The organism is Pseudomonas synxantha (genome assembly GCF_900105675.1).
Lineage (GTDB): Bacteria > Pseudomonadota > Gammaproteobacteria > Pseudomonadales > Pseudomonadaceae > Aquipseudomonas > Aquipseudomonas synxantha.
On record NZ_LT629786.1, the window covers coordinates 1421930 to 1537272 of the forward strand.

At 60.1% G+C, this 115343-nt stretch carries 99 protein-coding genes (1 of these 99 cut by a window edge); 37 read left to right on the top strand and 62 right to left on the bottom strand.

Annotation, left to right across the window (positions count from 1 at the left end; translation table 11 throughout):
- The first annotated feature begins 12 nt into the window (after window positions 1–12).
- Window positions 13–1095: a catalase family peroxidase gene (locus BLU48_RS06775; protein ID WP_057024267.1), complete on the top strand. Its 1083-nt coding sequence runs from the start codon at window positions 13–15 to the stop codon at window positions 1093–1095.
- Window positions 1092–1631: a cytochrome b gene (locus tag BLU48_RS06780; protein WP_057024268.1), complete on the top strand. Its 540-nt coding sequence runs from the start codon at window positions 1092–1094 to the stop codon at window positions 1629–1631. Before BLU48_RS06775 ends, BLU48_RS06780 begins: the two co-directional genes overlap by 4 nt.
- 43 nt (window positions 1632–1674) lie before the next feature.
- Here the strand turns inward: BLU48_RS06780 and BLU48_RS06785 are convergent, their stop codons facing one another.
- Together BLU48_RS06785 and BLU48_RS06790 are read right to left on the bottom strand one after the other, a co-directional pair.
- Window positions 1675–2826 carry a M14 family metallopeptidase gene (locus BLU48_RS06785; protein ID WP_057024269.1) on the bottom strand — a complete coding sequence of 384 codons (1152 nt, stop codon included), beginning with the start codon at window positions 2824–2826 and terminating at the stop codon, window positions 1675–1677.
- Between the two features lie 465 nt (window positions 2827–3291).
- A complete protein-coding gene (locus tag BLU48_RS06790) occupies window positions 3292–3642 on the bottom strand; it encodes a DUF6124 family protein (protein WP_082636695.1) in 351 nt (116 codons plus the stop codon).
- Window positions 3643–3772: 130 nt separating this feature from the next.
- On the opposite strand from BLU48_RS06790, the gene BLU48_RS06795 reads away from it, so the two are divergent.
- Window positions 3773–4408 carry a LexA family protein gene (locus BLU48_RS06795; RefSeq protein WP_057024271.1) on the top strand — a complete coding sequence of 212 codons (636 nt, stop codon included), beginning with the start codon at window positions 3773–3775 and terminating at the stop codon, window positions 4406–4408.
- On the opposite strand, the gene BLU48_RS06800 is transcribed toward BLU48_RS06795, so the two are convergent.
- From BLU48_RS06800 to BLU48_RS06815, 4 genes are all read right to left on the bottom strand, one after another.
- Entirely contained in the window at window positions 4405–6330 is a 1926-nt protein-coding gene (locus BLU48_RS06800) for an acetyl/propionyl/methylcrotonyl-CoA carboxylase subunit alpha (RefSeq protein WP_057024272.1), read from the bottom strand. The genes BLU48_RS06795 and BLU48_RS06800 overlap by 4 nt on opposite strands.
- Window positions 6327–7133 carry a gamma-carboxygeranoyl-CoA hydratase gene (locus tag BLU48_RS06805; RefSeq protein WP_057024273.1) on the bottom strand — a complete coding sequence of 269 codons (807 nt, stop codon included), beginning with the start codon at window positions 7131–7133 and terminating at the stop codon, window positions 6327–6329. Before BLU48_RS06805 ends, BLU48_RS06800 begins: the two co-directional genes overlap by 4 nt.
- A gap of 62 nt (window positions 7134–7195) precedes the next feature.
- Entirely contained in the window at window positions 7196–8803 is a 1608-nt protein-coding gene (locus BLU48_RS06810) for a carboxyl transferase domain-containing protein (RefSeq protein WP_057024274.1), read from the bottom strand.
- An 11-nt stretch (window positions 8804–8814) separates the two neighbouring features.
- Window positions 8815–9978: an isovaleryl-CoA dehydrogenase gene (locus tag BLU48_RS06815; protein ID WP_057024275.1), complete on the bottom strand. Its 1164-nt coding sequence runs from the start codon at window positions 9976–9978 to the stop codon at window positions 8815–8817.
- Between the two features lie 150 nt (window positions 9979–10128).
- Between BLU48_RS06815 and BLU48_RS06820 the strand changes: the two genes are divergently transcribed.
- Both BLU48_RS06820 and BLU48_RS06825 read left to right on the top strand, forming a co-directional pair.
- Window positions 10129–11775: an AMP-binding protein gene (locus BLU48_RS06820; protein WP_057024276.1), complete on the top strand. Its 1647-nt coding sequence runs from the start codon at window positions 10129–10131 to the stop codon at window positions 11773–11775.
- A 69-nt stretch (window positions 11776–11844) separates the two neighbouring features.
- A complete protein-coding gene (locus tag BLU48_RS06825) occupies window positions 11845–15528 on the top strand; it encodes a leucine-rich repeat domain-containing protein (RefSeq protein ID WP_057024277.1) in 3684 nt (1227 codons plus the stop codon).
- A gap of 562 nt (window positions 15529–16090) precedes the next feature.
- On the opposite strand, the gene BLU48_RS06830 is transcribed toward BLU48_RS06825, so the two are convergent.
- The 3 genes from BLU48_RS06830 to BLU48_RS06840 all read right to left on the bottom strand — a co-directional run bounded on the left by BLU48_RS06830 (window position 16091) and on the right by BLU48_RS06840 (window position 18429).
- Entirely contained in the window at window positions 16091–16990 is a 900-nt protein-coding gene (locus BLU48_RS06830; RefSeq protein WP_057024278.1) for a hydroxymethylglutaryl-CoA lyase, read from the bottom strand.
- A gap of 16 nt (window positions 16991–17006) precedes the next feature.
- Window positions 17007–17399: a MerR family transcriptional regulator gene (locus BLU48_RS06835; protein WP_043049962.1), complete on the bottom strand. Its 393-nt coding sequence runs from the start codon at window positions 17397–17399 to the stop codon at window positions 17007–17009.
- A gap of 94 nt (window positions 17400–17493) precedes the next feature.
- On the bottom strand, window positions 17494–18429 hold the full coding sequence (locus BLU48_RS06840; RefSeq protein WP_056846586.1) for a LysR family transcriptional regulator: 936 nt from the start codon (window positions 18427–18429) through the stop codon (window positions 17494–17496).
- Between the two features lie 151 nt (window positions 18430–18580).
- On the opposite strand from BLU48_RS06840, the gene BLU48_RS06845 reads away from it, so the two are divergent.
- Complete coding sequence (locus BLU48_RS06845) at window positions 18581–19810, top strand: acyl-CoA dehydrogenase (protein WP_043049964.1); 1230 nt, start codon at window positions 18581–18583, stop codon at window positions 19808–19810.
- A gap of 130 nt (window positions 19811–19940) precedes the next feature.
- On the opposite strand, the gene BLU48_RS06850 is transcribed toward BLU48_RS06845, so the two are convergent.
- Together BLU48_RS06850 and xthA are read right to left on the bottom strand one after the other, a co-directional pair.
- Window positions 19941–21272 carry a substrate-binding domain-containing protein gene (locus tag BLU48_RS06850; protein ID WP_057024279.1) on the bottom strand — a complete coding sequence of 444 codons (1332 nt, stop codon included), beginning with the start codon at window positions 21270–21272 and terminating at the stop codon, window positions 19941–19943.
- A gap of 199 nt (window positions 21273–21471) precedes the next feature.
- Window positions 21472–22284, bottom strand: a complete 813-nt coding sequence (xthA, locus tag BLU48_RS06855) for an exodeoxyribonuclease III (RefSeq protein WP_043049966.1) — start codon at window positions 22282–22284, stop codon at window positions 21472–21474.
- Window positions 22285–22451: 167 nt separating this feature from the next.
- Here xthA and BLU48_RS06860 point away from each other — a divergent pair, with 167 nt between their 5' ends.
- The 7 genes from BLU48_RS06860 to BLU48_RS06890 all read left to right on the top strand — a co-directional run bounded on the left by BLU48_RS06860 (window position 22452) and on the right by BLU48_RS06890 (window position 33512).
- Window positions 22452–23102 carry a GNAT family N-acetyltransferase gene (locus BLU48_RS06860; protein ID WP_046068680.1) on the top strand — a complete coding sequence of 217 codons (651 nt, stop codon included), beginning with the start codon at window positions 22452–22454 and terminating at the stop codon, window positions 23100–23102.
- Window positions 23103–23165: 63 nt separating this feature from the next.
- The gene (locus BLU48_RS06865) at window positions 23166–24893 is read left to right on the top strand and encodes an autotransporter assembly complex protein TamA (RefSeq protein WP_057024280.1); all 1728 of its coding nucleotides are present in this window, start codon (window positions 23166–23168) and stop codon (window positions 24891–24893) included.
- Complete coding sequence (locus BLU48_RS06870; protein ID WP_082636696.1) at window positions 24893–28579, top strand: translocation/assembly module TamB domain-containing protein; 3687 nt, start codon at window positions 24893–24895, stop codon at window positions 28577–28579. The genes BLU48_RS06865 and BLU48_RS06870 overlap by 1 nt, the downstream gene beginning before the upstream one ends.
- 267 nt (window positions 28580–28846) lie before the next feature.
- Window positions 28847–29320: a MarR family winged helix-turn-helix transcriptional regulator gene (locus BLU48_RS06875; protein WP_057024282.1), complete on the top strand. Its 474-nt coding sequence runs from the start codon at window positions 28847–28849 to the stop codon at window positions 29318–29320.
- The gene (locus tag BLU48_RS06880; protein WP_057024283.1) at window positions 29317–30768 is read left to right on the top strand and encodes an efflux transporter outer membrane subunit; all 1452 of its coding nucleotides are present in this window, start codon (window positions 29317–29319) and stop codon (window positions 30766–30768) included. The genes BLU48_RS06875 and BLU48_RS06880 overlap by 4 nt, the downstream gene beginning before the upstream one ends.
- Window positions 30769–30783: 15 nt before the next feature.
- Window positions 30784–31983 (top strand): HlyD family secretion protein, encoded by a 1200-nt coding sequence (locus BLU48_RS06885; RefSeq protein ID WP_057024284.1) that lies wholly within the window; start codon window positions 30784–30786, stop codon window positions 31981–31983.
- Window positions 31983–33512 (top strand): DHA2 family efflux MFS transporter permease subunit, encoded by a 1530-nt coding sequence (locus BLU48_RS06890; protein ID WP_046068674.1) that lies wholly within the window; start codon window positions 31983–31985, stop codon window positions 33510–33512. The genes BLU48_RS06885 and BLU48_RS06890 overlap by 1 nt, the downstream gene beginning before the upstream one ends.
- Window positions 33513–33666: 154 nt before the next feature.
- Here BLU48_RS06890 and lpxH read toward each other — a convergent pair whose 3' ends face one another.
- Window positions 33667–34416: a UDP-2,3-diacylglucosamine diphosphatase gene (gene lpxH / locus BLU48_RS06895; RefSeq protein WP_057024285.1), complete on the bottom strand. Its 750-nt coding sequence runs from the start codon at window positions 34414–34416 to the stop codon at window positions 33667–33669.
- A complete protein-coding gene (locus tag BLU48_RS06900) occupies window positions 34413–34919 on the bottom strand; it encodes a peptidylprolyl isomerase (protein WP_057024286.1) in 507 nt (168 codons plus the stop codon). The genes lpxH and BLU48_RS06900 overlap by 4 nt, the downstream gene beginning before the upstream one ends.
- Window positions 34920–35180: 261 nt before the next feature.
- Between BLU48_RS06900 and BLU48_RS06905 the strand changes: the two genes are divergently transcribed.
- Window positions 35181–36881 (top strand): glutamine--tRNA ligase/YqeY domain fusion protein, encoded by a 1701-nt coding sequence (locus BLU48_RS06905; RefSeq protein WP_057024287.1) that lies wholly within the window; start codon window positions 35181–35183, stop codon window positions 36879–36881.
- 21 nt (window positions 36882–36902) lie between these two features.
- Window positions 36903–38285 (top strand): cysteine--tRNA ligase, encoded by a 1383-nt coding sequence (gene cysS, locus BLU48_RS06910; protein ID WP_057024288.1) that lies wholly within the window; start codon window positions 36903–36905, stop codon window positions 38283–38285.
- A 111-nt stretch (window positions 38286–38396) separates the two neighbouring features.
- On the opposite strand, the gene BLU48_RS06915 is transcribed toward cysS, so the two are convergent.
- Window positions 38397–39758 (bottom strand): toxin-antitoxin system YwqK family antitoxin, encoded by a 1362-nt coding sequence (locus tag BLU48_RS06915; protein WP_057024289.1) that lies wholly within the window; start codon window positions 39756–39758, stop codon window positions 38397–38399.
- 446 nt (window positions 39759–40204) lie between these two features.
- A complete protein-coding gene (locus tag BLU48_RS06920; protein ID WP_057024290.1) occupies window positions 40205–40900 on the bottom strand; it encodes a Type 1 glutamine amidotransferase-like domain-containing protein in 696 nt (231 codons plus the stop codon).
- A 141-nt stretch (window positions 40901–41041) separates the two neighbouring features.
- Between BLU48_RS06920 and BLU48_RS06925 the strand changes: the two genes are divergently transcribed.
- The 3 genes from BLU48_RS06925 (at window position 41042) to BLU48_RS06935 (ending at window position 43676) form a co-directional block, all read left to right on the top strand.
- On the top strand, window positions 41042–41512 hold the full coding sequence (locus BLU48_RS06925) for an HIT family protein (RefSeq protein WP_057024421.1): 471 nt from the start codon (window positions 41042–41044) through the stop codon (window positions 41510–41512).
- Window positions 41513–41677: 165 nt separating this feature from the next.
- Window positions 41678–42451 (top strand): GNAT family N-acetyltransferase, encoded by a 774-nt coding sequence (locus BLU48_RS06930; RefSeq protein WP_082636697.1) that lies wholly within the window; start codon window positions 41678–41680, stop codon window positions 42449–42451.
- A gap of 106 nt (window positions 42452–42557) precedes the next feature.
- The gene (locus BLU48_RS06935; RefSeq protein ID WP_057024291.1) at window positions 42558–43676 is read left to right on the top strand and encodes an acyl-CoA dehydrogenase family protein; all 1119 of its coding nucleotides are present in this window, start codon (window positions 42558–42560) and stop codon (window positions 43674–43676) included.
- A 28-nt stretch (window positions 43677–43704) separates the two neighbouring features.
- Here the strand turns inward: BLU48_RS06935 and BLU48_RS06940 are convergent, their stop codons facing one another.
- From BLU48_RS06940 to BLU48_RS06970, 7 genes are all read right to left on the bottom strand, one after another.
- Window positions 43705–44043 (bottom strand): Na+/H+ antiporter subunit G, encoded by a 339-nt coding sequence (locus BLU48_RS06940; protein WP_057024292.1) that lies wholly within the window; start codon window positions 44041–44043, stop codon window positions 43705–43707.
- On the bottom strand, window positions 44040–44318 hold the full coding sequence (locus BLU48_RS06945; protein ID WP_043046539.1) for a K+/H+ antiporter subunit F: 279 nt from the start codon (window positions 44316–44318) through the stop codon (window positions 44040–44042). The genes BLU48_RS06940 and BLU48_RS06945 overlap by 4 nt, the downstream gene beginning before the upstream one ends.
- Window positions 44315–44803, bottom strand: coding sequence for a Na+/H+ antiporter subunit E (locus tag BLU48_RS06950; RefSeq protein ID WP_046068664.1), 489 nt, complete (start codon window positions 44801–44803; stop codon window positions 44315–44317). Before BLU48_RS06950 ends, BLU48_RS06945 begins: the two co-directional genes overlap by 4 nt.
- Window positions 44800–46476: a monovalent cation/H+ antiporter subunit D gene (locus BLU48_RS06955; RefSeq protein WP_057024293.1), complete on the bottom strand. Its 1677-nt coding sequence runs from the start codon at window positions 46474–46476 to the stop codon at window positions 44800–44802. The genes BLU48_RS06950 and BLU48_RS06955 overlap by 4 nt, the downstream gene beginning before the upstream one ends.
- Window positions 46473–46817, bottom strand: a complete 345-nt coding sequence (locus BLU48_RS06960) for a Na+/H+ antiporter subunit C (RefSeq protein WP_007986256.1) — start codon at window positions 46815–46817, stop codon at window positions 46473–46475. Before BLU48_RS06960 ends, BLU48_RS06955 begins: the two co-directional genes overlap by 4 nt.
- Window positions 46817–49735, bottom strand: a complete 2919-nt coding sequence (locus BLU48_RS06965; protein WP_057024294.1) for a monovalent cation/H+ antiporter subunit A — start codon at window positions 49733–49735, stop codon at window positions 46817–46819. The genes BLU48_RS06960 and BLU48_RS06965 overlap by 1 nt, the downstream gene beginning before the upstream one ends.
- Window positions 49736–49945: 210 nt before the next feature.
- Window positions 49946–50875, bottom strand: coding sequence for a DMT family transporter (locus BLU48_RS06970; RefSeq protein ID WP_057024295.1), 930 nt, complete (start codon window positions 50873–50875; stop codon window positions 49946–49948).
- Window positions 50876–50968: 93 nt separating this feature from the next.
- On the opposite strand from BLU48_RS06970, the gene BLU48_RS06975 reads away from it, so the two are divergent.
- Together BLU48_RS06975 and BLU48_RS06980 are read left to right on the top strand one after the other, a co-directional pair.
- Window positions 50969–51532, top strand: a complete 564-nt coding sequence (locus BLU48_RS06975; RefSeq protein WP_057024422.1) for a helix-turn-helix domain-containing protein — start codon at window positions 50969–50971, stop codon at window positions 51530–51532.
- 147 nt (window positions 51533–51679) lie between these two features.
- Window positions 51680–52039 (top strand): hypothetical protein, encoded by a 360-nt coding sequence (locus BLU48_RS06980; protein WP_057024296.1) that lies wholly within the window; start codon window positions 51680–51682, stop codon window positions 52037–52039.
- A gap of 105 nt (window positions 52040–52144) precedes the next feature.
- Here BLU48_RS06980 and BLU48_RS06985 read toward each other — a convergent pair whose 3' ends face one another.
- Window positions 52145–53050 (bottom strand): hypothetical protein, encoded by a 906-nt coding sequence (locus tag BLU48_RS06985; protein ID WP_057024297.1) that lies wholly within the window; start codon window positions 53048–53050, stop codon window positions 52145–52147.
- A gap of 115 nt (window positions 53051–53165) precedes the next feature.
- Here BLU48_RS06985 and BLU48_RS06990 point away from each other — a divergent pair, with 115 nt between their 5' ends.
- Complete coding sequence (locus BLU48_RS06990) at window positions 53166–54578, top strand: FAD/NAD(P)-binding protein (RefSeq protein ID WP_231989020.1); 1413 nt, start codon at window positions 53166–53168, stop codon at window positions 54576–54578.
- A 102-nt stretch (window positions 54579–54680) separates the two neighbouring features.
- Here the strand turns inward: BLU48_RS06990 and BLU48_RS06995 are convergent, their stop codons facing one another.
- The 4 genes from BLU48_RS06995 to BLU48_RS07010 are packed head-to-tail and all read right to left on the bottom strand — an operon-like array spanning window position 54681 to window position 59295.
- Entirely contained in the window at window positions 54681–55934 is a 1254-nt protein-coding gene (locus tag BLU48_RS06995) for an efflux RND transporter periplasmic adaptor subunit (RefSeq protein WP_057024298.1), read from the bottom strand.
- Entirely contained in the window at window positions 55924–57402 is a 1479-nt protein-coding gene (locus BLU48_RS07000; protein WP_057024299.1) for a TolC family protein, read from the bottom strand. Before BLU48_RS07000 ends, BLU48_RS06995 begins: the two co-directional genes overlap by 11 nt.
- A complete protein-coding gene (locus tag BLU48_RS07005; protein WP_057024300.1) occupies window positions 57395–58594 on the bottom strand; it encodes an ABC transporter permease in 1200 nt (399 codons plus the stop codon). The genes BLU48_RS07000 and BLU48_RS07005 overlap by 8 nt, the downstream gene beginning before the upstream one ends.
- Complete coding sequence (locus BLU48_RS07010; RefSeq protein ID WP_057024301.1) at window positions 58591–59295, bottom strand: ABC transporter ATP-binding protein; 705 nt, start codon at window positions 59293–59295, stop codon at window positions 58591–58593. The genes BLU48_RS07005 and BLU48_RS07010 overlap by 4 nt, the downstream gene beginning before the upstream one ends.
- Before the next feature lie 358 nt (window positions 59296–59653).
- Here BLU48_RS07010 and BLU48_RS07015 point away from each other — a divergent pair, with 358 nt between their 5' ends.
- Window positions 59654–60385: a TetR/AcrR family transcriptional regulator gene (locus tag BLU48_RS07015; protein ID WP_057024302.1), complete on the top strand. Its 732-nt coding sequence runs from the start codon at window positions 59654–59656 to the stop codon at window positions 60383–60385.
- Between the two features lie 97 nt (window positions 60386–60482).
- Here the strand turns inward: BLU48_RS07015 and BLU48_RS07020 are convergent, their stop codons facing one another.
- The 4 genes from BLU48_RS07020 to BLU48_RS07035 form a co-directional block, all read right to left on the bottom strand.
- A complete protein-coding gene (locus tag BLU48_RS07020; RefSeq protein ID WP_083348192.1) occupies window positions 60483–63527 on the bottom strand; it encodes a YncE family protein in 3045 nt (1014 codons plus the stop codon).
- Complete coding sequence (locus BLU48_RS07025; RefSeq protein ID WP_156786502.1) at window positions 63524–64171, bottom strand: hypothetical protein; 648 nt, start codon at window positions 64169–64171, stop codon at window positions 63524–63526. Before BLU48_RS07025 ends, BLU48_RS07020 begins: the two co-directional genes overlap by 4 nt.
- Before the next feature lie 312 nt (window positions 64172–64483).
- Window positions 64484–65545, bottom strand: a complete 1062-nt coding sequence (locus BLU48_RS07030; RefSeq protein WP_057024304.1) for an FUSC family protein — start codon at window positions 65543–65545, stop codon at window positions 64484–64486.
- A gap of 105 nt (window positions 65546–65650) precedes the next feature.
- Window positions 65651–67267, bottom strand: a complete 1617-nt coding sequence (locus BLU48_RS07035) for an NADP-dependent glyceraldehyde-3-phosphate dehydrogenase (RefSeq protein ID WP_057024305.1) — start codon at window positions 67265–67267, stop codon at window positions 65651–65653.
- 138 nt (window positions 67268–67405) lie between these two features.
- Here BLU48_RS07035 and BLU48_RS07040 point away from each other — a divergent pair, with 138 nt between their 5' ends.
- Both BLU48_RS07040 and BLU48_RS07045 read left to right on the top strand, forming a co-directional pair.
- Window positions 67406–68266 (top strand): Dyp-type peroxidase, encoded by an 861-nt coding sequence (locus tag BLU48_RS07040; protein ID WP_057024306.1) that lies wholly within the window; start codon window positions 67406–67408, stop codon window positions 68264–68266.
- 82 nt (window positions 68267–68348) lie between these two features.
- Complete coding sequence (locus BLU48_RS07045) at window positions 68349–69479, top strand: MFS transporter (protein ID WP_057024307.1); 1131 nt, start codon at window positions 68349–68351, stop codon at window positions 69477–69479.
- Window positions 69480–69486: 7 nt separating this feature from the next.
- On the opposite strand, the gene BLU48_RS07050 is transcribed toward BLU48_RS07045, so the two are convergent.
- Window positions 69487–70008, bottom strand: coding sequence for a DUF3087 family protein (locus BLU48_RS07050; protein ID WP_057024308.1), 522 nt, complete (start codon window positions 70006–70008; stop codon window positions 69487–69489).
- A 114-nt stretch (window positions 70009–70122) separates the two neighbouring features.
- Here BLU48_RS07050 and BLU48_RS07055 point away from each other — a divergent pair, with 114 nt between their 5' ends.
- Entirely contained in the window at window positions 70123–70302 is a 180-nt protein-coding gene (locus BLU48_RS07055) for a hypothetical protein (RefSeq protein ID WP_046068648.1), read from the top strand.
- A 12-nt stretch (window positions 70303–70314) separates the two neighbouring features.
- Complete coding sequence (locus BLU48_RS07060) at window positions 70315–70521, top strand: DUF6021 family protein (RefSeq protein ID WP_046068647.1); 207 nt, start codon at window positions 70315–70317, stop codon at window positions 70519–70521.
- Between the two features lie 30 nt (window positions 70522–70551).
- Here BLU48_RS07060 and BLU48_RS07065 read toward each other — a convergent pair whose 3' ends face one another.
- A complete protein-coding gene (locus BLU48_RS07065) occupies window positions 70552–70788 on the bottom strand; it encodes a DUF6555 family protein (RefSeq protein WP_005789137.1) in 237 nt (78 codons plus the stop codon).
- Window positions 70789–70906: 118 nt separating this feature from the next.
- Here BLU48_RS07065 and BLU48_RS07070 point away from each other — a divergent pair, with 118 nt between their 5' ends.
- Together BLU48_RS07070 and BLU48_RS07075 are read left to right on the top strand one after the other, a co-directional pair.
- Window positions 70907–71740: an arylamine N-acetyltransferase family protein gene (locus BLU48_RS07070; protein ID WP_057024309.1), complete on the top strand. Its 834-nt coding sequence runs from the start codon at window positions 70907–70909 to the stop codon at window positions 71738–71740.
- A gap of 125 nt (window positions 71741–71865) precedes the next feature.
- A complete protein-coding gene (locus BLU48_RS07075) occupies window positions 71866–72618 on the top strand; it encodes an outer membrane beta-barrel protein (RefSeq protein WP_057024310.1) in 753 nt (250 codons plus the stop codon).
- A 60-nt stretch (window positions 72619–72678) separates the two neighbouring features.
- Here BLU48_RS07075 and BLU48_RS07080 read toward each other — a convergent pair whose 3' ends face one another.
- From BLU48_RS07080 to BLU48_RS07195, 24 genes are all read right to left on the bottom strand, one after another.
- Window positions 72679–72993, bottom strand: a complete 315-nt coding sequence (locus tag BLU48_RS07080; protein ID WP_014718915.1) for a helix-turn-helix domain-containing protein — start codon at window positions 72991–72993, stop codon at window positions 72679–72681.
- Window positions 72983–73333 (bottom strand): type II toxin-antitoxin system RelE/ParE family toxin, encoded by a 351-nt coding sequence (locus BLU48_RS07085; RefSeq protein WP_057024311.1) that lies wholly within the window; start codon window positions 73331–73333, stop codon window positions 72983–72985. Before BLU48_RS07085 ends, BLU48_RS07080 begins: the two co-directional genes overlap by 11 nt.
- A 237-nt stretch (window positions 73334–73570) precedes the next feature.
- The gene (gene nuoN / locus BLU48_RS07090; protein ID WP_003192122.1) at window positions 73571–75034 is read right to left on the bottom strand and encodes an NADH-quinone oxidoreductase subunit NuoN; all 1464 of its coding nucleotides are present in this window, start codon (window positions 75032–75034) and stop codon (window positions 73571–73573) included.
- Between the two features lie 7 nt (window positions 75035–75041).
- Complete coding sequence (gene nuoM, locus BLU48_RS07095) at window positions 75042–76574, bottom strand: NADH-quinone oxidoreductase subunit M (RefSeq protein WP_057024312.1); 1533 nt, start codon at window positions 76572–76574, stop codon at window positions 75042–75044.
- Between the two features lie 55 nt (window positions 76575–76629).
- Window positions 76630–78483 (bottom strand): NADH-quinone oxidoreductase subunit L, encoded by a 1854-nt coding sequence (nuoL, locus tag BLU48_RS07100; protein ID WP_043046581.1) that lies wholly within the window; start codon window positions 78481–78483, stop codon window positions 76630–76632.
- Window positions 78480–78788: an NADH-quinone oxidoreductase subunit NuoK gene (gene nuoK / locus BLU48_RS07105; RefSeq protein ID WP_003174727.1), complete on the bottom strand. Its 309-nt coding sequence runs from the start codon at window positions 78786–78788 to the stop codon at window positions 78480–78482. Before nuoK ends, nuoL begins: the two co-directional genes overlap by 4 nt.
- Window positions 78789–78790: 2 nt before the next feature.
- On the bottom strand, window positions 78791–79294 hold the full coding sequence (gene nuoJ / locus BLU48_RS07110; RefSeq protein WP_057024313.1) for an NADH-quinone oxidoreductase subunit J: 504 nt from the start codon (window positions 79292–79294) through the stop codon (window positions 78791–78793).
- Between the two features lie 9 nt (window positions 79295–79303).
- Entirely contained in the window at window positions 79304–79852 is a 549-nt protein-coding gene (nuoI, locus tag BLU48_RS07115; protein ID WP_003174725.1) for an NADH-quinone oxidoreductase subunit NuoI, read from the bottom strand.
- Window positions 79853–79863: 11 nt separating this feature from the next.
- Entirely contained in the window at window positions 79864–80871 is a 1008-nt protein-coding gene (gene nuoH, locus BLU48_RS07120; protein ID WP_057024314.1) for an NADH-quinone oxidoreductase subunit NuoH, read from the bottom strand.
- Window positions 80868–83582, bottom strand: a complete 2715-nt coding sequence (gene nuoG / locus BLU48_RS07125) for an NADH-quinone oxidoreductase subunit NuoG (protein WP_057024315.1) — start codon at window positions 83580–83582, stop codon at window positions 80868–80870. The genes nuoH and nuoG overlap by 4 nt, the downstream gene beginning before the upstream one ends.
- Window positions 83583–83717: 135 nt before the next feature.
- Window positions 83718–85076 carry an NADH-quinone oxidoreductase subunit NuoF gene (gene nuoF / locus BLU48_RS07130; protein WP_057024316.1) on the bottom strand — a complete coding sequence of 453 codons (1359 nt, stop codon included), beginning with the start codon at window positions 85074–85076 and terminating at the stop codon, window positions 83718–83720.
- Complete coding sequence (gene nuoE / locus BLU48_RS07135) at window positions 85073–85570, bottom strand: NADH-quinone oxidoreductase subunit NuoE (protein ID WP_003232080.1); 498 nt, start codon at window positions 85568–85570, stop codon at window positions 85073–85075. Before nuoE ends, nuoF begins: the two co-directional genes overlap by 4 nt.
- A 2-nt stretch (window positions 85571–85572) precedes the next feature.
- Window positions 85573–87357 (bottom strand): NADH-quinone oxidoreductase subunit C/D, encoded by a 1785-nt coding sequence (gene nuoC / locus BLU48_RS07140; RefSeq protein WP_057024317.1) that lies wholly within the window; start codon window positions 87355–87357, stop codon window positions 85573–85575.
- 72 nt (window positions 87358–87429) lie between these two features.
- Window positions 87430–88104, bottom strand: a complete 675-nt coding sequence (locus BLU48_RS07145; protein WP_003174719.1) for a NuoB/complex I 20 kDa subunit family protein — start codon at window positions 88102–88104, stop codon at window positions 87430–87432.
- A 10-nt stretch (window positions 88105–88114) separates the two neighbouring features.
- Window positions 88115–88528 (bottom strand): NADH-quinone oxidoreductase subunit A, encoded by a 414-nt coding sequence (locus BLU48_RS07150; protein WP_003219575.1) that lies wholly within the window; start codon window positions 88526–88528, stop codon window positions 88115–88117.
- Window positions 88529–89166: 638 nt separating this feature from the next.
- Window positions 89167–90492 (bottom strand): isocitrate lyase, encoded by a 1326-nt coding sequence (gene aceA, locus BLU48_RS07155; RefSeq protein WP_057024318.1) that lies wholly within the window; start codon window positions 90490–90492, stop codon window positions 89167–89169.
- Window positions 90493–90986: 494 nt separating this feature from the next.
- On the bottom strand, window positions 90987–91724 hold the full coding sequence (locus BLU48_RS07160; protein ID WP_057024319.1) for a secretin N-terminal domain-containing protein: 738 nt from the start codon (window positions 91722–91724) through the stop codon (window positions 90987–90989).
- 229 nt (window positions 91725–91953) lie between these two features.
- The gene (locus BLU48_RS07165) at window positions 91954–92376 is read right to left on the bottom strand and encodes a GNAT family N-acetyltransferase (protein WP_057024320.1); all 423 of its coding nucleotides are present in this window, start codon (window positions 92374–92376) and stop codon (window positions 91954–91956) included.
- Window positions 92369–93535, bottom strand: a complete 1167-nt coding sequence (locus tag BLU48_RS07170; RefSeq protein ID WP_057014617.1) for a ribosomal protein uL16 3-hydroxylase — start codon at window positions 93533–93535, stop codon at window positions 92369–92371. The genes BLU48_RS07165 and BLU48_RS07170 overlap by 8 nt, the downstream gene beginning before the upstream one ends.
- A gap of 84 nt (window positions 93536–93619) precedes the next feature.
- Window positions 93620–94990, bottom strand: coding sequence for an adenylosuccinate lyase (gene purB / locus BLU48_RS07175; protein ID WP_034120246.1), 1371 nt, complete (start codon window positions 94988–94990; stop codon window positions 93620–93622).
- 125 nt (window positions 94991–95115) lie between these two features.
- Window positions 95116–95739 (bottom strand): high frequency lysogenization protein HflD, encoded by a 624-nt coding sequence (hflD, locus tag BLU48_RS07180; RefSeq protein WP_057014616.1) that lies wholly within the window; start codon window positions 95737–95739, stop codon window positions 95116–95118.
- Complete coding sequence (mnmA, locus tag BLU48_RS07185) at window positions 95736–96860, bottom strand: tRNA 2-thiouridine(34) synthase MnmA (protein WP_043046600.1); 1125 nt, start codon at window positions 96858–96860, stop codon at window positions 95736–95738. The genes hflD and mnmA overlap by 4 nt, the downstream gene beginning before the upstream one ends.
- A gap of 59 nt (window positions 96861–96919) precedes the next feature.
- Window positions 96920–97366, bottom strand: coding sequence for an NUDIX hydrolase (locus BLU48_RS07190; protein ID WP_057024321.1), 447 nt, complete (start codon window positions 97364–97366; stop codon window positions 96920–96922).
- A 220-nt stretch (window positions 97367–97586) separates the two neighbouring features.
- Window positions 97587–99812 carry an NADP-dependent isocitrate dehydrogenase gene (locus tag BLU48_RS07195; RefSeq protein WP_057024322.1) on the bottom strand — a complete coding sequence of 742 codons (2226 nt, stop codon included), beginning with the start codon at window positions 99810–99812 and terminating at the stop codon, window positions 97587–97589.
- Between the two features lie 492 nt (window positions 99813–100304).
- Here BLU48_RS07195 and icd point away from each other — a divergent pair, with 492 nt between their 5' ends.
- A complete protein-coding gene (gene icd, locus BLU48_RS07200; RefSeq protein ID WP_057014646.1) occupies window positions 100305–101561 on the top strand; it encodes an NADP-dependent isocitrate dehydrogenase in 1257 nt (418 codons plus the stop codon).
- 63 nt (window positions 101562–101624) lie between these two features.
- On the opposite strand, the gene cspD is transcribed toward icd, so the two are convergent.
- Window positions 101625–101903, bottom strand: a complete 279-nt coding sequence (cspD, locus tag BLU48_RS07205; protein WP_057024323.1) for a cold shock domain-containing protein CspD — start codon at window positions 101901–101903, stop codon at window positions 101625–101627.
- Window positions 101904–102127: 224 nt separating this feature from the next.
- Between cspD and clpS the strand changes: the two genes are divergently transcribed.
- Both clpS and clpA read left to right on the top strand, forming a co-directional pair.
- The gene (gene clpS / locus BLU48_RS07210) at window positions 102128–102496 is read left to right on the top strand and encodes an ATP-dependent Clp protease adapter ClpS (RefSeq protein WP_005789091.1); all 369 of its coding nucleotides are present in this window, start codon (window positions 102128–102130) and stop codon (window positions 102494–102496) included.
- A 29-nt stretch (window positions 102497–102525) separates the two neighbouring features.
- Window positions 102526–104796, top strand: a complete 2271-nt coding sequence (clpA, locus tag BLU48_RS07215) for an ATP-dependent Clp protease ATP-binding subunit ClpA (protein WP_057024324.1) — start codon at window positions 102526–102528, stop codon at window positions 104794–104796.
- 246 nt (window positions 104797–105042) lie between these two features.
- On the opposite strand, the gene infA is transcribed toward clpA, so the two are convergent.
- From infA to aat, 3 genes are all read right to left on the bottom strand, one after another.
- Window positions 105043–105261, bottom strand: a complete 219-nt coding sequence (gene infA, locus BLU48_RS07220) for a translation initiation factor IF-1 (RefSeq protein ID WP_002553999.1) — start codon at window positions 105259–105261, stop codon at window positions 105043–105045.
- Window positions 105262–105361: 100 nt separating this feature from the next.
- Complete coding sequence (locus tag BLU48_RS07225; RefSeq protein WP_057024325.1) at window positions 105362–106069, bottom strand: arginyltransferase; 708 nt, start codon at window positions 106067–106069, stop codon at window positions 105362–105364.
- Window positions 106070–106126: 57 nt separating this feature from the next.
- Window positions 106127–106807, bottom strand: coding sequence for a leucyl/phenylalanyl-tRNA--protein transferase (aat, locus tag BLU48_RS07230; RefSeq protein ID WP_046068632.1), 681 nt, complete (start codon window positions 106805–106807; stop codon window positions 106127–106129).
- A 497-nt stretch (window positions 106808–107304) separates the two neighbouring features.
- On the opposite strand from aat, the gene ftsK reads away from it, so the two are divergent.
- From ftsK to cysG, 6 genes are read left to right on the top strand one after another with little or no spacing between them, the layout of a single operon-like run.
- Window positions 107305–109713 carry a DNA translocase FtsK gene (gene ftsK / locus BLU48_RS07235; RefSeq protein WP_034120236.1) on the top strand — a complete coding sequence of 803 codons (2409 nt, stop codon included), beginning with the start codon at window positions 107305–107307 and terminating at the stop codon, window positions 109711–109713.
- Between the two features lie 54 nt (window positions 109714–109767).
- Window positions 109768–110391 carry an outer membrane lipoprotein periplasmic chaperone LolA gene (gene lolA, locus BLU48_RS07240; protein ID WP_003174700.1) on the top strand — a complete coding sequence of 208 codons (624 nt, stop codon included), beginning with the start codon at window positions 109768–109770 and terminating at the stop codon, window positions 110389–110391.
- A gap of 27 nt (window positions 110392–110418) precedes the next feature.
- Window positions 110419–111744, top strand: coding sequence for a replication-associated recombination protein A (locus BLU48_RS07245; protein WP_057024326.1), 1326 nt, complete (start codon window positions 110419–110421; stop codon window positions 111742–111744).
- On the top strand, window positions 111741–112115 hold the full coding sequence (gene crcB, locus BLU48_RS07250; protein ID WP_057024327.1) for a fluoride efflux transporter CrcB: 375 nt from the start codon (window positions 111741–111743) through the stop codon (window positions 112113–112115). The genes BLU48_RS07245 and crcB overlap by 4 nt, the downstream gene beginning before the upstream one ends.
- Window positions 112116–112131: 16 nt before the next feature.
- The gene (gene serS, locus BLU48_RS07255; RefSeq protein WP_046068630.1) at window positions 112132–113412 is read left to right on the top strand and encodes a serine--tRNA ligase; all 1281 of its coding nucleotides are present in this window, start codon (window positions 112132–112134) and stop codon (window positions 113410–113412) included.
- Window positions 113413–114807, top strand: coding sequence for a siroheme synthase CysG (cysG, locus tag BLU48_RS07260; protein WP_057024328.1), 1395 nt, complete (start codon window positions 113413–113415; stop codon window positions 114805–114807). It abuts the gene before it with no gap.
- A gap of 114 nt (window positions 114808–114921) precedes the next feature.
- On the opposite strand, the gene BLU48_RS07265 is transcribed toward cysG, so the two are convergent.
- On the bottom strand, window positions 114922–115343 hold the 3' portion of the coding sequence (locus BLU48_RS07265; protein WP_057024329.1) for a glutathione S-transferase family protein. The gene runs 574 nt beyond the window's last position; only the last 422 of its 996 coding nucleotides appear in the window; its start codon lies off the right edge, out of view; it ends in the stop codon at window positions 114922–114924.

Below are 115343 nucleotides of genomic sequence, written 5' to 3' on the forward strand. Positions count from 1 at the left end.
TGGAGTTCCTGCATGGTAGATCACTCATCACCCCCCCGTCCTCCATTGAGCACTACGAGCCTGCTCGTACGTCTGGCGGGTATCGGCGCTGTGGTTGCCGTTGTCGCTGGGGCATTTGCCTACGTCAACGGCACCCTCGACCCACAACGCCTGCGGCCAAAAACCTTGGTCAATGCCCTGGAAACCAATAACGGCGTACACCCAGGCTTTCGCCGTAACCACGCCAAGGGCGTGTGCGTGGCCGGTTACTTCGAGAGCAGTGCCGAGGCGCGTGCGTACTCCAGTGCCCAAGTGTTCAGCGCGGCCAAGACCCCGGTCATCGGCCGGTTTGCCTTGCCCAGTGGCAACCCTTATGCACCGGACAGCAGTGTGCCGATCCGCAGTTTTGCCGTGCAGTTCAGCCAAGCCAACGGCCAGCAGTGGCGCACCGGCATGAACAGCATGCCGGTGTTCCCGGTCGGCACCCCCGAGGCGTTCTACCAGTTGCTCAAGGCGGGCGCGCCGGATCCGGCCACTGGCAAGCCGAACCCGGCCAATATGCCGGCATTTTTTGCCGCGCACCCGGAGACGGCGCCGTTCCTGGCGTGGGTCAAGACCGCCAAGCCATCGGCCAGTTATGCGACTGAAACCTATAACGGCATCAATGCGTTTTACCTGGTGAGCGCCGATGGCAAACGCCAGGCCGTGCGCTGGGGCGTGGTGCCGCTCAGCCAGGACGCACCGGGCGATACTGCGCCGGATGGCGCCGATTTCCTCGAGAAAGATCTGGTGCAACGCCTCGCCGCCGGGCCGTTGCGTTGGCAATTGAACATGACCCTGGCCAACCCCGGCGACCCGCTGGATGATGCGAGCAAGACCTGGGCCGGCGAGCACAGGGTGCTGAACGCCGGCACCCTGGTGCTGCAAAGCAGCCAGCCACAGGCAGACGGTGATTGCCGCGATATCAACTTTGACCCGCTGATTTTGCCCAGCGGCATCGAGGCCTCCAATGACCCGTTGCTGGCTGCCCGCTCCGCCGCGTATGCCAGTTCGTACCTGCGCCGCGCCGGTGAAGTCAGCCCGTTGCACAGCGCCCCTCAGGAGTCGCAGCCATGAATGCCCAGCCCCGCTTTTTTGCCCCCCTGGCACGTCTGCTGCACTGGCTGATGGCGCTGATGGTCATTGCCATGCTGTTTATCGGCGCGGGGTTGGCCGCGTCAGTGTCTGAGCGCCATGAGTGGTTGATCCACCTGCACAAGCCGCTGGGGATCGCGATCCTGGCCCTGGTGATCGTGCGGTTGGTGGTGCGCTTTTGCACACGACAGCCGCCGTTGCCAGCGGATTTGCCCGCGTGGCAAGTGTTGGCGGCCAAGGCTTCCCATGTGCTGCTGTATGCGTTGATGCTGGTGTTGCCGCTGCTGGGCTGGGCGATGATTTCGGCCGCCGGTGATCCGGTGATGCTCAGCAGTAACGTGCAACTGCCCGCGCTGGTCGGGGCGAATGCGCCATTGTTTGCGCTGTTGCGCAAGGCTCACGGCTATCTCGCCTACCTGTTGTTTCTCACGGTACTGGTGCACTTGGCGGCGGCGTTGTTCCACGGTTTGATCCGCCGCGATGGTGTCTTGCAAAGCATGACCGGCACCAAGGACTGATGGTTTTTTGTGGCGAGCGGGACGGCCCGCTCGCCACAGGTGATCAGCGCAAAAGGCCGACGATATCAGCGACGCTGCTCAAGACGTCCTTGCCCAGCTGTTTCGAGCGATCGCCTGACCAGCCGGTGCGCAGGTTGGGTGCGTCGTCGTTGTCCTTGAAGGGCATCTCCAGGGTCAGGGACAGGCAGTCATATTTCTCACCAACCGCGTTGCAGGCCAAGGTCATGTTGGCTTCGCCCGGCAGGTCGCGGGTGTAGCCGTGGGTGGTCTGGAAGTCCCGGGTCAGGTGGCTCAGATGGCGGCGGAAGTGTTTTTCCAGGGCTTCGATGCGCGGTGTGTAGCCGGGGTTGCCTTCGCAGCCGGCGGTGAAGACGTAGGGGATCTCTTCGTCGCCGTGGATATCGAGGAACAGGTCCACGCCGTATTTTTCCATCTGTTCCTGGACGAACAGGACTTCCGGGCTGAGTTCCTGGCTGGCGCTCTGCCAGGCGCGATTGAGGTCCTGGCCCATGGCATTGGTGCGCAGGTGGCCATGGAAGGCGCCATCGGGGTTCATGTTCGGGACCAGGTACAGGTCAGCCGCGGCCAGCAGCTTTTTCAGCTCGTCGTCGCCGTCCTGTTGCAGGCGTTCGATCACGCCTTCCATAAACCATTCGGCCATGTGTTCGCCGGGGTGCTGCTGGGCAATGATCCATACTTTGCGGCGACCTTCGCCCCCTTTGCCCCGTCGTAGCAGTTGGATATCGCGGCCTTCGGCGCTCTTGCCGGTGGCGAGCAGGGTGACGCCGGCGTACTTCAGGGCTTGATCGATCAGCCAGTCGTGGCGTTCACGGCTGTAGGGTTCGAAATAGGCAAACCAGACGTGTTTTTCCCGGGTCTGGAGGGTGATATGCAGGATCTCGCCGTCGAAACGCGTCGGTACCCGGAACCAGTTGATATGGTCGTAAGACGCCACGGCGTTGTACCCGCTCCAGGCATGTCTGTAGGACGAGCGACCCGCGTTGCTCAGGCGAAAGGTGTGGGTATGCCCCACGTGCATGCCTTCGGCCTTGAAGTGGAACCATTGGAAGTGATCGCTGCGGGTATCGGGTTTGATTGCCAGCAACAACTGATAGGCATCGCTGGCATCCAGGACCTGGATGTTGCCGCTGTCGAAGTCGGTGCTGATCTTGATGGAGGTCAAGGCCACGGTCATAGTCTGGTTGCCTGAATATGAGTGATGTGGCGGCTATATTACACAGGCCTCAGGCAAAACCTGGATGCAAAATTGTTGCACGAGGGAGGGGGCGTCATCCCTGACGCCGCCGCAGCTTAGAGTCTATGAGATTGATTCTCAAGCGCTAAATCGCAAAGATCCGGGCTAGGGCAGTCGAGTGGCTTTCTTTAGGCGATAGTCTTTTGCTACCATGCGCGCCATCAAGCAACACACAGTCTTCATTAGCCTGAAGCCATGCCAGGAAAACTGGCAAAAAAAAGACCCGGCCAAAGAGCCGGGTCAAAAACCGTGATTAGCCTGATGAGGAGATATTCCAAGAGTCCGACCTAAGGTCTCTTGGTCTATCGACTGATCTCGCGATCAGCTGGGTCCAATAATAATCATTATCATTTGCAAGCCAAATGTTTTTATCCGTGGGATAGAAATATTTTTCCTTGACGCCTGTCACGCGTTCGCCTTGGCCGCTGGCCCTTGCAACGACCGCTCCACCATCGCCTTGGCCATATCAATCAAATACACCACGGAAAACGCCAGGTCGCGTTGATTGCCTTGATGGCTGCACGCTGATTCATAGGCGGTTGCCGCTGCACTGCGCAACAGGTCCGAGGCATGCACCAGGGCTTCCTCCTGGCTGATGCCCGGTTTGATCAGGAACATGGCGTCATCCTGGGCCGGCGCCGACATCTCTTCTTTCAAGTAATAGTCCAACGCGCGCTGGGCCGCACCGCTGTTGTGCATGTCGTGTAATTCAACGTGTTCAGGTGTTTCGGGCAATGGATACGGGCTGTTCGTCATAAGCGGCAGTACTCCGGTGGGTGTCGAAATCCTTAGGCTTGATGATAGTACGTATCGTATTTATGTCGTTTTATGGATTACTACAAACTGTTTATTGCCCTGAAAAATACGCGCCGTATCGTCAGGCGCCATGGATAACTGGATAGCATTGGTCAAGGCCAACATGAAAGACCGCAAGGTCACGCAAGGCGAACTGGCGGAACGCCTGGGCATGTCCCAGGGCGGTGTCGGCCACTGGCTCAACAAACGCCGCGTACCGAGCCTGGCGGACATGAACCGGGTGCTAGCGGAACTAGGGTTGGGGGACCTGGAAGTGGCGCTCGAGATTCGCGAGCGGGCCGCAACAGAGGCGACGTTGCAACGACGCTACAACCCGTATTTCCGCTACCCGGTCAGCGACTGGAAGCAGGCGTGCGAGTTGCGCGAAGAGCGGGCGGCCTATGGAACGAGTCGCTACGAATTGACCGATTACCACGCTCAAGGCAAGGCGTTCTGGCTACCGGTGACGAGCGATGCCATGACTGCCCCCACGGGCCTGAGCATCGGTGCCGGGATGATGATCCTGGTGGACCCGGCCATCGAGCCCGAACCCGGCAAACTGGTGGTTGCCCAATGGGCTGGCAGCCCCCAGGCGACCTTTCGCCAATTGCAGGAAGAAAGCGGCCAGCGTTACCTGGTGCCGCTCAATCCTACTTACCCCAAGGCGCTGCTCACCGAGGATTGCCGCATCCTGGGGGTAGTGGTGCAAGCCACGGCGAAGTTCTAGCCGGCCGTTTCAAGCTCCACCAGCGCGCTGCCTTCAGCCACCATTTCACCTTCCATGCAGAACAGCGCCTTGACCACTCCAGCCTGGGGCGCACGGATGCTGTGTTCCATCTTCATGGCTTCCAGCACCACTAGTTGAGTGCCAGCCTCGACCGTTTGGCCTATCTCTACCAATACGCGCACGATGCTGCCGTTCATCGGAGCGGTAAGGCCGCCTTGATGGGATTGCCCGGCCTCCACCGCCGCAATCGGATCGAACAGGCTGACCGCATGCATCTCACCGTCCCAACGCAGGTACAGGCTGCTTGCACTGCGGACCGCCAGGTGAGCACGGCGCACCCCTTGGTGCTCGATCAGCAATTGCTCGCCGCACAGCTGTGACGCGTGCCCCGCTAATGTCACCAGCCGATCCTGCCCATTGCAACTCAGGTGCAGCGAAACCTCGGCCGGCAGGCCCGCACGAAAGCCCTGGTTATTGGCCCACGGGCCATCGCCCGTCGGCAGGCTCTGCATAAACGCCGAGCCCGCCGCCTGCCAGAACGCATCGCTTAATGCACCGGGCGCCGGTAACAGCTCTTCCTGATAACGAGGGATAAAGCCGGTATCCAGTTCGGCGGCCGCAAACGCGGGATGACCGATGATGCGTCGCAGAAAACCCAGGTTAGTCTTGAGCCCGCCGACTGCAAACTCGTCGAGCATGCTCAGTAACCGCAAACGCGCCTGTTCACGGTCTTCGCCCCAGGCAATCAACTTGCCCAGCATCGGGTCGTAGAAGGGCGACACGTCGTCGCCTTGCTCGACACCGCTGTCCACTCGGCGGCCCGGGCCTGGGTCGGACTCGCGGTACAGCGCCAGGTGCCCGGTGGCCGGCAGGAAGTCATTGGCCGGGTCTTCGGCATACAGCCGTACTTCAATCGCATGGCCGATCAACGGCACTTGGTCTTGAGTGATGGGCAGCGCCTCGCCCTGGGCCACCCGGATCTGCCAGGCCACCAGGTCCAGACCGGTGATTGCCTCGGTCACCGGGTGTTCCACTTGCAGTCGCGTGTTCATCTCCATGAAGAAAAACTCGCCACGGGCATCCAGCAGAAATTCCACCGTACCTGCGCCGACATAACCGATGGCCTGGGCCGCACGCACGGCTGCTTCGCCCATGGCCTTGCGTTGCTCGACACTTAAGCCCGGCGCCGGGGCTTCTTCGACGACTTTTTGATGGCGACGCTGGATCGAGCAGTCGCGCTCATTGAGGTACAGGCAGTGGCCATGCTGGTCGGCAAACACCTGGATCTCGACATGCCGCGGCTTGAGCAGGTATTTCTCCACCAGCATCTGCCCATTGCCGAAAGATGACAGCGCTTCGCGCTGGGCAGAGGCCAGGGCTTCGGCCAATTGGCTGACATCCTCGACCACCTTCATGCCCTTGCCGCCGCCGCCGGCCGTGGCCTTGAGCAGTACCGGGTAGCCGATACGCTCACAGGCGGCGCGGAAGGTTTCCAGGTCCTGGGCCTCGCCGTGGTAACCCGGCACCAGCGGTACGCCGGCGGTTTCCATCAGGGCCTTGGCCGCCGATTTGCTGCCCATGGCGTCGATGGCCGAGGCGGGCGGGCCGAGGAAAATCAAGCCGGCGGCCTCGATGGCGCGGGCGAAGCCAGCGTTTTCCGAGAGGAAGCCGTAGCCCGGGTGGATCGCCTGGGCGCCGCTGGCGTGGGCGGCGGCGATCAGTTTGTCGATTTGCAGGTAGCTGTCGGTGGCTTTGCTGCCACCCAGGTCGACGCGGATGTCTGCCTCGCGACTATGGCGTGCATCGCGGTCGATGGCGCTGTGCACGGCCACGGTGGTCAGGCCCATGGCCTTGGCGGTGCGCATGACCCGGCAGGCGATCTCGCCCCGGTTGGCCACCAATACGGTGGTGAGTGTGCTCATGAACGCGGCTCCTGGGCTTGCCAGCTCGGTGCACGTTTTTGCAGGAACGCACGCAAACCTTCCTGGCCCTCGGCGCTCACCCGAATGCGCGCGATGGCGTTTTCACAATAACGTCGCAGCGCAGGCGTGAGGGCACCGTTGCCTACTTCGCGCAGTAAATCCTTACTGGCGCGCATCGCCGCCGGGCTGTTTTGCAGCAGGTTTTCGACCCACTGGTCCACCTGCTGATCCAGGGTTTCGGCCGGATAACTCTCAGCCAGCAAGCCGATTTCCCGTGCTCGCTGGCCGCCGAACCGCTCGGCCGTGAGGGCATAACGACGGGCAGCGCGTTGGCCGATGGCCTGCACCACGAAGGGGCTGATCACCGCTGGCGCCAGGCCGATGCGCACTTCCGACAAACAGAACTGCGCGTCGTCGGCGCCAATGGCCATGTCACAGCAACTGATCAGGCCCAACGCGCCACCGTAGGCCGCGCCTTGCACCACTGCCAGGGTGGGGATTTTCAGCTTGGACAGGTTGTACATCAGCTCCGCCAGTTCACGGGCGTCGTCCAGGTTGGTGTGGTAGTCCAGCTCGGCCGATTGCTGCATCCAGGCCAGGTCGGCGCCGGCGCTGAAATGCTTGCCGCGCCCGCGCAATATCAAAAAACGCACGGAAGGGTCGCCTTGCTCCCGGTCCAGGGCAATGATCAGTTCGCGGATCATCTCGGCGTTGAACGCGTTGTTCTTGGCTTCACGACTGAGCCACAGCGTGGCAAAGCCACGGCTGTCGGTGATCAGTTCGAGGGTGTTGAAGTCGTTCATGCAAGGAGCTCCATGATAATGAGAGGCCTCCTGTAGGGAGCGAGCAAGCTCGCTCCTACAGGTTACATGCGGAACACGCCGAAGCGGCTCGGCTCGATGGGGGCGTTCAGCGAGACGGACAAGGCCAGGGCCAGCACGTCGCGGGTCTGCAACGGGTCAATGACGCCGTCATCCCACAAGCGCGCGCTGGAGTAGTAGGGGTGGCCCTGGGTTTCATACTGGTCGAGTATCGGTTGCTTGATTGAAGCTTCCTCATCGGCGCTGAACGCGTTGCCTGCGCGCTCGGCCTGCTCCCGCTTGACCTGCACCAGCACCCCGGCGGCCTGTTCGGCACCCATCACGCCGATGCGTGCGTTGGGCCACATCCACAAGAAGCGCGGGTCGTAGGCTCGGCCGCACATGCCATAGTTACCGGCACCAAAGCTGCCACCGATGATCACGGTAAACTTCGGCACCTTCGCGCACGCCACGGCGGTCACCAGCTTGGCGCCATGCTTGGCAATGCCGCCGGCTTCGTACTTCTGGCCGACCATGAAGCCGGTGATGTTTTGCAGGAACAGCAGGGGAATCCCGCGCTGGCAGGCCAGTTCGATAAAGTGCGCGCCTTTCTGCGCGGCTTCGGCGAACAGAATGCCGTTGTTGGCCAGGATCGCAATCGGGTAGCCATGCAAATGCGCGAAGCCGCAGACCAGGGTGGTACCGAACAACGCCTTGAACTCATCGAACACCGAGCCGTCCACCAGCCGTGCGATCACTTCACGTACATCGAAGGGCTGCTTGGCATCCGCCGGGATCACACCGTACAGCTCTTCGCTGCTGTACAGCGGCGCCACTGGCGGCCGTTGCACCAATTGGCCTTGCTTGCGCCAATTGAGGTTGGCCACGCTGCGCCGAGCCAGGGCCAGGGCATGTTCATCGCTGTCGGCATAGTGGTCGGCCACGCCGGAGATCTTGCAGTGCACATCGGCGCCGCCGAGGTCTTCGGCGCTGACCACCTCACCGGTGGCGGCCTTCACCAGCGGTGGCCCGGCCAGGAAGATCGTGGCTTGCTGGCGCACCATAATCGCTTCGTCGGCCATGGCCGGCACGTAGGCGCCGCCGGCGGTGCATGAACCCATCACCACGGCGATCTGCGGGATGCCCTGGGCGCTCATATTGGCCTGGTTGAAGAAGATTCGCCCGAAGTGCTCGCGGTCCGGGAACACCTCGTCCTGGCGCGGCAGGTTGGCGCCGCCGGAGTCCACCAGGTAGATGCACGGCAGGCGGTTCTGCTCGGCGATGGTCTGGGCGCGCAGGTGTTTTTTCACGGTCAGCGGGTAGTAGGAGCCGCCTTTGACCGTGGCATCGTTGGCGACGATCATGCATTCGACGCCTTCCACGCGACCGATGCCGGCAATGACTCCGGCCGCCGGCACGTCTTCGCCATACACCTGATAAGCCGCCAACTGGCTGAGTTCGAGAAACGGCGAGCCCGGGTCGAGCAGGCGATTGATACGCTCACGGGGCAGCAACTTGCCCCGGGAGGTGTGGCGCTCCTGGGCCTTGGTGCCGCCGCCTTGTTGCACATGGGCGAGCAGGCTGTGCAGGGCGTCGACCTGTTCGCGCATCGCCATACTGTTGGCGGCGAACTCCGCCGAGCGTGGGTTGAGCTGGGTATGCAGGGTGGCCATGACGCGCTCCTTCAGCGGGTTTCGTTGAAGAGTTCGCGGCCAATCAACATCCGCCGAATCTCACTGGTACCGGCGCCGATTTCATACAGCTTGGCGTCGCGCAGCAGGCGGCCGGCGGGGAATTCGTTGATATAGCCATTGCCGCCGAGAATCTGGATCGCATCGAGGGCCATCTGCGTGGCGCGCTCGGCGCTGTAGAGGATCACCCCGGCGGCGTCCTTGCGCGTGGTCTCGCCGCGCTCGCAAGCCTGGGCCACCGCGTAGAGATAGGCGCGGCTGGCGTTGAGCTGGGTGTACATGTCGGCGACCTTGCCCTGGATCAGCTGGAATTCGCCGATGCTCTGGCCGAACTGCTTGCGGTCGTGGATGTAGGGCACGATCAAATCCATGCATGCTTGCATGATCCCGGTAGGGCCCCCGGACAGCACCACGCGTTCGTAGTCCAGGCCGCTCATCAGCACTTTCACGCCGCCATTGAGCACGCCGAGGATGTTCTCTTCGGGCACTTCTACGTCATCGAAAAACAACTCGCAGGTGTTGGAGCCACGCATGCCCAGCTTGTCGAACTTGTTGCTGCGGCTGAAGCCTTTCCAGTCGCGCTCGACGATAAAGGCGGTGATGCCGTGGGCGCCTTTCTCCAGGTCGGTCTTGGCATAGATCACATAGGTGTTGGCGTCGGGGCCGTTGGTGATCCAGGTCTTGCTGCCATTGAGGACGTAGCAGTCGCCGCGTTTATCGGCACGCAGTTTCATCGAGACGACGTCGGAGCCGGCATTCGGCTCGCTCATGGCCAGGGCGCCGACGTGCTCGCCGCTGATCAGCTTGGGCAGGTACTTGAGTTTTTGTTCGTGGTTACCGTTGCGGTTGATCTGGTTCACGCACAGGTTGGAGTGCGCGCCGTAGGACAGCGCCACTGAAGCCGAACCGCGACTGATTTCTTCCATGCTCACCACGTGGGCCAGGTAACCCAGGCCGGCACCGCCGTATTCTTCCGGCACGGTGATGCCCAACAGGCCCATGTCCCCGAACTTGCGCCACAGATCGACGGGGAACAGGTTGTCGATGTCGATCTGGGCCGCGCGCGGTGCGATCTCCTTGGCTACGAAGGCCTGCACCTGGTCGCGCAGCATGTCGATGGTCTCGCCGAGGGCGAAGTTCAGGGACGGGTAATTCATGGACAGGCACCTTAATGTGAGCTTTGTTGTTGTGTAGGTTGGGCGCCGTGGGAGGGCGCTCACCTTTACGTTAACGTAAGCTTGCGTTACGGCGCTGTCAATCGTAGTTTACGTATACGTCAACCTACAAAAAAGATAACAGGGGTCGTTATGCATCAACCGAATCAGAGCTACAACCGTGGCTCCCAGGACAAGGCCTTGCTGAACATCACTATTGGCCAGGCCTTTAATCGTACAGCCGCGCAGTGTCCCGATGGCGAAGCCTTGGTGGTCCGCCATCAACTGCGGCGCTACACCTGGCGGCAACTGGCCGAGACGGTTGATCTGCATGCGCGGGCATTCCTGGCTTTGGGCATGCGAACCGGCGACCGCCTGGGCATCTGGGCACCCAATTGCGCCGAGTGGCTGATCTGTCAGGTGGCTAGCGCCAAGCTCGGGGTGATCCTGGTCAATATCAATCCAGCGTACCGCAGCAGTGAGTTGGACTACGTGCTCAAGCAATCCGGCTGCCAGTGGCTGGTGTGCGCCGGAGCGTTCAAGACCTCCGATTACCACGCCATGCTCCAGGCGCTGAAGCCAGATTTGCGTGGCCTCATCAGCCTCGATCCCAGCCCGCCGCCGGGCTTCATGCCCTGGTCGCAGCTGTCGGGCCTGGGCGCCGGTGTCCCGCCCGAGCAACTGCACAGCCGCGAGGCCAGCCTGCACTTCGACCAGCCCGTGAATATCCAGTACACCTCAGGCACCACCGGCTTCCCCAAGGGCGCCACCCTCAGTCACCACAACATCCTCAATAACGGCTACATGGTCGGCGAAAGCCTGGGCCTGACTGCGCAGGACCGCCTGGTGGTCCCGGTGCCGCTGTATCACTGCTTTGGCATGGTGATGGGCAACCTCGGCTGCATCACCCACGGTACCACCCTGATCTATCCCAACGATGGCTTCGACCCACTGCTGACATTGAGTGCCGTCGCCGAAGAAAAAGCCACCGGCTTATATGGTGTGCCGACCATGTTCATCGCCATGCTCGATCACCCACGCCGCGCCGAGTTCGACTTGTCCAGCCTGCGTACCGGGATCATGGCCGGGGCGACGTGCCCTATCGAAGTGATGCGCCGAGTCATCAACGAAATGCACATGCGTGAAGTGCAGATTGCCTATGGCATGACCGAAACCAGCCCGGTATCACTGCAGACCGGTGCGGATGACGATATAGAGCGGCGCGTCACCACGGTGGGCCGTACCCAACCGCAACTGGAAACCAAGATTATCGATGAGACCGGCAACACCGTCGCGCGCGGCGAGATAGGTGAGCTGTGCACCCGTGGCTACAGTGTGATGCTCGGTTACTGGAACCACCCCGAAGGTACCCGCGAGGCCATCGACGACGCCGGCTGGATGCACACCGGCGACCTGGCGACCATGGATGAGCACGGCTATGTGTGCATCGCCGGGCGCAACAAGGACATGATCATCCGTGGTGGCGAAAACGTGTATCCGCGGGAGTTGGAAGAGTTCTTCTTCACCCATCCGGCGGTCGCCGACGTGCAGATCATCGGCATCCCCGATGAGCGTTATGGCGAAGAAATCGTCGCCTGGATCAAGTTCCATCCGGGTCATGTGGCCAACGAGCTTGAACTGTTGAGCTGGTGCAAGGACCGTATCGCCCATTTCAAGACGCCCAGGCACTTCAAGTTTGTGGACGAGTTTCCGATGACGGTGACGGGCAAGATCCAGAAATTTCGCATGCGCGAGATCAGTATCCAGGAGTTGGAGGCTGCCCGCGACAACCTGGGGTAGGTGAATACCGCTGGTTGAAGGGCAAATGATCGCAGATTGATCATTTGTTCTATCAAATGGATGCGGTAAATGAGTGAGCTTGATCAACCTCCCAGCCATCAATCAGTAGCGCCGCAGAGCGTGCATGCGCGGGTTATACAGGACCGGCAGCCCTCCTGGTATGACGCCGCCGCCCTGAAACGCAAGAAGGCCTTTTCACAGACGCAGTTCGAAATGCCGCCATGGTACGCAGCGCTTTCGCCGGACAGACAATCGGCACTAAGTGCCGCTTATGCACGCAGCTTTAATTCGCTGAACAGGCTTGATGTTATTTTCAACGGGCTGCAAGGCGTGGTCACGTTTGCCGAGCCGCTCCTGGTGGCGGCGATGAAGACGAAGTTTGCCGCAGACTATGACGTAAAACGGCTGTTTTTTGCCCGTGAGGCGTTCATGCCCGCCGATCGTTCAAAGGTCGGCGGCTTGGAAGCGTCCGGGTATTGCTACTACCAGGGCGAGAGCCTGCTCGAAGCGGCGCTGGGCAACTTTGCCCTGGAAGACACGATTGAGACCGCCGACCAGAACGCCAGCCTCGTCACGCGCTACGATTTCCACCAGCAGCCGCCTGGCAGCCCATTCAATCAGTCGCAAGTGCTCAGCCGTAAAGTCACTATGGCGCCTCATGCATTCGCCAGCCTGTGTCGGGAGTTGGACTTGGGTGCGCAGTACCTGGCCCATGTCGAGTCGTTCATCAGTCCACTGGACCCCCCTGGAACCTCCAGGGGCAGCAGGGCCAGGGCCGTGCGTAATCTTATGGTCAGTGCGACCCGGCATCAGCTGCAATTCGCCGCCGAAATCGCGGTGGCGCGTGGGGATATCCAGCCGGATGCGTATCAACTGATACAACAGTTGATGAGCAATCAGCAGGATCTGGAATGGCGCGATAAAACAGTTACCTTTTCGAGTTTGAACGTCCTTGGGCAGTCGCTTAAGCAAATTATCGTCATCGGGCATGTGAGTATTCACTACCCCATACGTGGCAATGTGGTGTTCTTGAGCGAGCCCTGCCTGGCGTTTATACCCGGCGACCCTGTTTGCATGTTGAAGGAATACGCCAACCTGGAGGCGCTCAAGTTTGATTTGGTCGAGCGACTGTGCGTGGCCAGGTACCGGCAGTTTTTCAGCCAGTTCATCCCCTATGAGCGGCAAGGGGCGTTTTTTTCCAGGCTCAAGCAGCATCTCGACCCCACAGGGCAGTCTGCAGAGTCTCAAGACTTTGACTCAAGCAAGAAAAATATCAGGACCCTCACCGCCAGTTACGGAACGCGCTACGCCTTGTTGTGGCAGGACCATACCCGGCAAAAAATCGACCTGATGCGCAGCAACGCCCGGGCCATGGCCGTCTCCACCGATGCGGCGGACGCACGTGCGCGTAATGCCTGGCTGGTCAAGTTGGGCAGCACGGCGTTGAATGTCCTGAATGCGGCTGTACTGGTCTTTCCAGAGCTGGCGCCAGTCATGTTAGTGATCGGCGCGGCGCAAATGTTGCAAGAGGTCGCATCGGGTATTGAGGCGTGGGAGGCGGGGGATAAGCAAGCGGTATGGGCTCACGTTTCAGCCGTTGCTTTCAATGCGGCGACGGCCGTTGTAGGCGCCAGGTTATTGCCCTTGGTCAAGAGCGCCTTTGTCGAGAGCCTGGCCCATGTGCGTTGCCCCGATGGCAACATCCGCCTGCATGCGCCTGACCTGAGGCCCTACCAGCAATCCGTGTCGATGCCCGCGCAGCTTACGGTGAATGGTGACGGGCTGATTGAACATGAAGGCGGCCTGTACCTGCGCGAAGACAATGCGTATTACCGAGTGGAGCAGGTTGGCGCGGGCAATGACTACAAGATCTTGCATCCGCATGATCCGGCGGCCTTCACCCCAAGGGTAAGCCGCACGCGCGCCGGGGCTTGGGCTCATGAGCACGAGATCCCGCTGACCCTGACCGAGGCGCAGTTGATGCGCCGCTTGGGGCCGATGGCAGAGGGGTTTTCGGATCAGCCGCTCAAGCTCAAACGCATCATGCAAATGTCTGGCATCGAGGTGGATGCGCTGCGCCGGATGCATGTGCATCAGGCAGCACTGCCGGGGCTATTGGCCGATACCTTGAAGCGGTTCGAGATTGACCGTTTGGTGGCTGAAGAAGGCTCCAGCGTACGCCCCGCACTGCGTGCTGCGGATCAACTCGAACGCTTTACCCAGCGCTATGCCGCTGCCGAGCGCGCAGAAAGCGCGGCCGCATGGCCGATCAGCCGCTTATTTCCGTCATTACCCAAGGTGGTTGTCGAAGAACTGTTGGACGAAGCCAGCGCCGCCGAAATGCAGGTGCTCACCGAGCAGCATCGCGTGCCACTGCGCCTGGCTGAAGAGGCCCGCCATTATCAACAGCAGGTGCGCCTGGCGCGGGCGTATGAGGGCCTGTACCGCAATACCCTGGGCAATGACGACACGCAACGCTTGGTGCTGCACAGCCTGGACAAGCTGCCCGGCTGGCCATCGAGCTTGCGTATCGACGTTATCGAGCGGTTGCCTGCGGGGGATCGCCTGCTGGACTCATTGGGGCCGGAGGACGCCGCGATCAAGCGGCGTCTTATCAAGTTTGGTCCCAGGAACCTTTATGAAGTACAGGATGCCAAGCTGGCGGTATTCAATACCCAGGCGGATATCTATGGGGCGGTACAGTCAGCGGTCCCGACTGAGGACTGGACGGCAATGAAACTGACCGAGTTGGATGGAGGCGCAAGCCTGAAACAGGCGCTGGAGCAGATGCCTTTGATGCCTTGTGAGCAATTGCGCAGATTGTTGCGCATGCAGCCGATCAAGCCTGGGTATAAACCGCCCATGCGCCTTGCGGGGGGACGTATCGGCTATCCGTTGAGTCCTGTGGGCATTCGATCCGCTCCCTGCGAACAGGCAGCCTCAGCGCTGTATCCGTCACAATCCATCGAAGAGGTGGAGTGGACGCTGAGGCTGCAAGACGCCAGCGATGATGTGTTTTTGGCCCGCATGGACCAGCTCGAAGAGGAGTTCACGCAACTGAAGGCGACACTGGACGCCTGGCATGACGAAGACACGACTTATCGCCGATCCAGGGGCCGGGTAGCCAATACCCTCAAGAATGCCTGGCAGCGTTTACCTCCGCACTTGCCCATGAGTCCTGAGCAAATGCGCTCTGAGCTACGAGAAGAGGAGGGTGGGCTGTATGTCGTGCGCTTGGCCGACGAGCAAGTCGGTGATTTGCCGCCGATTACCGCGAACATGAGCCATGTGGAATGTCTGGATTTAGCGAGAATGTCACTTTCGGACGCCTCTTTACCTTTCTTGCAGTCATTCAGCGGCTTGCGTTGGCTGGATATCAGCCACAGTAACCTCACGCGCTTGCCGGAGTTCGTCGATGGGGGCGCGCAAATCACCTGGCTCGACCTGAGCAGCAATGACATTCGCCTGACTGCGCCGAGTCGTGAACGCCTGCAGAATATGCAGGGCCTCAAGACCCTCAAGCTCTCCCATAACCGGCAGTTGGGGTGGTCCGCGGACCTTAGCAACCTGCGTGATCTGCAGCGGCTCTATCTGGAAAATACCGGCACCAGGGTATTCCCGGCAGGTGTCGAGGTGCCTGGCAACCTGGCCTGGATCGATCTGCGTACGAATGGGATCACGACCTTGCCCGGCTATGCCATACAGCACCCGGATCGAGTCAATCTACAGGGCAATCCCGTCGCGCCGCTTTGAGGGTACGGGTAACAAACCGCACGTGCAGACAGCACAAAGGGGACCCGAAGGTCCCCTTTAATTTGTCGTTGCGTGCTCTTTTCTTATTATTGAGGGGCGGCCTGTTGTTGTTTTTGGTAGCCGTGGCCCGTACCGCTGTTTTTGGCGACCCCCATCCGGGGTCAAGAGCAAACGTATTTTTTTGAACGCTGACCTGCTTCTTCGTAAACGATCCAACCAGTGGGTAGCTACCTGAGGTAGTTTTATTTTTCTCTATCCGGTTGCGGGTTGCGGCATGCCGTACCCTGTGAAGCCATCTTCTCCAAAAAAATCTGTTAGCTGCGTCTCTGCCGTGTTGTTTTTGTTATGTCAGAGTCGTTTCGTCTTATTTTTATTAGGTTTGGTGCTTTTTATTCTTGTTATGCCATAGAGATAGCAGAAGCCGTGCCAACTTTTTAAAAGTCTTTAAAATCAATAGGTTAGTTTTTTCGTGGGAAATGTCTTTACGTATGTGCGCTAAATTCTGTTCCCGCGTTACCCGCCGAGCAGGCGCGCGGTAACACATTGTCACAGCTGTGCTACTTCATCCGGCGCTACGGGCCTTGGCCACACGCGAACCGCTCGGCCGCCCCAGCACTCTGCTGATCTGCTGGCCCGCGCCAATCAAGCGCTCCAGGTCGATACCCGTATCGATACCCAGGCCATTGAGCAGGTACAGCACATCCTCGGTGGCGACGTTACCGCTGGCACCCTTGGCGTAGGGGCAACCGCCGAGACCAGCGATAGAGCTGTCGAACACTTGGATGCCTTCCAGCAGGCCGGCGTAGACATTGGCGATGGCTTGGCCGTAGGTGTCGTGGAAATGCCCGGCCAGTTTGTCCCGCGGTACCTGGGCGCCGACCACTTCGAACAGCCGCCGGGTTGCCCCCGCCGTGCCGGTGCCGATGGTGTCGCCCAGGGACACTTCATAACAGCCCATGGCATACAGTTCGCGAGCGACGGTCGCCACTTGCTCTGGGGCGACAGCGCCTTCATACGGGCAACCCAACACGCACGACACATACCCCCGCACGCTGATGCCATGCTGCCTGGCCGCGGCCATGATCGGCGCGAACCGCGCCAGGCTTTCGCTGATGGAGCAGTTGATATTGCGCTGGGAAAACGCTTCGGACGCTGCGGCAAATACCGCAACTTCCTTGACCCCGGCCGCCAGCGCATCCTCGAACCCGCGCAGGTTCGGCGCCAGCGCGCCATAGGTCACGCCGGGCTTGCGCTGGATCTGTGCAAACACCTCGGCTGAGCCGGCCATCTGCGGCACCCACTTGGGCGAGACAAAACTGCCGACTTCGATATAGCTCAGCCCGGCTTCGCTCAAGGCGTCCACCAGTTGGACCTTATCCGCCACGCTGATGGGCTGGGCTTCATTTTGCAAACCGTCGCGCGGGCCGACTTCCACCAGGCGTACGTGTGAGGGGAGGGACATGGCAGTTACCTTCTGGTCAATGGCCGGCTTGGCTGATGGTGTGCGCGAGGGCTTGAGTGCAACGCTCTTCTGCGGTGTCCAGCTCCAGCTTCATTTGCTCGATATCCAGCAACTGTTGCTCAAGCTGTTCACGGCGCTCGGCGATCTTGGCCAGCATGCTGTTGAGTTGGATCTGGTTGCCGCCGGTGGGGTCGTAGAGCTCGATCAGCTCGCGGCATTCGGCCAGGGAAAAGCCGATGCGCTTACCGCGCAGGATCAGCTTGAGGCTGACTTTGTCCCGCGCCGAGTAGATGCGCTCCTGGCCACGGCGTTCCGGGGCCAGCAGGCCTTGTTCTTCATAGAAGCGAATGGCGCGGGTGGTGATGTCGAGCTCGCGGGCGAGGTCGGAGATGCTGTAGGTGGTGCTCATGGCGGTGCTCAAAAAGGTCTTGGCACTAAGCTAATTGGAGGTTGACGTAAACGTCAAGGGGCAAGCCCCCTCCCACAGGGGGACTCCTGCAACCTTAGGCTTGTTGTTTATCGAGTTTCTTTTCATGGGCCGTCACCTGCTGGCATAGCTCGATCATCTGCTCGCGCATCCAGCGGTTCGCCGGGTCCTGGTCAGTGCTTTCATGCCAATACAGGTGGGTTTCTACCAGCGGTACGTCGTTGACCGGCAAATTGAACCAGTGCAGTTCATGGCGGCGGGCGAAGCGTTCGGGCACGGTCATCACCATGTCGGTCTGCTGCAATACCTGGGAGGCCATCAGGTAATGCTGGGAACGCAGGGCGATCTTGCGCTGGATGCCCATCTTGCCCAGGGCCAGGTCCACATGGCCCAACCCGTTACGGCGGCTGGAGATATGGATATGGGTCAGCGACAGGTAGTCATCCAGGCTGAATTTGTCCTTGCCTGCCATCGGGTGGCCCTTGCGCATGGCGCATACGTAGCGGTCTTCCATGAGCTTGACATGGCGCACCTGTGGGTCGGTGTTGAGTGGCGCGTCCACGGCAAAATCCAGGCGCCCGGCCGCCAGTTCCTTGGTGGTTTCGCGGCGCTTGGACAGGAAACTCTCGATCACCACGGTCGGCGCCAGGCGGCGCAGGCGCTGGAACAGCTGCGGCAGGATCACCGCCTCGGTGAGGTCGGTCATGCTGATACGGTAGGTCTTGGCCGCCTGCTGCGGGTTGAAGATGCGGCTTTCCTGCACCGACACCCGTAGCAACGACAGCGCATTGCGCACCGGGCCGATGATGTTCTGCGCCATGGGCGTGGGCACCATGCCTTGGGCGGTGCGCACGAACAACGGGTCGTTGAAGGTCTCGCGCAGGCGGGCCAGGGCGTTCGACACCGCCGGTTGGGTGATGCCGACGATCTGCCCGGCGCGGGTCAGGTTGGCTTCGGTGTAGATCGCATCAAAGACGATGAAAAGGTTGAGGTCGACCTTGCTCAGATTCATTTCGTTGCGCTCTTATTGTTAGATGTCCATACGCCGATCATATATCGGTGATGAATGTTAATACACGCCGAGAATAGGCTAGGTAAATTATCAACGCTGTTCTAGCATCGATTGCATGACCTAAACAACCTCTCAGAGAAGGGAGCTGCCCATGGATTTCGCCTATTCGCCCAAGGTTCAGGAACTGCGTGAACGTGTCACCGCGTTCATGGACGCTTACGTCTACCCGGCCGAGCCGGTGTTCGAGCGCCAGGTCAGCGAAGGTGATCGCTGGCAGCCCACCGCCATCATGGAAGAACTCAAGGCCAAGGCTAAGGCCGAGGGCTTGTGGAACCTGTTCCTGCCCGAATCCGAACTGGGCGCAGGGCTCACCAATCTTGAATACGCACCGCTGGCGGAAATCATGGGCCGGTCCTTGCTCGGCCCGGAGCCGTTCAACTGCTCCGCGCCCGACACCGGCAATATGGAAGTGCTGGTGCGCTACGCCAACGAAGAGCAGAAACAACGCTGGCTCGAGCCGCTGTTGCGCGGCGAGATTCGCTCCGCCTTCGCCATGACCGAGCCAGATGTGGCTTCATCGGACGCCACCAACATGGCTGCCCGCGCCGAACGCCAGGGCGACGAGTGGGTAATCAACGGCAAGAAATGGTGGACGTCAGGTGCTTGCGACCCGCGCTGCAAAATCCTGATCTTCATGGGCCTGAGCAACCCGGATGCACCGCGCCACCAGCAGCACTCGATGATCCTCGTTCCTGTGGACACCCCCGGGGTGAAAATCCTGCGTCCGCTGCCGGTGTTCGGCTACGACGACGCGCCCCACGGCCACGCCGAAGTGCTGTTCGACAACGTGCGCGTGCCCTACGAAAACGTGCTGCTGGGGGAGGGACGTGGCTTCGAGATCGCCCAGGGCCGCCTTGGCCCGGGCCGTATCCACCACTGCATGCGCTCCGTCGGCATGGCCGAACGCGCCTTGGAATTGATGTGCAAACGTTCGGTCAGCCGCACCGCGTTCGGCAAGCCTTTGGCGCGTCTGGGGGGCAATATCGACAAGATCGCCGACTCGCGCATGGAGATCGACATGGCGCGCCTGCTGACCTTGAAAGCGGCGTACATGATGGACACCGTGGGCAATAAAGTGGCGAAAAGCGAAATCGCCCAGATCAAGGTGGTGGCGCCGAATGTCGCCTTGAAGGTGATCGACCGTGCGATCCAGATCCATGGCGGTGCCGGGGTCTCCAATGATTTCCCGCTGGCTTATATGTACGCCATGCAACGTACCCTGCGCCTGGCCGATGGCCCGGACGAGGTGCATCGTGCGGCGATTGGCAAGTTCGAGATCGGCAAGTATGTGCCGCGGGAGTTGATGCGTAGCGGGCAGTAGCACCGCGTCGCCTGCAATCGGGGGCAAGCCCCCTCCCACACTAGACCGATTTCCAACATGAGAATGCGGTCCAATGTGGGAGGGGGCTTGCCCCCGATGAGGCCAGTCCAAACACCTCAAACTCCAAGGCTCAGTACACCCAGACCTCCACCCGCCGATTCTTGATACGCCCCTCATCCGCCGTATTCGCCGCTACCGGCATCTGCGCGCCAAACCCGCGGATATCCCTGGGCACCACGCCGCTCTTGACCAGCTCCCGGCGCACCGCCATAGCCCGCAGCTTCGACAGCAACGCCGCACGTTGCGGATCATTCTTGGCATCGCCAAACCCCACCAGGGTTACCTGTTTATCGAGCTTGCCGTGGCTTCTTATATAAGCCACCACCCGCTGCAAATCCTGGCGCGCCTTGTTGTCGAGGCTGGCGCTGCCTTCCTCGAAACGAAAATTCACAGTCAAGCGCTGGGCGTCACGGGCAAGGGCCTGGTAGTCGTCGGGCATTGACGGGCGTGGCGCCACGCCAATCGCCTGCACCTGTTGGGCTATAAAGCCATTGGCGGCGACTATTGCCTGGCCCTTGCTGCCTTGGGTGAAGTCCACCAGCGCCTTGGCCCAGGGGTTGCGGGAGAAGGGCGGCAGGTAAAACAACAGTCGCCGTGACAGCGGGTAATCCTCGGTGGCAATCAAGCTGGTCAAGGGCAGCATCGGTTGTGAGTCGCCGTCGACAATCGCCACTGCCTTGGCCTGGCGTACATAGGGCAAGCCGATAAAACCGATGCCCTGGGGGTCATGGCTGACCGCATCGGACAGCGCCTCGCTGGACTCGAAACGCTGTGCGGTCCCGGCAAGCGGTTTGCCGCGTCGGCTCAACACCAGTTCCTTGAAGGTGTCGTAGGTGCCGGACTGATCATCCCGGGCGTAGACATGAATGGCCCCGCCAATGCCCCCCAGCGCTTCCCAGGTGCTGACCTCGCCGTTGAAGATCTGCGCCAGTTGCTCGGTGTTCAGCGTATTGAGTGGGTTGCGCGGGTTGAGGATGATTGCCAGGCCATCGATGGCGATCACCTGTTCGGCTTCGGGGCTTTTCAGGTCACCCAGGGATTCGAGGTCTATCAGTTCGCTGTCCTTGATCGGGCGGGACGCTGCGGCGAGGTCGGCGCGGTTGTTTTTCAGCGCGGCAAAACCGGTGCTGGAACCATGGGCAGCCACTTCGATGGTCACGGTCTTGCCCTGGCGCGTCTTGCCGACTACCCGTTGTTCGTTTGCCCCGTCACCCGGCTCGCTGTGTACACCCTGCAGGCCTTGATGCTCCATCAGACCCTTGACCAACGCCGGGCCGAGTGCCGCCCCGATGGTATTGGAACCCTGGATGCGCAGCGCTGGGCCTTGGTCGGGGACGGCAAGGGGTGCGGCCACGGCGGGCAGGGAGATCGCAAAGCACAGGAACAGAACGCGCAGCCTCATGCCGGCACCTTCTCAAGCCAAAGGGAGTGCCGCGAGATTAAGTCAGTTGGATTGCAGCAATGTGACTGATGCATCGCAAGGCTAAATGTGGGAGGGGGCTTGCTCCCGATAGCGGTGTATCAGCTACAGATGAGCTGGCTGACACACTGCCATCGGGGGCAAGCCCCCTCCCACATTTAGACCTTCACCAGGCTTGCTATCAGCTCAGTTCCAACCAGATCGGCGCATGGTCCGACGGCTTCTCCAGCCCGCGCAGATCGTAATCCACCCCGGCATCCTTGACCCGCGGTACCAAGCCGGTGGACGCCATGATCACGTCAATGCGCAGCCCACGCTTGGGCTCGTCTTCAAACCCACGGCTGCGATAGTCGAACCAGCTGAAGCGGTCGGCCACGTCCGGGTTGAGGTGGCGGAAGCTGTCCACCAGGCCCCAGTTCTTCAGGCGTGCCATCCACTCGCGTTCTTCCGGCAGGAAGCTGCACTTGCCGGTTTTCAGCCAGCGCTTGGCGTTGTCGGCGCCGATGCCGATGTCACAGTCCTCCGGGGAAATGTTCACGTCGCCCATCACCACCAGCGCCTGGTCATTGCTGAACTGGCTTTCCAGCAGGTGCTGCAAGTCTGCGTAGAAGCGCTGTTTGGCTGGGAACTTGGTCGGATGGTCGCGGCTTTCACCCTGGGGGAAGTAGCCGTTCATGATGGTCACCGGGTGGCCGTTTTCATCGGCGAAGGTGCCCCAGATAAAACGCCGCTGGGCGTCCTCTTCATCGCTGGCAAAACCTTTGTGCACGCTCAGGGCTTCTTTGCGCGAGAGCAGGGCCACACCGTAGTGGCCTTTCTGCCCGTGGTAATACACGTGATACCCCAGGGCCTGCACTTCGGCCAGGGGGAACTGGTCATCGTGGACCTTGGTTTCCTGCAGGCCGATCACGTCCGGTTGATGCTTTTCAATCAGCGCCGCCAGCTGATGAGGGCGAGCACGCAGCCCGTTGATATTGAAGGAGACGATTTTCATGGTCGGCAGTCCAGTCTGGCAAAAGGGCGATGCTAGCCGACAAGTCCGGCGGGGGCCAGCGTGGCGGTCGGGTGAATGCGCTGCTAATGTCTGGGAACGACTGGAGCTGTACAGGTTCGTACCCATAAGAACGCCATGTTTGAGTGGCGCCCAGGAGATTGACTGTTATGCCAGACACTTCGACGGCCATTGCCGACATCCGCCTGCTCAATAGCGGTTACTCCCGCGAGGCGCGATCCCTGCTTTACCAGGCGTATCGCCACGAGCCGACCTTCGCCTACATCTTCGAAGCCGAGCGGCCGGGTTATGAGCAACGGGTGCGCGCCACCGTGCGCGAACTGGTCAAGCAGCACTTCTTCCAGAAGCTTCCCGCCATCGGCCTGTTCGTCAACGACCGGCTGATCGGCATCGCCCTGATTGCACCGCCCCAGCGGCGCCTTGGCATCACCGAGAGTTGGGCGTGGCAGATCCGTATGTGGCTGAGTACCGGCGTGCGCGGCACGCGGCGTTACCTGGAATACCATCAGGCGGTCCTGGCATGCCTGCCCAGCGAGTCGGTGCATGTATTGCCGCTGTTGGGTATTCACCCACAGTTCCAGGGCAAGCACTTCGGTGAGCAACTATTGGAAGCGGTACACAATTGGTGCGCAGACGACCCGCATTCCTCCGGGGTGGTGCTCGACACTGGCAACTCCCGCTACCTGGATTTCTACAAGCGCCAAGGCTATGAAGAGATCGGCGAAGTCGCCGTAGGCCCGGTGCTGGAACATGTGTTTTTCCATCCCAATCCCCAGGCGTTACATGCTGCAACGGCTTAGACAGAATTATTCAGACAAATCCGGGTTCAAAGACTCTCCCCAGCTCGTGTAGCATCCGCGCCTATGAAGTTTCCAGGAAGATTTACCAGCGGCTTGATTCTGCTGTTCACAAGCTGCGGCGCATTCGCGCAAAGCGAATTGGACGTGCGGGTCAAACCCTCAAACGACGCGTTGAAAGCCAACATCGAAGGCTATATCGGCGGGGTGGGCGATCGTGATGAAGAAGCCTTGCTGCGGTTCAGCCGCGGCGCCGAGGAGCAGGCGCGTAAAGCGGCCCAGGCCCTGGGCTACTATCAGCCACGGATCGCCAGTGATGTAAGGGGCGGGAAGAACCCGCGCCTGACGCTCACCATCGACTCCGGCGAACCGGTGCATCTGCGCGACGTGACCATTCGGGTCGATGGCCAGGCCGCGAGCCTCAAGGCTTTTCGCGTGCCTGCCAGCGACGACCTCAAATCCGGCGCGGTGCTCAACCACGGCCATTACGAAGACGCCAAGCGCCTGATCCAGAACCAGGCTTCGCGCTATGGTTTTTTCAGCGGGCGCTTTACCAGCCAGAAGCTGGCGGTGGACCCCCAGGCCGGCGTGGCCGATATCGAACTCATTTACGACAGCGGCCCGCGCTACAGCATGGGCAAGGTCAGTTTCAGCGGCGACACGCCTTTTGATGAAGAACTGCTGCAACGCATGGTGCCGTTCAACAGCGGCACGCCGTATGACTCCGAACTGATCGCCGAACTTAACCAGAACCTGCAAACCAGCGGCTTCTTCGAAGGCGTGAGGGTGGATGCCAGCCCCACCGCCGCGACCAATGATGTAATCCCGGTCGCCGTGCAGCTGGAAACCCGCAAGCCGCGCACCATGGGCCTGGGCCTGGGTTACTCCACCGACGTGGGCCCACGGGGCAAAGCCAACTGGACACGGCATTGGGTCAACCCCCAGGGCCATAGTTATGGTTGGGAAGCCGAGTTGTCGGCGCCCCGGCAGAACGTCGGCCTGTGGTACGACATCCCCCTCGACCCACCGCTCACCGACAAATTGCGCTTTGCCGGCGGCTATCAGAATGAAGAGATCGCCAATACCGACACCTTGAGCAAGCTGCTCACCATCGGCCCGGAATGGCACAGCAAATTGCCCAGCGGTTGGACGCGGGTGATTTCCCTCAAGTACCAGCGCGAAGAGTACCGCCTGGGCAATGACTCGGGCTTGAGCAACCTGGTGATGCCGGGGGTCAGTTATTCCTACCTGCGCAGCGACAACCGCATCGACCCGCACCATGGCTACCGGCTGATGTTCGACACCAAGGTCGCGAAGGAGGGCCTGGGGTCCGACACCAACCTGCTTTACGGCACGGCCACGATCAAGGGCCTGACCACCTTGTGGGACAACCATCGTTTCCTGGGTCGTGCGCAATTGGGTGGCAGTGCCACCAACGGCTACAAATCCGTGCCGCCGTCGTTACGCTTCTTTGCCGGTGGCGACCAGAGCGTGCGCGGATACGAGTACCAGACCCTGTCGCCCGAGAACGACCGCGGCGACCGCATCGGCGGCCGCTATATGGTGGCCTTGAGCGCCGAGTACCAATATTCCATCACCGACAAATGGCGCATCGCGACCTTTATCGACCAGGGCAACTCCTTCAATAACCTGGACTTCCCCAGCCTGAAAACCGGTGTGGGCGTTGGTGTGCGCTGGGTCTCGCCAGTCGGGCCGATTCGCCTTGACCTTGCCCATGCCCTCGAAGATCCGGGCGGCGTTCGATTGCACTTTTCCATGGGGCCTGAGCTGTGATGCGTGGTTTGAAAATAGCCGGGCTGGTGCTGGTCGCCATCCTCGCTTTGCTGTTGCTGGTGCTATGGTCGGTACTGGGTACCCAGGCGGGCAGTCGCTGGGCCTTGGGTCAGGTGCCGGGCTTGAGTGTGGAGCATTTCCAAGGCCGCCTGGGCGGGCAGTGGAGCGCCGATCATCTGTTGTGGCAGCAGGATGGCAGCCGCGTCGAGTTGAAGGCGCCGAAATTCAACTGGTCCCCCGGTTGTCTGTTACGCATGACCCTGTGCATCAACCAGCTGGATGTGGAGCAAGTCAGCCTGGAATTCGCACCCAGCGCCGAAGAGAGCAGCAGCGAGCCGATTCAACTGCCCGAACTGAAATTACCGGTTGCCGTACAGTTAGGCGACGTTCGCGTCGGTAGCCTGATTTTTAACGGCAGTGAAGAACTCAACAGCCTGCAGCTGGCGGCGCACTGGACTGCCATGGGCCTGCGTATCGACTCGGTGCACTTGCAGCGCGACGGCCTGGTGCTGGACCTTGCCGGTCTGCTGCAACCCAGCGGCGATTGGCCGCTGAAGGCCAGCGGCAACCTGAGCCTGCCCTACGCCCCAGGCGGTGCACTCTGGACGGTTGCGCTCAAGCTCGACGGCGACCTGCTCAAGACCCTCAAGCTCGACGCCGACAGTAGCGGCTACCTGCCGGCCAAGCTCAGCGGCGAACTGCAACCCCTGGTGGAAAACCTGCCGGCGCAGTTGCACATCACCTCCGAGGCCTTCAAGCCCAGCGCGGATCTGCCTGACACCCTGCAACTCAACCAACTGGACCTGAGTGCCGAGGGCGACCTGAAAAGCGGCTACCGGTTAGTGGGCAAGGCCGTGCTGCCGGCGGAAAAAGGCCCGGTGGACTTGCAGCTGCAAGGCAAGGTCGACGCCAAGGGCGCGCAGATCGCCGGCCTGGATTTGAATGCCGGCGACAAGCAAAGCCTCAAGCTCAGTGCCAACCTCGACTGGCAACAAGGCTTTAGTGCTGACGCCAGGATCGACTGGCTGGACTTCCCCTGGCACCGCCTGTATCCCGTGATCGATGAGCCGCAGGTTGCATTGCGCACCTTCAACGGAGAAATCTCTTATAAGGACGGCAATTACCTCGGCAACCTCAAGGCCGACCTCGACGGCCCGGCCGGCAAATTCAATCTGGTCACGCCCTTCAGTGGCGACCTCAAGCAAGTCTTCCTGCCCGAGTTGAAGCTGACCGCCGGCCAAGGCAAGGCCGAAGGCCACCTGAACCTGCAATTTGCCGACGGTATTGCCTGGGATACGGCGCTGGACCTGTCGGCCCTGAACCCGGCGTACTGGGTCGCCGAGTTACCCGGCACCCTGGCCGGGCCGCTGCGCAGCAAAGGCGAGTTCAAAAATGATCAGCTCAAGCTCAACGCCGACCTCGACCTCAAGGGTCGTCTGCGTGGACAGACGGCGGTGCTGGCGGCCAAGGCCGAAGGTGCCGGGGAACAATGGACCCTGGCCAACCTGGATATCCGCCTCGGTGACAACCGCATCAACGGCAGCGGCAGCCTGCAACAACGCCTGGCCGGGCAGATCGACATCAAGCTGACGCGCCTGGCCCAGCTCTGGCCGCAACTGCGCGGGCAAATCAATGGCCGCGTCGATGTGGCCGGCACCTTGAAAGCCCCCCAAGGCAAGCTCGACCTCAAGGGCCAGCAGTTGGCATTTGCCGACAACCGCCTGCAAACCCTCAACCTCGACGCCAACCTCGATAACGCCCAGCGCGCCAGGCTCGACCTCAAGGCCAGTGGCATTCAGGCCGGCGAAACCCAGGTCGGCAACCTCACTGCCAGCGCCCAGGGCGATATCAAGAACCAGAAGGTCCAGTTGGACCTCGCCGGCCCACTGCTCAAGCTGGCCCTGGCGTTGGATGGCAACCTCGACAAAGGCAACTGGCGCGGGCGTCTGGCCAGCGGTGATGTACAAGCCGGCGGCCAGGACTGGCGCCTGCAAGCCCCGGCGAAGATCGAGCGCCTGGCCGATGGCAAGCTGACCTTCGGCGCGCACTGCTGGGTCTCCGGCCCCGCCAGCCTGTGTGGCGAAGACCAGCGCCTGATGCCCGAGCCGAAGCTGCGCTACCACCTCAAGCAATTCCCCATCGACAGCCTCGCGGCATTCTTGCCCAAAGACTTCGCCTGGCAGGGCAAGCTCAACGCTGACGTACAACTCGATTTGCCACAGAGCGGCCCCAAGGGCGTGGTGTCGGTGGATGCCAGCGGTGGCACCCTGCGCGTGCGCGACAAGGGCCAGTGGTTGGATTTTCCCTACGACACTTTGAAGCTGGAAACCACCCTTAACCCCAAGCGCATCGACACCCAGCTCAACTTCCATGGCGGCAAGCTCGGTGAGTTGCTGTTGCAGGCGCAGATCAACCCGCTGCCGAGCAACAAGCCGATTACCGGCAATTTCAGCCTCACGGGCCTGGACCTCGCCGTGGCGCGGCCCTTTGTGCCGATGGTGGAAACGCTCAACGGCAAGCTCAACGGCAGTGGTCGCATTTCTGGCGGTTTGCTCGCACCCCTGGTCAACGGCAACCTCAACCTGGTGGACGGCGAAGTCTCCGGGCCAGAACTGCCCATCAGCCTCGAGGGCCTGAACCTGCAGGCGCAGATCGCCGGCGAAAGCGTGCAGCTCAACGGTGGCTGGCACAGCGGCAAGGCCGGGCAGGGCAGTCTCAAGGGCCAGATCGACTGGGGCCGCGCGCTGGTGGTTGATCTCAACCTCAAGGGCTCGCAACTGCCGGTGACGGTGGAGCCCTATGCCAAGCTGGAAGTGGCGCCCGACCTGAAGATCAGCCTCAAGCACGACAAGCTGGCGATTGCCGGCAAGGTCCATATCCCCCGTGGCGATATCACCGTGCGGGAACTGCCGCCGTCGACGGTCAAGGTCTCCGATGACACGGTGATCATCGGCAGCCAGACCGAAGAGGGCAAGCCGCCGATGGCCATGGCCATGGATATCGACGTGGAGGTGGGTGAAGACCAGCTCAACTTCGCCGGCTTCGGCCTCACCGCCAAGGTCCAGGGCCATGTGCATATCGGCGACAACATGGATACCCGTGGCGAACTGTGGCTCAACGACGGTCGCTACCGCGCCTACGGCCAGCGCCTCAACGTGCGCCGTGCGCGGCTGCTGTTCGCCGGGCCGCTGGACCAGCCGTTCCTGGATATCGAGGCGGTACGCATCGTCACCGAATCCAGCCGCACGGTCACCGCAGGTATTCGTCTCAGTGGCAGCGCCGAACAACCGACCACGCAGATCTTCTCCGAACCGGCCATGGCCCAGGAAGACGCGCTGTCGTACCTGGTACTGGGGCGCTCGCGCACCAACACCGGCGAAGACAACAACATGCTCGCCGAAGCCGCCCTGGGCCTGGGTTTGATGGGCAGTGCCGGCGTGACTACGGATATTGCCAACAAACTGGGTATCCAGGACTTCGACCTCGACACCCAGGGCACCGGTAACAGCACCGCCGTGGTAGCCAGCGGCAAGATCAACGAGAAGCTCAGTTTGCGTTATGGGGTAGGGGTGTTCGAGCCGGCCAATACCATTGCCTTGCGTTATTTGCTCAGCAAGAAGGTGTACCTGGAAGTCGCCACGGGCGTAGCCAGTTCCCTGGATATCTTCTACAAGCGCGATTTCTGATCGGTACGCGGTAAAAAAATGTGGGAGGGGCGGTGCGACGATTCGACTTGCTCCCGATAGCGATCGGTCAGCTACAAACAAGTTGACTGACATACCGCTATCGGGAGCAAGTCGAATCGTCGCACCGCCCCTCCCACATTGGTTTTTATTTCACTCCAGCCTTCAGCCAACTACCAAGCAACCTAATAATTCCATTTGACATTCGCTGCCTAAGCAGTAACATCTCGTCACACATTCACTGCCTAGGCAGTAATAAGGTGACTTTCGATGCCTCACTTCACCCCCGATAACTTCCACAATTGCCACCTCGGCCTGTTGCTGGGTCGCGCCGCGATTCTCAAGGACCGCATCATCGACACCCATATGGAACCCCACGGCATCACCGCCGCGCAGTTCAAGGTGTTGATCATCATGGCCCAGTTCGGCGTCGACACCCCGGCCGAGCTGTGCCGCAACCTGTCCCTGGACAGCGGCTCGATGACGCGCATGCTCGACCGGCTGGAGCAAAAAGACTTACTCAGCCGCAAGCGCTCCGAGCTGGACCGCCGTCAGGTGCAGCTGGTGCTGACCGCCGGCGGCCAGCGTCTGGCGGACATGCTGCCGCAGATCGGCGCCCAGGCCCTCAACCAGCTGGCCGGCGTACTCGAGGCGGGTGAGCTGGAAACCCTGGAGCGGATCCTGAAGAAAATGCTCATCGCTGCGGGTGACCCCATCACTATCCAGCGGGTAGGTAAATCATGAACACACGTGCATTCAGCCTGGTGCTGGCGGCGATGACGTTGGCCGGTTGCGCCAATTACAGCGGTCTCGACACACAAGGCCAGCGCCTCGACGCCAACACCCTGCAAACCGGTAAATCCCTCAGCGGTGTGACGCTGTCGAATGCCGCCTGGCCGGCCGCCGACTGGTGGAAAAGCCTTGGCGACCCACAGCTCGACAGCCTGATCGCCGAAGCCCTGCAAAACAGCCCCGACATGCAAGTCGCCGACGCCCGTGCCCATCAGGCCGAGGCCGCCGCCTATGCCGCCAACGCTGCGCGCATGCCGACCCTGGATGCCAGCGCCGGCGTCAGTCGATCACGCCTGGCCAAGGACCAGGACCCTCGCGGGCAGGGCGATGCGTACTCGACGGTGCGTAACATCGGCGCCAGCTTCAATTACAACTTTGACCTGTGGGGTGGCCAGCGCGCTGCCTGGGAAGCCGCCCTGGGCGAGGCCCGCGCCGCAGAAGTCGACCAACAGGCCGCACGGCTGACCCTGGCCGCCAACGTGGCCAAGGCCTACAGCGACCTGGGCCAGGCGCATATCGTGCGGGACCTGGCGGTCGACGACCTCAAGCGCACCCGCCAGATGCTCGACCTGAGCAAGCGCCGCCTGAGTTCCGGCATCGACAGTGAATATCAATACCAGCAGACCGAGAGCCTGGAAGCCAGCTCCCAGTCGCAACTGATCGACGCGGAAAAACAACTGCAAAGCGCCAAGATCGCCCTGGCGGTGTTGCTCGGCAAAGGCCCGGATCGGGGTAGCGAGTTGGCCCGTCCGGCGGTGCTCAAACCCAGCGCCGTCGCCGTGCCTTCGGTATTGCCCGCCGAGCTGCTCGGCCGTCGTCCCGACCTGGTTGCCGCACGTTGGCGGGTAGAAGCGGCGAGCAAGAACATCGACGCAAGCAAGACCCGCTTCTACCCCAACCTCAACCTCAGCGCGAGCGCCGGGGCCGAGTCGTTGCTGGGGGACGCGATGTTCGGTTCGGCCAGTCGTTTCTTCAACATTGCACCGACGATTTCGCTGCCGATTTTCGACGGCGGCCGCCTGCGTGCCGACCTCGATGCCCGCGACGCCGATTACGACCTGGCCGTGGCCCAGTACAACAAGACCCTGGTGCAAGCCTTGGGCGATATCGGCACCACCCTTTCGCAGCTGCGCGACACCGGGCGGCAGATCCAGGCCCAGCAACATGCCGCCGACATCGCCCAGCAGTCCTACGACACCGGGGTGCAACGCTACAGCTCAGGCATCGGCAACTACCTGGATGTGCTCAGCATCGAGCAGCAATTGCTGCAGGCCCAGCGTCAGCTGGCGACCTTGAATGCCGCGCAGATCGATCTGTCGATTCAACTGATGCAGGCCCTGGGTGGCGGGTACAACGCCAACAACGTGGCCGCGACCACCCCAGCTACACGCACGGAATAATTTGAGGTATTTGTCATGGCCACTGCCGACAGCAACAACGCAACTGAACAACCCAAAGACACCAACCCACGTAAACGCAAAGTCATGCTGATCGGCCTGGCGCTGATCGTCATCCTCGGTGCCCTGGGTGTGTGGGGCTGGTACGAGTTCTACGGGCGCTTCAATGAAAGCACGGACGACGCCTATGTGAACGGCAACGTGGTGGAAATCACCCCGCTGGTCACCGGCACCGTGGTCAGCATCGGCGCCGACGATGGCGACCTGGTGCACGAAGGTCAGGTGCTGATCAACTTCGACCCCAACGATGCTGCCGTCGGCCTGCAAAGTGCCCAGGCCAACCTGGCGCGCACCGTGCGCCAGGTGCGCGGCTTGTACAGCAACGTCGATGGCATGAAAGCCCAGGTCAATGCACAGAAAGCCGACGTGCAAACTGCCCAGGACAACTACAACCGGCGCAAGACCCTGGCCCAGGGCGGCGCGATCTCCCAGGAAGAACTGTCTCACGCCCGCGACAGCCTGACCGCGGCCAAGAACGCCTTGACCAACCTTGAGCAACAACTGAAAACCACCAATGCCCTAGTGGATGACACGGTGATTTCGTCGCACCCCGACGTGCAAGCTGCCGCCGCGCAATTGCGTCAGGCGTACCTGGCCAATGCGCGCAGCACCTTGATCGCGCCGGTCACCGGCTATGTGGCCAAGCGCACCGTGCAACTGGGCCAACGCGTGCAGCCGGGTACCGCGCTGATGGCGGTGATCCCGCTGGACCAGCTGTGGATTGATGCCAACTTCAAGGAAACCCAACTGCGCGACATGCGTATCGGCCAGCCGGTGGATATCGAGTCGGACATCTACGGCAGCGACGTGAAGTACAGCGGTACCGTCGACAGCCTCGGTGCCGGCACCGGCAGTGCATTCGCCCTGTTGCCGGCGCAGAACGCCACTGGTAACTGGATCAAGATCGTGCAACGGGTGCCGGTGCGCATCCATATCAACGCCGAAGAGTTGGCCAAGCACCCGCTGCGGGTGGGCCTGAGTACCGTGGTGAATGTGGACCTGCACGACCAGAGCGGCCCGGTGCTGGCGCAACAGGCGCCGCAAAAGGCGTCGTTCACCACCAACGTGTATGAGCGCCAGTTGGCCGAGGCCGATGCCATGATCAATCAGTTGATCCATGACAACAGCGTCGCCGCTCCCAAGGCTGCGCAACGCTGATGAGCAATAACGCCTCATTCACGCCACCCAGCCTGTTGATGGCCACTATTGGCCTGTCGCTGGCGACCTTCATGCAGGTGCTCGACACCACCATCGCCAACGTGGCATTGCCGACCATTTCCGGCAACCTGGGCGTGAGTTCGGAGCAGGGCACCTGGGTCATTACTTCGTTCGCGGTGAGCAATGCCATTGCCTTGCCGCTCACCGGCTGGTTGAGCCGACGCTTCGGCGAGGTGAAGCTGTTCCTGTGGGCGACCATCCTGTTTGTGCTGGCGTCGTTCCTCTGCGGCATCTCCACCTCGATGCCCGAGTTGATTGGCTTTCGGGTGCTGCAAGGCTTGGTCGCCGGGCCGTTGTACCCGATGACGCAGACGCTGTTGATCGCGGTCTACCCGCCCGCCAAGCGCGGCATGGCCCTGGCGTTATTGGCGATGGTCACGGTGGTGGCGCCGATTGCCGGGCCGATCCTCGGCGGCTGGATCACCGACAGCTACAGCTGGCCGTGGATCTTCTTTATCAACGTGCCCATCGGTATCTTTGCGGTGATGGTGGTGCGTGCGCAGCTGAAAAAGCGCCCGGTGGTCACCAGCTATCAGCCGATGGACTACGTTGGGCTGCTGAGCCTGATTGTCGGGGTCGGCGCCTTGCAGATTATCCTCGACAAGGGCAACGACCTGGACTGGTTCGAATCCAACTTCATCATCATCGGTGCGGTGATCTCGGTGATTGCCCTGGCGGTGTTTGTCATCTGGGAAATGACCGACAAGCACCCGGTGGTCAACCTGCGGCTGTTCGCGCACCGTAACTTCCGCATTGGCACCATCGTGTTGATCCTCGGCTACGCGGGCTTTTTCGGTATCAACCTGATCCTGCCGCAGTGGCTGCAGACCCAGATGGGCTACACCGCCACCTGGGCCGGGCTGGCGGTGGCACCGATCGGTATCCTGCCGGTGCTGATGTCGCCGTTCGTAGGCAAGTACGCGCACAAGTTCGACCTGCGCCTGCTGGCGGGCCTGGCATTCTTGGCGATTGGCTTGAGCTGCTTCATGCGCGCAGGCTTCACCAACGAAGTGGACTTCACCCACATCGCCCTGGTGCAGCTGTTCATGGGCATTGGCGTGGCGCTGTTCTTCATGCCGACCCTGAGCATCCTGATGTCCGACCTGCCGCCGCACCAGATTGCCGACGGCGCCGGGCTGGCGACTTTCCTGCGTACCTTGGGCGGCAGCTTCGCGGCCTCGCTGACCACCTGGATCTGGATCCGCCGCGCCGACCAGCACCATGCCTACATGAGCGAGAGCATGACCCCCTACGACTCGGCGACCCGTGATGCCATCCAGGCGCTCGGTGGAGCAGGGCAGAAGGCTTACGCGCAACTGGACCAGGTCCTCACCAGCCAGGCGTACATGATGTCCACCGTGGATTACTTCACGTTGCTGGGGTGGATGTTCATGGGCTTGATGTTGCTGGTGTGGCTGGCCAAACCACCGTTTACGGCGAAGGCAGGGCCAGCAGCCTCGGGCCACTGATAGCCAAGGCTGAAATGCAATCAAACTGTGGGAGGGGGCTTGCTCCCGATGGCGGAGGGTCAGTCAACACATCTGATACTGACCCACCGCCATCGGGAGCAAGCCCCCTCCCACAGTTTAATCTCTGTTCACATTGAGCAGTGGTGTTTGAGAATCAGGCGCCAGGCAAGGCCAACTGCGGGTTGACGAAGTCAAACGCCGCCAGTTGAAATCCTTGCTCATCCACCTGCAACGCCCAGCCCTGTTTGTCCCAGTCCCCCAGCACAATACGCTTGGCCGCCTGGTCGCCAATCTGCAACTTGTGGATCGCCGGGCGGTGGGTGTGGCCGTGGACCAGGGTGTGCACGCCGAACTGCTGCATCACCCGCGGCACTTCTTCGGGGGTGACATCGACAATATCGTTGGCCTTCATGCGCACTTGGGCAGAGCTTTCACTGCGCAGCTTGCGCGCCAGCCTGTGGCGTGTGCCCAAAGGCAGGTGACGCAGGATAAACAACACAATCGGGTTACGCAGGATGCGCCGCAGCTTCATATAGCCAAGGTCGCGGGTGCAGAGGCTGTCGCCGTGCATCAGCAGCACAGGCTCGCCATACAATTGCACGACACTCGGGTCCTTGAGCAAGGTGGCGCCTGCCGCTTTGCAGAACGCCTTGCCGATCAGGAAATCGCGGTTGCCATGCATGATGAAAATCGGGGTGCCGCTGTCGCTCAGTTCACGCAACGCCGCACAGATGGAACGCTGGAAGGGGGTCATGCCATCGTCGCCAATCCAGGCTTCAAAGAAGTCCCCCAGAATGTACAACGCCTGGGCGCCACGGGCGCGGCCGTGGAGCAGATCCAGAAACGCCCGGGTAATATCCGGGCGTTCCTCTTCCAGATGCAAGTCTGAAATCAGCAATATCACGCTTCGATGATCTCGGCTTTCTCGATGATCACGTCTTCTGCTGGAACGTCCTGGTGACCGGCCTTGGACGTGGTGGACACGCCTTTGATCTTGTCGACAACGTCAGTACCTGCGGTGACTTTACCGAATACGGCATAACCCCAGCCCTGCACATTCTTGCCGCTGTGGTTGAGGAAGTTGTTGTCGGCGACGTTGATGAAGAACTGCGCGGAGGCCGAATGCGGCTCCATGGTACGCGCCATGGCGACGGTGTACTTGTCGTTGGAAAGGCCGTTGTCCGCTTCGTTCTGGATGCTTGGGCGCTTGTCTTTCTTTTCTTTCATGCCAGGCTCGAAACCGCCGCCCTGGATCATGAAGTTACCGATGACACGGTGAAAAACGGTGTTTTCGTAGTGGCCGGCTTTCACGTATTCGATGAAGTTGGCGACGGTGATCGGCGCTTTCTCGGTGTTCAGCTCGATGACGATGTCACCGTGGTTGGTGGTCAGTTTGACTTGAGTCATGTTCACTACTCTTTTCAGGGAATTCGTGGGTTTGGACGCCTGGGCGCCACGACCGGTTTGGCGAAACTTGGGCCAAGACGCGCAGTTTAGCGTGCCTTGCAGGAATTTCGAGGTGGTTTTTTACCGCGCTTGTCATTAAAGCAGCAATTAAAGCAGCAGTTTTCGACCGCGCTCTGTCAGGTGGTTGACAGCTTCGGCTATGATAAGCCCTTTGTTTTATCTGGCCTGACCCGGCCACGAACCTGTCTGTTCAAGGATCCTATGAGCAAGCCCACTGTCGACCCTACCTCGAACTCCAAGGCCGGACCTGCCGTCCCGGTCAACTTCCTGCGCCCGATCATCCAGGCGGACCTGGATTCGGGCAAGCACACGCAGATCGTCACCCGCTTCCCGCCAGAGCCCAACGGCTACCTGCACATCGGCCACGCCAAGTCGATCTGTGTGAACTTCGGCCTGGCCCAGGAGTTCGGTGGCGTCACGCACCTGCGTTTCGACGACACCAACCCGGCCAAGGAAGACCAGGAATACATCGACGCCATCGAAAGCGACATCAAGTGGCTGGGCTTCGAGTGGTCCGGTGAAGTGCGCTACGCCTCCAAGTATTTCGACCAGTTGTTCGACTGGGCCGTCGAGCTGATCAAGGCTGGCAAGGCCTATGTGGACGACCTGACTCCGGAGCAGGCCAAGGAGTACCGTGGCACCCTGACCGAGCCAGGCAAGAACAGCCCGTTCCGCGACCGTTCGGTGGAAGAAAACCTGGACTGGTTCAACCGTATGCGCGCCGGTGAGTTCCCGGACGGCGCCCGCGTGCTGCGCGCCAAGATCGACATGGCCTCGCCGAACATGAACCTGCGCGACCCGATCATGTACCGCATTCGCCATGCCCACCACCACCAGACCGGTGACAAGTGGTGCATCTACCCCAACTACGACTTCACCCACGGCCAATCGGACGCCATCGAAGGCATCACCCACTCCATCTGCACCCTGGAGTTCGAAAGCCATCGCCCGCTGTACGAGTGGTTCCTGGACAGCCTGCCGGTGCCGGCGCACCCGCGCCAGTACGAGTTCAGCCGCCTGAACCTCAACTACACCATCACCAGCAAGCGCAAGCTCAAGCAACTGGTGGATGAAAAGCACGTGCATGGCTGGGACGACCCACGCATGTCGACCTTGTCGGGCTTCCGTCGTCGTGGCTATACCCCGGCGTCGATCCGTAATTTCTGTGAGATGGTCGGCACCAACCGTTCCGACGGCGTGGTCGACTACGGCATGCTGGAGTTCAGCATCCGCCAGGACCTCGACGCCAACGCCCCGCGCGCCATGTGCGTACTGCGCCCGTTGAAAGTCGTGATCACCAACTACCCGGAAGGCCAGGTCGAGAACCTCGAACTGCCGCGTCACCCACAGAAAGGAGAGCTGGGCGTGCGCAAATTGCCATTCGCCCGCGAAATCTACATCGACCGCGATGACTTCATGGAAGAGCCGCCCAAGGGCTACAAGCGCCTGGAGCCGAACGGCGAAGTGCGCCTGCGCGGCAGCTACGTGATCCGCGCTGACGAAGCGATCAAGGACGCCGATGGCAACATCGTCGAGCTGCGTTGCTCCTACGACCCGGACACCCTGGGCAAGAACCCTGAAGGCCGCAAGGTCAAGGGCGTGGTCCACTGGGTGCCGGCCGCCGCCAGCATCGAGTGCGAAGTGCGCCTGTACGATCGCCTGTTCCGTTCGCCGAACCCCGAGAAGGCTGAAGACAGCGCGAGCTTCCTCGACAACATCAACCCTGACTCCCTGCAAGTGCTCACTGGTTGTCGTGCCGAGCCATCGCTTGGCGACGCACAGCCGGAAGACCGTTTCCAGTTCGAGCGCGAAGGTTACTTCTGCGCGGATATCAAGGACTCGAAACCTGGTGCTCCGGTATTCAACCGTACCGTGACCTTGCGAGATTCGTGGGGCCAGTGATTAAGTCTTAAGGGAAACATCGTGCTAACGATCTACAACACGCTCAGCAAGACCAAAGAAGTCTTCAAGCCCCTGGATGGCAACAAGGTGCGCATGTACGTGTGCGGCATGACCGTGTACGACTACTGCCACATCGGCCACGGCCGCAGCATGGTGGCCTTCGACCTGGTGACCCGCTGGTTGCGTTTCAGCGGCTATGACTTGACCTATGTGCGCAACATCACCGACATCGACGACAAGATCATCAACCGCGCCAACGAAAACGGCGAGGCGTTCGACGCGCTGACCGAGCGCATGATCGCCGCCATGCACGAGGACGAGGCGCGCCTCAACATCCTCAAGCCCGACATGGAGCCGCGTGCCACGGACCATATCCCCGGCATGCACGCGATGATCCAGACCTTGATCGACAAGGGCTACGCCTACGCCCCAGGCAATGGCGACGTGTACTACCGCGTCGCCAAGTTCATGGGCTACGGTAAGCTGTCGCGCAAGAAGATCGAAGACCTGCGCATCGGCGCGCGCATCGAAGTCGACGAAGCCAAGCAGGATCCGCTCGATTTCGTGCTGTGGAAAGCCACCAAGCCGGGCGAGCCAAGCTGGGAGTCGCCTTGGGGTGCCGGGCGTCCGGGCTGGCACATCGAGTGCTCGGTGATGTCCACCTGCTGCCTGGGCGAGACCTTCGACATTCATGGCGGCGGCAGCGACCTGGAGTTCCCGCACCACGAAAACGAAATCGCCCAGAGCGAAGCCGCCACCGGCAAAACCTACGCCAACGCCTGGATGCACTGTGGCATGATCCGCATCAATGGCGAGAAGATGTCCAAGTCCTTGAACAACTTCTTCACCATCCGCGACGTGCTGGAAAAGTACCACCCGGAAGTGGTGCGTTACCTGCTGGTGTCCAGCCACTACCGCAGCGCCATCAACTACTCGGAAGACAACCTCAAGGACGCCAAGGGCGCCCTGGAGCGTTTCTACCACGCATTGAAAGGCTTACCTTGCGTGGATCCGGCCGGCGGCGAGGCGTTCGTGGCGCGCTTCACCGAAGTCATGAACGACGACTTCGGCACGCCGGAAGCCTGCGCGGTGCTGTTCGAGATGGTGCGTGAGATCAACCGCTTGCGTGAGACTGATCTCGACGCAGCGGCGGGCCTGGCGGCGCGCCTGAAAGAACTGGCGAGCGTGCTGGGTGTGTTGCAAATGGAAGCCGATGACTTCCTGCAAGCCGGTGCTGAAGGGCGTGTGGATGCGGCGCAAGTGGATGCGCTGATTCAGGCACGTTTGGCTGCTCGGGCTGGTAAAGACTGGGCGGAATCCGACCGTATCCGTGACCAACTGACCGCGATGGGTGTGGTGTTGGAAGACGGGAAGGGTGGGACGACGTGGCGGTTGGCTGACTGACCGTTGAAAGCTGCATGCTGAATAAAAAACGCCCCGACTGGTTCGGGGCGTTTTTTGCATATTGCTAAGTTTTTCGAATTAAACCTCTATTCGTGTCCAAGACCTGCATAGTCAGAGCGGAGGTCTCACCGAACACGGCTCTGAAATTTTTCCTGCTTGGTATTGGCAGTCTTCTATCAACGTCCCGTCTCGGCCCCACTGCCGTGATTGTCCGTTTCTCTCGCCGTGTGCGTATTCGGTAGAATAAAGTTGAGTTCCATCCTCAGACCAACCTTGCATCTTTCCATGAAGTTTTCCATCTTTATAGATTGAGTGCTTTCTTTTTTGTCCGTTGTCATACCATTCTATGTCGTCGCCTTGGCGGTTATGATTTTCGTCTTGTTCCCATTGACTGACTTTTATGCCGTCAATGTTCCATTCGTGGCTTATTCTAATGCGCTGATTTTTATAGAGTGTTTGTGATTCGGTCTCGCCGTTTGCGAAATATTTGACGTCCCAGCCATCCAACTGCCCACGGTCATAATCTTGTATATTTTTTAGTGTGCCGTCTTCATAGTAATAATTTGATATTCCTGAGCGACTGCCGTCTAAGTACTTTTCCATGGATTCAGGATTTCCGTTAGCGTACAGTTTGACTCTTGGGCCATTTAGCACTCCATTTACATAATGCTCACGGATCTTGATTTTTCCTGTCAGGTCGTAAGTTATGTACTCGCCGTCAGTGATAATTCCGTTATTGTAATTTATGGATTTTTCAATTTTTCCGTTTTTGTGGCGAACAATGCTTTTTCCTTCACGTTGCCCCTGCGCACTCATTTCAATAGAACTCGAAACCATGCCGTTGCTATGAAAGGTGCGGAATTTATGGATGAATTTGCTCGCAGCATAGTCTTCATTGTCGACGAATCCATCGGCCGCAATCTTCTTAGTTTTTTTATCGTAGATATATACTTTCCAGGCTTTTAGTTTTTGGTCATAAGTTTGGGGTTGCTCTATGAAAAAAAGACTGCGCGCAGCTGGAACGGGTCGGTAATTCTTGTCTAGGTACATTTTTCCATCAATTAGCACATCTGTGAGTGATCTGCATATTTCACCCGTGCAGGTAGCGAATTTGGTTGCCATCGGTATTTTTCGATCACAATCGTGATGTGTGATAAATAGTGCGGCTCCATCATCAGCGTATTTTTTGATTTTCTTAACTTCTGCTAGGAAATTTTCGACAGGAACGCCGATGGAGTCCGGTGTGATATGCAGTTTAGAAGTGCCACAACTGTGTTCTGTCGAAAGCGTCAGACGAACTGCCGCCATGAGCTTTACGCCGAAAGAGTCCGTGGTTTCTGTATCCATGTCGAGATAGGTTGCATTCATTTTTATATTTAGGATTGTCGATAAGTGAGTCTGTTCGGCTTGAGCGTATATTGCATTCGAGATGAGTGCTAGTGTCACTAAGAATTTCTTATATTCGAATTGCATCCCGATTGTCCATTAATTGACTTGTATAGAGAGGGTAAAGTTTTGGGTGGCGGCTGTGCGTGAATTCGATTTACGTTTGAGTGGAAGGTGTGCCCGCTAGAAACGCTCAATGGAGTATCGGGCACCAAAGAGAAGACTATGGGTCAATCGTTGACTACAAAGAAGAGAGGGTTTCTGGCGCGGACGTAGGATGTTTCTTTGGAAAATATGTCACGGTGCTTTACGTTGTTCGTGCTTGCGGGTGTTCAATAGCTGACGGTAAAAGGGGGGGCTACTTGTACCAACATAGCGGCATCCCTCATCACTTCTACCTTTGAACACCGTTCAATTTAGGGCTGCTTCTTTAGGTGGACACTGTGCGTCTAGAGTTTAACCGAGCTGCGAAACCCGGTCGCTGAATTGCAGCGACCGCCAAAGATTAGGCGGCCATTTTCTGAGCGGCAACCCTAAAGAGCTGTAGGGCGTTTCCTTGCAATGGGCTCCGAAGTGCTGCTGAGTTTATATGCACTACCAGTCGTGTAGTTATGAACAGTCGCGTGGTATTCACCGTTCTTGAAATGCAGGGCAACGCCATCATCCAGCGCGTAGGCGGGGTGTATGTTTTTAAGTCGAACCAGTTTAACAAACGAAGATTCTCTCCCCGCCTCTGAGCTGAAGTGCGGGCACAGCGCGCCAGGGAGAAAACCCAGCCCGTCGACCAGCGCATATACGCCGCCTGAGTCGGAATGCCCATGGTCGAACCAGCAGATGGCGCCGGCACTGACGCCGCAAAGCACTTTGCCGTGTTCCTGGGCTTGCTTCAAAAGGGCGGCCACGTCAAATTCACGCCAGATGGCCAGCAAGGCTCGGGTGTTGCCGCCGGCCACGTAGATGATGTCAGCCTGTTCAAACAGCGCGGCAACATGACCCGGGGCTGGAAAAGGCGGAATGAAAAACGTCAATGGCACAACGGTGCAGCCGGCGCTTTGGTATTTGAGCGTGAAGTCGGCAATCTTCGCACGATCATCGCCACTGGCGGTGGAGATATAGAGCACCGTGGGCTGGGTTTTGCCCGACAAAGCGACGATATGTTCGTCGATGCGGGTCATGCGCGTCATGTCTTCGCTGGACTCGCCGCCGATGACCATGATGTTTTTATCCATGGTGAACTCCTGTCTCAGCACAGCGGGCATACCCAGGTCTTAGGACATTTCCCAAAATGCCCGTAGGGTTTGACGCTCATTCCATCCTAGCTTTAGATGGTTGCCACGACCAAACCCAAGACGAAACTGGCGGTGATTCAAATGGATTGTATTTTCTGCAGCATTGTCCGCAAAACCTCCCCGGCCCATATCCTGTGGGAGGATGACCAATATATGGCGTTCCTGTCGATCTTCCCCAACACACCGGGTTTCAGCGTGGTGATTCCCAAGCAGCATTACGGCAGCTATGCGTTTGCGCAGTCGGATGAAGTGTTGGCAGGGCTCGCGGTCGCAGCAAAGAAAACCGCACAGCAGATCGACCGCGCATTTCCTGATGTGGCGCGTACGGGGATGATCCTGGAAGGGTATGGGGTGGATCACCTGCATGCGAAGTTGTTTCCCATGCATGGAACGGGTCAGGACAGTGCGTTCAAGCCGTTGAGCTCAAAGGTTGATAAGTTTTTCGAGATGTATGAAGGCTATATTTCATCGCATGATTCTGTGCGGGCGGATGATAAAGCGCTGTCAGCGTTGGCGACGCACATCAGGACGTTCAAAAGCCCTCAGCCTTAGACGCTTCACGAAAAATACTGGCGTTTCATTGCTTTTTTTCGTTTCAAGTAACGAAACCGCTAAAGTCAGTGGCCTTTCAGAGTTCCCCTACAGAGCACTTCTAAAAAGTCGGGTAGGTTTTATCTGCTGCTCGGCTTTTCGAATTGCTGTTAAAAGGGGATATGCATGAGTTTGCAGAAGGAGCCCAGTCATACGGACTCAAGTGAGAAGATTAAGCTTGGTAAGTTAGTCGTTGGCCTTGCAAGTAGTCAGGAACAAGTGCGCGAAGCACAGGCACTTCGTTATAAGGTGTTCACTGAAGCTTTCAGTGCACCTGCGTTGGCTAATGCTGAGGAATTAAATGTCGACGAGTTTGATGAGTGTTGCGATCATTTGATTGTTCGTGATACCGCAACGTCGTGCGTGGTGGGTACCTATCGTGTAATGGGACCTACGGCTGCGCAGCGCATGGGGCGCTATTATTCAGAGAAAGAATTTGATCTGAGTCGGCTGGATTATTTAAAGTCTCGCATTATTGAAGCGGGACATGCTTGCGTTCATCCTGACTATCGTACGGGTAGCGTCATCATGATGTTGTGGTCCGGGCTGGCCATGTATATGCGGCGCGAGCAATGTGATTATTTAGTCGGTTGTGCCAGCGTGAGTTTGGCTGATGGTGGTCACAATGCTGCCGCCTTGTACCACTCCTTCACACCAAAAAATTTTGCACCAACCGAATATCGCGTGACGCCTTATAAGCCATTTCCCGTTCACGAACGTGAGGCTGGACATACTGCACATATGCCGCCTTTGTTAAAGGGCTATTTGCGCAGTGGTGCCTGGGTGTGTGGCGAGCCGGCATGGGATCCTGATTTCCATTCGGCTGATTTTTTCATGTTACTGCCATTGTCGAAATTGGATGGCCGTTACGCACGTCATTATTTTAAGTCATCCAGTTGATGTCCGGCCAGTGCGAGTGGTTGTTGGCTCAATATCTCTATTAAATATCCATTGATTCACTCTTTGGGTATTGGACTTTTTATCAAGCGCTCGAGGTTTGATTAGTATGTTTTTAGACGAAGAAAGAAGTGTGGCCTTTGAGTTGGTTCCACACATGGCATCCGCTCTTGAAGCCGCGTCGCTCCTTGAGCTTGAGCGCGGAGAGTCTCACCGCTTAGCCAATATGTTTAGAACGATTGGCCAGCCAGGGCTTGCGGTCGCAACGACGCTGGCTGGTGGGGGCGTCAGTGCGGTCAGTTTGGCGCAATTACACACCTGGGTCGGTGCACATTGCCCCTCACTGGCGGTGATGATGACCATGCATCACCACACAGTCGCCGGAGTGATGGCGGCCAGTTCTTTCTTGCCTGATATTCAGGGGCTATTAAGCGCCGTTGCGCGCGACAACCTATTAGTTGCCTCTGGATTTGCAGAAGGGCGGGCACACGCTGATATTCTAGAATCAACCATGGCTGTTGAGAAAACAGCCCATGGCTACGTTGTGAATGGAAGCAAGAAACCCTGCACGATGACCCATCACTTTGACGCAATCACGTTCGGGGTTAATTACATTGATCCTGATGGACAGACTCATCTGGGCATAGGCGTGGGTTTTGCTGGCGATTCAAGTATCGAACGGAAAAAGTTCTGGTCTGTACCGCATTTGCAGGCGGCAGACAGTCACGAAGTCATGTTCAATAATCTATTGGTTCCCGAGTCCATGATGTATTTCAGTAAAGTCGTGGATGATCAGCTGGATGATGATCAACAAGGAACGGGTAACCACTTGTTTGCTATCTGGTTTCAGCTGCTGGCTTCGGCTTCCTATCTGGGGATGGCATCAGCTTTGGCCAGGCGGGCATTGTCATCTCATAAAGGTTCGCCGGATGATCGGGCCCTGCTGCTCACTGACCTGCAAGGCGCCACGATGGCGCTGCGTGGCTTGGCTGTTTCGATAGACGAAAATCGTTTTTTGCGTCGTGACTTGGCGCGTGCACAGGCGACAAGGTTTGCGGTGCAGGAAGCCGTAAATCGCATTAGCACGCGCGCCTTCGAAATCATCGGAGGCATGGCATTCATGTCCGATGAAGAAGTCGCTTATCTACTGGTCGCTACGCGTGTATTGGCATTCCATCCGACATCCAGGGCCGCGAGTAGTCACTTTTTGTGTGAGCAACTGAGCTAAGCCCTGTTTCAGACGCTGCGCCGTAGGATCAGCGACGGCTGCTAACCTCGGCCGGTACGTCATCACCGGCCATGCGTTTGCGGAACAACGCGGTGCGCGCCAGCAGCAGGGTAGTTACCGGCACGGTGATCGACAGCAGAATCGGGATCAACCAGCCGTGCAACACCGGCCCGGACTTGAGCGTCGAAAAGTAGATGATCGACGCCAACGCCACACTCCATGCGCCCAATGTCGAGGCGAGCGCGGGTGGGTGCATGCGCTGGAAAAAGCTCTTCATCCGCAGCAAGCCGATAGCACCGATCAGTGCAAACACGCTGCTCACTACCAGCAGCACGGCTACGCTCACTTCAACCCATAACGGCATCATTCAATCACCTCCCCACGCAGCAGGAATTTGGCCAGGGCAAACGAGCCGACGAAGCCGAACAGCGCAATCAACAACGCTGCTTCAAAGTAGGTGTCACTGGCATACCGGATGCCCAACACCAGCATCATCAGCATCGCCAGGATATACAGGTAGTCCAGCGCCAGTACCCGGTCCTGGGCCGAGGGGCCTCTGAACAGGCGGATCAGGGTCAGCACCATGGCCAGGGAAAACAGGAACAGGCTGGCGAGGATCGCATTGGAGAGCAGGGCGCTCATTCGAAGATCTCCATCAGGGGCCGTTCATAGGCGTGCTTGAAGTGCTGGATAAACTGCGCTTCGTCATCCAGGTCGAAAACGTGCAACAGCAGGATGCTGCGGTCCAGGGCCAGTTCCGACCAGACGGTGCCTGGGGTCACGCTGGTGATCATCGCCAGCACCGCCAGGCCATTGGCGTCGCGCAGGTCCAGGGGGATCTTGATAAAGCGCGAGCGCGGCGCTCGTGTGCCGCAGGTCAGGACGCCCCAGGCCACATTCAGGTTGGAGAGGATCACGTCGCGGCCCACCAGGAAAAACAGGCGCACGATCACCCCGGGGCGGCGGATGCGGATCGGCAACGGCCGCAGCGGCGCCATCAGCAACGGTGCAAGAAAGCCCAGCAGCGCGCCCAGCAGCAGGTTGCCGGGGCTGATCGACAGATTCAGCACCAGCCACAATACCCATAACGCCAATGACAGCCACGGAGCAGGGAACAAACGCTTCATGGCTGCACCTCCAGCGCGGCGGCCTGGGCTTTGGGGCTGGGTACCGGGCGTGTCGCCAGCACTGCCATCACGTAGCGCTCCGGGTTGTTCAGGCTGTCGGCGGCGGCCTGGGTGTAACGCATCAGTGGCTCGGCCTTGAAGGTCAGCAGGATGCTGAGGCCGAGCAAAAAGAAGATCGGCAGGCACTCGTTACGACGCAACAGCGGCGATGGGCGCTCTTCCGGGGTCCAGAAGCGCTGGATGCCCAGGCGCGCAAAGGCGATCAGCGAGGCCAGCCCGGACAGGATCAGCAATGCCACCAGGCCCCAGGCCGCAGGGCGAATCGGTTCATCGATGGCATTGCCCAGGCCCAACGGATTGATCAGCGCACTCAACAAGCTGAGCTTGCCGATAAACCCCGACAGCGGCGGCATGCCGATGATCAACAAGGCGCAGGCAATAAAGCTCAGGCCCAAGAAGGCCATGGTCCAGGGGATCACCTGGCCGACCACGGCTTTCTGCTCATCATCCAGGTTCACCCCAGGACGCGGATGCAGTGACTCCATGGCCTTGGGCAACGCATCGATTTCTTCATCCAGCGGCAGGTCGTTGGCCGAACGCGAACGCTCGATCAACTCCGCCAGCAGGAACAACGCACTCAACGCGAGGGTGGAGCTGACCAGATAGAACAACGCCCCCGCGGTCAGGCTCGGCTGGGCAAACCCCACTGCCGACAGCAGGATCCCGGCCGAGACCAGGATGCTCAGGCTGGCCATGCGCTCCAGGCGCTGCGCCGCCACCATCGCCAGTGCCGCGCAAATGATGGTCGCCATGCCGCCATACACCAGCCAATCGCCGCCAAACAGTGCGGAAGCCCCGGCCTGGCCGGAAAACAGCAGGGTCCATAGGCGCAGTACGGTGTACACGCCGACCTTGGTCATGATCGCAAACATCGCCGCCACCGGCGCGCTGGCCGACGAGTAGGCGGGCGCCAGCCAGAAGTTCAGCGGCCACATGCCGGCCTTGGCCAGGAACGCCGTGGCGAGGATCGCCGCGCCGGCATGCAGCAGGCCACGATCCGCTTCCGGCACCAACGGGATTTTCAATGCCAGGTCGGCAAAATTCAGCGTGCCGGTGACGCCGTAGATCATTGCCGCGCCGATCAGGAACAGCGACGACGCCAGCAGGTTGATCGCAATGTAATGCAGGCCTGACGACACCCGGGCACGACCGGAACCATGCAACATCAAGCCGTAGGACGCCGCCAGCAGCACCTCGAAGAACACGAACAGGTTGAACAGGTCGGCGGTCAGGAACGCGCCATACAAACCCATCAACTGGATCTGGAACAGTGCATGGAAGCTGGTACCCGCCCGGTCCCAGCGGGCCATGGCGAACAGCAGCGCGCTCACGCCGATGATCCCGGTCAGCACCAGCATCATTGCCGACAGTTGGTCCACCACCAACACGATGCCGAACGGCACCTGCCAGTTGCCCGGCAGGTACACGCCAATCGAGCCGGGGCCGCTTTGCTGCGTCCAGTACAGCAGCAGGATCGCGATGCCCAGGCCGATCACACTGGAGAACAGATTGATCTGGGCTTTCAGCGGGCGACGCTTTTCGCCCAGCATCAACCCGGCCGTGAGCAGTGGCAGCAGGATCGGCGCGACAATCAGTTGGTTCATCCACGTCATTCCTTGGGCTCCCGGCCGTCCACATGGTCAGTGCCGGTCAGGCCCCGGGACGCCAGCAGCACCACCAGGAACAGCGCGGTCATGGCGAAGCTGATCACGATGGCCGTCAGCACCAGGGCCTGGGGCAGCGGGTCGGTGTAGTGGAGCAGGTCCTGGGGCACGCCGTCCTTGATAATCGGCTCCTTGCCAATGAACAGGCTGCCCATGCTGAAAATGAACAGATTGACGCCGTAGGACAACAGGCACAGCCCCATCACCACCTGGAACGTCCGTGGCCGCAGGATCAACCAGACGCCGGAGGCCGCAAGGACCCCAATGGCTATTGCGATGACTTCTTCCATCAGGCGGCTCCTTCGGTTGCGGCAACTTTGGCCTGGTTGCTCGGTTTATGCGCCCGCACCGACTGATGGCCGAGGGCAGTGAGCATCAGCAGCGTGGAGCCCACGACCATCGCGTACACGCCGACATCGAAGAACAGCGCACTGGCGATATGAATGTCGCCCAGCAGTGGCAGGCTGAAATGCCAGGTATGGGTGGTCAGGAACGGGTAGCCAACGAACAGCGCGCCCAGGCCAGTCAGGGTCGCCGACAGCAGGCCAAAGCCCATCCAGCGCATCGGCCGCAGGCTCATTTGCGCCTCGACCCATTGGGTACCCGCCACCATGTATTGCAGGATAAACGCCACTGACATCACCAAGCCGGCAACAAAACCACCGCCCGGTTGGTTGTGGCCGCGCATGAACAGGTAGAACGAGACCACCAGCGCAATCGGCAGCAGCAGGCGCACCAGCACCGCCGGCACCATCATGAAGCCCAGGGCGGTGTCGCTGGCCTGGCGTGGGTTGACCAGGTCGGTGGCCACGTCCGGTGCCAGTTGGCGCTGTTGTGGCGGCAACTCCATGCTTTCCTTGGACGGGCGGAAGCGTCGCAGCAGGGCATAGACGGTCAATGCCACGGCGCCAAGCACGGTGATCTCGCCCAGGGTGTCGAAACCGCGGAAGTCCACGAGCATCACGTTCACCACATTGCTGCCGCCGCCTTCGGGCAGGGCGCGGCTCAAGTAGAACGAGGAGATATCGTTGGGCGTCTGGCGGGTCAGCATCGCGTAGGACAACAGCGCCATGCCGCCGCCCACCACGGTGGACAGCAGGAAGTCGCGCACCCGGCGAATGCGCGCCTTGCGCAGGGTGTTGGGCAGTGGCCACACCTCTTCGATCCGCCGTGGCAGCCAGCGCAGGCCGAGCAGGATCAGCACGGTGGTGACCACTTCCACCACCAGTTGGGTCAGGGCCAGGTCCGGCGCCGAGAACCACACGAAGGTGACGCAGGTCATCAGGCCGCACACGCTGACCATGGTCAGGGCCGCCAACCGGTGGTACTTGGCTTGCCAGGCGGCGCCGAGGGCGCAGGCAATTGCCAGCAACCACAGAGTGACGAACACGATGGAGCCCGGGATCTTCGGCCGGTCGCCCCAGCTGAGACCACTGTTGAGCATGGGGATCATCGCGCCGACCACCGCCAGCAGCACCAACAGGAACAACTGGGTTTGCAGGCGCTTGGTGCTGATGCGTTTCTCGATCCGGCGCACGCCGCGCATCATCACCACCAGGCTGCGCTCGAAACCGCGCTTGCCGTTGAAGTAGCTGATCAGCGGCGGGTACTTGAAGCGCCCGCGCTTGAGTTGCTTGCGCAGCAGCAGATACAGCACCACGCCGCCGCACATGGCCACCAGGCTCATGATCATCGGTGCGTTCCAGCCGTGCCAGATCGCCAGGCTGTATTCGGGCAGCACGCCACCGACCACCGGCAGCGCCGCAGCGGCAAGGATCGAACCCACCACCTGGGCCGGGAAAATCCCCACCAGCAGGCAGGTGAATACCAGCAGTTCGACCGGCGCACGCATCCAGCGCGGGGGTTCATGGGGCGTGTGCGGCAAATCGGTGGCGGGCGGGCCGAAGAACACATCCACGGTGAAGCGCAGGGCGTATGCCACGCTGAACGTACCGGCGATGGTCGCGATCAGCGGCAGGGCGATTTCCACCCATTGGGTCGAGGAGATAAACACGGTCTCGGCGAAGAACATCTCTTTGGACAGAAAGCCGTTGAGCAGCGGTACCCCGGCCATGGACGCACTGGCGACCATGGCCAGGGTCGCGGTAAACGGGATCAGGCGTACCAGGCCACTGAGCCTGCGGATATCCCGCGTGCCGCTTTCGTGGTCGATGATGCCCGCCGCCATGAACAGCGACGCCTTGAAGGTGGCGTGGTTGAGGATATGGAACACCGCGGCGACGGCGGCCAGCGGGCTGTTAAGGCCCAGCAACAGGGTGATCAGCCCGAGGTGGCTGATGGTGGAGTAGGCCAGCAGGCCCTTGAGGTCGTTTTGAAACATGGCGCAGTAGGCGCCGAGGAGGAGGGTGAGGGCGCCGGCACCGCCGACGATCCAGAACCATTCTTCGCTGCCGGACAGCGACGGCCACAGGCGGGCCAGCAGGAACACGCCGGCCTTCACCATCGTCGCCGAATGCAGGTAGGCCGAAACCGGCGTCGGTGCCGCCATGGCATGGGGCAGCCAGAAGTGGAAGGGGAACTGCGCGCTTTTGCTCAAGGCGCCGACCAGCACCAGGGCCAGCATGACCGGGTACAGCGAATGCGCACGAATCTGATCGCCCGCTGCCAGCACCTGGTCCAGGTCATAGCTGCCGACAATATGCCCCAGCAGCATCACCCCGGCCAGCAGGCACAAGCCGCCGGCACCGGTGACCATCAGCGCCATATACGCGCCACGTCGCGCATCGGCGCGGTGGTGCCAATAGCCGATCAGCAGGAACGAGAACAGGCTGGTCAGTTCCCAGAAGAACACGATCTGGATCAGGTTGCCGGAGATCACCAGGCCGAGCATGGCGCCCATGAACGCCAGGAAAAACGCGAAGAAACGCGGCACCGGATCATCCGGCGACATGTAGTAACGCGCATACAGCGACACCAGCGTGCCGATGCCGAGCACCAGCATCGAGAACAGCCAGGCAAACCCATCCATGCGCAACACGAAGTTCAGCCCCAGGCTGGGCAACCACATGAATTCTTCGCGGATCACGCCACCGTGGGCGATCTGGGGGTAGAGCAGGGCTACTTGAATGGTGCCGACCAGCGCCACAAGGCCGGCCAACAGGGATTCGGTGTTACGTGCATTGTGCGGCAGCAAGGCCGCCAGACAGCTGCCGATAAAAGGCAGAAGCAGTAGAACTATCAGGGACATAGGCTTCTAATCTGCGGGAGTTTGGGATGCATCATACGTGCCGCTTTCGCGATCACCAAACGGCAAGATGTGGCAGGATCCTACAAGATAGGCCGAAGACTCTCATTTGGCATTGTTTCAGGTGGCCGCTTTCCAACCAACGGCCCCGGTCAATGTGGGAGGGGGCTTGCCCCCGATGGCTATCTGAAGTGCGCCGCTGCAGTTCGGACCTCAACCATGACGTTCCTGTTCCATCTCATCGATCAATTCGACGGCCTTCTGCCCTCGCGTCTTCAGCTCACTCACAATCACCGCCACCACAATCAACACCGCCCCCAGCATCGCAATCGGCGGGAACCGCTCTCCGGCAATCCGCCCGACCACCCCGGCCCACACCGGCTCACCGGCGTAAATCAAGGTGGCACGGGTGGGTGACACACTCTGCTGCGCCCAGTTCATCGCTACCTGGATCACCGCACTGGTCAGTCCCAGGCCCACCGCGCTGAACAGCAGCAACCACGAAAAGCCCGGCAACGCCTCGCCCATCGGCACCACCAGCATGAACGACAGCACTGACGCCGTTGCCAGTTGCACTACAGTTACCCGGCGCACGTCCACCTGCCCGGCAAACGCGCTGATCAGAATAATCTCGGCCGCAATCGCCACCGCGCCGATCAAGGTAGCGATTTCACCCGCGCTGAAATCCAGCGAAGCGCCCGCAGGGCCTGTCAGCAGCATCAACCCGGCAAACGCCAGCATGATGCCGATGCTTGGCATCAACCCCGGACGCTTGCCGAGCACCAGCCACTGCAATAACGGCACGAAGGGTACATACAGCGCGGTGATAAACGCCGACTGGCTGCTCAGGATCGTCTGCAAGCCAATGGTCTGCAAACCGTAGCCAAACATGATCGCCACGCCGATAAACATCCCGGCCTTCAACTCAAACAGCGTCAGATCGCGCAAGGTGCGCAAGGAAAAGCAGCCCACCACGATAGCGGCGGCGGCAAAGCGCAGGCCCACGAAAAACATCGGCCCGCTGACGGTCATGGCATGCTGTACGAGCAAGAAGGTGCCGCCCCAAAACATGGTGATTACCACCAGGATGCATTCGGCTTTGCTGAAACGATTGAAACGCGAAGGGGGGGTCGGGGCGATCATGGCGGCTCGGTCTTGCAAGGGAAAAGCACGGACCGCACAATGCGCCGCACTGCTGGGCAGTATACTGCGCACACCTACCAATTGAGCAATATAGTGCACAAAGAAAATCCGCAACGGGCCTCGGTCCTTCAACACGTCAGCCAGAACGTCCGTCGCCTGCGTCATGCCGCCGACCTGAGCCAGACTGCGCTCTCGGAAAAGTCCGGGGTCAGCCGGCGCATGCTGGTAGCGATTGAAGCGGGGGAGAAGAACGTCAGCCTGTCCACCCTCGACCGTGTGGCCGAAGCGCTGGAGGTGGCATTCAGCGACTTGATCCAGGCCCCGGATGCGCCTGACCATAGTCGTATCAATGAGCTGGCCTGGGCCGGTGAGATCCCCGGCAGCAAAGCCGTACTGCTCGCCAAAGCCACCGCCCGGCGCGAAGTGGAGTTGTGGGAGATGCGCCTGGAGCCGGGGGATCGCTACAGCCCCGAGCCAGACCCGGAAGGTTGGAGCGTGCAGTTGTTTGTGTATGAAGGTGCATTGACCCTGTTTCTCGACGACAAAGAACACACCGTCGCGGCCGGGGAGTTCTATATGTTCGCCAGCCGGCAATCCCACGGCTATCGCAATGAGGGTGATGTGGCGGTGCGATTTGTTCGTAATGTCGTGATCTAACCGGGCCGTCAACTGGTTTATACCTGTTAGTGTTCACAGTAGAGCAAACCTGAAAAAACGCGTTTACTCCATTCGACAGCCAGTGAGTCTTGAGTTGCTTCGGCAATTTGGGCGACACCAGCGTTATAAAAAAATGGAGATTTCGTAATGATCACCAAACTGCACAAAGTTGTTGCGGTCACCAGCGCCTCAATCAATGCACCCTACATTCAGGAAGCTGTCGGCACGGTTATTCATCTTGGTGATGTAGTAAACGGTGGCACTTATGTAGTCGACACTTACGAAGGTATAGAGGTAGGGGATCTGTTGACGGTGTTCTACCAGAGCTGCATTGACGAGTGGAAGGCATTTTATGTGGTGAGCGCCAGCGACATGGGTCGGCCGATTATTTTCATGCTGCCGGCGGAGGCGTTCGTTCTTGGGGCGGCGTCAGCCCGTTATATGATCACTTCCCGCGTGGGTAACGTGGTGCAATCCCCTGTCGCAAAGTATGAAGTCAGACGCTGAACCGCTTTCTGATCAGTTAAAACCGTAGGCGCTTACCAGCGCCTACGGTTTGTGCGTCACGAGTCTAAGTACTTCAAACTTGCGGGGCTGAAAATAACAGTGGGTCTATTTTTCGATGCTGAGTTTCCCATTATTGACTTCTATACGGAGTTTAGTGCCATCTGTAAGTGTCGCGGTCCCGGTAAAGTGGTAGACGCCTGACAGGGGGCCTTCTAATGTTTCAAAGTCAGGAATTGAGGTCAGCGTAATCGTACCGCTTTCGCTTGGCCAGGCGACGTTTCGATTGAGGTCGAATACAAATGCACGCACCTGTCTGTTATCCAGACTGAAGTTATAAGCGCCCGGTACAAGTCCCTCTGCAAAGTTGAAGACTACTCGGTAGTCAAACGGTTGCGGATCAGGCGCTGGGACAAACTCTCGTGACCATACGCTGGTATGGGCTGGAAAACTACCTGACGCAGGCTGGGTTGTGAGCGCAGTCTCCATCGACCGATAGGTCCGGTTGACGGCATCGCTGATATCGCAGGTCACTGAACCTGTTGCGTTGGCCTTGCGGCGTTTCGTCGTGCCTTTAACTTTCATATCGCCATTTGTAAGGGTGACGATTCGTGTACCACTTTGCGCTTTAAAGTTGAAAATGAGGTGTACTGTCTCCTCGGCGGGATCCAAAGTAACCTCCACACTTCCGCTAAAGGCAGTATAGGGACGGAATGTATGAGAAGTTCTTTTTACCCATGAAGCATTGGCTTTTCCTTGAGCGTCCCATTCTTTGACGATCTCATAAGTTTTTTCTATGACATGGCCCTCGTTGGGTAAAATCAGCTCGATTTGTTGGTGATATTCAAACGACACGGGATCGGTGAGGGCTGATATGAACCATCGGTTGCGATCTTCATCCAGGTAGAAGTGAATCGGGGGGCCTTCAAAGCGTTTCAAGTCGGCATCGCCCTCCACGACGGCAGTGCAGGTTCCCGAAATAAGTTTGGCTTTGGAGTGATTAGGCTTATTCATTTGATGTTTCCTTTGGAAGGAGGGGCACGATGAATAGGCTATGGGTTGAATTGGGCTGCGTATACTGTCAAAAGTAACAGGTATAACTCATAGGGTTTTGATAGTGGGAGTCACTATGGCCTGGGCGCAACAAAGTGAGATGCAAGTCCACAACGCCGATGTGCTGATCATCGGCGGCGGCCTGAGCGGCACGATGCTAGCCGTGCAGCTGCTGCGCCTGCCGGGCACGCGGCGCATCCTGGTGATCGAGCCGCGTGCTGAGCTGGGGCGTGGCGAGGCCTATAGCGCGGTCGAGCTGGGTCATACCTTGAACGGCAATGCGGCGCGCATGAGCGTCGACCCGGACAATGCCGGCGACCTGACCCAATGGCTCACCGACTACATCGCTGGCGGTGGTTGGCCGGAGTCGGACCAGCAGCATGTGCCCATCAGCGAACTGTTCCCGCCACGGGGGATTTTCGGGTTGTACGCGCAACAGCGCCTGGCCGAGGCCAAGGCATTGTCTACGTCGACCGTCGAGCATATCCGCGCCGAAGGGGTGGACCTGCAAGTCGACGCAGCCTCCACGCTGTTGACCCTCGATAATGGCGAACGACTGCGTGGCGCTTTCGCGGTATTGGCCACCGGCATGTTTCCGGCAGCGCGCACGCCGCTAACCGAGTCCAGCGGTATGAACGCCGCCGCACTGGACCCATGGGACGTGCAAGCGATGACCCGCCTCGACCCGCAATCAACGGTGCTGATCATCGGCTCCGGGTTGACCATGGTCGACGCCGTGGTGTCCCTGGAACAGGCTGGACATCGCGGTGCCATCGAGATTTTTTCGCGCCACGGTCTGTTGCCCCATGTGCGCCGGCAACCGCCGGGTTGGGACGACTTCCTGGCCGCGGACCAACGCCTGTGTAGCCCTAGGCAATTGCTGCGGGAGGTGCGCCGGCAATGCCTCTTCGCACTCGAACAAGGCATCGATTGGCAGGCGCCGCTGGACACCGTGCGCGTGCATATCGCGCGTCTATGGAGCCAGGCCAGTGAGCGTGAGAAACGCCAGTTTGTGCGGCATGTGCGGCCATGGTGGGAAAGCCATCACCACCGCTCGCCACCGTTGAGTGCGCAGTTGGTGGCGCGTTTGCAGGAAGAAGGGCGGTTGCGGATTCGCGCAGCGTCGTTCAAGGGATTGGTGCCGTCGGATGAGGGAGTCGCCATTGCGGTGCGCTATCGTGGCGAGCAAGGGCTCACCCGGGTTTCGGGCGCGGCGCTGATCAACTCCAGCGGCATCGAATACGACTGGCGCCGCGTGGCCCGGCCATTGCCGCAGCAACTGCTCAAGCGTGGGTTGATCCAGCCCGGGCCGTTGGCCTTGGGGATTGCGGCGGATGCGGCCGGCGCGGTGTTGGATGCCCAGGGCCAGGCCAGCCAGCGACTGTTTGCCATGGGCCCGCCGTTGCGGGGCATGTGGTGGGAGAGCACGGCGGTGACCGATGTTGCGCTTCAAGCCAAGGCACTGGCCGCCAAGCTGACACAGATTTAAATGTGGGAGGGGGCTTGCTCCCGATGACGGGGTGTCAGTAAGCAGGTCAGTGGTTGACACACCGCTATCGGGAGCAAGCCCCCTCCCACATTTGATCTGCGTTTAGTTTGAGGTTTTCACAAAACCGGGCTTCAGCCCAAACACCTCAACCCCTTGTGGTGTCGATTGCCCGGTGGTCACCTTTACCCGCTCCACCGGTTTATCCATCGCTGGCCGATACTCTACCGTCATATCCGGATGAATCGCCTGGCTGGGAATCACCAGCGCCTGGTCATTGTTGTAGGTCACGATGGTCAACCGCGCGCTCATGCCCAGGCGCACCCGCTGCAGCTGCTGCGGCGTCAGCTTCGGTATCGACAGGGTCACCGGAAACTGCGCGCTGCCCTGGTTGTCGCTGGCGATGGCCAAGCCGCTGACCACGCTGACCGAGCCGGTCAGCCGTTCGCCGTCGAAGCCATCGCCCATCACTTCCACCGCCTGGCCCTGGTGCAACCGGTTGATGTCCAGCTCGGAGACCTTGGCGACGATTTTCAGCCGCTCGATATTGGCCAGTCCGAATAGCACCTGGCCCTGGCTGACCTTGCTGCCGGCCTGCACCGGCGTGTTGTTGTTACCGCCACCTTGGGCGGTGTTGGTGCTGCCGGGCGCGGGCACCACGATGCCGGAGAACGGCGCCTTCACCTCCTTGCCTTCAAGGAGTTTTTGCAGGGCTTGGTATTTCACCGTGGCGTTGGTCAGCTCCATTTCGGCAATCTGTCGGTATTCGCCTCTGCCTTGGTCCTGGGCCTGTTGCAGTTCGCTGCGCGCCGCTGCCAGGTCCAGTTGCTGCTGTTGAGTTTGCTGCTTGAGATCGTCCAGTTCGTTGCGCGGAATGATGCCGCGCTTGAACAGGTTTTCACTCTCGGTGAGTTTGCGCTGGGTATTACCGGCGGTCATTTCTGCGGTGCGCAAACTGCGGCGAGCACGGCTGACGGCGGGGCTACTATCCCAGTCCTGCATTTCCTGTACGGCACGCCGGGCCTTGAGCTGGGCGGAGAGGGCATCGCGCAGTTGCACTTCAAGGGTGGCGGGGTCCATGCGCAACAGCACCTGGCCGGCTTCGACACGTTGGCCTTGCTCGACCAGATTGGCCAGCACATTGCCGTCGAACGGCGCCGTGAGGGTGACGGTAGTGTCGGGCTCGATCTTGCCCACCAGGCCGATCTGGTGCACCAGCGGGTCGGGCTTCACCGCCAGCCACTGTTCGGCGGTGCTGGCCTGCTCGGCGTCGCTGCGCTGGCTGAGCAGGCCGATGGCCGCGCCGGCCAGCAGCACGATCAAGGCGAAGGCCAGCAAGCGTTTTTGATTAGTAGTCATTAAGGGCGATTTCCCAACTTTCCAGCGTCATGCCCAGGGTCAGATCGAGCTGGGTCTGGGCGTTCAGATAAGCGATCAGCGCATTGAGCTGGGCGTTTTCGGCATTGCGCAGGTCGGTTTCGAAGCTCAATACCTGGAAGTTGGTGGAGCGCCCGGCACTGAGTTTTTCCCGCTCGATCTCGATCTTGCGCCGCGACAACTCCACGGCGCGCTTGGAAATCTCATATTGGCGCCAGCGGGTGCCGAGGTCACGTACCACGTTGTTGACGTTGCGCTCCAGCTCCTGGCGGGCGTCGGTAATGCGGATTTCCTGATCCTCCACATTCACCCGTGCGCGGACTTCGGCCTGGCGTGTGCTGATGTCGCCAATGGGGATCTGCACCTGCACGCCAGCGTAGCTATCCCAGGTGCGGTTATTGGTGTGGCCGTTGTCGTTGTCGTAGGCGTCGCGCACCTGGTTGGCGCCGGCCACCAGGTCCACCTGCCAGCGCCCGGAGTCCTTGGCGATCACCAGGTTGAGATCGGCCTGCTGGCTACCCAGCAGGGCGGCGAGGTATTCAGGTTGCTGGTTCTGCGCCAGGTTGAAGGCTTGGCGCTTGTCGATGTCCATGGGGTTGGCCTCCAGGGCTTCGGTGGCGCGAATCGGTGTGGAGAGGTCCAGGGCCAGCAGGCGCAGCAAGGCCAGGCGGTTGGTGTCCAGTTGGTTCTGGGCTTCTTCCACGCCCAATTGCTGGGTGGCGATATCGGCTTCGGTCTGCACGATCTCGAACTCGGCCATGCGCCCGGCGCTGATCAGCGCTTTGTTGACGTCCAGCAAGGTGTTGGAACGCTTGAGGGCTTCCTGGACGATCACCAATTGCTCCTGGGCGCGAAGGAGTTCGCGGTAGGTGGCGATGATCTGGCTGATGGTCTGCGCCACGGTGGCCTTGAGGTTCAGGCGGTTGGCCTGCTCGGCCAGACGCGACAGGCGCAGCGGCGCGGTGGTGGCGTCCCAGCCGGCCCCGCGCATCAGCGGTTGGATGATCGCCAGGTCGAGGCCGTCGCTGCGGTAGCGGCCGGCGCGGTTGGCGTTATTCAACTGCTGGGTCCACGCCATGCTCAGGCGCGTGCCGTATTCGCCGAGCAGGCTGCTGGTCGGCGCCACACTGGCGTTGCGGGCGTTGTCCTGGGAGCCCCGGCTGGTACGGTAATTACTGTTGAGGGTGAGCTTGGGGTTGAACACATCTTCGGCGACGCGCAGGTCAAACTTCTGCGCCACTCGTTGCAGATAGGCGCTGCGGATCGCCGGATTGTTGCGCAGGCCCAGGTACACGGCATCGCCCAGGGTCATGGTGGTGACCTGGGCATTGAGCGACACGCCGCGGTCATAGGCGCTGCGCGTGCTGCTGGGCGCCGATGGCTTGACGACCACCTCGGCAGCCACACCGGGCAGGCTGATCAGCGCCAGCAACCACAGCCATTTACTCATCGCGCAAGGCCTCCACTGGTTGCAACCGCGAGGCCGAGACCGCCGGATAGATGCCGAAGAACAAGCCCACCAGCAAGGTACTACCCACCCCCAGGGGCAGGGCGGCCGCCGCCAGGGCAAATGCCCAGCCCGACAGCCAGGCATACAGCCACGCAGCGGTCATGCCCAATACCGCGCCACACAGCGCACCCACGGCGGTGAGGGTAACGGCTTCAAGCAGGAACAGGTTGCGGATATCCCGCTGGCGTGCGCCCAAGGCCATGCGAATGCCAATCTCGCGGCGGCGCTCCGAGACGTTCATCAGCATTACGTTCATCACCCCGACTCCGCCGCCCACCAGGGAGATCGCGCCGAGGGCCAGCAAAAGATAGGCGAAGGTGCGGCTTTGGCGCGTCATGCCGTCGATCATCTGCTGGGGCACGGTGATGTCGACGTCATGCTCGGTGAGTTGCGGTTGCAACGCAGCGCTAGCGTCTCGGGCAATACGTTCCATGTCCTGCCCCGGCGTCGCACGGATGATCACATTGCTGATCTGCGGGCTGGCATAGACGCGGCGCATGCCCTCGGCGGGAATAAACAGCGATTCGTTGGCTTGCACCGGCATCAGCATGGCCCGGGGCTGGTTGTGCAGGATGCCGACGACCAGGAACAGATAGTCGTTGATGCGCACGCGATCACCCAGCCTCAATGGGTCTCCCGGTGCTCCGAGGGCCTGGGCGAGTTGGTCACCGATCACGGCGTAGGTTTCGTTGGCGTCGAAGGCTGACAGGAAACGCCCCTCGCGCATGCCCAGGCGCATGGCCGCATAGATATCCGGGGTGCTGCCGACCAGGTTGGCATTGGTGGTGCGGCCATGGAACACGATAGGCCCGCTGAACAGGCTGAGGGCGCCGATATGGGCAATGCCCGGCACCGCCAGGCGTACGCCGTCGAGGTCGAGCCGGGTGCGCATCGGCACATTGCTGCTGCCCTTGGGCGGGAACTGGGCGATCAGGGTGTCGGTACCCATGTCCTTGAAAATCATCGCCGCGTCCACTGCTGCGTTGTGGCCGATATTGATCAGCGCCACCACCGAGGAGCTACCGATCACGATGCCCAGCAACGCCAGGATCGAACGCTTGCCCAGGGTACGCAGGCTGATGAACGCTTCATGCAGCAGTTGGCTCAGGCTCTGCTCGACCCCCAGGCTCATCGGCGCCCGGCCTCGTGCACCACGCCATTGCGCACCAGGATCTTGCGCTCCAGGCGCTCTGCGATGTGCGCGTCGTGGGTGACAATGATCAACGTGACCTGTTGCTCACGGTTGAGGGTGAGCAGCAGCTCCATGATGTCCTGGGCGGTGGTGCTGTCGAGGTTGCCAGTGGGTTCGTCGGCCAGGATCACCGAGGGTTGGCCCACCAGGGCGCGGGCGATGGCGACGCGCTGGCGCTGCCCACCGGAGAGGTCGGCGGGGCGATGGTGGGCACGCTCGGCCAAACCGACTTGCTCGAGCATGCGTTGGGCTTGCTCCACCGATTCGTGGCGCGATATGCCGCGATAACTCAAGGGCAGGGCAACGTTGTCCAGGGCGCTGAGGCGCGGCAGCAGGTTGAAGCTCTGGAACACGAAACCGATCTGCCGGTTGCGGATCGCCGCCAGTTCATCGGGGCTGGCCTTGAAGATATCGTGGCCGGCAAAGTGGTACTGGCCGCAGTTGGGCAGGTCCAGCAGGCCGAGGATATTGAGCAGGGTGCTTTTGCCGGAGCCGGAGGCACCGAGGATGCCGCAGCTGTCACCGCTGGCGATGGACAGGCACACGTCATTGAGAATGCTCAGCTCCTGCCCGGCCAGCTGATAGCGCTTGCTGATGCCTTGCAGGGAGATCAAGCCTGGGTGCGTGGGGGTGTCTGTCATTATGACTACGCCTGCAGTCTCGACGGTGTCGGCATGCCCCGGAAAATCCTTGTAACAAGTTCGGGAGCTGCCTGTACGCGTCACGGACTGGTTTTATTTCTTGTTTTTAAAATATTGTTTGAATAGTAACCGCGTTCCAGACGCTTCGCCAGCCATGGATGTAGAGCGGTTTTGCCCTGTGAATCGTTTTCCAGGCTGAGGGTTTCGAGCCGGCGAAATGCCTTTTGGTATGACTCAATAGCCCGGTTCTACAGGCTTTCAGTGATATGGCGCAGTGTCACTACTTGCTTTCACCCGGCCGCCCCGGTATAAAAAATCAAATTATTTTTTAAAACAATATTTCCGCCGTGGAACCCTTATGGCCGCGAAGAAACTCAGCGCTCCAAACGTTACCAAGACTCGATTGCTGGATGCGACAGAGGCACTCTTCATCAAGTACGGCTACGACGCCGTTTTGTTACGTCAGATTACCGAGCGTGCCCAGGTCAACCTGGCCGCGGTGAACTACCACTTCGGGGATAAGGACTCCCTGATGAAAACCCTGCTGATGCAACGCCTGGAGCCGCTCAACGAGCAGCGCCTGGAATTGCTCGCCCGCTGCGAAGCCGAATCCGACGGCCCTCTGGATTGCGACACCCTGCTTGGCGTGCTGTTCGCCCCGGCCATGGGCTTGGAACGCAGCGACCCGGCCAGTGGGGAAGGGCGTTCGTTCATCCGTTTCCTGGGACGGGTCTACAGTGACACCTCGCCGTTTATCCAGGAATACCTCAAGGTGCATTACCAGCCGGTGTTCCAGCGTTTCTTCGAAGCCTTCGCCCTGGCCTTGCCGGATCTGCCGCGCAATGAACTGGGCGTACGCCTGCAATTTGCCCTCAAGGCGATTTCCGGGGTGATGGCGGGTACCGAATTGCGCCTGCTGATGAATTCCATGAGCCTGGGCCGACCGGCGACGGATGCGGAGGTGATGGCCAAGTTGATTACCTTGGTGTCGGCGGCGATTCGGGTGCCACAGCAGAGTCAGGAAGCTGAAACGGCGCTGGCCAAGGTGCTGGAGACTCAGCGGGCGATCCGTGAACAAGCGATACGCTGAACCCGGTGCGAGCTGACTCTTGCCTATCAGGTTTAGCAGACATGAAAAAAAGCCCTGAACCATTCAGGGCATATTTTCATTGGTGATGCTTGCGTTGTTAAAGATCCACAATGGTGACGGTATTGCTTCCGGAGTTAGCGACAAACATCCTCGTTCCCTCTGAATTGACCACAATAGCTCTGGGTTGGTCGAAACCTTCGAGGGTGTTGATGAGTTCGAATGTTTCGCTGTCGTACAACTTTACCGTATTGCCAGATCTTTCGGTTACATAGATAACGCCAGTACGGGGGTTGGTTGCTACGGCCCATGGAACATTGAGACCTTCAATGCTTCTGGTCCGTAGAGGCAGGTTAGTGCTGTTGTCGAGAACTTCCAACTTATTGGCTGTAGCTGACGTTATGTAAAGCGTGGAACCGACGGGGCTGTGAGCGAAGGCGGTCGGCGGACCATCTATACTGAAATAGCCGAATTCGATATAAGGGCTAGCATTAAAGGCTCTGAGCGATCTGCCTGCCAATGGTCCATACATTCTGGTTGACTCCCTATTGAGTCCTACTGCTGGCTCGTTCCAGGTGCTGCCGCTGCTTTCAAGTGCATTGAAGTGGCTTTCGCGGGTATTAGACGCTGTGTTTATTACTGTACATGTAAAGCCATACCAAGAGGGACGGGGAGCATCGGATCTTACATAGTAGTAGGCGCTAATTCCGGCGTATATTTTCGATCCGTCTTTGTTGATACATAATTCGCCACTTTGATAGGTGGCTATCGATTTTATTGTCCCCCAGGAACTCGTATTCAATACAAGTACATCGTTCACAAAGTTGGGTGCTTGGTATCTAGTATTGGAGAGACTTACATAAAGCACATTGCCGTCAGGTTTTATGGCTAATCCACGGGGTTGATAGCCAAGGGGATGAGTACTGATTATCTCACCGGTGTCCGCGTCGAATACGCTAATGCCATAGCCGCCAGTGCCGGTGCTAGCAACGTACACCCGTTTATCATCCGAGCTAATGGCAAGGTACGTCGGCCCATTCCTGACCGTTACGTTGCCCACGATTTCCCCTGATACTTTTTTTATTGTATAGCTCACAGGCTTTAACGGTTGTGCTGAGGCCTTGTCGTCATATTCTTCCAAGTTTACAAGTACATGCACTTCCAGTGAGTCTCCATCTTTCAATAAGCGTAGATAACTCGATGGTATTTCTTCGCTGATGAGTTTTGCACTGGCCTCACCGGGGCTTACAACAGCGCCGATTCGCAGTTCATGGTACCGACTGCTGCACAAATCGATATAAACCGGCTGTCCAGGTTTCATGAACCGCCATCCCCTTACTTCTATTCGATGGGGTTTACTGGTATCGATTACACCTGAGGATGCACTGGGCACACTCACCAGGTTCCACTCACTCGCCGGCAGTGCCTCAACCTTCAGCGTCAACTCATCAGACTTGGTGGTCTTGCCGATTTCCAGCAGTTGGTAAAATACCTTGCATTCTCCGTTCAGGTAAGCGGCTACAAACTCATTCTGCACCTCGAAGCTGGTGTAGTTTTCACCCGGTTCCGGGCGTGCCGGTTTCGCCGGGATATCGGGCATACCCACGTCGGGTTTGCCGGTGATGAACACCTTGATATCAGCCCCCGGCGGGAATTTGTCGGAGACCACACGCACAGTCACCTTCTCAGGATTGGGCGGCAGTACATTCATCGGATTCAGGGTGGCCTGATCCGGGCCAGTCACGGTCGCTTGCAGCACCTGTGGCGCTTGCAGTTCCAGCCTGGAACCGACCTTCATATTGACCGCGTGAGAAAAACGCGTCAGTACGTTGTCCCGCCAGCGCGTGTAGTAGATGCGCATGGTCTTGTCGATATTGGCAAGGATGTAGCTACGTTCCAGCCTGAAGCGCAGGTCTCGCCCGACCCATTGAACCCGTATCGGAAACGCCTGCGCAGGTGCTGTTCCGCCAGGCGCACTGCCCTCACAGTAAAGCGTCACGATATCGTTGAGCAGGAAGTCAGGGTTACTCTTGACCACGATATTGGCGTGCTCGGTGGATTGCTCGGGGTCGAATTGATACAGCGGTGCCGGCGCTTCCATGACCTCAGGCTCCGGCAATGAGGCCACTGCGTTGCCGACGTTGACTGTCACGTCCATTGAAGTGCGCACGCCATCCCCATTGTCCACCTGATAAAGAAGCCTGAGTGTGCCGCCTTCAAGACCGGCAATCACGCCGTTCGGGCCGTTGGCAATGGGAAATAACACATCGCCCCCTCCCGCAGATTCGTAGAGTTCGTCGTAGTAGCGAGTGCCGTTGGCGTACGTGCCCTCGAGGATCAGAATCACCAGATCAAAGGGGTCCTGGCCCAGCTCGGGGTATGCCCTGACGATCACATTGATAAATTCTACTTGTGGATCGAGGACGCCGCCGGGCGCTTCCCGCACCACCGGTGGCCGCAGGCGCATATCGATGGGCGTACCGGTTACATCAACGATGATGGCATCGGAGGGGCGGTTGGGCACGCCGCTGCGAATGCGTTCATAGAACAACTGGAACTGCCCGCTGATAAAAGGGCGCAGGTCGGCATTCGGGCAGGGCAGGGTGATAAAGCTCAGTGAGGTAAGCGGTGGGGAGTCGTAGGTGGTGGTGATAACGCCAACGCTCGAACGGCCTCTGACGGTTACGCGCACGATGTCCCCAAGGGCAAAGTCCGGGCTTCGGGTGGTGACAAAGATGGTTGCATCGCGCTCATCGAGCCGGTCATGATCGAGGACATTGTCCGGAGCTTCGAGTATAAAAGCTTCGGGCAAGACCGGCTCAGACCCATCATTGAGCCTGACATTCAACCGTAGTGCCGGTGACCAGCCGAGGGACGCGTTGCCGACCTCGTCGATGATTTCATATTCACACACATGGGAACCACTGCGCACTTGCTGCCAAAAACCGTAATAAAGCGTGACGGTTATATCTTCACGCCCGGTGGCTTGGCTTTCGGTGAGCGGAGGGATTGGCGCCGTGATCCCATTAATGCGTAAGCGAATACGGTCACGTGTGGCCCGGTAGGTGTTGGGTTCCTGGGTCGCATCGTCCGGGTAGAACTTGAAGGTAACAGGTACCCCGTTTTGTGCGTCGGTCTCGGTCACTCCGAAATTGATGATGTGCTCAGGGAATACCGGAACCGGCAGGTTTTCGTTTTGCAGCGTGCTGCCGATCGGGTTGCGACCAGCGGGGGCACGGTATCGACCTTCAGATTGAAGCGTTTGGTTTCTTTGGACGTGCCACCGAGGCGAGTCACTCTCAAGAACACCGGGTTGACCGGGCCATCAGGAAGACGGGTTCGAGGGATGTATAACGGAATCATACGACTCTTGTCGACATCATCCTGGGTGACATTATAGGTCGCGACTGGAATTAGCACGTCATCGCAGAACAGCTCTACGAAGTCGTCCTTAGCCATATTCAGGTAGGCCAGCAGGTTGCACAGCAGCCCCAGGTCACGATGAACCTCCAGAGCCGCTTTGTTTATACCGCCATCGAAGCCGACGACGTTTTGCGTCAAGCCGGGGATGTACAGGGGCAGATCGTCGAAAGGCACGTCGGTGAAGCTGTCTGAGGTGACAGGCCCCTGAATCGTCAGTGGCGGCACGAAATAATCGGGTTTTAAGCGCTGGGGGCCGGACAAATCGATGGCATCTGCCGGTGGAGCTGGCTCTGGCCATTGTCCAGTGGTGAACGCGGGAACTGGAGCGCCTTGTTCTACGTCGGGAAGGTCAGTGTTTCGGCTCACGGGAAAGCTCCTCTGCATAATCGGCTCACAACCTGAGTGCCCCCTATAGCCGGAGCAAAGGAGTCAGTCGTTGGAGAGATTAAGCGCCAGGGAGATAGGGCCCGATAGCTGTGAGAAATGACAGTGGCGACGAACGGTAAGAATGGGCAGGCGCAGGAAAAAAAAAGCCCGCTGGGGCGGCGGGCTTGATGTACAACGTTTGTAACGGATGAGGCTTCACCCTACGTCTTGGGATGTGAACAAATCGTGAAAAATATGTAAGAGAAAGTGTAAATGTGTTGATCCTGGTAATCAGATCAACTCCCCATACGTTCAGATCTTCCACCGGCCAGCGCTTTTGGCCAAGCGTTGACGCATCGCATCCACATTCGCGGCCAATTGCAGGGTCAATAACCGATATCCATCCAGTGCGCTGTAGACGGGTGCATCCAATGTGGACTCACCACCGCTGGCCTGGCCGTTGCGTTCCAACCGCTCCGTCACTCCCGACTTCAACGCCCTCGCCATCCCCACCAACTGCACCCGAATCTGCCGATGCTCAGCCTTCAACATCACCTGCATGCGCGCCGTCGCCTGCTCATCGCGAGGATCGGGCCGGGTATTGCCGAGAATCTCCAGGGTACTGATGCACATGCGTAGGTGGCGCTGAATCGCGTCCAGTTCGGTCATGGAGATCCGCACTTCCTTGGACACCGACGGCATCAATGAACGCAGTTGCAGCATTGCCGCGTTCAAGCGGTTGAGCAGCTTGAGGTGTTCATCATCGGTCACCGATTGACCGCTGATGATCCGGCTGTAGATCTGCGCGCAATCACGCAACGCGCTGGCCAGGTTGTAGCGCCACGAGTACACCGCGTACAGCGGCAGGGCGAAGGAAAACGCCAGGGCCAAGGCGATGCCGATGAGGATGTCCACAGTGCGCCACAGCCCGTCCGACAGCGGATTGTCACCGTGGCCCGCGACTATAAATACCGTGATCGCCGACAGCAGCGCGGTATACCCGCCTTTGCCGATGGCGTGATAGGAAAAGAATCCGCAAATCGCCGACATCAGCAGGTAGGTCAGCAATGGCTGGCCGACGTAGGCTTCCTGCACCACCAACAGCAAACCGACACTCGCGCCGATCAGCGTACCGTAGGCGCGTTCCACGGCTTTCTTGCCAATATTGCCGTGATGCTGCAACCCGCCGATCACCACCAGCATGGTTACCGAGGCCCATTCGCCGTGGGGCAGGTTGAGACCGGTGGTCAGCAGAATCGTCGCCAGCAAGCCGATGGACACGCGCACGGCGTGGATCAGCTTGGCGTGACGATAGCGGCGGTACGGGTCGAGCAGGGGGCGCAGCAGGCGTCGGGCAAAGAAGGGCAGGTTCATCGGTATTAAAAGAGCCTCAATCGTCAGGGTTGACTCAGTCCATTGTGGGAGGGGGCAAGTCGAATCGTCGCACCGCCCCTCCCACATTGTTGAGCCGAGGTGTACTTAGAAAATGTAATCAGTGGTCAGGAAGCTCGAGTCACGGTTACGCAGGATCTCGCTGACCAACGCCTTGTTGCTCTCCTGGAACTTGGTCGCCACCAGGGTGCGGATCGAGAACACGCGCAGGGCGTCATGTACCGACAGCGTGCCCTCGGCCGAGTTCTTGCGCCCATTGAACGGGAAGGTATCCGGCCCGCGTTGGCACTGGGCGTTGATATTGATGCGGCCGACCTGGTTGGCGAAGGTGTCCACCAGGCGCCCGACTTGCACAGGGTCGGTGCCGAAGAGGCTCAACTGCTGGCCGAAATCCGAGTCCAGCACGTAGTCGATCACGGTCTCCAGGTCACGGTAGGGCACGATAGGCACCACTGGGCCGAATTGCTCTTCGTGGTACACGCGCATCTGCGGGTTCACCGGGTACAGCACCGCCGGATAGAAGAACGAACCACGGCTGCTGCCACCTTCGGCATTGACGACCTTGGCGCCGTGCCGGGCCGCATCGGCCACCAGTTCGTTGAGGTAATCCACCTTGCCCACTTCCGGCAGCGGTGTCAGCGCTACGCCATCGTCCCAAGGCATGCCGGGCTTGAGGGTGGCCAGCTTGGCATTGAACTTCTCGATAAAACTGTCGACCACATCCGCGTGCACAAACAAAATTTTCAGCGCGGTGCAACGCTGGCCGTTGAACGACAGCGAGCCGGTGACTGCTTCACTCACCGCGTTGTCCAGGTCCACTTCGGGCAGCACGATCCCCGGGTTTTTTGCATCCAGCCCCAGCGCAGCACGCAAACGATGCGGTTTGGGGTGCAGCTTTTTCAAATCGCTGGCGGCCTTGTTGGTGCCGATAAACGCAAAGATATCGATCTTGCCGCTGGCCATCAGCGCGCTCACGGTTTCGCGGCCGCTGCCGTAGATCACGTTGATCACCCCGGCCGGGAAGCTGTCGCGGAAGGCCTCCAGCAAGGGGCGGATCAGCAACACGCCGAGCTTGGCCGGTTTGAACACCACGGTGTTGCCCATGATCAGCGCCGGGATCAGTGTGGTGAAGGTCTCGTTCAGCGGGTAGTTGTAAGGCCCCATGCACAACGCCACGCCCAGGGGCACGCGACGGATTTGCCCGAGGGTGTCCTGTTCAAGCTCGAAACGGCTGCTGCGGCGGTCGAGTTCCTTGAGGGCATTGATGGTGTCGGTGATGTAGTCGCAGGTACGGTCGAATTCTTTCTGCGAGTCCTTGAGGTTCTTGCCGATTTCCCACATCAGCAGCTTGACTACCGCGTCGCGCTGTTCGCGCATGCGCCGCAAGAAGGCTTCGACATGCTGGATGCGCTCTGCCACGCGCATCGTCGGCCATTCACCCTGGCCACGGTCATAGGCGCGCACGGCGGCATCCAGGGCGGTGAGGGCGGTATCGGCATCCAGCAGCGGCGTGCTGCCGATATGCACGCGTTCATCGCCCAGTTGCACGGGGCTTTGCACGCGGGCGAGCGGGCCGTCCCACACCCGCAGTTGGCCATCGACCAGGTAATCACGCTGCTCAATGGGCGCCGCCAGGCGAAATTGCTCGGGAATCTGGGCAACGGACGTGGGAAACAGTTGGGCAAGCAGGTTGCTGGTGGTCATGTCGCTACCCCTGGAATAGTTGCAAAACATGACTAGAGAGTCACCCAACTGGCAGCTCCAAGGCAAGGCTTACGCGCATTCTTGTTCGCAGTGTCGCGTGCGCCGGGTAAACTGCGCGGCTTTTCAGAAGGAGTTCACATGAGTCAGTACCAGCCGGGCATTCTTGCCGCCCCGGTGCCTTTGCAGGCCCGCCATCTGTTTTTTGCCCTCGATTCCCTGCAAGCCGTGCCTGCTGCCCTGGACGCACTGGTGCAGTGGACGGATGCGGCGTCCGTGGTCGGTTTCGGTGAGCCGCTGGTAAAGGCCCTGGGCGCTGAGATTGAAGGCTTGCGTACATTCCCCGTGGTCAGCGGCCCCGGTGCACACAACCCGTCGACCCAGCAGGCGTTGTGGGTATGGTTGCACGGAGTGGATCGCGGCGAGTTGCTGCTGCGCAGCCGCACACTTGAAAAAGCCCTGGCCCCGGCTTTTCGCCTGGTGCAATCGACCGAAGGCTTCCGCTACAAGACCGGTTTTGACCTGACCGACTACGAAGACGGCACCGAAAACCCCCACGACGATGCCGCCGTGACAGCCGCCTTGACCGATAGCGGCGCCAGCTTCGCCGCGATCCAGCAATGGCAGCACGACCTCGACGGTTTCGCCGCATTGCCGGCCCAGGAGCGTGACCACATCATCGGCCGCCGCCATGGCGACAACGAAGAGCTGGATGACGCCCCCGAGTCCGCCCATACCAAGCGCACGGCCCAGGAAAGTTTCACCCCGGAGGCCTTCGTGGTGCGCCGTTCCATGCCCTGGGCCGAGAACGGCCAGGCGGGGTTGATGTTCCTTGCTTTCGGGCATTCCTTCGATGCATTCGAGGCGCAGCTTCGACGCATGAGCGGGTTGGAGGATGGGATTGTCGATGGTCTGTATCGCATCAGTAAGCCACTAACCGGTGGTTACTACTGGTGCCCGCCGGTCAGGGAAGGGCGCCTGGACCTGAGTTTGGTTTTTTAACGCTTCTGCGCCTGCGTCCTTGAAAAACACATGGCGGCAACGCTAGTGTGGCGGTCTGAATATTTCTGAATGTTTCAGTTTTATGCCCAGCCTCACTCAACGCACTGCCGATAGCACCTCGCGCCGCGCCGCCTTGACCCTGGGGTTTTGCCTGCCCAGCGATGTGTTGCTCTATCTGTTGCTGCCAATGGAGTCCGAGGCGTTCGGCATCACCCTGGCCCAGGCCGGCGTGCTGTTGGCCGCCAACCGCCTGGTACGGATCTTCGGCTACCGGCATGTACTGAATTTCTATGCGCGTAACGGCGACCGCCTGACCTGCATGATCGCCGCCGGTGCCGCAGCGCTGTGCGCGCTGGGCAATTCGGTGCTGTCCGGGTTCGCCGCGCTGCTGGGCTTGCGGCTGGTCTGGGGCCTATGTTTTGCCGCGTTGAACCTCTCGACCCAAGTACTGGCGACCTCCGAGCCGGAGGGCGCGGCCCGCAGGGCGGGGCGTTCGCGGGCGTTGATCGCCTTCGGGCCCATGCTGGCCTTGCCCCTGGGCGGGCTATTGACGTTATGGGCAGGGCCGCGCCCGATCTTCCTGATTCTCGCCGGTTGCTGCCTGGTGGGGCTGTGGCTCGCCCGCGGCTTGCCCACTGGCGGCCATGATTTGCATAGCGCCCCGGGGCGCCGCTTCAAGTGGCCGGACAGTGTGGCGCTGTGGTCGTTTATCGAAGGCGTGGCGCTGGATGGCTTGTTTATCTTTGGCCTGTCGCTCCAGGCACAGAAAATCATGGGCGGTGATGCGGTGCTGATCGCCGGTGGCTTGATGGGGCTGCGCTACCTGTCGGAATTGCTGTTGAGCCCGTTGGGCGGGCGTGCGGCCCAGCGCTTCGGGGCCACGTCGATGTTACTGCTGTTTTCGTTCTTGAGCGCCCTGGCCCTGGCCGCGTTCGGCAGTCATTGGGTGATCGTCGGCGCGGCGGCGGTGCTGGTGCTGCGTGCCCTGCAACTGCCACTGGTGACCACGCTGGTGGCCGAGCGCAACCCGGGTGCCATGCGCGTATCGGCATTGGCGTCCAACGCCGTATGGCGCGATATCGGCGCCGGCCTCGGGCCGCTGCTGGCGGGCCTGTTGCTGCCGGTGGCCGCTGCGCCCTGGGTGTTTGGCCTGGCAGGCGCAGCAATTGCCGTGAGCGCGCTGTTCTGCTGGCGGGCCAAGGTCGCCCACTGACGTTGCCTTAGGCGCTTTTCAGGCTTTGCAGCCATGTGGGATCGAGTCGGGTTTGGTCGGTATCGATCCCCAGAGCCTCCATCTTTGCCTTATGAGCCTCGATCTCGCCGACCAGTTGCGCCTGGGCGCTGGAGTTGGCGTCCAGCTCATGCATCTGCGTCAGCCCCAAGTGATAGAAGCGCAATAACTTGATGGCCGCCGGGTCGTTGGCCTGAACCCGCTCGGTGACCTTGTGCATTACATTGGTCACACTCATCAGGCTGCGTTTGAGTTGCCAACCGTATACAGCCGGCGCCAGCCAGGGCTGGGTCCAGAACGGGCCACGCACCAGCGCGACAGTGATCAACACCCCGGCAAATACGCCGCCGACATTGAAGCGAAAGTTGTCGCCACCGGGCTCACCGAACAGCATCACCGCCAGGCTCGACAGCAACATGGCCAGGGCCAGGAACAGCACGGCGACGATCAGCGTGCTGCGGCGGGTCTGTTGACGGTAGGTGACGGGGTCGCAGGGTTTGAGCTCGAACATCCGAGGAAGGTCTCCAGAAAGGGCTGCCATCTTCTCATGCTTGCAGCAATGAAGTTGAACGATAGCCACGGGCAGTTTCTCTAAATTTGTGAAGCCCCCATGAGGTAAGCCGTCATGTCCGAACACAAACAGCCACCACCTGGTACACCCGACCCGAACCGCACGCCCGGTGAAGAAGAGCGCGACAACGATGCGTTGCGCCCCAATGACCCGAAAGAGCGTGGCCCGGACGATGATGTCGAGCGCGTCGAAGAAGACCTGGAAAACCTCCACGACAAAGCTCGCCCGCTTTAACAGGAGAACCTGATGAACAAGCGTACCGATGGCCCCCACTCCAATGAACATGCCAGCGGCAAGGATGAGCTGGGCTTTGACCCGGACTCGCCGGATGTGGCAGACCCGCAGGTCGATCCGATAGGCCCGGCCATCGCGCCGTTGGACAAAGACAAAAAGGCTAAGGAAGAGGCGAAAAAAAAGCCGCCCTACGATCCGTTGGGCGACTTGAAAAAGTGAACCTAGCCCCGCCGTTGTGCGGGGCTTTGTTTATTTGGGCGGGGTCCAACTGACGTCAGTGATGCCATACTTTTCCGCCCAGGGCCGGGTAGTTTTTTTCACCTGCTCGTGACCCACGCGGCCGATGCGACTGACATGGGCAATGTCGGCATCAACGGCCGCCCAATGCCAGGCCTCGGCGTTGTTCATCACTTCGGCGCGCACCACGAAAGACTTGGGTTTACCGTGTAGCTGATAGTGGATGGTGTAGATTTTTGCGGTACTCATGTTGCCTCCCTGTCTTGTTATAGATGGATAGGCCAGTGTTCAAAAAGGTTCATTCAAAATGACAACGTGCGCGGGGGCGCGGCATAGTGACGCTCCGCCTCGTGCCAAGGACCGCGCCATGCCTGAACTCACTCACCGTGCTCTCTATTTGAAACGCCTGGGCTACGATTCGCCGCCACCGCCCACCCTGCAAACCCTGCATGACTTGCAACTGCGCCATGTGTGCGCCTTTGCCTTTGAAAACCTGTCGACGCTGATGAACGCGCCGGTGCCGATCGACCTGCCCAGCGTCGAGCACAAGGTGCTGCACCAGGGGCGCGGGGGTTATTGCTACGAGTTGAACCAGTTGTTCCTGGCCCTGCTGCAGGAACTGGGCTTCGAAGCCCGCGGCATCACAGGACGCGTGGTGATCGGTGGGCCGGCGGACGCCCACACCGGGCGCACCCACCGCCTGAGCCTGGTGACGCTTGAAGGGGTGCGCTACATCACCGACGTCGGCTTCGGCGGCATGGTGCCCAGCAGTCCGTTGCAACTGGACACCGACGCGCCCCAGGCCACTGCCCACGAGCCCTATCGCCTGACCTTCAATCAGGGCAGCTACACGCTCTGGGCCCAAGTCGGCGAAGAGTGGCGCGGCCTGTATGTGTTCGACCTGCAAGTCCAGGCAGACATCGACTACGAAATCGGCAACTGGTACGTCTCCACGCACCCTGGGTCGCCGTTCGTGGGGCAGTTGAAAGCCGCGCTGCTTGCTCCCGGTAAACGTCATACCTTGGCCAACGCCCGTTATGCGCTTCATTACCTGGATCGACCCAGTGTAAAGCGCACGCTCCAGACCGCCGATGAATTGCTGGGGCTATTGCGCGACACCTTCGGCATTCGGCTGCCGGATCAGCCTCAACTTCGCGAAGCCGTGGAACGCCTAATCTGTATGAATCCTGAAGAATATTGAGATAGAGCCTTCGCTGAACCGTTTTTTCTCCTTTTTGGTGCAAATCAGTTCGAACTTTTTGCAAACGCCAAGGTTCGAACCGATTCCTGAATACTTTGCCCACCTTAAAATGGAGATGTAAGACGATGTCCAAACTATTCGGAAAATTCCTCAAGCATTCCTCGCTGCTGGCTCTGGTGGCTGCGCCTGGCGTGGTATTCGCGGCACCGTCCACCGACCCGATTTCTACCTTCGGGATCCTCGGCAGCTACAACGACTTCAAACTCGAAGGCGGTAGCCAAAGCGACAAAGACCACATGCCTGAAGCCGGCCTGTTCTATAACTTCGGCAACAAGCTCACTGCCGAGTCCGGTTTCATCTACCAGGCTGGTATCGAAGCCAAGTACGGCGAAAAGAGCGATAACAAGCTCAAGGAAGGGCAGGCCGACCTCGACCTCGGCTGGCGTGCCGCGCTGGATGCGCGCAACTTTGTCGACGTGATCGTGGGCGGTGGCTACACCTGGACCCGCTATGAGCCGGACACCAATGGCTACGACATGAAACTGACCAACAAGTCGCCGTTTGCCAAGGCTGCGCTGGGCTACAACCACCAGTTCGATGACATGACCCTGCGCGTTGAAGCCGGCGCCCGTCACACCATCGATGGCCGTGCCAAACTCAAGGTAGACGGCGTTGGCAGCGACAGCGTGGATCTCAAGGATCGCACCAACCCCTACGCCGAAGTCAGCCTGCTGATGAACCAGAAGGGTGATCTGCCGGTGATGGCGGGCCTGTACTACACCCGTACCGAGTACAAGCTCGACGACGACTCCTATGTGGCCGATAACACCAAGCTCAAGCGTGATGAGTACGGCTTCAAGGTCGGTATCGCATTCTGACGCTGTTGTACTGCAAAAAACGCCCCGATTATCGGGGCGTTTTTTTTGGGCTTTTGCAGTTCAGCCCAATGCGGCAAGTTGAGCCACGGTTTCAGGAAAACGCGCTACCAGACGGATCAGGGTGACGGCCTGGGCGTTGGGCTTGGCCCGGCCTTGTTCCCAGTTCTCCAGGGTGCGGGTGTTGGTACGCAGGTACATGGCGAATACCGACCGGGAAAGGTTGAGTTGCTGGCGCACGGCGATCACCTCATCAGCGGTGAGCGGCGCCAGCTTGTTGAGGTGGACCTTGTGGTTGCGCAGGGTGATTTTACCCTGGCGCTCATCGGCCAGGGCGTCGAAGCCTTCGACCAGTTCGGAAAAGATGTCACGTTTCATGATGTGTTCTCGCTTTGATTTCCCTGTCCAGCATGTGTTTAAGAGCTTTCTTGTGGTGGGGTGTCAGGTCGCTCTGTTCGTGCTTGCCGTACAAGGTGAATAACCAGAATTGCGTGCCGCCTGACCACCAGTAGTAAATGACTCGCAGGCCACCACGCTTGCCTTTGTTTCGCCGTTCATCAACGAAGCGAACCTTTCTCAACCCGCCCGTTCCTTCGATCACATCTCCTGCTTCGGGGGTTTTCATTAACTCCTGTTGAAAACCCTGGAAAAGCTCGTCACTGAGATAGTCCTTGCGATGCCGCTCGAATGCCGGCAGTTCGATAAATAGAGCATCCATGTTCTGTACGTAGCCTGCGTAGAGTTTGGTGGCCCACCCGCGTTAGGTCAAGTGACCTTGCTGTGGGAACTTTCTTAAAACGCAAACACCATACGGCCGGCTTCATCGGGTAGATGCCGGATGAAGAGGCAGATCGAGGAGGAAAATTCAGCGAGCAGGGGAGGGGAAAAGCAGATCCTGGGAAACGCAAAACGGCGCCCAAAGGCGCCGTTCTGTTGACTGCATCAACCTAAGCGATCAAACCCCCAGCACCGCATGCTGCACCAAGGTGAGCAACGGTTGTGGGTACACGCCCAGGAAGAACGCGAGCAGGGCGATGGCCAGCAGCATCACGCCGCCTGCCTTCTGTTCCCAATGCAACTCGGCATCCACACGGCGCAGGTTGGGCTCGATCAGGTACAGGGTGACCATCACGCGCAGGTAGTAGAACACGCCGATGGCGCTGCCCAGCACCAGCGATGCTACCAACCACCACTCGTGGGCTTCGACACCCGTGGCGACAATGTAGAACTTGCCGATAAAGCCCGCAGTCAGCGGGATACCAGCCAGGGACAGCATCATTACGGTCAGCACGGCAGTCAGGTACGGACGGCGCCAGAACAGGCCGCGGTATTCGTACAGGGCGTCGGCGTCACGGCCTTTGTAAGGCGAGGACATCAGCGTGATCACACCGAAGGCGCCAAGGCTGGTGATCACGTAGGTGACCAGGTACACGCCAATGGCTTCCACGGCCAGGCCCTTGCTCGCCACCAGGGCGATCAGCAGGTAGCCGAAGTGGGCGATGGACGAGTAACCCAGCAGACGCTTGAGGTTGTTCTGGGTCAGCGCCAGCAGGTTACCGAACAGGATCGACGCAATGGCGATCACGGTCAGCACGTTGCTCAGCACCCCAGTGTTGGCAGCAGGCGAGATCTGGAACAGACGCACCATTACCGCAAATACCGCTACCTTCGACGCAGTCGCCAGGAACGCAGCCACTGGCGCCGGGGCGCCTTCGTACACGTCCGGGGTCCACAGGTGGAAGGGTACCAGGGAGAGCTTGAACGCCAGGCCGATCAGCATCATCGCCAGGCCCAGCTGGGCAATCGGCGCCGGGCTGTTGGTGGCGGCCAGGGCGTGGCCGATACCGGTGAAGCTCAGGCTGCCGGCTTCGGCGTAGAGCAGGGCCATACCGAACAACAGGAACGCGGAACCGGCGGCCGACAGCACCATGTACTTGATGCCGGCTTCCAGGGAGCGCTTGTTGAAGAAGGCGTAGGCCACCAGGCCGTAGGTCGGGATCGACAGCAGTTCCAGGCCGATGAACAAGCCGGCCAGGTGCTGCGCACTGACCAGCACGATACCGCCGGCCGCAGCCAGCAGGATCAGCAGGTACAACTCTTCCTTGTTACCTGGGTAACCGGTGCCGCCTTCGCCGAGGTAGGCGTGGGCGAGGGTCACGCACGCCAGGGTCGCCACCAGGATCAGGGCGATGTACAGCAGCGCGAAGTCATCGACCATCATCAGCGGGGTCACCGCCAATGGCGCGACCTTGAGGGCCGGAATGATCGACAGCAGGGCCAGGTTCAAACCGGCACAGGACAGCAGGAACGTTTGCGAGTGATTGCGGCGCCAGGCGATCGCCAGCATCACCACCACAATGGTGAGGCTGGTGATCAGCAGCGGCGCAAGCGCGATAAAGTGTTGGATCGTGAATTCCATAGCGCTCTTACCGGGCCGAAGCGAGTTGAGAGAAGGCGGTGCCGAACCACTGCTGCACGCCATGCATCGTTGCGGCAGAAGTGTCCAGGAACGGCTGCGGGTATACGCCGATGAAGATCAGCAATACCGCAAGGCCGAGCACCATGATCAGTTCGCGGGCATCCATACCGTGCAGCACGGTGTCCGACTTGGCCGGGCCGAAATACGCGCGGTGGATCATGATCAGCGAGTAGACCGAACCGAACACCAGGCCGGACGTGGCGATGGCGCTGATCCATGGCGTCTGCACGAAGGCCCCCATCAGGATCAGGAACTCGCCGATGAAGTTACCGGTACCCGGCAAGCCCAGGGACGCCGCGGCGAAGAACAGGCTGATCGCCGGCAGGTATGCGATGCGCGACCACACGCCACCCATCTCACGCATGTCACGGGTGTGCAGGCGTTCGTACAGCTGACCACTGAGGATAAACAGGGCAGCCGCCGAAACACCGTGGGCCAACATCTGGATCACCGCGCCTTGCAGCGCCAGCTGGCTGCCGGAGTAGATGCCGATCAGTACGAAGCCCATGTGGGAAACGGACGAGAAGGCAATCAGACGCTTGATGTCGGTTTGCGCGAAGGCCAGGAACGCACCGTAGAAGATCCCGATCAGACCCAGGGTCATGGCGATCGGCGCAAACTCGGCCGAGGCATTCGGGAACAGCGGCAGGGCGAAACGCAACAGGCCGTAGGCCGCCGTCTTCAGCAGGATACCAGCCAGGTCCACGGAGCCGGCAGTCGGCGCCTGGGCGTGGGCGTCAGGCAACCAGGAGTGGAACGGCACCACCGGCAGCTTCACCGCGAAGGCGATGAAGAAGCCGAGCATCAGGATGTACTCGGTGGTCAGCGACATCTTGGTCTTCAACAGGTCGGCGTAGTTGAAGGTAATCACGCCAGTATTGTTGAAGTTGACCAGCACCAGGCCCAGGATCGCCACCAACATGATCAGGCCGGACGCCTGGGTGAAGATGAAGAACTTGGTCGCCGCGTAGATCCGGGTTTTCTTGCCGTCCGAAGAACTGTGACCCCAGAGCGCGATGAGGAAGTACATCGGCACCAGCATCATTTCCCAGAAGAAGAAGAACATGAACAGGTCCAGCGCCAGAAACACGCCGACAACGCCGCCCAGGATCCACATCAGGTTCAGGTGGAAGAAGCCCACGTGACGCTGGATCTCTTTCCAGGAGCAGAGTACCGAGAGGATACCCAGCAGGCCGGTCAGCAGGATCATCAACAGCGACAGGCCGTCGAGGGCCAGGTGCACGTTGATGCCAAAGCGCTGGATCCACACGTGCTTGAATTCAAGCGCGAAAGTCGGATCGACACCCGGTGCCGGAGCAAATGAATAGTCGCCATGGGCCCACAGCCAGAGGCCGAGTGCGAGTTCCAGGGACATGGTCAGCAACGCAATCCAGCGGGGGAGGGTGGCGCCGAAGCGTTCACCCATCCAGCAGAGCAGGCCGCCGATAAAGGGGATCAGGATTAGCCAGGGCAGAATCATGACGGGCTCGTTTCCTTTCGCAAGTTCGCAAAGTACGCAGTGCACTTAAACATAGTCAGACCGCTACCACGACGATGGCGCCGATCACCAGCACGGCACCCGCCGCCATGGATGCTGCATACCAACGCAGTTGGCCAGTCTCGCTGCGGCTCAGGGCTGTGTGACCAGCCTTGGCGGCGCGCGGGATCAAACCGATGGTCTGGTCGAGCGGGTCTTTGCGCAGTACATGGCTGATGGCGAGGTATGGCTTGACGAACAGTTTGTCGTAGATCCAATCGAAGCCCCAGGCAGCGAACCACCAGGCCGACAGGAAGCGCCCGATGCCACTGTTGGCCACGGCGGTCACGAAGCGACGCTTGCCGAGGAACAGCAGGGCTGCCAGCAGGATACCGGCGATGGCAATGGCGCCCGAGGCGATTTCCAGGCTGTGCTTGTCTGCGCCGCCGGCATGGCCAACGCTTTCTGGCAATACGCCGGCCAGTGGTGGAGTGATCATGGCGCCGATGAAGGTCGACAGGATGATCAGCACCGACAGTGGCAGCCAGTGGGAGATGCCGTGGCCTGCGTGCGCTTCGGTCTTGGCTTCACCGTGGAAGGTGATGAAGATCAGGCGGAAGGTGTACAGCGAGGTCATGAATGCACCCACCAGGCCTGCGTACAGCAGGTTCTGGTTACCGCTGGCAAAGGCTTCCCAGAGGATTTCATCCTTGGAGTAGAAGCCGGCGGTCACCAGCGGCAGGGCGGCCAGGGCGGCACCACCGACGATGAAGCTGGCGTAGGCCAGTGGCAGTTTCTTCCACAGGCCACCCATCTTGAAGATGTTCTGCTCGTGGTGGCAGGCGACGATCACCGCACCGGAGGCGAGGAACAGCAGGGCCTTGAAGAACGCGTGGGTCATCAGGTGGAAGATCGCCGCGTCCCAGGCGCCAACGCCCAGGGCCAGGAACATGTAGCCGATCTGGCTCATGGTCGAGTAGGCGAGGATACGCTTGATGTCGGTCTGCACCAGCGCGGCGAAGCCGGCCAGTACCAGGGTCACGCCGCCGACGATGCCGACAAGATGCAGGATATCCGGCGCCAGGGTGAACAGGCCGTGGGTACGGGCGATCAGGTAGACACCGGCGGTCACCATGGTTGCGGCGTGGATCAGTGCCGACACCGGGGTCGGGCCGGCCATCGCATCCGCCAGCCAGGTCTGCAGCGGCAGTTGCGCGGATTTACCCACGGCGCCGCCCAGCAGCATCAGGGTCGCCAGGGTGATCCAGAAGTCGCCGACCTGGAATTTCTGCGGTGCCAGCACCAGCAGTTCCTGGATGTTCAGTGTGCCCACCTGTTGGAACAGGATAAACAGGCCGATGGCCATGAACACGTCGCCGATGCGGGTGACGATGAAGGCCTTGAGTGCCGCGTTACCGTTGTTGCGGTTGCTGTAGTAGAAACCGATCAACAGGTACGAGCACAGGCCCACGCCTTCCCAGCCGAAGTACAGGAACAACAGGTTATCGCCCAGCACCAGGAACAGCATGCTGGCGATAAACAGGTTGGTGTACGAGAAGAAGCGCGAGTAACCGGCTTCACCGCGCATGTACCAGGACGCGAACAGGTGGATCAGGAAGCCCACACCGACCACCACGCCGAGCATGGTGATCGACAGGCCGTCGATGTAGAGGGCGAAGTTGGGCTTGAAGCCCTCCACCGACATCCACTGCCACAGCACCAGGGTGTAGTGACCGCCTTCGGGCGGTGCGACGTTGAATTGCCAGATGACGTAGGCGGCCACGATGGCCGACAGGCCAATGGAACCCACGCCGACCAGGGCCGAGAGGTTTTCCGACCAGCGCCCGCGAGAGAACGACAGCAGCAGGAAACCGATCAGGGGGAATACGAAAGTCAGAAAGATCATGTTCATCCGCGCATCTCACTGGCAGCGTCGATATCAAGCGTATGGAAGCGACGATACAGTTGCAGCAGGATCGCCAGGCCAATACTGGCCTCTGCGGCTGCCAGGCTGATCACCAGGATGAACATCACTTGTCCATCCGGCTGGCCCCAACGTGCACCGGCAACGATGAACGCCAGTGCCGCGGCGTTCATCATGATTTCCAGGCTCATCAACACGAACAGAATGTTACGGCGCACCATCAGGCCGACCAGGCCAAGGCAGAACAGGATGCCGGCGACCGCCAGACCATGCTCCAAAGGGATAGCAGGCATCGTCATTGCTCCTTGGCTTCGTTGCGGCCCAAGTGGAAGGCGGTGATGGCTGCGGCGAGCAGCAGCATCGAAGCCAGTTCGACCACCAGCAGGTACGGGCCGAACAGGCTGATGCCCACGGCTTTCGCGTCCACGGTGGTGTGGCCGATGGCCTGGCCGCTCTGGTGAGCGAACAGCACATACAGCAGTTCACCCAGCAGCAGCGCTGCGAGGACAACCGGGCCGAGCCAGATGCCGGGCTTGAGCCAGACGCGTTCCTGAGCCACCGAAGCCGGCCCGAGGTTGAGCATCATCACCACAAACACGAACAGCACCATGATGGCGCCGGCGTAGGCAATCACTTCCAGTACACCGGCGAACGGTGCGCCGAGGCTGAAAAAGGTCATGGCCACGGCGATCAGCGAAATGATCAGGTAGAGCAGGGCGTGCACGGGGTTGGTGTTGGTGATCACGCGAAGCGTGGCCACCACTGCAATACCCGATGCGAAATAGAAAGCGAATTCCATCTTTCTTCCTTAAGGCAGCAAGCTCTTCACGTTGATCGGCTCGGCTTCGTTTTGTGCGGCGCCCTTCGGCTTACCGGCAACGGCCATACCTGCAACACGATAGAAGTTGTAATCAGGGTTTTTACCGGGACCAGAGATCAGCAGATCTTCTTTCTCGTACACCAGGTCCTGACGTTTGAACTCGGCCATCTCGAAATCCGGTGTGAGCTGGATCGCGGTGGTCGGGCAAGCTTCCTCGCAGAGGCCGCAGAAAATGCAGCGCGAGAAGTTGATACGGAAGAAGTCCGGGTACCAGCGACCGTCTTCGGTTTCAGCTTTCTGCAGGGAGATGCAACCCACCGGGCACGCCACGGCGCACAGGTTGCAGGCTACGCAACGCTCTTCGCCGTCGGGGTCTCGGGTCAGTACGATGCGGCCGCGATAGCGCGGCGGCAGGTACACCGCTTCTTCGGGGTATTGCAGGGTGTCGCGTTTGCGAAAGCCGTGACCGAACACCATCACCAGGCTTCGCAACTGGGTACCGGTACCCTTAACGATGTCGCCAATATATTTGAACATGGGTCAAATCCTCACTGAACCGCGGCAGCAGGCGTGTTCAACAACACGACGGCAGCCGTCACCAGCAAATTGATCAGGGTCAGCGGCAGGCAGAATCTCCAGCTGAAATCCATCACCTGGTCATAGCGTGGGCGCGGAATCGAGGCGCGCAGCAGGATGAACAGCATGATGAAGAACGCGGTCTTCAAGAAGAACCAGAAGAAGGCCAACTGCGGCAGGATGCCGAACGGACCGTGCCATCCGCCGAAGAACAGCGTGACCAGCAGGGCCGAGATCAAGATGATGCCGATGTACTCACCGACGAAGAACATGCCCCACTTCATGCCGGCATATTCAATGTGGTAACCGTCGGCCAGTTCCTGTTCCGCTTCCGGCTGGTCGAACGGGTGACGGTGAGTCACGGCCACGCCAGCGATGAAGAAGGTACAGAAGCCAAAGAACTGCGGAATGATGAACCACAGGTTCTGCGCCTGGTACTCGACGATGTCGCGCATGTTGAACGAACCAACCTGCACCACGATGCCCATCAGTGCCAACCCCATGAACACTTCATAGGATACGGTTTGCGCCGAGGCACGCAAGCTGCCCAGCAGGGCGAACTTGTTGTTGCTCGACCAACCGGCGAACAGCACCGCGTACACCGACAAACCGGCCATGGCGAAGAAGAACAGCAGGCCGATGTTCAGGTCCGCCACACCCCAGGTCGGGGTGATCGGGATGATCGCGAAGGCGACCAGCAAGGCGCTCATGGCCACCACCGGTGCCAGGGTGAAGATCACCTTGTCGGCAAACGGCGGGGTCCAGTCTTCCTTGAAGAACATTTTCAGCATGTCGGCCGCGATCTGGAACATGCCGAATGGGCCAACGCGGTTCGGACCGTAGCGGTCCTGCCACCAGCCCAGCAGGCGACGCTCGACGAAGCTGAGCAGGGCGCCCGCGACGACCACGGCCAACAGGATCACGATGGCCTTGACCACCGAGATGATCACGTCAATTACTTCCGGCGTGAACCAAGTCATTGCGCTGCCTCCTGCAGACCGTCAACGGTTTTGCCGAAAATGGCAGGCGGAATACCGGCGAGGCCTTTAGGCAGTGCAACCAGGCCGGCACCCAGCTCGTCATTGATACGCAGCGGCAGGCGCAAGGTCTGGCCGGCCACGTTAAGGCTGAGCAGCGCACCGTCGTTGACGCCCAGGCGGTCGGCTTCGGACTTGGCCAGCGACACGTAGGCCGCAGGAATGCGCTCCTGCACCGGTGCGGCCTTGGAAGAGGTCTCCTCGCTGCCAAACAGGTGGAAGAACGGCACGACCTGCCAGGTGCCCGGGGCTGGGTTGAACGGACGCGGTACCGCAGCGAACCAGTTCAGCGAGTCACCGGTGCTTTCGATCAGGCGGGTGCCCGGGTCGCCAGCACGGATGTGACCACCGACTTCGTCCTGGAACTTGTTCCAGGCCTGCGGCGAGTTCCAGCCCGGCGACCAGGCAAACGGCACCTGCTGACGCGGCTCGGTCGACCCCGAATAACCTTCCATGGAGAAGGCGAAAGCGGTGTCGATGTCTTGTGGGGTACGCGGTTCGTGCACGCTGATATCAGCACGCATGGCGGTACGCCCCGAGTAGCGCAGCGGTTCACGGGCCAGTTTCAGGCCCTTGATACGGAACGCGGCGGACGGCGCGGCGTCGACGATGCGAGCCAACTGCGGCGCGCTCGCAGCGGTGGCTGCGGTGACGTGGTCGAGCTGGGTCCAGTCAATCGGCTGGTTCAGCAGGGTGGCGCGCAGGGCATGCAGCCAGCGCCAGCCTTCGTGCACCAGGATGCTGGCATCCATGTATTTCGGATCGAACACCTGGAAGAAGCGCTGGGCGCGGCCTTCCTGGCTGACCAGGGTACCGTCGCCTTCGGCGAAGGTGGCGGCTGGCAGCACCAGGTCGGCACGCTCGCTGGTAGCGGTCTTCTGGTGGTCGGCCACGATCAGCACCTTGGCGGCGTTCAGCGCAGCGTCAACCTTGGCGGCGTCGGTGCGGGTGTACAGGTCGTTTTCCAGCACCACGATGGCGTCAGCGCTGCCGTCGGTCACCGCTTGCAGGGCGGCGTCCAGGGACTCGCCACCGAGCATGGCCAGGCCGAGGCTGTTGGCTTCCGGCACGACCAGGCTGATGGAGCCGTTCTTGTCGCGCAGCTTCAGGGCTTTGGCGATGTTGGCAGCCGCTTCGATCAGCGCCTTGGAACCCAGGGAGGTGCCGGCAATGATCAAGGGACGCTTGGCCGCCAGCAGGGCGTCGGCGATGCGCTGGGCCAGTTCGACGGCTTCGGTGTCCAGGCCGTCGACAGCAGGCGCGCTGGCGTCGAGGGCGTGGGCCACGGCGAAACCGATACGGGCCAGGTCGTCAGGTGCTGCGTGGACGCATTCTTCGGCGATGTCGTCGAGCTTGGTTTCAGCCAGGGAAGCGATAAACAGCGGGTTCAGCGCGTGCTGGCCGATGTTTTTCACCGCGGCATCGAGCCACGGCTGCACGCGCATGGCGTCGGCCATCTCTTCGGCCTTGCCCTTGACCGACTGGCGCAGCGACAGGGCGATGCGAGCGGCGGTCTGGGTCAGGTCTTCACCGAGCACGAAGATGGCATCGTGGTCTTCGATGTCGCGCATGTTCGGCACTGGCAGCGGGCTGTCATTCAGCACTTGCAGGACCAGGCGGATACGCTCCAGTTCACCGGCTTCGATGCCGCAATAGAAGTGCTCGGCGCCGACCAGCTCGCGCAAGGCGAAGTTGCTTTCGAGGCTGGCACGCGGCGAACCGATACCGACGATGTTGCGCCCGCGCAGCAGGTCGGCGGCTTTATCCAGCGCCGCGTCCAGGCTCAGCTTGGCGCCATCGGCCAGCAGTGGCTGGCGTGGACGGTCTTCGCGGTTGACGTAGCCATAGCCGAAACGGCCACGGTCGCACAGGAAGTACTGGTTGACCGAACCATTGAAGCGGTTTTCGATGCGACGCAATTCACCGTAGCGCTCGCCCGGCGAGATGTTGCACCCGCTGGAGCAGCCATGGCAGATGCTCGGTGCGAACTGCATGTCCCACTTACGGTTGTAGCGCTCGGAGTGGGTCTTGTCGGTGAACACACCGGTCGGGCAGACCTCGGTGAGGTTGCCTGAGAACTCGCTCTCGAGCACGCCGTCTTCAACGCGACCGAAGTACACGTTGTCGTGGGCGCCGAACACACCAAGGTCGGTGCCGCCGGCGTAGTCTTTATAGAAGCGCACGCAGCGGTAGCAGGCGATGCAGCGGTTCATCTCGTGGGAAATGAACGGGCCGAGGTCCTGGTTCTGGTGGGTACGCTTGGTGAAGCGATAACGGCGCTCGTTGTGGCCGGTCATCACTGTCATGTCTTGCAGGTGGCAGTGACCGCCCTCCTCACAGACCGGACAGTCGTGGGGGTGGTTGGTCATCAGCCATTCGACAACGCTGGCGCGGAACGCCTTGGATTCTTCATCGTCGATGGAGATCCAGGTGTTGTCGGTGGCTGGGGTCATGCAGGACATGACGATACGACCACGGGTGTCGTTCTCGTCGGTGTATTGCTTGACCGCACACTGGCGACAGGCACCGACGCTACCGAGCGCGGGGTGCCAGCAGAAATACGGGATATCGAGGCCGAGTGACAGACATGCCTGTAACAGGTTGTCCGCCCCATCGACTTCGAGCGCTTTGCCGTCTACGTGGATAGTGGCCATGGTTCAAAGTTCTTCGTTGGCCCGTTGTCAGCGGGCGTGGCTAATGGAATCTTGTTATTCATATGCATCTACACAGCCATCAAGGCGTCAGCACATGAGAAAGCCGCAGGCGCAAGCCCTTGGCTTTTTTAAGCTCTACGCACCGACCATGGTCGGCGATACCACCTGAGTGAGTTCGCCCGCGCGGGTTGGCGCGATGCCGGCCTCGAATTCAGGGCGGAAGTATTTGATTGCGCTGCCCAATGGCTCCACGGCGCCCGGTGCGTGAGCACAGAAGGTCTTGCCCGGGCCGAGGAAACCGACCAGGCCCAGCAGGGTCTCGATATCACCCTCGCGACCTTCGCCGTTTTCCAGGGCCATCAGCAGCTTGACGCTCCACGGCAGGCCGTCACGGCATGGGGTGCAGAAGCCGCAGGATTCACGGGCAAAGAACTGCTCCATGTTGCGCAGCAGCGAGACCATGTTCACCGTGTTGTCCACCGCCATCGCCAGGCCGGTACCCATGCGGGTGCCGACCTTGCCGATGCCGCCGGCATACATTTGTGCGTCCAGATGCTCGGGGAGCAGGAAGCCGGTGCCGGCGCCGCCTGGCTGCCAGGCTTTCAAGGTGTAGCCGTCGCGCATGCCGCCGGCGTAGTCCTCGAACAGCTCGCGGGCGGTCACGCCGAACGGCAGTTCCCACAGGCCAGGGTTCTTGACCTTGCCGGAGAAGCCCATGAGCTTGGTGCCCATGTCTTCGCTGCCTTCACGGGCCAGGGATTTGTACCAGTCCACGCCGTCGGCGATGATCGCCGGCACGTTGCACAGGGTCTCGACGTTGTTCACGCAGGTCGGCTTGCCCCACACGCCAACGGCGGCAGGGAAGGGCGGCTTGGAGCGCGGGTTGGCACGGCGGCCTTCGAGGGAGTTGATCAGTGCGGTTTCTTCACCGCAGATATAACGCCCGGCGCCGGTGTGCACGAACAGTTCGAAGTCAAAACCGGAACCGAGGATGTTCTTGCCCAACAGCCCTGCGGCCTTGGCTTCTGCCACGGCACGGTTGAGGTGTTTGGCGGCGGTGGTGTATTCGCCGCGCAGGAAGATGTAGCCCCGGTAGGTTTTCAGCGCACGGGCGCTGATCAGCATGCCTTCGATCAGCAGATGGGGCAGTTGCTCCATCAGCATGCGGTCTTTCCAGGTGTTGGGCTCCATTTCATCCGCGTTGCACAGCAGGTAGCGAATATTGATGGATTCGTCTTTGGGCATCAGCCCCCACTTCACGCCCGTGGGGAAGCCAGCACCGCCGCGGCCTTTGAGGCCCGCGTCTTTCACGGTCTGGACGATATCGTCCTGGGCCATGTCGGCGAAGGCTTTGCGCGCTGCAGCGTAACCGTTCTTGGCCTGGTATTCGTCGAGCCATACCGGCTCGCCGTCGTCACGCAGGCGCCAGGTCAGCGGGTGAGTCTCGGCCGAACGCTTGATCAGGTTGGCCGGGCCGAAGGAAGTCAGGGTCATGGGTAGCCCTCGAGCAATTGGGTCACGCCAGCAGGCTGCACGTCACCGAATGTGTCGTCGTCGATCATCAACGCCGGCGCCTTGTCACAGTTGCCCAGGCAGCACACCGGCAGCAGCGTGAAGCGGCCGTCTGCGGTGGTCTGGCCGAGGCCGATGCCCAGCTTGGCCTGGATCTCGCTGACCACGGACTCGTGGCCACCGATGTAGCAGACCATGCTGTCGCACACGCGGATGATGTGGCGGCCAACCGGCTGGCGGAAGATCTGGCTGTAGAACGTGGCCACGCCTTCAACATCGCTGGCCGGGATGCCGAGGATCTCGCCGATGGCGTAGAGGGCGCCGTCCGGCACCCAGCCACGTTCCTTCTGCACGATCTTCAAGGCTTCGATCGACGCCGCGCGCGGATCTTCATAGTGATGCAGCTCGTGCTCGATGGCCGAGCGCTCGGTTTCACTCAAGGTGAAACGGTCTGTCTGGATAAGCGTGCTGTTCATGCTTAGCGGTCCACGTCGGCCATAACGAAATCGATACTACCCAGGTACGCAATCAAGTCCGCGACCATCTCGCCTTTGATCACCGAAGGGATCTGCTGCAAGTGCGGGAAGCTTGGGGTGCGAATCCGGGTGCGGTAGCTCATGGTGCCGCCATCGCTCGTCAGGTAATAACTATTGATACCCTTGGTCGCTTCAATCATCTGGAAGGACTCGTTGGCCGGCATCACCGGGCCCCACGAGACTTGCAGGAAGTGCGTGATCAGGGTTTCGATGTGCTGCAGCGTGCGCTCTTTGGGCGGCGGCGTGGTCAGCGGGTGATCCGCCTTGTACGGACCTGCCGGCATGTTGCGCATGCACTGCTCGATGATCTTCAGGCTCTGGCGCATTTCTTCGACGCGCACGATGCAACGGTCGTAGGCATCGCCATTGGCCGCCAGCGGCACTTCGAACTCGAAGTTCTCGTAGCCGGAGTACGGGCGCGCCTTGCGCAGGTCGAAGTCGCAACCGGTGGAACGCAGGCCGGCACCGGTGACGCCCCACTCCAGGGCTTCCTTGGTGTTGTACTGCGCGACGCCGATGGTGCGGCCCTTGAGGATGCTGTTGTCCAGGGCGGCTTTCTGGTATTCGTCCAGACGCTTGGGCATCCAGTCGATGAATTCCTTGACCAGGCGCTCCCAGCCGTTGGGCAGGTCGTGGGCCACGCCGCCGATGCGGTACCAGGCCGGGTGCAGGCGGAAACCGGTGATGGCTTCGATAACCTTGTAGGCGCGCTGACGGTCGGTGAAGGTGAAGAACACCGGGGTCATGGCGCCGACGTCCTGGATATAGGTACCCAGGAACAGCAGGTGGCTGGTGATGCGGAAGAACTCGGCCATCATGATGCGGATGGTATCGACACGGTCCGGCACCTTGATACCGGCCAGCTTCTCCACCGAGAGCACGTACGGCAGGTTGTTCATCACGCCGCCGAGGTAGTCGATACGATCGGTGTAGGGGATGAAGCTGTGCCACGACTGGCGCTCGGCCATCTTCTCGGCACCACGGTGGTGGTAGCCGATGTCCGGCACGCAGTCGACGATTTCTTCGCCGTCCAGTTGCAGGATGATACGGAACGCACCGTGGGCCGAAGGGTGGTTCGGGCCCAGGTTGAGGAACATGTAGTCCTCGTTGGTGCCGGAACGCTTCATGCCCCAGTCTTCCGGACGGAAGCGCGCCGCTTCTTCTTCAAGCTGCTGCTTGGCCAGGGTCAGGCTGAACGGGTCGAATTCGGTTGCGCGGGCAGGGTAGTCCTTGCGCAGCGGGTGACCTTCCCAGGTCGGCGGCATCATGATGCGCGTCAGGTGCGGGTGGCCGGGGAAGTCGATGCCGAACATGTCCCAGACTTCGCGCTCGTACCAGCTGGCGTTGGGCCAGATACCGGTCACGGTCGGAACGCTGAGATCGTTTTCGCTCAGGGCGACCTTGATCATCACGTCACTGTTACGTTCCAGCGACATCAAGTGGTAGAACACGGTGAAATCGGCGCCGCTCGGCAGCCCCTGGCGCTTGGTGCGCAGACGCTCGTCCACGCCATGCAGGTCATAGAGCATGACGTACGGCTTGGGCAGGTTGCGCAGGAAGGTCAGGACTTCGACAAGCCTGGCACGCGCCACCCACAGCACCGGCATGCCGGTGCGTGTGGCCTGGGCGGTGAAGGCGTCAGGGCCAAAACGGTTATTGAGTTCGACAACCACGTCCTGGTCGTCTGCCTTATAAGGCGGGATGTACAGAGCACTGCCTGTAGTCATGGTTTTTTATCGCTTTCGGTCAACGTAAAGAATGAAGCCAGGTTTTCGTTCTATAACAGAAGCGGGTCTGGATCAGACTTCGTCGGGGCTGCGCAGGTTGGTGACTGCGATTCGCTGTTCGCGGCGCTGTTCCTTTTGGGACGGCATCTCGGCGCGGTACACGCCTTGATCGCCGACGACCCAGGAAAGCGGGCGACGCTCCTTGCCAATCGATTCCTGCAACAGCATCAAGCCTTGCAGGAATGCCTCGGGGCGGGGCGGGCAGCCAGGCACGTAGACGTCCACGGGCAGGAACTTGTCCACCCCTTGAACGACGGAGTAGATGTCGTACATGCCACCGGAGTTGGCGCACGAACCCATGGAAATAACCCATTTCGGCTCGAGCATTTGCTCATAGAGACGCTGGATGATCGGCGCCATCTTGATGAAGCAGGTACCGGCAATAACCATGAAATCCGCCTGGCGCGGTGATGCCCGGATCACTTCGGCGCCAAAGCGCGCGATGTCGTGGGGCGCCGTGAAGGCGGTGGTCATTTCCACGTAGCAGCACGAAAGGCCGAAGTTGTACGGCCACAGGGAGTTTTTACGCCCCCAGTTGACCGCGCCACTCAGCACGTCTTCCAGCTTGCCCATGTAGATGTTCTTGTGGACTTGGTCTTCTAACGGGTCGGAAACGGTTTCCCGTTCGCCGATGGGGTACTGCTCGTTAGGAGCATCCGGGTCGATCCTGGTGAGATTGTATTGCATTGCCAAAGCCTCATTGTTTCAGCTTCGCCTGCCGCTTGCGACGAGCTTCCGGAGCCCAGTCAAGGGCGCCCACTCGGAACAGGTAGACAAGACCTGCCAACAGAATTGCTATGAAAACGAGAGCTTCGACGAATCCGGTCCAGCCGCTTTCGCGGACGGACACAGACCAGGCAAAGAGAAAGAGGGCTTCGATATCGAAGATCACGAACAGCATCGCGACCAGATAGAATTTGGCTGAGAGCCGCAAGCGGGCGCCACCTGTAGGTAGCATGCCGGACTCGAACGGTTCGTTTTTGCTGCGGCCCCAGGCTTTTGACCCGAGGAGGCTGGAGACGCCGAGCATGAAGGCGCAAAGGCCGACAACACCGAGGAGGAAAATGGCAAAGCCCCAGTTGTGGGCCATGAGTCCTGTCGCTTCGGTCATGCTGGAAATCCTTAACAGAGAGCAAAGGTCTCTGAGCTCGAAAAAGTAACGATGCAGTGACGATATGTCGCACTGCAATCAATCGCGGTGATTTTATGGCTAAACACCGGGCAAGTAAAATTCCTGGGGTGAAATTATTCGGTGGAATAAGCACATAGTGCACCTTCTTGGGGCTGTAGCCCTTGTGGTGTGGGCATTAGCGAGCTTTTCATCAATTATGTTTTGTTTAAGCGGTAACGAAGTTTTCAAGCGCTAAATGATAATGAATATTGTTTGCGTGGGGGTTTAAGCGATTGTTTCTCATGTGGCGGGGGAAGTTGCCGTTACTTGGTTGAGTGCCGCTTAGTTGCCGCAACGGTTCTTTTAACCGATTTGATGTGCGCGGATACCGCTCTGGATCAATGTTTTGCGCAAAATTCCTTGTGGGAGGGGGCTTGCTCCCGATAGCTGAGTATCAGCCAACCCAGCTGTTGCTGATCCACCGCTATCGGGAGCAAGCCCCCTCCCACATTTGGTCCGCAGTGCATCGGTAGGTTTTTGTGCAGGCAAAAAAACGCCCCGAACCAGTCGGGGCGTGATTGCTGTGCGGCACTGCGGTTAGGTCTTCCGTGGGGCCGCAGTGGCCGTGTACGCGGTACTTAGTGGAACTGATCTTCTTCGGTCGAACCGGTCAGCGCGGTCACCGACGAAGTGCCGCCCTGGATCACGGTGGTCATGTCGTCGAAGTAACCGGTGCCCACTTCCTGCTGGTGCGCCACGAAGGTATAGCCTTTGGCGGCGTCCGCGAACTCCTGCTCTTGCAGCTTCACGTAGGCAGTCATGTCGTTACGGGCGTAGTCGTGCGCCAGGTTGAACATGCTGTGCCACATGTTGTGAATGCCGGCCAGGGTAATGAACTGGTGCTTGTAACCCATTGCCGACAGTTCGCGTTGGAACTTGGCGATGGTCGCGTCGTCCAGGTTCTTCTTCCAGTTGAAGGAAGGCGAGCAGTTGTAGGACAGCAATTGGTCCGGGTATTCCTTCTTGATCGCTTCGGCAAAGCGACGGGCTTCGTCCAGGTCCGGCTTGGCGGTTTCGCACCAGATCAGGTCGGCGTACGGCGCGTAGGCCAGGCCGCGGGCAATGGCCTGGTCGAGGCCGGCGCGGACTTTATAGAAGCCTTCCTGAGTACGCTCGCCAGTCACGAACGGTTTGTCGTACGGATCGCAATCCGAAGTCAGCAGGTCAGCGGCGTTGGCATCGGTGCGGGCCAGGATGATGGTCGGTGTACCGGCAACGTCAGCGGCCAAACGGGCTGCGGTCAGCTTTTGTACGGCTTCCTGGGTCGGTACCAGTACCTTGCCACCCATGTGGCCGCATTTCTTCACTGACGCAAGCTGGTCTTCGAAGTGCACGCCGGCAGCACCGGCCTCGATCATGCTCTTCATCAGTTCGTAGGCGTTCAGTACGCCGCCGAAGCCGGCTTCGGCGTCAGCCACGATGGGGGCGAAGTAGTCGATGTAGCCTTCATCACCTGGGTTCTTGCCGGCTTTCCACTGGATCTGGTCGGCACGACGGAACGAGTTGTTGATGCGCTTGACTACGGTCGGCACGGAGTCCACCGGGTACAGCGATTGGTCGGGGTACATGGATTCAGCGGAGTTGTTATCCGCTGCCACTTGCCAGCCGGACAGGTAGATCGCCTGGATACCGGCTTTTACCTGTTGTACTGCCTGGCCGCCAGTGAGGGCGCCCATGCAGTTGACGAAATCTTTGTCGGGACGGAAGGACGGCTTGGCACCTTGGGTGACCAGGTTCCACAGCTTCTCGGCGCCGAGTTTTGCAAAGGTGTGCTCAGGTTGGATCGAGCCACGCAGGCGGACGACGTCAGCAGCGGAATAAGCGCGGGTCACGCCTTTCCAGCGTGGGTTTTCAGCCCAGTCTTTTTCAAGGGCTGCAATTTGCTGTTCGCGTGTCAGTGCCATGGGGAAAAACCTCGTCGCATAGGTCTAGGTGGAGAATTCCATTTGCCAGCCACGGATTGAATGCGTGGTGATGGCTGCTCGCTGACCAGAAGCTCAGGTGGTCAAGCCGGGCTTGGCGGGGAAGGCGACGGGATGAACGAGTGGCTCAAGGCGGAATTGAGCAGGTAAAGGCGAACTGCGAACGGTCTTCGGGCGTCGTGGGCCTTTGTACGATCCATCAGTGCGTAGCCGGGTTACCTGGTTAGCTTCCGTCCCTCGGGACAACTTCGTTCCAGTCGCAACCTCGTCAAACACGCCTTGTGGGCGGTACAGACACGAATCGGCTCGGGTGGGTAGCTTGGAGCGTCGATCCGAAGGCCCTTGCCAGGGCCCCTGATTAGCGGGAGCGAGGCCATCATGCCCATGCTTTTTTGGATCGTCAAATGTTTTGTAGTGCTTTTTTTAAGGCACTACATCTTTAGTCTCATACGACTCATCAGTCAGTTTTCGGTGCTTCAGTTCAGGGTGTCGACCTTGACACGCAAAGTCAGGTCATCGCGGCCCTGAGTAGAATAGTTGCGGGTTGTAGAAGATTTATCGGCCTGAGTCTCACGATTGATGCCCGCCAGCGTGATCCATTCGCCCAGGCGCCCGCTGACGGTTGTGTCGGTACTCTGCACGTTCACTACATCGGGACGTTCCTGGCTCATGCGGTCACGGTTGGTACTGATGGCCAGGTGTACGGTCTCACCGGTGACGCTGGCGGTCACGTAGAAACCCTGGGTGACGTTGCGATACTGGGTCTGGTTCTGCAGGCGGCCGTAGCTGTCCTGTTGGGTGGTGGTCAGCGGTACGCTCTGGCCAACCTGGATCAACGCCGGCACGCCTTCGCTGGCCTGGATCTGCTGGGCGCCGCCATCGCGGCTGGCGGTGCCGTAGCTGATGATGCGGGTCTGGCTGTCGCCGCTGTTCTGCTGATTGTTTTCGTTGGTGTCGACGGTGATCAGCAGACGCTTGGCCGGTGTGTCCAATTGTGAGAGCAAGGTGCGCAAGCCCTCAATCTTGTCGGGCTGTGCATTGACGATCAACTGGTTGCCGTAGGCGCTGACAGTGCCGTCCTTGCCGATGAAATTCTGGGCTACAGGCAGCAGGTCGGCGCTGGTGCGATTGCTCAGGTTGACGACTTGGGTGTCGGCCATGGCCGAAACGCTGGCGGTCAGGAGTAGGGCGGTGAGCAGGGTGCGTAGGGACATGTCCGTTATCTCTGCGAGTCATTTGGCTTGATAGTGCCAGTTTGTCGGCCTGAAGGGTCGCAAGTTGAATCGTAGACGGCAAAATGCCCTGGCAGGCAGGGCATTGTTGGTGTTGCTGAAATAGCTATCGGGGGCAAGCCCCCTCCCACATTTTGACCGAGTATATCCTTTGGAATACGGTCAAGTGTGGGAGGGGGCTTGCCCCCGATGGCGGCGATGCGGTCTCGGATCAGCCCCCGCGCACCATATCCACATGCGGAATCCCGACTTCCAGGAATTCCTCACTGACAATCTTGAAGCCCAGCCGCTCATAAAACGGCGCTGCATACACCTGCGCACTGAGGAACTGCCGGGTCTGGCCACGACCTTCTGCCACGCCAATCACCGCTTCCATCAGCTTGTCGCCCACCTTCAAGCCACGCCAATCCTTGAGCACCGACACGCGACCAATCTCCCCGCTGGGCAGCAGGCGCGCGGTACCAATTGGAAAGTCGCCTTCAAATGCGAGGAAATGCATGGCGCCAGCGTCGTCTGCGTCCCACTCAAGCTCGGCCGGAACCGATTGTTCAGCGATAAATACCGCTTCACGAATGCGCCGAATCTCGGCGATATCCTTTTGCCAGTCCGCGACACTTACGTGAATCTTATTCATCCGCAAACCCCAGGCTGCCTTGCTTGACCAGTTCGCACAGCAGGTCGCGGCCGTCTTCGTCCGCCAACCAGTCGCCGAGGTTCTCGCTGTGCAACGCATCAGCCGAGCACACCAGCTTCAGCAGCTCACGCAGCTTGCCTGGCAGGTAACGGCTCTGGCCACTGGCAAATAGCAGTACATCATCATCGACTTCGGACCAAGCCAGGCGAGCGCTTGGGTTGCGCACCAGGATCGCGCCGTCTTGCAGGCTGCTGATGAAATCCTCTTCGCCCAGTTCTTCGCCGGCTACCAGTTCGGGATAGCGCGGTTCGGTCATGAACTGGCCGAACCAGGTCAACAGCATGCGCTCGTCGCTCATGTGCTCGGCCAAAAGGCCCTTGAGTCGGTCGAGGGCGTCGCCCTGGATCTGGTGCGGGTCGCTGACCGGCTGGGCGTCGGCGTCGGTGTAGCGCTCTTCATCCGTCAGGTACTGGCTGAGGAAGTCGGTGAAGTGGGTCAGCACTTCAGCGGCGCTTGGGGCACGGAAGCCCACCGAGTAAGTCATGCAGTCATCTTCGGCAATGCCGAAATGAGCGAGGCGCGGTGGCAGGTAGAGCATGTCGCCCGGTTCCAGCACCCATTCGGCGGTCTCTTCGAATTCGGCCAGGATGCGCAGGTCGGCGTGTTGCAGCAGTGGGCTTTCGGAGCTGCACATCTGGCCGATCTTCCAGTTGCGCTTGCCTTGGGCCTGCAGCAGGAACACGTCATAGTTGTCGAAGTGCGGGCCGACGCTGCCACCCGGCGCGGCGAAGCTGATCATCACATCGTCGATGCGCCAGCTCGGCAGGAAGCGGAAGTGCTCCAGCAGTTCCGCTACTTCCGGCACGAACTGGTCAACCGCTTGCACCAGCAAGGTCCACTCACGCTCAGGCAGGGTGCTGAAGGCGTCTTCGGCGAACGGGCCGCGACGCAGTTCCCACGGGCGTTCGCCGTGTTCGATGACCAGGCGCGACTCGACTTCTTCTTCCAGGGCTAAACCTGCCAGTTCGTCGGCGTCGATCGGGCTTTCGAAATCAGGGATGGCCTGGCGGATCAGCAGCGGCTTTTTCTGCCAGTAGTCGCGCAGGAATTCCCGTGCCGTGATGCCGCCCAGAAGTTGAAGAGGAATATCAGGATTCATGTGTAACCTATTGAAAAAAAGCACTTTTCAGACTGGAATAAAAACGCCCGGCGCGGCCGGGCGTCTCAAAGGGGCTTGCTTGAATCAGATGCGCTTGGCTTGCTCTACAGCGTTACCGATGTAGTTGGCCGGGGTGAGCAGTTTCAGCTCAGCCTTGGCCGCGGCTGGCATGTCCAGGCCGTCAATGAAAGTTTGCAGTGCTTCGGGGCTGATGCCCTTGCCGCGCGTCAACTCTTTGAGTTTCTCGTAGGGGTTTTCGATGTTGTAGCGGCGCATCACGGTCTGGATCGGCTCGGCCAATACTTCCCAGCAGGCGTCCAGGTCAGCGGCGATCTTCTGTTCGTTGAGTTCAAGCTTGCTGATGCCCTTGAGGCTGGCTTCGTACGCGATCACGCTATGAGCGAAGCCCACGCCGAGGTTGCGCAATACGGTGGAGTCGGTCAGGTCGCGCTGCCAGCGGGAGATCGGCAACTTGCTGGCCAGGTGCTGGAACAGGGCGTTGGCGATGCCGAGGTTGCCTTCGGAGTTTTCGAAGTCGATCGGGTTGACCTTGTGCGGCATGGTCGACGATCCGATTTCACCGGCAATGGTGCGCTGCTTGAAATAGCCCAGGGAGATGTAGCCCCAGATATCGCGATCGAAGTCGATCAGGATGGTGTTGAAGCGCGCAATGGCGTCGAACAGCTCGGCGATGTAGTCGTGGGGTTCGATCTGCGTGGTGTATGGGTTGAAGCCCAGGCCCAGCTCGTCTTCGATGAAGGCGCGGGCGTTGGCTTCCCAATCGATCTCAGGGTAGGCCGAGAGGTGGGCGTTGTAGTTGCCTACGGCGCCGTTGATCTTGCCCAGCAAAGGCACGGCGGCGACCTGGGCGATCTGGCGCTCCAGGCGGTACACCACGTTGGCCAGTTCCTTGCCCAGGGTGGTCGGCGACGCCGGCTGGCCATGGGTGCGCGACAGCATCGGCACGGCGGCGAAACGGATCGCCAGCTCACGGATGGCTTCGGCAGTCTGGCGCATCAGGGGCAGCATGACGTCATCGCGGCCTTCGCGCAGCATCAGGGCGTGGGACAGGTTGTTGATGTCCTCGCTGGTGCAGGCAAAGTGGATGAACTCGCTGACCTGGGCCAGTTCCGGCAGTTTGGCCGCTTGCTCCTTGAGCAGGTATTCGATGGCCTTGACGTCGTGGTTGGTGGTGCGCTCGATCTCTTTCACACGCTCGGCGTGCTCCAGGGAGAAGTTTTCCGCCAGGGTATTCAATACAGCGTTAGCTTCGGCCGAAAATGCCGGCACTTCGCTGATGGCGGGGTGAGCGGCCAGGCGCTGGAGCCAGCGCACTTCAACCAGAACGCGGGCACGGATCAGGCCGTATTCGCTGAAAATAGGGCGCAGGGCCTGGGTTTTGCCGGCGTAGCGGCCGTCAACAGGGGAAACCGCAGTGAGCGAAGAGAGCTGCATGGGGTGTTCTCGGACAGTCGGGCAACGAAATGGGGCGCGTATCATACATGAAAAAATCCGCCGGTCCGTTGCCAACTGACCGGCGTATTACGCGTAACGGCTTGAAAAGGGCCTGTCGCTGCGACTTATTCGTTGCGCATCAACGGGTAAAGCTCTTTGAGCAATTTGCGCCGGCTGATCACCAACTGCCAGCGATGACCGCCCAACTGCCGCCACAACCGCGCCGAGCGAATACCCGCCAGGAGCAGTGCGCGGATTTTCGAGGCATTGTTGGGTTGTTGCAGGTTGCGCATGTCGCCGTGCACCTGAATACGTTGGCGCAAGGTGCTTAAGGTGTCCTGGTACAACGCGCCACAGGCAGCGATCACGTTTTCGTGGGCCGGGCCGAAGTGTTCCACCTGGGACTGGATCTGCGGCAGGCGCTTGCCGATGGTTTCCAGCATGTCGTCACGCTTGGCCAGTTGGCGCTCAAGGCCGAGCATCGACAAGGCATAGCGCAATGGCTCGCGCTGCAAGGTGCTGGGGTCGCGCTCCAGGGCGCCGATCAGTGCACGATAACCTTCGCGGAGGGCCAGGTCGTCACCGCCGTAGACCTCCAGGGTGTCCTTGGGGTCGCGAATCAGCAGGCTGCCGAGCATGCAGGCCAGGCCGGCCTCTGTGACCTGGCCGGTCTTGGCGATCTTGTCCACCAGCACGGCGGCGAGAAATACCCCGCCAAGGGCCGTCAATTGCTCCTGGGTCGGGCTCATGCCGGCTTGCTCCAGGCTTGCGCGACTTCGATCACGCCGCCGCCCAGGCAGATTTCGCCGTCATAGAACACCACGGATTGGCCTGGGGTGACCGCGCGTTGCGGGTCATCGAAGGTGGCGCGGTAGCCCGTGGCGGTTTTTTCCAGGGTGCAGGGCTGGTCGCTCTGGCGATAGCGTACCTTGGCGGTCAGGCGGCGCGGTGTGCTCAAGTCGATCGGGTTGACCCAATAGATCTCGGAAGCGAGCAGGGCGCCGGAGAACAGCAGTGGGTGCTCGTTGCCCTGGCCGACGATCAGCACATTGTTTTCCAGGTCCTTGACCAGCACGTACCACGGCTCTTCGCCGGCGTCTTTCAGGCCGCCGATGCCCAGGCCCTGGCGCTGGCCGATGGTGTGGTACATCAGGCCGTGGTGGCGGCCGATCACTTCACCTTCGGTGGTCTTGATTTCACCCGGCTGCGCCGGCAGGTACTGCTTGAGGAAGTCGCTGAAGCGGCGCTCGCCGATAAAGCAGATACCGGTGGAATCTTTCTTCTTGGCGGTGGCCAGGCCGTGTTTCTCGGCAATCTTGCGTACTTCGGGCTTTTCCAGTTCGCCCACCGGGAACAGGGTCTTGGCGATCTGTTCACCGCCGACGGCGTGCAGGAAGTAGCTCTGGTCCTTGTTCGGGTCCAGGCCCTTGAGCAGTTCGGTGCGGCCATCGATATCGCGACGGCGCACGTAGTGGCCAGTGGCAATCAGGTCGGCGCCGAGCATCATCGCGTAGTCGAGGAACGCCTTGAACTTGATCTCGCGGTTGCACAGGATGTCCGGGTTCGGAGTGCGCCCGGCCTTGTATTCGGCCAGGAAGTGTTCGAACACGTTGTCCCAATACTCGGCGGCGAAGTTGGCGGTGTGCAGCTTGATACCGATCTTGTCGCACACGGCCTGGGCGTCCGCCAGGTCGTCCATGGCGGTGCAATATTCCGTTCCATCGTCTTCTTCCCAGTTCTTCATGAACAGGCCTTCCACCTCATAACCCTGCTCCATGAGCAGAACGGCGGAAACGGAAGAATCCACGCCGCCGGACATGCCGACGATGACGCGCTTCTTTTGTGTGTCAGAAGGGGCTGGATCACGCATAGGGTTTCAACGGGTGTCTTGAAAAAGGACGCGATTCTATCAGGCCCGGGCCGCTAAGGCTAAAGAGAAGGGCGGATCAATTCGAGACTGTGCCTGTGGCCTGCCAGATAATCATCGATACAGCGGATGATCAGCTCGCTGCGCCAGTCGTCGCGCACGACCATCAGCTCGTCACGGGTCATCCAGCGGGCGCGGAGGATGCCGTCGTCGAGTTTATAGCCTGGGTGGTGTTTCAGCGCTTTGGCGATAAAGCAGACCCGTTGATAGGTCACGCCGTTGCTGGGGGCAGTGTAGAGGTAAATGCCGACGATGCCGGTGGCTTCGACATCCCAGCCGGTTTCCTCGAGGGTCTCGCGCACGGCGGCTTCGGTCAGGGTTTCGTTCGGGTCCAGGTGGCCGGCGGGCTGATTGAGCACGGCGCGGCCGCCCTTGAGTTCTTCGACCATCAGGAAACGGCCGTTGTCTTCGACGATGGTGGCGACAGTGATGTGGGGGAGCCAGGTCATGGGATGCCTCGATTCAGGACGCAGTGCGTCTTACAGCAGGATTACAGTCAGTGTGGGAGGGGGCTTGCCCCTGATGAGGGGGGGTCAGTAAATACATCTGGGGCTGACCCACTGCCATCGGGAGCAAGCCCCCTCCCACATTTTTATCCGGTTTCTACAGTTGAGCGGTAGAAACAGAAACCCCGGCACTTGGCCGGGGCTTCTTTGCAGCTTTACAACCTTACTTCAACTTGGCAATCGCCGCATTGAGGGTGTTGCTTGGGCGCATGGCCTTGCTGGTCAGCTCCGGGTTCGGCGCGTAATAGCCGCCGATGTCCACGGGCTTGCCCTGTACGGCGTTGAGCTCGGCAACGATGGTTGCCTCGTTCGCGGCCAGGGTCTGGGCAAGTGTGCCGAACTGCGCTTGCAGTGCAGTGTCTTCGGTCTGGGCGGCCAGGGCTTGTGCCCAGTACAGCGCGAGGTAGAAGTGGCTGCCGCGGTTGTCGATGTTGCCGACTTTGCGCGATGGCGACTTGTTGTTGTCGAGGAACTGGCCGGTGGCCTGGTCCAGGGTCTTGGACAGTACCAGCGCTTTGGGGTTGTTGTAGGTCACACCCAGGTGCTCAAGGGATGCGGCCAGGGCCAGGAACTCGCCCAGGGAATCCCAGCGCAGGAAGTTTTCTTCCAGCAGTTGCTGCACGTGCTTCGGCGCCGAACCGCCAGCGCCGGTTTCGAACAGGCCGCCGCCGTTCATCAGCGGCACGATCGACAGCATCTTGGCGCTGGTGCCCAGTTCCATGATCGGGAACAGGTCGGTCAGATAGTCGCGCAGTACGTTACCGGTCACCGAGATGGTGTCCAGGCCCTTGCGGGTGCGCTCCAGGGTGAACCTCATCGCGTCGACCGGGGCCATGATGCGGATGTCCAGGCCTTCGGTGTTGTGATCTTTCAGGTACGCCTGGACTTTCTCGACCACCACGCCGTCGTGGGCGCGCTGAGGGTCCAGCCAGAAGATGGCCGGGGTGTTGCTGGCGCGGGCACGGTTGACGGCGAGCTTGACCCAGTCCTGGATCGGCGCGTCCTTGGTCTGGCACATGCGGAAGATGTCGCCGGCTTCGACTTTCTGTTCCATCAGCAGGTTGCCCTGGCTGTCGGTGACGCGGACGACGCCGTCGGCCTTGATCTGGAAGGTCTTGTCGTGGGAACCGTACTCTTCGGCTTTCTTGGCCATCAGGCCAACGTTTGGCACGCTGCCCATGGTGGTCGGGTCGAAGGCGCCATTGGCCTTGCAGTCTTCGATGACCGCCTGGTAGATGGTGGCGTAGCAGCGATCCGGGATCACCGCCTTGGTATCGTGCAGCTGGCCGTCAGTGCCCCACATCTTGCCGGAGTCACGGATCATGGCGGGCATCGAGGCGTCGACGATGACGTCGCTCGGCACGTGCAGGTTGGTGATGCCTTTGTCGGAGTTGACCATTGCCAGGGCAGGGCGAGCGGCGTACACCGCCTGGATGTCAGCTTCGATCTGCGCTTGCTGGTCGGCCGGCAGCGCCTTGATGCGGGCGTACAGGTCGCCGATGCCGTTGTTCAGGTTGAAGCCGATCTGCTCCAGCACCGCAGCGTGCTTGCTCAGGGCGTCTTTGTAGAACTCGGCAACGATCTGGCCGAACATGATCGGGTCGGAGACCTTCATCATGGTGGCTTTGAGGTGAACCGACAGCAGCACGCCTTGTTTCTTGGCGTCTTCGATTTCAGCGGCGATGAAGCTGCGCAGGGCTTTTTTGCTCAGCACGGCGGTGTCGATGATTTCGCCGGCCTGGACGCTGGTCTTTTCCTTCAGCACGGTGGTGGTGCCGTCCTGGGCAACCAGCGCAATTTTGACAGCATCAGCGGCTTCGATCTGCACGGCTTTTTCGCTGCCGTAGAAGTCGCCATTGCTCATGTGGGCGATATGCGACTTGGAGTCGGCAGCCCAGGCGCCCATCTTGTGCGGGTGCTTGCGTGCATAGTTCTTGACCGACAGCGGTGCGCGACGGTCGGAGTTGCCTTCGCGCAGGACCGGGTTCACGGCGCTGCCCTTGACCTTGTCGTAACGTGCACGGGTTTCTTTTTCCGCGTCGGTGGTTACGGTTTCAGGGTAGTCCGGCAGGGCATAGCCCTGGGCCTGCAGTTCCTTGATCGCGGCTTGCAGCTGCGGGGTCGAGGCACTGATGTTCGGCAGCTTGATGATGTTGGCTTCAGGTGTAACGGCCAGGTCGCCCAGTTCGGCGAGGTGGTCCGGGATAGCCTTGTCGCCCAGTTGCTCGGGGAAGCTTGCGAGGATGCGCCCTGCGAGGGAAATGTCGCGGGTTTCCACGGCAATATCAGCGGAAGCGGTGAAGGCCTCTACGATAGGCAGCAGTGAATAGGTGGCGAGGGCTGGGGCTTCGTCGGTGAAGGTGTAGATGATCTTCGAGCGGGTGGGCATATTCGGATTAACTCTCTTCTTTGCTGAAAGCGTGCGCAGAAACTCGAGATGCGCCGGGTGGAGCGCGTTCGTTCAAGTCATCCATGAGCGAAAGGTCGAGGTTTCTTCGCGGTGATGTTGGGTTGCATCAGTCGAGCGTCAAGCGGGTGGACTATTGTATTAGTCCTGCTTTGCAGCGGAGGGCCATGTTCTAGAGCGGTCCGCCGTCGTGACTCTTTGGTCAGCGGCGGCATTATACATAGGTCGCTATGCTTACGCCGAGCCTTCATACAAAAGGCGGGTCGTCCATTGGTCTAAAGGTCGCAGGTGCCGGGTTACGCCTAAAGTCGCACGTTGTGCTCAGGATTGGCACTTTTCCCTTTGATTTCAGGCTTGTAGGCGACAAATTATGCTGTTTTCGATGCAAATGAGCATGGCGCGAGGTTTCAGTCGCCATTTATCTGGAGTAGGCTCGAACGCAGCCAGATGTTCAATCCATAGATGGAGTTCAGCATGGGATACAAGAAGATTCAGGTTCCGGCAGTCGGCGACAAAATCACCGTCAATGCAGACCATTCTCTCAATGTTCCTGACCAACCGATCATTCCCTACATCGAAGGTGACGGTATCGGTGTCGACATCAGCCCGGTGATGATCAAGGTGGTCGACGCAGCTGTTGAAAAGGCTTACGGCGGCAAGCGCAAGATCTCGTGGATGGAGGTTTACGCCGGCGAAAAGGCTACACAGGTCTACGACCAGGATACCTGGCTGCCCCAGGAAACCCTGGATGCGGTCAAGGATTACGTGGTGTCCATCAAGGGACCGCTGACCACACCGGTCGGTGGTGGTATTCGCTCGCTGAACGTGGCGCTGCGTCAGCAGCTCGACCTGTATGTGTGCCTGCGCCCGGTGCGCTGGTTCGAAGGCGTGCCCAGCCCGGTCAAGAAACCTGGCGACGTGGACATGACCATCTTCCGCGAGAACTCCGAGGATATTTACGCCGGCATCGAGTGGAAGGCGGGTTCGCCGGAGGCGATCAAGGTAATCAAGTTTCTCAAGGAGGAAATGGGCGTTACCAAGATTCGTTTCGACCAGGATTGCGGGATCGGCGTCAAGCCGGTGTCGAAAGAAGGCACCAAGCGCCTGGCGCGCAAGGCCCTGCAATATGTGGTGGATAACGACCGTGACTCGCTGACCATTGTGCACAAAGGCAACATCATGAAGTTCACCGAAGGTGCCTTCAAGGAATGGGCCTACGAAGTGGCGGCTGAAGAGTTCGGTGCGACCCTGCTGGACGGCGGCCCGTGGATGCAGTTCAAGAACCCCAGGACCGGCAAGAATGTGGTGGTCAAGGATGCCATCGCCGACGCCATGCTCCAGCAGATCCTGCTGCGTCCAGCTGAATATGACGTCATCGCGACGCTTAACCTGAACGGCGACTACCTGTCTGACGCCTTGGCGGCGGAAGTGGGCGGTATCGGCATCGCGCCGGGGGCCAACCTGTCCGACACCGTGGCGATGTTCGAAGCGACCCACGGTACGGCGCCCAAATATGCGGGCAAGGACCAGGTCAACCCGGGCTCATTGATCTTGTCGGCAGAAATGATGCTGCGCCATATGGGCTGGACCGAGGCGGCTGACCTGATTATCAAGGGCACCAATGGTGCGATTTCGGCCAAGACCGTGACCTATGACTTCGAGCGCCTGATGGAGGGCGCCACGCTGGTGTCGTCGTCTGGGTTTGGCGATGCGTTGATCAAGCACATGTAAGCAGGCAAAACAACCGGCCGTTCTGATGACTCAGAATGGCCGGCTTGGCATTCAAGGCTTTGCTCAGTGGCTGATCAGGCCAGTCGCTTTTTTGATTTTTTGAGCGGGCGCTTCCGTTTTTGCAGTGTCTTTAGGGTCGTTGGGCGTACTGATATTCACAGCGTGCATGCCCTTGGGGCCTTGAATAATTTCAAAGCAGACAGGCTGGCCCGCTTTCAGTGTCTTGTACCCATCCATCTTGATCGTCGAGTAATGCGCAAAAAGGTCTTCATCCTTGCCGTCCTCGATAATGAAGCCGTAACCCTTGGCATTGTTGAACCACTTGACCTTACCGCTAGCCATTCCCATATCCCTCTGCACCAGACTCCATCACTGGAGTATCATCCTGTCTATCCGTCCTAACCCGAATAAATAAGGTTGACTGCGCGGACCTTTTTTACCCACTGTGGGTTCTATTGGTTGTAACACCGATTCGCCGATAGTCAAGGCGACCAGCCGGTCAGAGTTGAAATTCTGACAGGTCGCCCCCACCACTGTAATTGAACCACTGACGAACCTTTCTTTCCATGCATGCAAACAGCCAGATTCGACTAACATTCAATCAGGATCGCCCGGATCAGGAACATGATGACGACGGTTCTGCAGGCATTGCTGTCCAGGAGGCCAAGCCTGCTTTACAGGCGCCGCCGATGTACAAGGTGGTTTTGTTCAATGATGACTACACACCGATGGATTTCGTCGTCGAAGTGCTCGAGGTGTTTTTTAACCTGAACCGCGAGTTGGCGACCAAGGTAATGCTGGCCGTTCACACAGAAGGACGGGCAGTATGTGGAGTGTTTACCCGCGACATCGCCGAGACAAAGGCCATGCAGGTCAACCAGTACGCCAGGGAAAGCCAGCATCCGCTACTCTGTGAAATCGAGAAGGACGGTTAACGCCGACCACTTGGGTATGAGGTGAAGCTATGTTAAACCGCGAGCTCGAAGTCACCCTTAATCTTGCCTTCAAGGAGGCTCGTTCGAAGCGTCATGAATTCATGACCGTCGAACACCTGCTGCTGGCACTTTTGGATAACGAAGCTGCCGCCACCGTTCTGCGTGCGTGCGGCGCCAACCTCGACAAGCTCAAGCATGACCTGCAGGAGTTCATCGACTCCACAACGCCACTGATCCCCGTGCATGACGAGGACCGTGAAACCCAGCCAACCCTGGGCTTCCAGCGGGTATTGCAGCGTGCTGTTTTCCACGTTCAGAGCTCCGGTAAGCGTGAGGTCACGGGCGCGAACGTGCTTGTGGCAATTTTCAGCGAACAGGAAAGCCAGGCCGTGTTCCTGCTCAAGCAGCAGAGCGTTGCCCGTATTGATGTAGTCAATTACATCGCCCACGGTATCTCCAAAGTGCCTGGGCACGGCGATCATTCCGAGGGTGAGCAGGAAATGCAGGATGACGAGGGCGGTGAGTCTTCTTCTTCGGGCAATCCACTGGATGCCTACGCCAGCAATCTCAACGAATTGGCGCGCCAGGGGCGGATCGATCCGCTGGTGGGGCGTGAGCTTGAGGTTGAGCGTGTGGCGCAGATCCTTGCTCGTCGGCGCAAGAACAATCCGTTGCTGGTTGGGGAGGCGGGCGTGGGTAAAACCGCGATCGCCGAAGGCCTGGCCAAGCGCATTGTCGACAATCAGGTCCCAGACCTGTTGGCCAATAGCGTTGTCTACTCCCTTGACCTGGGCGCCTTGCTCGCCGGGACCAAGTACCGGGGCGATTTCGAGAAGCGCTTCAAGGCGCTGCTCGGCGAGCTGAAAAAACGCCCGCAGGCGATCCTGTTTATCGACGAGATCCACACCATTATCGGCGCTGGTGCAGCATCCGGTGGGGTAATGGACGCCTCCAACCTGCTCAAGCCGCTGCTGTCGTCGGGCGATATCCGCTGCATCGGCTCGACCACGTTCCAGGAGTTCCGTGGCATCTTCGAGAAAGACCGTGCCCTGGCGCGCCGCTTCCAGAAAGTCGACGTGTCCGAGCCTTCGGTTGAAGACACCATCGGCATCCTGCGCGGGCTCAAGGGGCGCTTCGAGGCGCACCATGGCATCGAATACACCGATGAGGCCCTGCGTGCCGCGGCTGAGCTGGCGTCGCGCTACATCAATGACCGGCACATGCCGGACAAGGCCATCGACGTGATCGACGAGGCGGGGGCCTATCAGCGCCTGCAACCGGTCGAGAAGCGTGTGAAGCGCATTGACGTGCCTCAGGTCGAGGATATCGTGGCGAAGATCGCGCGGATTCCGCCAAAACACGTCACCAGTTCCGACAAGGAGCTGCTGCGTAACCTGGAGCGCGACCTCAAGCTCACCGTGTTTGGTCAGGATGCGGCGATCGATTCGCTGTCCACCGCGATCAAGTTGTCCCGTGCGGGCCTCAAGTCGCCGGACAAGCCGGTCGGGTCGTTCCTGTTCGCAGGCCCTACCGGGGTCGGCAAGACCGAAGCGGCGCGGCAATTGGCCAAGGCCATGGGGATCGAGCTGGTGCGTTTCGACATGTCCGAGTATATGGAGCGCCACACCGTGTCGCGCCTGATCGGTGCGCCTCCGGGCTATGTCGGCTTCGACCAGGGCGGCCTGTTGACCGAGGCGATCACCAAGCAGCCGCATTGCGTACTGTTGCTCGATGAAATCGAGAAGGCTCACCCGGAAGTCTTCAACCTGCTGCTGCAGGTCATGGACCACGGAACCCTGACTGACAACAACGGGCGCAAGGCGGACTTCCGCAACGTAATCGTGATCATGACCACCAACGCCGGTGCTGAAACCGCTGCGCGGGCCTCTATTGGCTTCACGCATCAGGATCACTCCTCCGATGCCATGGAAGTGATCAAGAAGAGCTTCACGCCGGAGTTCCGCAACCGTCTGGACACCATTATCCAGTTTGGTCGCCTCAGCCATGAGGTCATCAAAAGCGTGGTGGACAAGTTCCTCACCGAGCTTCAAGCGCAACTGGAAGACAAGCGCGTGCAGCTGGATGTGACGGAAGCGGCGCGCAGCTGGATCGCAGAGGGCGGCTACGACGCGGCAATGGGCGCTCGCCCGATGGCGCGTCTGATCCAGGACAAGATCAAGCGGCCGTTGGCCGAAGAGATCCTGTTCGGCGAACTCTCCGACCATGGCGGCGTGGTGCATATCGACCTGAAGGACGGCGAGCTGACCTTCGATTTCGAGACCACGGCGGAAATGGCCTGATCGTTCTGCAGCAACAAAAAAAGGCGCCGAAAGGCGCCTTTTTGCTGACTTGAAATGCAATTCCCAGAACAGTGGAGATCCACTGTGGGAGGGGGCTTGCCCCCGATGGCGGTGGCTCAGCAACAGATTAGTTGCCTGACACACTGCTATCGGGAGCAAGCCCCCTCCCACAAGGTTCCTCATTGCTTGGTAAATCCCGCACACACAAAAACGCCCGGCATAACCGGGCGTCTTGTATTGACTTGCTTAACGAGCGCGGTAAGTGATGCGCCCTTTGCTCAAGTCATAGGGCGTCAGCTCGACGCGCACTTTGTCACCGGTAAGAATACGAATGTAGTTCTTGCGCATCTTGCCGGAGATATGCGCGGTTACGACGTGCCCATTTTCCAACTCCACACGAAACATGGTGTTGGGCAGGGTGTCGACGACAGTGCCTTCCATTTCGAAGCTGTCTTCTTTCGACATGCAGTAAAGCCCTCGGTATCCAGTGAATGGCCCGGTGCAACTGCGCCAGGCAAAAGCGGCGTGCATTGTGCCCGAAAAAGGGTGTTTAAGCCAAGGGGTTCTAGTTAAGCGTGACCCATCTTTGATTAATCAGCAGCTCAATGGGCCGATATTGGGTCTTGTAGTTCATCTTTTTGCAGTTCTTGATCCAGTATCCGAGGTATACCGCGTCCAATTCCTGGCGCAGTGCCTCGCCTATTTGCCAGAGGATGGCAAAGCGTCCGAGGCTGCGGCGTTCTTCGGCCGGTTCATAGAAGGTGTACACCGCCGACAGGCCGTTGGGCAGCAGGTCGGTGACGGCTACGGCCAGCAGGCGACCGTCGAGGCGGAACTCGTAGAAGCGCGAGAACGGCAGGTCGCGTACCAGGAAGGTAGAAAATTGATCGCGGCTGGGCGGGAACATATCGCCATCGGCGTGACGTTGTTCGATATAGCGCTGGTAAAGATCGAAATATTCTTCACTGTACAGCGGCTTGGTGGCCGTTACCGTCAGGTCGGCGTTGCGCTTGAGGATGCGTTTCTGATTTCGATCCGGCAGAAATTGCGTGACAGGGATGCGCGCCGGTACGCAGGCATTGCAATTCTGGCAATGAGGTCGGTACAGGTGATCACCGCTGCGCCGAAACCCCATCTCGGACAGGTCGGCGTACACATGCACGTCCATCGGCTGGCTGGGGTCGAGGAACAGCGTGGTGGCCTGCTCGTCGGGCAGGTAGCTGCAAGAGTGGGCTTGAGTGGCATAAAACTTCAAGCGCGCCAGCTCGGTCATGATCAACCCTCGGGTTAAAGCTTTGAAATAAGTGTAAGCCAGGTGGGCGAAAGTCGCCTAGGAAACCCATGGTCCAGAGCTGGGCTGGTCCAAATGTTTACGCAGGAAGTCTGCGAAGTCGCTGCGCGGTATGGCGCGGGCACCCAGGCTATGCAGGTGATCGTTGGGCATCTGGCAGTCGATGAGCACAAAGCCCCAGGCCTGCAATTGGCGGGTGAGTGTGGCGAAACCAAATTTTGAGGCGTTGTCGGCGCGGCTGAACATGGACTCGCCAAAGAACAGTTGGCCCATCGCCAGGCCATACAGGCCACCCACCAGTTCGCCCTGGTCCCACACCTCGACGGAATGGGCGTAGCCACGCTGGTGCAGCGCCAGATAGGCGCTCTGGATGCCTTCGGTGATCCAGGTGCCATCCGCATAGGCTCGGGGCGCGGCGCAGGCCTGGATGACTGCTGCGAAGTCCTGGTCGAAAGTCACTGTATAGCGTTGTTGGCGTAATAGCTTGGCGAGACTGCGTGAAACATGCAGCTCGTCGGGGAAGATCACTGTGCGCGGGTCGGGTGACCACCAGAGGATCGGCTGGCCTTCGGAGAACCACGGAAAGCAGCCGTGGCGATAGGCTTGGATCAGACGTTCGGCCGACAGGTCACCACCGGCGGCGAGCAGGCCATTGGGTTCGCGCATGGCCTTAGCCAAGGGTGGGAAAGTCAGGGTGTCGCGTTGTAACCAGGTCAGCATGGCATCCAGGCTTATGGCAGGGGAGGGGAGTGGCAGGCAACGCCTGCCCCGCAAGCGTTGATTATTGTCGACCCGGCGCCAGGGGGCCAGCCCGAATAGGTTATCGGCCAGGATTAGCATGAGCGGGTGTTTCTGCAACTCCGTGCATCAGGCGTGGTCGTAATCGGGGCTGAGGCATGCCGGCCATCTGCCAAGCTTGCCTGGATTGCTAAATACAGCTCATAAGCCTTTGTCAGCAAAGACAATGCATGCTCAAATTGAACAGGCTGTGACAAGGCAATTGTCCAGTCGGCCGGGTGAAGGGCAAGTGTGTGGCATCGCGCACGCAAACCCGTACAATGCGGCCATTGTGGCGTTATCGCCATTTCACCTATCCATTACCCGGTGTTAAAAGTAGATTCAGCAACATTCGTTCATTTTTCAGCTGCTCGGGATAGAGCAGTCATGTGTAGTCATTCAACAGATGGACGCGCTAAAGGCGCAGGAAAAGACCCGTTTTGAAGAAATCCGCCGCAGCACCTAAAGCAGCAGTCGTACCGGCCTGGCGCCAGCACCTGCATTATCGACTCAAGGAAGGCGCACTGATTGCCATCGGTGCCCTGTGCCTGTTCCTGATGATGGCCTTGCTCACCTACGGCAAGGACGACCCGGGCTGGAGCCATAACAGCAAGATCGATGATGTGCAGAATTTCGGTGGCCCCGTAGGTTCGTACAGTGCCGACATCCTGTTCATGATCCTGGGTTACTTCGCCTACATTTTCCCGCTGCTGCTGGCGATCAAGACCTGGCAGATCTTCCGCCAGCGCCATGAGCCATGGCAGTGGAGTGGCTGGCTGTTCTCCTGGCGCCTGATCGGCCTGGTGTTCCTGGTGCTGTCCGGTGCGGCGCTGGCGCATATTCACTTCCATGCGCCGACCGGCCTGCCGGCGGGCGCGGGCGGGGCCCTGGGCGAAAGCCTCGGCGACCTGGCACGCAGGACCCTGAATATCCAGGGCAGTACCCTGATGTTCATCGCGCTGTTCCTGTTCGGCCTCACGGTCTTCACCGACCTGTCATGGTTCAAGGTGATGGATGTGACCGGCAAGATCACCCTTGACCTGTTCGAACTGTTCCAAGGCGCCGCCAACCGCTGGTGGGCCGCCCGTGTGGAGCGCAAGCAGATGGTTGCGCAGCTTCGCGAGGTGGACACCCGTGTCAACGAGGTGGTGGCCCCAAGCACCCCGGACCGGCGCGAGCAGGCCAAGGTCAAGGAGCGCTTGATCGAACGTGAGCAAGCCCTGAGCAAGCACATGTCGGACCGCGAGAAGCAGGTGCCGCCGGTGATCGCGCCGGCACCGCCCAAAGCGCCGGAACCCAGCCATCGCGTGCAGAAAGAGAAACAGGCGCCGTTGTTCATCGACAGCGCCGTGGAAGGCACCTTGCCGCCGATCTCGATTCTCGACCCGGCAGAAAAGAAACAACTCAATTATTCCCCGGAATCCCTGGCGGCTGTCGGCCACCTGCTGGAAATCAAGCTCAAGGAGTTCGGTGTCGAAGTTTCGGTGGACTCGATCCACCCAGGCCCGGTGATTACCCGTTACGAAATCCAGCCCGCCGCAGGGGTGAAAGTCAGCCGCATTTCCAACCTGGCGAAAGATTTGGCACGCTCCCTGGCTGTGACCAGCGTGCGGGTGGTGGAAGTGATCCCGGGCAAGACCACCGTGGGTATCGAGATTCCCAACGAAGACCGCCAGATCGTGCGTTTCTCCGAAGTACTGTCGACCCCGGAATATGACAACTTCAAGTCACCGGTTACCCTGGCCCTAGGCCATGACATCGGCGGCAAGCCGGTGATCACCGACCTGGCGAAAATGCCCCACCTGCTGGTGGCCGGTACCACCGGTTCCGGTAAGTCGGTGGGTGTGAACGCGATGATCCTGTCGATCCTGTTCAAGTCCGGGCCCGATGATGCCAAGCTGATCATGATCGACCCGAAAATGTTGGAACTGTCGATCTACGAAGGCATTCCGCACCTGCTGTGCCCGGTGGTCACCGACATGAAGGACGCCGCCAACGCTCTGCGCTGGAGCGTGGCCGAGATGGAGCGCCGCTACAAGCTGATGGCTAAGATGGGCGTGCGCAACCTGTCGGGCTTCAACGCCAAGGTCAAGGAAGCCCAGGATGCCGGTACGCCGCTGACCGACCCGCTGTACAAGCGCGAGAGCATCCATGATGAAGCCCCGCTGCTGACCAAGCTGCCGACCATCGTGGTGGTGGTCGATGAATTTGCCGACATGATGATGATCGTCGGCAAGAAGGTTGAAGAACTGATCGCGCGTATCGCCCAGAAGGCCCGTGCCGCCGGGATTCACTTAATCCTGGCGACACAGCGTCCTTCGGTTGACGTGATCACCGGCCTGATCAAGGCCAACATCCCGACACGCATGGCGTTCCAGGTGTCCAGCAAGATCGACTCGCGCACCATCATCGACCAGGGTGGCGCCGAGCAACTGCTGGGCCACGGTGACATGCTCTACATGCCGCCCGGCACCAGCCTGCCGATCCGCGTGCACGGGGCCTTCGTGTCCGATGACGAAGTCCATCGCGTGGTCGAAGCCTGGAAGCTGCGCGGCGCGCCGGAATACAACGATGACATCCTCGCTGGCGTCGAAGAGGCCGGCAGCGGCTTCGACGGTGGCAGTGGCGGTGGCGACGATGATGCCGAAACCGACGCGTTGTACGACGAAGCGGTGGCCTTCGTGCTGGAAAGCCGTCGTGCCTCGATCTCTGCTGTACAACGCAAGCTGAAGATCGGCTACAACCGCGCCGCCCGCATGATCGAAGCCATGGAACACGCCGGCGTCGTGACGGCCATGAACACCAACGGCTCGCGTGAAATCATCGCCCCCGGGCAGATGCGCGACTGACCCCGTGGCGCGTGGCAACACGCGCCACGCCCTGACCATTCAATGAGGACTCCCATGCGCTTTATCCGCATGCTGTTGTTGCCGGCCTTGGCCCTGACCGCTGTCTCGGCCCATGCTGATCCGGCTTCCGTCGCCAGCCTGAAGAACCTGTTGGACAAATCCCAGACCTTGACCGCGCGTTTCTCGCAGTTGACCCTGGATGCCGGTGGCACCCAACTGCAGGAAACTGCCGGCGAAATGGCGGTGCAGCGTCCGGGTTTGTTCTACTGGCATACCGAAGGCAAGGCCGAGCAGACCATCGTTTCCGATGGCCAGAAAGTCACCCTCTGGGACCCGGACCTGGAACAGGCGACCATCAAGAAGCTCGACCCGCGCCTGAACCAGACCCCGGCGCTGCTGCTCTCGGGTGACGTGTCGAAAATCAACGACAGTTTCGACATCACTTCCAAGCAGACCAGCAACGTGATCGAGTTCACCCTCAAGCCAAAATCCAAGGACACGCTGTTTGACACGCTGTCCCTGTCGTTCGGCAACGGCGTGATCAATAACATGCGCCTGGTCGACAGCGTTGGCCAGCGCACCGATATCCTGTTTTCCGGGGTCAAGGCCAACCAGCCGGTGCCTGCCTCCAAGTTCAAGTTCGACATCCCCAAGGGTGCCGACGTGATCCAGGAATAAACTGCCCAGAGGTTTCAAGCGCTGCCCATGGATCTGTTTCGAAGTGACCCGATTGCCCAGCCCCTGGCCGCGCGCCTACGCTCGACCAACCTGGATGAGTACGTCGGTCAGGAACACCTGCTCGCTCGCGGCAAGCCTTTGCGCGAAGCCCTGGAGCAGGGCGCGCTGCACTCGATGATTTTCTGGGGCCCGCCAGGTGTGGGCAAGACCACCCTGGCGCGACTGCTGGCGAAAGTCTCGGATGCGCACTTTGAAACGGTCTCGGCGGTGCTGGCCGGGGTCAAGGAAATCCGCCAGGCGGTGGAGGTCGCCAAGCAGCAGGCCGGGCAATACGGCAAGCGCACCATCCTGTTCGTCGACGAAGTGCATCGCTTCAACAAGTCGCAGCAGGATGCGTTCCTGCCTTATGTCGAGGACGGCACGCTGATCTTTATCGGCGCCACAACCGAAAACCCTTCGTTTGAATTGAACAACGCGTTGTTGTCACGGGCACGGGTCTATGTGCTCAAGAGCCTCGACGAAACCGCGATGCGAAAGTTGCTGCAGCGCGCTTTGAGCGAAGACAAGGGGTTGGGCAAGCGTCAGCTGAGTCTCAGCGAGGAAGGCTTCAAGATTTTGCTGAGCGCTGCCGATGGCGATGGCCGACGCTTTCTCAACCTGCTGGAGAACGCCTCCGACCTGGCCGAAGACGGTGGTGAGATTGGCGTCGACCTGCTGCAAAGTCTGCTCGGTGATACGCGCCGGCGCTTCGACAAGGGCGGCGAAGCCTTCTACGATCAGATTTCCGCGCTGCACAAATCCGTACGCGGCTCCAACCCCGACGGCGCGCTGTACTGGTTTGCGCGCATGATCGACGGCGGTTGCGATCCGCTGTACCTGGCACGCCGCGTGGTGCGCATGGCCAGCGAAGACATCGGCAATGCCGACCCGCGTGCCTTGAGCCTATGCCTGGCCGCCTGGGAGGTGCAGGAGCGCCTTGGCAGCCCCGAAGGCGAGCTGGCGGTGGCCCAGGCCATCACCTACCTGGCTTGCGCGCCGAAAAGCAACGCGGTGTACATGGGCTTCAAATCGGCCCTGCGTGCGGCGGCCGAACATGGCTCCCTCGAGGTGCCGCTGCACCTGCGCAATGCGCCGACCAAGCTGATGAAGCAGCTGGGCTATGGCGATGAATACCGGTATGCCCATGATGAGCCGGATGCCTACGCAGCTGGCGAAGACTATTTTCCCGATGGACTGGCGCCGCAGCCGTTCTATCAGCCGGTGCCCCGTGGCCTGGAGCTGAAGATCGGTGAAAAACTCAATCATTTGGCCACTCTCGACCGTTTAAGCCCCCGGCAGCGGAGAAAATCATGATTCCCTTGGTTGTCGCCGTCTCGGCAGGTGGTGTTGCCGGTACACTGCTGCGCTTTGCCACCGGCAATTGGATTAACGCCAATTGGCCGAAACACTTCTATACGGCGACGCTCGCCGTTAATATCGTGGGCTGCCTGCTGATCGGCGTGTTATACGGCCTGTTTTTGTTACGCCCGGAGGTGCCTGTCGAGGTGCGTGCCGGATTGATGGTTGGCTTCCTCGGCGGCCTGACGACCTTTTCATCCTTTTCACTGGATACCGTGCGCCTGCTGGAAAGCGGGCAAGTGCCGCTGGCGATTGGCTATGCGGCCATCAGCGTATTCGGCGGGCTGCTCGCCACCTGGGCCGGCCTGTCCTTGACCAAACTTTGATAAACGAGAGACCGACATGCTCGATTCCAAACTGTTACGTAGCAACCTTCAGGACGTAGCGGACCGCCTGGCATCCCGTGGCTTTGCCTTGGATGTTGCGCGCATCGAAGCGCTGGAAGAACAGCGCAAGACCGTCCAGACCCGCACCGAAGCACTGCAGGCTGAGCGTAATGCGCGTTCCAAATCCATCGGCCAGGCCAAGCAGCGCGGCGAAGATATCGCGCCGTTGATGGCAGATGTCGAGCGCATGGGCACTGAGTTGTCCGAGGGCAAGATCGAGCTGGAAGGCATTCAGACCGAGCTGGATTCGATCCTGCTGGGCATCCCGAACCTGCCCCACGAATCCGTACCGGTTGGCGAAGACGAAGACGGCAACGTTGAAGTGCGTCGCTGGGGCACGCCCAAAGCCTTCGATTTCGAGATCAAGGACCATGTCGCCCTGGGTGAACTGACCGGTGGCCTGGATTTCGAGACCGCGGCAAAAATGTCCGGCGCGCGCTTTGCCCTGCTGCGCGGCCCGATTGCGCGCATGCACCGTGCACTGGCGCAGTTCATGATCAACCTGCACACCGGTGAGCATGGTTACGAAGAGGCCTACACCCCGTATCTGGTCCAGGCGCCGGCGCTGATGGGCACCAGTCAGTTGCCGAAGTTCGAGGAAGACCTGTTCAAGATCACTCGCGACGGTGAAGCTGACCTGTACTTGATCCCGACTGCCGAAGTGTCGCTGACTAACATCGTGGCCGGCGAGATCCTCGATGCCAAGCAATTGCCATTGAAGCTGGTTGCCCACAGCCCATGCTTTCGCAGTGAAGCCGGCGCGTCGGGTCGCGATACGCGCGGCATGATTCGCCAGCACCAGTTCGACAAGGTCGAGATGGTGCAGGTGGTCGAGCCGTCGACTTCCATGGAAGCCCTGGAAGGCCTGACCGCCAATGCCGAACGCGTGCTGCAACTGCTGGAGTTGCCATACCGCGTCCTGGCCCTGTGCACCGGCGACATGGGCTTCAGCGCCGTGAAGACCTACGACCTCGAGGTGTGGGTGCCGAGCCAGGACAAGTATCGGGAAATCTCGTCGTGCTCCAACTGCGGTGATTTCCAGGCCCGTCGCATGCAGGCGCGTTTCCGTAACCCGGAAACCGGCAAGCCGGAGCTGGTGCACACCCTTAACGGTTCGGGCCTGGCCGTAGGCCGTACCCTGGTGGCCGTGCTGGAAAACTACCAGCAGGCTGACGGCTCGATCCGTGTACCTGAGGTGCTCAAGCCGTACATGGGCGGCGTTGAGGTCATCGGCTAAATGGAATTTCTGCCGCTGTTTCATAACCTGCGCGGCAGTCGTGTGTTGGTCGTCGGTGGCGGGGAGATTGCCTTGCGCAAATCCCGGCTGCTGGCTGACGCCGGTGCATTGCTGCGGGTGGTTGCTCCCCAGATCGAAGACCAGCTGCGCGAGCTGGTGCTGGGCAGTGGCGGGGAACTGATTTTGCGCGGTTATCAGGAGGCCGACCTTGACGGTTGCACCCTGATCATCGCGGCGACCGACGATGAACCACTGAACGCGCAGGTGTCCAGTGACGCCAAGCGTCGCTGCGTACCGGTCAACGTGGTGGACGCGCCGGCCTTGTGCAGCGTGATCTTCCCGGCGATTGTCGACCGTTCGCCCTTGGTGATTGCGGTCTCCAGTGGCGGCGATGCGCCGGTACTGGCGCGCTTGATCCGGGCCAAGCTGGAAACCTGGATTCCTTCTACCTACGGTCAGTTGGCCGGGTTGGCGGCGCGTTTTCGTGCCCAGGTCAAAGGTTTGTACCCGGATGTGCAGCAACGCCGGGCGTTCTGGGAAGAGGTATTCCAGGGGCCGATTGCCGACCGTCAATTGGCCGGGCAGGGCGACGAGGCCGAGCGCCTGTTGATCGACAAGGTCAACGGCGCACCGCCGCACGCGCCCGGTGAGGTTTACCTGGTGGGCGCTGGCCCGGGCGATCCGGACCTGTTGACCTTCCGCGCCCTGCGCCTGATGCAGCAAGCCGACGTGGTGCTCTACGACCGCCTGGTGGCGCCGGCGATTCTCGAGCTGTGCCGTCGCGACGCCGAACGTGTGTACGTCGGCAAGCGCCGCGCTGACCACGCCGTACCGCAAGCCCGGATCAACCAGCAACTGGTCGACCTGGCCAAGCAAGGTAAGCGCGTGCTGCGCCTCAAGGGCGGCGATCCGTTCATTTTTGGGCGCGGTGGCGAAGAAATCGAGGAATTGGCGGCCCATGGCATCCCGTTCCAGGTGGTGCCGGGGATTACGGCGGCCAGTGGTTGCGCGGCGTATGCCGGGATTCCGCTGACGCACCGCGACTATGCGCAGTCGGTGCGTTTTATCACGGGACACCTTAAGAACGGTACGTCGGATCTGCCCTGGCAGGACCTGGTGGGGCCGTCGCAGACCCTGGTGTTCTATATGGGCTTGATTGGCTTGCCGATCATTTGCGAGCAGTTGATCAAGCACGGGCGCTCGGCGGAAACTCCGGCCGCTTTGATCCAGCAGGGCACCACCTCCAACCAGCGCGTGTTCACCGGCACCCTGGCTGACTTGCCACGTATGGTGGCGGAGCATGAAGTGCATGCGCCGACGCTGGTGATCGTGGGTGAGGTGGTGGTACTGCGCGAGAAGCTCAAATGGTTCGAAGGGGCCCAGTCTCAGGTGTGAGCCTTAAAAGCATCGGGAGCAAGCCCCCTCCCACATTTTGGTTTGTGAACACAGTCAAAATGTGGGAGGGGGCTTGCTCCCGATGGGGCCATCAAATACAACCGATGATCCCGATCAACTAAAGACACCTTTACCGGAAAGTCGCGCCCGATCATGGCTGTTGTCAAACCCCTGCAACGGCCCCTTCGGCACAATCCCGGTCGGATTGATCGTGCGATGACTGGCATAGTAATGCCCCTTGATATGGGCGAAATCCACCGTCTCCGCCACGCCCGGCCACTGATACATCTCCCTCAGCCAGTTCGACAAATTCGCATAATCCGCAATCCGCCGCAGGTTGCACTTGAAGTGGCTGTAGTACACCGCATCAAAACGAATCAGCGTGGTGAACAGCCGCACATCGGCCTCGGTCAGGTATTCGCCGGCCAGATAGCGATGGGTGCCCAGGTGCTGTTCCAAATGGTCCAGTTCGGCAAACACATCATCAAAAGCACTTTCATAAGCCTGTTGTGATGTGGCGAAGCCTGCGCGGTACA

What these genes read in the sequence shown, in the direction of transcription:
- BLU48_RS06775 (WP_057024267.1), top strand. Translation starts at nt 13, where the DNA reads ATGGTAGATCACTCATCACCCCCCCGTCCTCCATTGAGCACTACGAGC.
- BLU48_RS06780 (WP_057024268.1), top strand. Translation starts at nt 1,092, where the DNA reads ATGAATGCCCAGCCCCGCTTTTTTGCCCCCCTGGCACGTCTGCTGCAC.
- BLU48_RS06785 (WP_057024269.1), bottom strand. Translation starts at nt 2,826, where the DNA reads ATGACCGTGGCCTTGACCTCCATCAAGATCAGCACCGACTTCGACAGC.
- BLU48_RS06790 (WP_082636695.1), bottom strand. Translation starts at nt 3,642, where the DNA reads ATGACGAACAGCCCGTATCCATTGCCCGAAACACCTGAACACGTTGAA.
- BLU48_RS06795 (WP_057024271.1), top strand. Translation starts at nt 3,773, where the DNA reads ATGGATAACTGGATAGCATTGGTCAAGGCCAACATGAAAGACCGCAAG.
- BLU48_RS06800 (WP_057024272.1), bottom strand. Translation starts at nt 6,330, where the DNA reads ATGAGCACACTCACCACCGTATTGGTGGCCAACCGGGGCGAGATCGCC.
- BLU48_RS06805 (WP_057024273.1), bottom strand. Translation starts at nt 7,133, where the DNA reads ATGAACGACTTCAACACCCTCGAACTGATCACCGACAGCCGTGGCTTT.
- BLU48_RS06810 (WP_057024274.1), bottom strand. Translation starts at nt 8,803, where the DNA reads ATGGCCACCCTGCATACCCAGCTCAACCCACGCTCGGCGGAGTTCGCC.
- BLU48_RS06815 (WP_057024275.1), bottom strand. Translation starts at nt 9,978, where the DNA reads ATGAATTACCCGTCCCTGAACTTCGCCCTCGGCGAGACCATCGACATG.
- BLU48_RS06820 (WP_057024276.1), top strand. Translation starts at nt 10,129, where the DNA reads ATGCATCAACCGAATCAGAGCTACAACCGTGGCTCCCAGGACAAGGCC.
- BLU48_RS06825 (WP_057024277.1), top strand. Translation starts at nt 11,845, where the DNA reads ATGAGTGAGCTTGATCAACCTCCCAGCCATCAATCAGTAGCGCCGCAG.
- BLU48_RS06830 (WP_057024278.1), bottom strand. Translation starts at nt 16,990, where the DNA reads ATGTCCCTCCCCTCACACGTACGCCTGGTGGAAGTCGGCCCGCGCGAC.
- BLU48_RS06835 (WP_043049962.1), bottom strand. Translation starts at nt 17,399, where the DNA reads ATGAGCACCACCTACAGCATCTCCGACCTCGCCCGCGAGCTCGACATC.
- BLU48_RS06840 (WP_056846586.1), bottom strand. Translation starts at nt 18,429, where the DNA reads ATGAATCTGAGCAAGGTCGACCTCAACCTTTTCATCGTCTTTGATGCG.
- BLU48_RS06845 (WP_043049964.1), top strand. Translation starts at nt 18,581, where the DNA reads ATGGATTTCGCCTATTCGCCCAAGGTTCAGGAACTGCGTGAACGTGTC.
- BLU48_RS06850 (WP_057024279.1), bottom strand. Translation starts at nt 21,272, where the DNA reads ATGAGGCTGCGCGTTCTGTTCCTGTGCTTTGCGATCTCCCTGCCCGCC.
- xthA (WP_043049966.1), bottom strand. Translation starts at nt 22,284, where the DNA reads ATGAAAATCGTCTCCTTCAATATCAACGGGCTGCGTGCTCGCCCTCAT.
- BLU48_RS06860 (WP_046068680.1), top strand. Translation starts at nt 22,452, where the DNA reads ATGCCAGACACTTCGACGGCCATTGCCGACATCCGCCTGCTCAATAGC.
- BLU48_RS06865 (WP_057024280.1), top strand. Translation starts at nt 23,166, where the DNA reads ATGAAGTTTCCAGGAAGATTTACCAGCGGCTTGATTCTGCTGTTCACA.
- BLU48_RS06870 (WP_082636696.1), top strand. Translation starts at nt 24,893, where the DNA reads ATGCGTGGTTTGAAAATAGCCGGGCTGGTGCTGGTCGCCATCCTCGCT.
- BLU48_RS06875 (WP_057024282.1), top strand. Translation starts at nt 28,847, where the DNA reads ATGCCTCACTTCACCCCCGATAACTTCCACAATTGCCACCTCGGCCTG.
- BLU48_RS06880 (WP_057024283.1), top strand. Translation starts at nt 29,317, where the DNA reads ATGAACACACGTGCATTCAGCCTGGTGCTGGCGGCGATGACGTTGGCC.
- BLU48_RS06885 (WP_057024284.1), top strand. Translation starts at nt 30,784, where the DNA reads ATGGCCACTGCCGACAGCAACAACGCAACTGAACAACCCAAAGACACC.
- BLU48_RS06890 (WP_046068674.1), top strand. Translation starts at nt 31,983, where the DNA reads ATGAGCAATAACGCCTCATTCACGCCACCCAGCCTGTTGATGGCCACT.
- BLU48_RS06900 (WP_057024286.1), bottom strand. Translation starts at nt 34,919, where the DNA reads ATGACTCAAGTCAAACTGACCACCAACCACGGTGACATCGTCATCGAG.
- BLU48_RS06905 (WP_057024287.1), top strand. Translation starts at nt 35,181, where the DNA reads ATGAGCAAGCCCACTGTCGACCCTACCTCGAACTCCAAGGCCGGACCT.
- BLU48_RS06915 (WP_057024289.1), bottom strand. Translation starts at nt 39,758, where the DNA reads ATGCAATTCGAATATAAGAAATTCTTAGTGACACTAGCACTCATCTCG.
- BLU48_RS06920 (WP_057024290.1), bottom strand. Translation starts at nt 40,900, where the DNA reads ATGGATAAAAACATCATGGTCATCGGCGGCGAGTCCAGCGAAGACATG.
- BLU48_RS06925 (WP_057024421.1), top strand. Translation starts at nt 41,042, where the DNA reads ATGGATTGTATTTTCTGCAGCATTGTCCGCAAAACCTCCCCGGCCCAT.
- BLU48_RS06930 (WP_082636697.1), top strand. Translation starts at nt 41,678, where the DNA reads ATGAGTTTGCAGAAGGAGCCCAGTCATACGGACTCAAGTGAGAAGATT.
- BLU48_RS06935 (WP_057024291.1), top strand. Translation starts at nt 42,558, where the DNA reads ATGTTTTTAGACGAAGAAAGAAGTGTGGCCTTTGAGTTGGTTCCACAC.
- BLU48_RS06940 (WP_057024292.1), bottom strand. Translation starts at nt 44,043, where the DNA reads ATGATGCCGTTATGGGTTGAAGTGAGCGTAGCCGTGCTGCTGGTAGTG.
- BLU48_RS06945 (WP_043046539.1), bottom strand. Translation starts at nt 44,318, where the DNA reads ATGAGCGCCCTGCTCTCCAATGCGATCCTCGCCAGCCTGTTCCTGTTT.
- BLU48_RS06950 (WP_046068664.1), bottom strand. Translation starts at nt 44,803, where the DNA reads ATGAAGCGTTTGTTCCCTGCTCCGTGGCTGTCATTGGCGTTATGGGTA.
- BLU48_RS06955 (WP_057024293.1), bottom strand. Translation starts at nt 46,476, where the DNA reads ATGACGTGGATGAACCAACTGATTGTCGCGCCGATCCTGCTGCCACTG.
- BLU48_RS06960 (WP_007986256.1), bottom strand. Translation starts at nt 46,817, where the DNA reads ATGGAAGAAGTCATCGCAATAGCCATTGGGGTCCTTGCGGCCTCCGGC.
- BLU48_RS06965 (WP_057024294.1), bottom strand. Translation starts at nt 49,735, where the DNA reads ATGTCCCTGATAGTTCTACTGCTTCTGCCTTTTATCGGCAGCTGTCTG.
- BLU48_RS06970 (WP_057024295.1), bottom strand. Translation starts at nt 50,875, where the DNA reads ATGATCGCCCCGACCCCCCCTTCGCGTTTCAATCGTTTCAGCAAAGCC.
- BLU48_RS06980 (WP_057024296.1), top strand. Translation starts at nt 51,680, where the DNA reads ATGATCACCAAACTGCACAAAGTTGTTGCGGTCACCAGCGCCTCAATC.
- BLU48_RS06985 (WP_057024297.1), bottom strand. Translation starts at nt 53,050, where the DNA reads ATGAATAAGCCTAATCACTCCAAAGCCAAACTTATTTCGGGAACCTGC.
- BLU48_RS06990 (WP_231989020.1), top strand. Translation starts at nt 53,166, where the DNA reads ATGGCCTGGGCGCAACAAAGTGAGATGCAAGTCCACAACGCCGATGTG.
- BLU48_RS06995 (WP_057024298.1), bottom strand. Translation starts at nt 55,934, where the DNA reads ATGACTACTAATCAAAAACGCTTGCTGGCCTTCGCCTTGATCGTGCTG.
- BLU48_RS07000 (WP_057024299.1), bottom strand. Translation starts at nt 57,402, where the DNA reads ATGAGTAAATGGCTGTGGTTGCTGGCGCTGATCAGCCTGCCCGGTGTG.
- BLU48_RS07005 (WP_057024300.1), bottom strand. Translation starts at nt 58,594, where the DNA reads ATGAGCCTGGGGGTCGAGCAGAGCCTGAGCCAACTGCTGCATGAAGCG.
- BLU48_RS07010 (WP_057024301.1), bottom strand. Translation starts at nt 59,295, where the DNA reads ATGACAGACACCCCCACGCACCCAGGCTTGATCTCCCTGCAAGGCATC.
- BLU48_RS07015 (WP_057024302.1), top strand. Translation starts at nt 59,654, where the DNA reads ATGGCCGCGAAGAAACTCAGCGCTCCAAACGTTACCAAGACTCGATTG.
- BLU48_RS07030 (WP_057024304.1), bottom strand. Translation starts at nt 65,545, where the DNA reads ATGAACCTGCCCTTCTTTGCCCGACGCCTGCTGCGCCCCCTGCTCGAC.
- BLU48_RS07035 (WP_057024305.1), bottom strand. Translation starts at nt 67,267, where the DNA reads ATGACCACCAGCAACCTGCTTGCCCAACTGTTTCCCACGTCCGTTGCC.
- BLU48_RS07040 (WP_057024306.1), top strand. Translation starts at nt 67,406, where the DNA reads ATGAGTCAGTACCAGCCGGGCATTCTTGCCGCCCCGGTGCCTTTGCAG.
- BLU48_RS07045 (WP_057024307.1), top strand. Translation starts at nt 68,349, where the DNA reads ATGCCCAGCCTCACTCAACGCACTGCCGATAGCACCTCGCGCCGCGCC.
- BLU48_RS07050 (WP_057024308.1), bottom strand. Translation starts at nt 70,008, where the DNA reads ATGTTCGAGCTCAAACCCTGCGACCCCGTCACCTACCGTCAACAGACC.
- BLU48_RS07055 (WP_046068648.1), top strand. Translation starts at nt 70,123, where the DNA reads ATGTCCGAACACAAACAGCCACCACCTGGTACACCCGACCCGAACCGC.
- BLU48_RS07060 (WP_046068647.1), top strand. Translation starts at nt 70,315, where the DNA reads ATGAACAAGCGTACCGATGGCCCCCACTCCAATGAACATGCCAGCGGC.
- BLU48_RS07065 (WP_005789137.1), bottom strand. Translation starts at nt 70,788, where the DNA reads ATGAGTACCGCAAAAATCTACACCATCCACTATCAGCTACACGGTAAA.
- BLU48_RS07070 (WP_057024309.1), top strand. Translation starts at nt 70,907, where the DNA reads ATGCCTGAACTCACTCACCGTGCTCTCTATTTGAAACGCCTGGGCTAC.
- BLU48_RS07075 (WP_057024310.1), top strand. Translation starts at nt 71,866, where the DNA reads ATGTCCAAACTATTCGGAAAATTCCTCAAGCATTCCTCGCTGCTGGCT.
- BLU48_RS07080 (WP_014718915.1), bottom strand. Translation starts at nt 72,993, where the DNA reads ATGAAACGTGACATCTTTTCCGAACTGGTCGAAGGCTTCGACGCCCTG.
- BLU48_RS07085 (WP_057024311.1), bottom strand. Translation starts at nt 73,333, where the DNA reads ATGGATGCTCTATTTATCGAACTGCCGGCATTCGAGCGGCATCGCAAG.
- nuoN (WP_003192122.1), bottom strand. Translation starts at nt 75,034, where the DNA reads ATGGAATTCACGATCCAACACTTTATCGCGCTTGCGCCGCTGCTGATC.
- nuoM (WP_057024312.1), bottom strand. Translation starts at nt 76,574, where the DNA reads ATGATTCTGCCCTGGCTAATCCTGATCCCCTTTATCGGCGGCCTGCTC.
- nuoL (WP_043046581.1), bottom strand. Translation starts at nt 78,483, where the DNA reads ATGAACATGATCTTTCTGACTTTCGTATTCCCCCTGATCGGTTTCCTG.
- nuoK (WP_003174727.1), bottom strand. Translation starts at nt 78,788, where the DNA reads ATGCCTGCTATCCCTTTGGAGCATGGTCTGGCGGTCGCCGGCATCCTG.
- nuoJ (WP_057024313.1), bottom strand. Translation starts at nt 79,294, where the DNA reads ATGGAATTCGCTTTCTATTTCGCATCGGGTATTGCAGTGGTGGCCACG.
- nuoI (WP_003174725.1), bottom strand. Translation starts at nt 79,852, where the DNA reads ATGTTCAAATATATTGGCGACATCGTTAAGGGTACCGGTACCCAGTTG.
- nuoH (WP_057024314.1), bottom strand. Translation starts at nt 80,871, where the DNA reads ATGACTTGGTTCACGCCGGAAGTAATTGACGTGATCATCTCGGTGGTC.
- nuoG (WP_057024315.1), bottom strand. Translation starts at nt 83,582, where the DNA reads ATGGCCACTATCCACGTAGACGGCAAAGCGCTCGAAGTCGATGGGGCG.
- nuoF (WP_057024316.1), bottom strand. Translation starts at nt 85,076, where the DNA reads ATGACCCTGACTTCCTTCGGCCCGGCCAACCTGATCAAGCGTTCGGCC.
- nuoE (WP_003232080.1), bottom strand. Translation starts at nt 85,570, where the DNA reads ATGAACAGCACGCTTATCCAGACAGACCGTTTCACCTTGAGTGAAACC.
- nuoC (WP_057024317.1), bottom strand. Translation starts at nt 87,357, where the DNA reads ATGACTACAGGCAGTGCTCTGTACATCCCGCCTTATAAGGCAGACGAC.
- BLU48_RS07145 (WP_003174719.1), bottom strand. Translation starts at nt 88,104, where the DNA reads ATGCAATACAATCTCACCAGGATCGACCCGGATGCTCCTAACGAGCAG.
- BLU48_RS07150 (WP_003219575.1), bottom strand. Translation starts at nt 88,528, where the DNA reads ATGACCGAAGCGACAGGACTCATGGCCCACAACTGGGGCTTTGCCATT.
- aceA (WP_057024318.1), bottom strand. Translation starts at nt 90,492, where the DNA reads ATGGCACTGACACGCGAACAGCAAATTGCAGCCCTTGAAAAAGACTGG.
- BLU48_RS07160 (WP_057024319.1), bottom strand. Translation starts at nt 91,724, where the DNA reads ATGTCCCTACGCACCCTGCTCACCGCCCTACTCCTGACCGCCAGCGTT.
- BLU48_RS07165 (WP_057024320.1), bottom strand. Translation starts at nt 92,376, where the DNA reads ATGAATAAGATTCACGTAAGTGTCGCGGACTGGCAAAAGGATATCGCC.
- BLU48_RS07170 (WP_057014617.1), bottom strand. Translation starts at nt 93,535, where the DNA reads ATGAATCCTGATATTCCTCTTCAACTTCTGGGCGGCATCACGGCACGG.
- purB (WP_034120246.1), bottom strand. Translation starts at nt 94,990, where the DNA reads ATGCAGCTCTCTTCGCTCACTGCGGTTTCCCCTGTTGACGGCCGCTAC.
- hflD (WP_057014616.1), bottom strand. Translation starts at nt 95,739, where the DNA reads ATGAGCCCGACCCAGGAGCAATTGACGGCCCTTGGCGGGGTATTTCTC.
- mnmA (WP_043046600.1), bottom strand. Translation starts at nt 96,860, where the DNA reads ATGCGTGATCCAGCCCCTTCTGACACACAAAAGAAGCGCGTCATCGTC.
- BLU48_RS07190 (WP_057024321.1), bottom strand. Translation starts at nt 97,366, where the DNA reads ATGACCTGGCTCCCCCACATCACTGTCGCCACCATCGTCGAAGACAAC.
- BLU48_RS07195 (WP_057024322.1), bottom strand. Translation starts at nt 99,812, where the DNA reads ATGCCCACCCGCTCGAAGATCATCTACACCTTCACCGACGAAGCCCCA.
- icd (WP_057014646.1), top strand. Translation starts at nt 100,305, where the DNA reads ATGGGATACAAGAAGATTCAGGTTCCGGCAGTCGGCGACAAAATCACC.
- cspD (WP_057024323.1), bottom strand. Translation starts at nt 101,903, where the DNA reads ATGGCTAGCGGTAAGGTCAAGTGGTTCAACAATGCCAAGGGTTACGGC.
- clpS (WP_005789091.1), top strand. Translation starts at nt 102,128, where the DNA reads ATGCATGCAAACAGCCAGATTCGACTAACATTCAATCAGGATCGCCCG.
- clpA (WP_057024324.1), top strand. Translation starts at nt 102,526, where the DNA reads ATGTTAAACCGCGAGCTCGAAGTCACCCTTAATCTTGCCTTCAAGGAG.
- infA (WP_002553999.1), bottom strand. Translation starts at nt 105,261, where the DNA reads ATGTCGAAAGAAGACAGCTTCGAAATGGAAGGCACTGTCGTCGACACC.
- BLU48_RS07225 (WP_057024325.1), bottom strand. Translation starts at nt 106,069, where the DNA reads ATGACCGAGCTGGCGCGCTTGAAGTTTTATGCCACTCAAGCCCACTCT.
- aat (WP_046068632.1), bottom strand. Translation starts at nt 106,807, where the DNA reads ATGCTGACCTGGTTACAACGCGACACCCTGACTTTCCCACCCTTGGCT.
- lolA (WP_003174700.1), top strand. Translation starts at nt 109,768, where the DNA reads ATGCGCTTTATCCGCATGCTGTTGTTGCCGGCCTTGGCCCTGACCGCT.
- BLU48_RS07245 (WP_057024326.1), top strand. Translation starts at nt 110,419, where the DNA reads ATGGATCTGTTTCGAAGTGACCCGATTGCCCAGCCCCTGGCCGCGCGC.
- crcB (WP_057024327.1), top strand. Translation starts at nt 111,741, where the DNA reads ATGATTCCCTTGGTTGTCGCCGTCTCGGCAGGTGGTGTTGCCGGTACA.
- serS (WP_046068630.1), top strand. Translation starts at nt 112,132, where the DNA reads ATGCTCGATTCCAAACTGTTACGTAGCAACCTTCAGGACGTAGCGGAC.
- cysG (WP_057024328.1), top strand. Translation starts at nt 113,413, where the DNA reads ATGGAATTTCTGCCGCTGTTTCATAACCTGCGCGGCAGTCGTGTGTTG.